The following is a 113682-nucleotide window of genomic DNA, read 5'->3' on the forward strand; positions in this document are numbered from 1 at the left end:
GTTGGCTGGTGTTTGGCGGTTCATGGGGCTCGACCTTGTCGCTGGCCTATGGCCAGGCATGCCCCGAGCGGGTCACCGGGTTTGTCCTGCGCGGTATCTTCCTTGGCAGCACGCCTGAGATCAAATGGTTCATCGAAGGCATGGGGAAGTTCTTCCCAGAGGCAGAGCGTCGTTTCCTCGATGCCGCCGGGTTTGATGAAAACCCAGGCTTCCAGACCATGCTGGACCGCTATGCCGAGATTTTCTCTGGCAAGGATGGTGAAGAAGCTGCAATTGATGCCGCACGGGTCTGGTCTGCCTATGAGGCAACGTGCTGCACACTGTTACCTGATGATGGTCTGGTCGAGGATTTTGAAGGCGATCAGATCGCCCTGGCATTGGCCAAGCTTGAACATCACTACTTTGTCCATCGCTGCTTCTTTGAGGAAGACCAGTTGATCAAGAATGTGGGGCTCGTTTCCCACGCACCAATCGTGATCGTGCAGGGGCGTTATGATGTCGTGTGCCCGCCGGTTTCGGCCCTGAAACTGCACAATGCCTGGTCGGGATCCGAGTTGGTCATTGTTGATGATGCCGGGCATGCAGCAAGTGAGCCGGGGATTATCCGGGAACTCGTGCGTGCGACCAATCGGTTTGATGGCAAAAAGTTCGTGTAAAATTAACAGACAAGCAGCAATGTGTTGTTGAGTTTGAAAACCTATCGGCTAGTATAGCGAACCGATTGATCTAGTGGGGACTTGGTTAATGAAGTTGGTATTGGGGAAGCTGCTCGCAGTTTGCGTTCTGTTTGCTTTCGGAAGCACGGCGCATGCGCAGCAAATTCTTGGTAATGATAATGCCTCCGGGCTGCTTGAATTTTCGACTGGTATGGTCGACATCACTCAGGATGAAGAAGCAGCTGAGTTTCGTCTGAACTACCGTGCCCAGCACGCAATGTTTGATGTCACCCGTCCGATTGGTGGTGTGATGGTGACCTCCGAGGGTGCCGTTCACGGCTATGGTGGTCTTGCTGTTGACGTTCTGTGGGGCGATCATTTCGTGTCCAGCGTCTATACGTCTGTCGGTGCATACCATCAGGGCAATGGTGAAGACCTTGGTCACTGGATCGAATTCCGTTCCGGTCTTGAGCTTGGCTTCCGCTTTGACAGCCACGAACGTCTGAGCCTTGGTATCTCGCACATCTCGAACGCCAGCATCGGCGACGAGAACCCAGGTACGGAAATTCTGTCTCTGACCTATTCCTTCCCGATTGACCGCCTGTTCGACTAAGGCGATCATTGACAAAGATTTTAATCGGCCGAGAGTGATTGCATCCTCGGCTGATTTGCGTTTGGGGCCCGGTTTGGTCCGGAAAGGTGGGAATATCCGTGTCCTCGCGGATTGATCGCCATCGGATTTGCTGCTAATGGAATGCTGCCGAACGGCACTGCGCCCGTAGCTCAGCAGGATAGAGCACCAGATTCCTAATCTGGGGGCCACAGGTTCGAATCCTGTCGGGCGCACCATCTCTCTTTCTTCTTCAGTGCGATCAAAGCTTTCTGATAACGCATTTGTCCTGCGTTGCCGATGATCCGTCTTGCTTGAAAAACAAGTGCATCTTTCTCATATCGCTAGAAAGGGGAGGTGCACTTTAATGATGGATGCAGCCCCCCATAAAACGATCTGGGAGGATAAAATGACGAGCTGGATCAGGCTTCCGAACAGTGAAGGTCAATGCGTTTCGCGTCCGGACGGGCAAGGGGACCAAAAAACCTATCAGCGCGAAGTCGGACGCGCGGGTTTTCAGGGGCCGGCCGCACAAATTTATCACCGCCACCCGCCAGCAGGTTGGGCAACGTTTGAGGGGCCATTAAGGCCGCGCGCATTCTCCCTTGCGAAGCTGTCATCAGGGCCGGCTTGCCCGCTTCAGGCGCGGCGAATTCTGTACAATGAGCGGATGGAGCTTCGGTATTGGAAAACCGAAAGCAAAATGCATGCACTGGCACGCAATGCTGACGGGGATATCTTGATGTTCGTCCATGAAGGGGCGGGCGAACTGTTTTGCGACTACGGACATCTACCCTATCGGGACGGGGATTATATCCTTTTGCCGCGTGGGACCGCCTGGCGGATAGAGCCATCTGAAATTTCGGAATTCATGATGATGGAGGCCACCTCAGACGCCTTCAAGCTGCCCGAACCGTCATCTGGTGGCGAAGGGGCAATTGATCCCATGCTTTTTACCCTGCCAAAGATCGATGATGCCTTCGTAGCCCAACAGGATGATGCCTTTTGGGAGATCCATATCAAGCGCAGCGGCCAAGTTTCGACCCTGACCTATCCGTTTAATCCACTTGATGCCGTGGGTTGGGAAGGTGATCTTTGTGTCGTGAAACTGAATTGGCGTGATCTGACAAAGCGTCGCGGCAATGGGCATCGCTCGTCGCCGGCCGCCAATTGCACCTTTGTCACTGAGACTTTTGCGGTGAGCACCTTTATCCCGAAGGTTGGTGAAGGTGAGTCCGGTGTTATGCGGGTGCCGTTCTATCATTCCAATGAAGATGCCGATGAGTTCATTTTCTATCATCGCGGCGAGTTCTTCAGCCGTGGAGATATCAAGGCCGGCATGGCGACGTTCCATCCAAGTGGCTTCCCGCATGGACCGCATCCAAGCGCCTATCAGAACAAAATGGTCAAGGCGCCGGTTGAGACTGACGAAGTGGCTGTGATGATCGACAGTCGGGTGTTTTTGAACATCGATGAGTCGATCCCGGGCGGCGCGGAATGGAAGTCTTATGTCAAAACGTGGGAAAAGGCCGAAGAAACGCTATAAGGACTTGATGGGTTTTAGCTAAAAATGGCAGTTTGGCGCCGCGAGTTGTTGGTGGTAATTTCGCCGAAGGTTGTTAATCTAATCGTCAACTTGTCGGGGTGGTTTGAACCGCCCCGTCCGAGTTTGGGTACATTCACAAGACGTTTATTACGTTTTACTTACTAATGCCGGACATTCTGATCTCAAGGGGTACCAGGGTGGCCGCTAGACATCAGCGCCTATACCGGTTAACCAAAGCCAATAATGAATAAGCAGAAGATCGTAAAATCCGTCAGCCACAAGACTCCTGAACCACATGAGGTGCCGGAAGACTCCTTGACGTGCTTGCCTCAAACCTTTGAGGCGCGGGGGGTGAGGACGCCCTTTACCACCAAGACGCTGCGCTATGCCCGCGTGTCGATTGGCAGGGGTGGACGGAAAATGATCATGCTGCCGGGCCTTTCAGGCGGCCTTGGTACCTATGAAATGCCGCTTGATACATTGCGCGAAGTGTTTGATCTGTCAGTTCATGATCGCATGTTGTTTGATCGCGTGCTTGAGCTTGCAGAAATCCGGCCACAAACCGTTCTTGAACACAGCCGTACGGTCGGCGCCACCGGCGTTGGCGGTGTCGAGCTGGCCCGCGTCTGTGCGCGGCGCAACTGGAATGAAAAGGCATCGCGCGAACTTGGCCAGATGGCGGTTCTGCATCAGGCCCTGCGTCAACTTGGCGGGGCTGCCGTCAAGGACATGAAGCAAGAAGAACTGATGACCACTGAGGGGCAGATCCGCGCACGAAAGGCGCTGAACCGCTTCGCATCCGAGCACAAGGTTGCCAATGATACCATCATTGATAGCCTCGGCGAATGGAGCAAGATGATCGCTCCGGTTGGCCTCGATCTGGAAGGCTGTCAGGGGCAGTTGCGTGTTCTGGCAAACGGGCTTAAGAAATTTGCCAAGGATATCGAGGAATGGGCAAATTCCGAGCAATCCGATTTCCGCTTTATGGCCGGACGTATCGTCAGCGCAACGCGCTCCACCAGCGACCACGCGCTCAAGCGCATCGCCGAGGTCGATAGCTGGAACAGTGAGCTTCGCAAGGTTCTGACTGACTGGGATCGCGCCAAGAAGGATATTGGTCAGACCATCGAATATCTTTGGTGGTTGCTAGACGGTTGGCAGGAACTGATTGATGTCTGGGATAAACGATCCCTGACAGATCGCGCCAAACAGCGCGAAACCGTCGAAGAGGTTGCAAGCTTTGCACCGGTTCTGCCGGTATCGGAAATTGCCGTGACCGAGCAGCAGTTCTGGGTTGATGTGCGCGTGAACCAGATGCTTTGGGCGGGTGAATTGCGTAAACTTGGCAGTGGGGAAATTGACGCCGATATGATGGATCGTCTCGAACGCTTCAGGAGACAGTCGGCATGAAGATTGAAGATGCCGGAAAGCTTGGCGCTTCCCAGCTTGGTCAGTTGTTTGAGTCGCTTAGTAGCAGCGAGATTGCCCGTTTCACACGCGCAATCGAAAGCGATCGTGCCGATCCCAAGCTGCCCCTCCCGCACGAAACCGTTTTGCAGATCCTGCGTCCGCGTCTGGCCTCGCTCAAGCCGGAACGTTTTCCGACACCGATGCGTCAGTTCTGCGATCCGTTTGAAGATTTGCTGACCTCTGGCGATCCGAATGAAAAAAGCATCCGGATCAGCCGTTCTTCATTGATGCCGATATGGAATGTCGTGGTCGAATCTGGTGGCCCCGAATTCGAAAAGGCCATGAAGGAAATCGAAAAGGCCGCAATCACGCGTGATACGGCCAAGCTCGCCATTGCAGAACGCACGCTTTGGAAGCTGGGCGCGCGCACGATTGAACAACAGATCGAAGAGTCCGATGTTGGCGTGAAACATGAACGCGCGCTTGCGACCCGGTTGGGGTCGCGCGTGCATATGACGGCCTTTGCGGAAGTTGGTAAAATTCTGACAGTTGGCGAAGAAATCGCCCAATTGCGCGAACGCTTCCCGTCTGCCCCGATCAGGGTGCTTGATAAGAACGACGTGACGTGGCTGCGTGATCTGTTCATGTCGATCTCAAAGGCCAAGCCGGGCTTCGAACCGATGTTTCTGCTTGCGGTTCTTGCGCGTTTGCTGCGGCCAAGTGAGTTGTTCAAGCTGATCCGTGTCTTGTCGACCAAGTCCGATGATCGCACGATCGAGAAAACCAACCTTGCCGAAACCGGTGATCTGATCATTGATCTGCTGGCAGAAACCGTTACCGAAATCGAACAGGGTGTCGTTACCGGCAAGGACGAAGCCCATATCCTGTCGCTTGCGCGTTGGTATGCATCCGAGTTTGTGCGCATTACCCGCGAATTCAAAATCCGCAAGGATGGCCGCTGGGGGGAGAAGCTGCTTGATACCCGCAGGCGTGTGTCGCGTGCGCTGGCCGATACAATGTTTGGTGCAACGCCCGAACGTGTGATTGACGCCTTGCCAAAACTCGAAGCCGCACAGGGCCCGGGGTCGGGCCGTGGCGGGCTTGCCCGTCCGATCTTCTCCCAAGAATTTGATGACGAGAAGGTCCTCGCTGCCGAAAAATCGGCAGAGGCGATTGCCGAAACAGCACGCATTTCCGATGTGTTGGCCGCCCAAAGCTCCGCGGCGAAAGCAGTGGTGGAGCTTAAGAAAAAGCTCAATCAGATTGGCCGTGCGGGTGTGGACAGCATGCGCCGACTGACACCCGAAGAAGTGCCCAACGCCCAGCGCAACCTGTTTGCGACCGTGCGTTTGCTTGAGATCGTTGATGGGCCTGATGATGCTGATGTCTTGCGTCGTCGCGGGATGTCGGCACTGCGCGCGCTTGAGGCTGATCAGAAGGCAAGCTGACCGGTTTAAGCGTGCTTTCCGCTTGTCGCTTTTGACAGGTGTGCCGCCGTATCGAGTTGATCAAGCCAGTTCATGAAGGCACGAATTTTGGGAAGACGCGCCCGACTTTTCGGACAGCAGGCATAATAGTGAAACGGGCTTGCCTTGGGTTGGCCGAACGGGGCGATGATCCGCCCGCTTGCCAATTCATCTTCAATTGCAAAGGTCGGCAACAAAGCCACACCAAGCCCGGCGGCAGCGGCCTGCATTGCCATGGTGAAATGCTCGAATTTTGGGCCGTTTTCACCGTCAATGTCGCTTAAGCCACTGGCCGACAGCCAATCGGCCCAGCCGCGCGGGCGGGTTGCGATATGCAGTAATGGAAAGTTCTGCAAATCCTCGGCCTTTGGTGGGTGATCTAGGCTGGCGACCAGCTCCGGGCTGCAGATTGGCACCATTTCTTCGCCATGCAGAATATGGGCATCGAGTTCCGACCACTGTCCTTCGCCAAACAGAACGGCAATATCGATCTGTTCGCGATCAAAATCGGGCATGCCGATCCGCGAGATGAAGTTGATGGCGATTTCGGGAAATTTACTGCGAAACTCAGGCAGTAATGGAATAAGGCAGCGCGATCCGAATGTCGGCGGGGCGGCAACCGTCAGAACCCCGCTTTCCGATCCACCCGACAAAAGGGTCAGGGTCGCACTTTCAAGCTGATCAAGGGCCGGGCGAATGGATTGCATATAGCTTTCGCCTTCTGGCGTGAGCACAAGCCGTTGCTTTTCACGGGCAAAAAGCTTGCACCCGAGCCAGGTTTCAAGCCCCTGTATCTGTCGGCTGACCGCACTTTGTGTCAGATAAAGTTCCTCGGCGGCGCGCGATGCGCTGCCAAACCGGGCGGTCTGTTCGAAGCAACTAAGCGCTTTCAAGCTGGGAATGCGACGGGCCAAACGGGTATCCTGTTGTCAGGGTGAAAAGCAAGTTTATGATTTTTTTGCATAACCTATATCGCTTTTATCATTTGCAACTTGCGCTGCCAATTCCTAGCTTTATCCCATAAGCAAATAAGCTTTTCAGGGGTAGCGTCATCTCGCCCTTCTATGGCGCTGCCCCTGCTTTCTGCACAAAAATTCATAAAAGGACCAGGCGAATGGCAAGCCGCGCATCGTTTCATTGGGAAGATCCGCTCCTGCTTGAAGAGCTGTTGAGCGAAGACGAACGCATGATCCGCGACGCGGCTCGTGCATATTGTCAGGAAAACCTTCAGACCCGTGTTCTTGAAGCCAATCGTCATGAAATTTTCCATCGTGAAATCATGACCGAGATGGGTGAACTTGGCCTGCTTGGCCCGACCATCCCCGAGGAATATGGCGGACCGGGCGTAAACCACGTTGCTTATGGCCTTGTCGCCCGCGAAGTTGAGCGCGTTGATTCCGGCTATCGTTCGGCCATGTCGGTTCAAAGCTCGCTCGTCATGCATCCGATCTATGCCTATGGCAGCGAAGAACAGCGCAAAAAGTATCTTCCGAAACTGGCAACCGGTGAATGGGTTGGCTGCTTTGGCCTGACCGAGCCGGATCACGGTTCTGATCCGGGTGGCATGAAAACCCGTGCCCGTAAAACCGATGGTGGTTTCAATCTGTCGGGTGCCAAAATGTGGATCACCAACAGCCCGATCGCGGACGTGTTTGTCGTCTGGGCCAAGGATGACGAAGGCGTCATTCGCGGCTTCATCCTTGAAAAGGATATGGAGGGGCTGACCGCACCGAAGATCGAAGGCAAGTTCTCGCTGCGTGCATCGATCACCGGCGAAATCGTCATGGACAATGTCTTTGTGCCCGAAGAAAACATGCTGCCGAATGCCAAGGGCCTTGGCGGTCCGTTCGGTTGCCTGAACAAGGCACGTTACGGCATTGCATGGGGTGCGATGGGTGCTGCTGAATTCTGTTGGCATGCCGCACGTCAGTACACCATGGATCGCAAACAGTTCGGTCGTCCGCTTGCGGCAAACCAGCTGATCCAGTTGAAACTGGCCAACATGCAGACCGAAATCACCCTGGGTCTGCAGGGCGCGCTTCAGCTTGGCCGTCTGCTTGATGAAGGCAAAGGCGCACCGGAAGCGATTTCGCTGATGAAGCGTAACAACTGTGGCAAGGCGCTTGATATTGCCCGTGTTGCCCGTGACATGCATGGTGGTAACGGTATCGCCGACGAATTCCATGTCATCCGTCATGCGATGAACCTTGAAGCGGTCAATACCTATGAAGGTACCCATGATGTTCACGCCCTGATACTGGGCCGTGCGCAGACCGGACTTCAGGCCTTCACCACCGAGGGCTGATCCAAAGATCTCGATCGGGCGACGGCAGAAATGTTGTCGCCCGATTTGATTCCAGCTGCTTTTCTCCCAGCTGCCTTTTTACAAGTCGATATTTCGGGATATTCATATGACTGGTGCACTTTCCGGGCTTCGTGTTCTTGACCTTTCGCGCGTGCTGGCCGGCCCCTGGGCCAGTCAGACCCTTGCTGATATGGGGGCAGAGGTCATCAAGATCGAGCGTCCCGGTGCCGGTGACGATACCCGTGGCTGGGGCCCACCCTTTGCCAAGGACGCCAGTGGTGAAGACACGAGCGAGGCCGCCTATTACCTGACGGCAAACCGTGGCAAAAAGTCGTTGACCATCGATATCACCAAGCCCGAAGGTCAGGAGATTGTCCGCAATCTTGCCGCCGAAAGTGACGTGGTGCTCGAAAACTTCAAGGTCGGTGGCCTCAAGAAATATGGCTTGGATTACGCATCGCTTTCAAAGGTGAGCCCGAAGCTTGTCTATTGCTCCATCACCGGGTTCGGGCAGGACGGCCCCTATAAGGACCGGCCGGGCTATGACTTCATGATCCAGGGCATGGGCGGTCTGATGAGCATCACCGGTGCGCCGGATAGCGCGCCGGGCGGGCAGCCGATGAAGGTTGGCGTTGCGGTCGCCGATATCTTTACCGGGCTGTATGCAACGATTGGCATTCTGGCCGCCTTGCGCCATCGCGATGCGACGGGCGAGGGCCAATATATCGATCTGGCACTTCTCGATGTGCAGACAGCGGTTCTTGCCAATCAGGCGATGAACTATCTTGCGACTGGCAACGCGCCCGGCCGCCTTGGCAATGCACATCCCAATATCGTGCCCTACGAAGCCTTCCCGACGGCGGATGGTTATCTGATCCTTGCTGTTGGCAATGACAGCCAGTTCAAAAGCTTCTGCGCGGTTGCCGGGCTTGATGCCCTGCCGCTTGATGACCGCTATGCCACGAACCGCAAACGCGTTGCCAATCGTGCTGATCTGGTGCCACTGATCCGTCAGGCGATGGTGGCGAAAACCACCGACGAATGGATTGATGCCCTTGAAAAGGCCAATGTGCCGTGCGGGCCGATCAATACCCTCGATCGTGTGTTTGAAAACCCGCAAGTTCAGCATCGCGGGATGGTCAAACAGCTTGATCATCCGACGGCGGGAACCGTTCCGACGGTCGCCAATCCGATCAAGTTTTCCAAAACGCCGATTACCGATGAAAAAGCCCCGCCGATGCTGGGGCAGCACAGCGATGAAATCCTGCGCAAGGTGGCCGATCTCAGTGATGATCAGATTGCCAAGCTACGGGACGCGGGGATCGTTTGATCCGGGCATGAAAGGCCATTCGCAATAACGCTTGGTGATTGTTCTTTTTCACGTAATCATCTCTTTTGGTTGAATGGTGCGCTGCACATTATTTTGTAATGCGTGGTTCTGACGCAATCTGCACCAGTTTGGATGCCCTTTTAACGAGGATATTGCGGAAGTTCTGTAAATAGCGATGCTTTCGCGACCTCCGGATTGCAAGTCTCTGTAGATTTTATATCATTTTACAAAATACAAATTCGGGGAAGTGCATGTCAGAAGTAGTCATTTCAGCGCAGTCTGTTGGTAAAACATTTGGCTCAGGGGCGGATAAAGTCACCGCACTGGACTCGGTGTCGGTTGATATCTTTCAGAACGAGTTTTTCACCATGTTGGGCCCGTCGGGCTGCGGCAAAACGACTTTGCTGCGCCTGATTGGCGGTTTTGAACAGGCAACGTCGGGGCAGATCCTGCTTGAGGGCAAGGAACTGAATGATCTGCCGCCATTCAAGCGCCCGATCAATACGGTGTTCCAGTCCTATGCCCTGTTCCCGCATCTGACGGTCAAACAGAACATCACCTTTGGTCTGGAAATGCAGGGCACAAGCCGCAAACAGGCCGATGGCCGGGCAGAAGAAATGCTCGAACTTGTGCGGTTGGCAGAATATGGCGACCGCGTACCAAGCCAGCTTTCCGGTGGTCAGCAGCAACGCATCGCCTTGGCGCGTGCACTTGCACCGGCGCCAAAGGTCCTGCTGCTTGATGAACCGCTTTCGGCGCTTGATCTGAAATTGCGCAAGGAAATGCAGGTTGAACTCAAACGCCTGCAGACCGAAACCGGGATTACCTTTGTGTTCGTGACCCACGATCAGGAAGAAGCCCTGGCCATGTCGGATCGAATTGCCGTGATGAAGTCTGGTGAAATTCTTCAAATCGGTGCGCCGCGCGAAATTTACGAAGCACCAACCCATCGCTTCGTCGCGGACTTTATCGGCGACAGTAACTTCCTGATTGGTGAACTTGTCGATGGCGGGGCAGGCAAGCGTGCAGTGAAACTTGGCGGTGGTCAGGTGATTGCCCTGACACAAGAGGTTTCTGACCAACGCAGTGGCGAAGTCACGGTTTCGGTGCGTCCGGAACGTCTTGGACTGGCGGCTGCAAATGATGCCGGTGCTGATCAGCTGACCGGCACGGTTGCCACGGTCATCTATTTCGGGACAGATACCACCTATCAGATTGATCTTGGCAATGACGCCATGCTGACGGTTCGGATGCAGAACGGGGCAGGTGCCAAGGCTGACTTCTCTGAGGGGGACCGCGTTGCCATCACCATGTCGCCCGATGCCGTTCGGGTACTGGCGGACTGATCATGGGCAGCATTATACGATCCAAACGATTTTGGTTGGTCGCACCCGCAGTGGTTTATATCGGCTTCTTCATGGCCGTGCCGCTGCTGCAGATGGCCTATGTTTCCATGTTGGAACGCGGTGATTATGGCGGGGTGAACTGGGGGGCATTCTCGATGGATGCCTATATCAGTTTCATCTTTGAACGCGACCTGATGGACAATCTGGTGGTCAATACCGACTACCTGCAGATTTTCGCCCGTTCGTTCGGCCTGTCGGCAATGACGACTGTCTTTGCGCTTTTGCTGGGCTTCCCGACGGCATTCTATATTTCAACTCAGCCACAAAGCCGGCGAAACTTCCTGATCTTTCTGGTGACGATCCCGTTCTGGACCAACATTCTGGTGCGGAACTATGCGTGGATGCTGTTGCTGCGCAATGGTGGCCTGATTGATGGTATGCTGAACTGGATCGGGATCGAGACCGGCGGGCTTGATGTTCTTTATACGCCCTATGCGGTGTCGATTGGTCTGACCTATACCTATCTGCCATTCATGGTTCTGCCGATCTATGCCAGCCTTGAAAAGCTTGATCATCGCCTGGTCGAGGCGGCCTTTGATCTTGGTGCGGACAAGCGCCGCGCCATGGGCCGTGTGATCCTGCCGCTTGCGGCACCAGGGATTGCGGCGGGCAGTATCCTTGTCTTTATTCCGTGTCTTGGTGCTTATGTGACGCCAGAACTTCTCGGCGGTGGCAAGTTCATGATGATTGCCAACCTGATCGGCAGCCAGTTCGGTGCTGCACGTAACTGGCCGCTTGGGGCGGGACTTGGCTTTGTGCTTCTGGCACTCGTCCTGATCTCGATGATGGTCTATTCGTTCAAGTTCAAATCATTGCCGGAGGAAAGCCGATGAAAGTCGATGCTTCCAACCCGCTGTGGCGTTTCCGCGGGATCACCTCAACGGCAATGTTTTTCTTTGCCTATCTCTATCTCCCGATTGTCGTTCTGATCGCGTTGTCGTTTAACGAAAACCGGCTGGCGACGATCTGGACCGGCTTTACCATGGACTGGTATGTCACGGCCCTTTCCAACGATGACATGCTGCGCGCCGCCCAGAATTCCATCGTCGTTGCGATCTCGGCCACGGTTCTTGCCACCATCGCGGCAACTTTGGCTGCGATGGGCATGTCGCGCGGACGGTTCAAGGGGGAGGCCGGCGTGTCTGCCATGCTGGTTCTGCCGCTGCTCGTGCCTGAAATCGTAACCGCGATTGCGACGCTTCTGTTCTTTGTTGCACTGGGCATCAAGCTGGGCCTGCTGACTGTGATCATTGCCCATACGGTCTTTTGCATTCCGTTTGCCTATCTGCCGATCCGCGCACGGCTCGAGGGCATGGACCCCGCATTGGTCGAGGCGGCAAACGATCTTTATGCCAATGAATGGAAAGCGTTTCGGCGTGTGACCCTGCCGTTGCTGTGGCCGGGGATTTTGTCAGGCGCGATGCTGTCTTTCATCATCTCGCTTGATGACTTTGTGATTTCCTATTTCGTTGGCGGGGCCGGGTCCACGACCTTGCCGATCTATATCTTCGGGATGATCCGGATCGGGATCACGCCTGAGGTGAATGCGATCTCTGCAATGATGTTGATTGTCTCAATCGTGTTTGTCAGCATCTCGTTCATGATTGATCGTATTCGCTATTAGTCACTGAAATACCAAACGGGATGGCGGGTTCACCGGACGGGCCTGCCATCCGAATAACAAAATAATGCACCGTCCTTATTTGGGAGTCTCACGATGAAATTACGTTCCGCCCTTCTGGGAGCATCCGCCATTGCCCTGTTGTCGACCGGTTCGGCACAGGCTGATGGCGATCTGTTTTTCTATAACTGGTCGAACTATTTTCCGCCGGACCTGATGGAAAAGTTCGAGGAAGAAACCGGCATCAAGGTGACCCTTGATGTGTATGATTCCAACGAAACCATGCTGGCAAAGCTGCAGGCCGGCGCATCGGGCTATGACATTGCCGTTGCGTCCGACTACATGGTCGACGTGATGATCAAGGAAGGTCTGGCAACCAAGTTTGATGCCAAAAGCCTTGAGAACTTCGGCAACGTTGCCAAGCCGCATGACACCATGAAATACGATCCGGAGCGCGAATACTCCGTGACTTATCTCTGGGGTACCACCGGCTTTACCTATGACGGTGCCGTTGTTGATGGCGAGCTTGAAAACAGCTGGAAAGAATTCTTCGAACCGCGTGAAGAGTTCCGTGGCAAGATCGGCGCGCTGAACGACGAAGTCGAAATGTTCAATGCGGCGTCCTACTATGCGGGCGTTGAAAAATGCACCGAGGACCCGGCCGAAGCGCAGAAGGTTCTTGATGTTCTGTTGAAACAGAAGCCCTACATCGCTGTTTACAGCTCTGAGGGCACCATCGACCGTATGTCGGCCCGCGAAGTTCAGATGCACATGCAGTGGAACGGTGCAGCCCACCGTACCAAGGAAAGCATCCCGGAAGCGGTCTTTGTCTATCCGAAAGAAGGCCTGACCTATTGGGCTGACCACTTTGTCATTCCGGACGGTGCGCCGAACCTCGAAAACGCCAAGACCTTCATCAACTGGATGATGCAACCGGAAAACGCCGCTGCTGCGTCGAACTATGCCGGTTACATGAACTCGATCAAGGGCACTGGCGAATTCATGGATCCGTCGCTGAATTCCGATCCGGCCGTGAATATGCCTGAAGAATACGCTGACCTTCTGATCCCGTCGCAGAACTGCTCGGTCAAGGCGCGTGATCTTCGTAACCGTGTCTGGACCAAACTTAAAAACTAAGTTCGGTTCCGCGTGTCATCTTTGTGATCCGGCTGTCGTCTGATGGCCGGATCATGTTATTTTGCCCACAACTTTTGCGACCACCACCATATTGATTTCAGGAACGCTGATCATGACCTCGCCGGCATCCTTCCCCGAATATGTAACTTTGGCCCTTTGGGCAACCAACCTTGGTCGACCGGTCGCTGATTTGGCCGGATGGGCCGATCATGTTGATGCCAAAATGGCCGAGGCCGCCCAGCAGGGTGCCAAGATTTTTGTTCTGCCGGAATATGCCAGCGAACAATGGTTGGCCTTCAAACCCGAAGGCTTGCAAACCGGTCAGGAAATTGCCTGGATGGCCGATCTTGCGCCCGAGGCGCGCAAATACGCAGCCGACCTTGCCAAGAAGCATGACATGCTTTTGGTTGCTGGCAGCATGCCCTGGCACATTGATCCTGAAAACCCGGCGGCCGGGCAAACCAACAGTGCGATGATCTTCACCCCAGAAGGCGATGCGATCATTCAGGACAAGCTGTCGCTGACCCCGGGGGAGCAGGAACCGGAAAACTGGAACCTTACCCCGGGCAAGGCTTTCAACGTCATCAAATGGCGCGGGTTGAATGTGGCTGTGCTGATCTGTCTTGATATTGAAATGCCGGCCCTGTCCTGTGTTCTTGCGCCGCTTGATATCGATCTGTTGCTGGTGCCATCCATGACCCTGACGCCATCGGGCTATAACCGGGTGTTTGGCTGTGCCAAGGCGCGCGCGGTTGAGCTGATGACGGTGGTTGCAGCCTGCGGGACGACCGGGGCTGCGGTCAATACCACCAACAACCCGACCAACTATTCGGGCTGTTCGATCTTTACACCGTGCGAACCGCAACTGGGTCACACCGGCCGCTTTGCCGAGACGGAGCCGACCTTTGACGATGGCGCCGATGGCGAACTTTTGATTTCCAAGGACGTGCCGGTGGGGCTGATCCGGAACTTGCGCAATGGCGAAGCCGAAGTCTGGCCGGGTGGCTGGACGGCGGGTCATGTGTCGGTCAATAAAATCGGCTAGGCCCCGCATGGGAACATCCTGAAATCTATGCTTGATCTGCATGGCGCTTCAAAGATGATGTTTCCCGTGACAGCGACAGAAATCTAAATCAGGAACAGTCATCATGAAAATTGCGGTAATGGGTGCCGGGGCCGTTGGATGTTATTATGGGGCGATGTTGGCCCGGGCCGGTCATGACGTCACCTTGATCGGGCGCCCCAACCATGTCGAGGCCATGAACCGTGATGGCTTGTTGCTCGATTTCGGATCATCGCAGGAATATGTGACTGTTACGGGTGATACTGATGCGGCCGGTGTCGCGGGCGCAGAAATGATCCTGTTCTGTGTCAAATCCACCGACACGATCGAGGCGGGTGAACAGATCAAACCGTTTATCTCGGCTGACACCATTGTGCTGAGCTTGCAAAACGGCGTGGATAATGCCGAACGTCTTAGTGGTGTTCTGGGCCAGCCGGTTATTCCGGTGGTGGTCTATGTCGCGACCAGCATGGGCGGACCGGGCCATGTCAAACATCATGGGCGCGGTGAACTTGTCATTGGTCCGTCGGCACAAAGCCAGACTGTTGTCGATACATTGGTTCCGGCCAAAATCCCGGTTGAGGTTTCCGAAAATGCCGCTGGTGCCCTGTGGGCCAAGATGATCCTGAATTGTGCCTATAACGCGCTTTCGGCCATTACCCAGCGGCCCTATGGCGAAGTCGTGCAAGGTGTTGGCGTCTGGGGTGTCATGCGCAATGCGGTTGACGAGTGTCTGGTGGTTGCCAAGGGATGCGGTGTGACGGTGCCGGGCGATGTCTGGGGTGCGATTGAAAAAATCGCCGAAACCATGCCCGGTCAGTTTTCCTCAACCGCCCAGGATCTGGCACGCGGCAAATCAAGCGAGATTGATTTTCTGAACGGCTATATCGTGCGCAAAGGTTCTGAACTGGGGATCGCAACCCCGACCAATCTGACCTTGCATGCCCTGACCAAATTGCAGGAAACCAAATCGGCATAATTGTCGGATTACTCTGCCGGGGAGTTCGCGGGTTCAGTCTCACCCTCAGCGTTCTCGGGCGATCGTTTGAATTTGCGGGCGATGGTGGCGACGATCTGGTCGTTAAACATCACGAGCGCGGCGGCGATGACGATGAAGACGCCGCCCATCAAGCTGATCGGGGCGGGCAGGACGCCAAACACGATGATATCGAGGACGATCGCCCAGACCATGGCGGTATATTCAAATGCCGACAGGGTCGATGCCGGGGCACGGGCGAGTGCCTCGGTCATGGCGATATGCGCCAATCCACCCGTGAGACCCGCGCCAATCAGGAAAACAATGTTGTTGTCCGAAAGCGGTGCCCAGCCAAACGGGATGGTCAAAAGACCGCCGATGGAGCAGATCACGGCAAAGTAAAAGGCAATCGTGCCGGATGGTTCGGTTGTCGTCAGTGCCTTGATCTGGACCTTGGCAAAGGCGGTGGTGACCGCAAAGGCGACACCGGCCCCAATCCCGATCAGGGTGTTATGATCAAGCCCCGGGGTCGATAGCGTTGGCCACAGCATCAGGAACACACCAGCAAACCCGCCAACGGTTGCGCCAATCACCAGCCAGCCGGGATTTTCCCGCAGCGTAATGATGGCAACGGGGATCAGAATCAGTGGCGCCAGGAAGCCGAGTGCGGTGGCCAATGCCAGCGGCAGGTAGGCCAGCGACACGAAGGCCAGAAACATCGAAATACAGCCATAGGTGCTGCGTTTTAGGTGCCCGAACGGGCGTTTGGTGCGGAGCGCCCTGGGAAATTGATTGCGCCACATCAGGTAAGCCACAATCGGGATCAGCGCGACACTGCTACGCCAAAAGACGATCTGGCCGGTCGGGGCTTCGAACGAAGCCAGCCGGACAAACAGGTTCATAACCCCGAACAATCCGGTCGCAGCAAGTCGTAACCCAATTCCAGACCAGAAGCTGTTCATCGTGTTTTTCCTGATTGGTGGCTGGCCAAATGACCTGCCTTCAGGGATATCTCAAGTTCAAAATGGGCAATACTGATAAATTCTCATGTCTGACGGCATGATATTTCAACGCCTTCAGCCAGAAGTCCGTCGCATTACAGGGAATGCAGCCACTTTTCATATCGGGTGTCGCGCTGTCCATCACTGGTCTCGGGCAGATCAATGCGTCCGGCCTGGGCGTTCCGCCTGAAATCACCGGGGGTGATGTCGTACTTTTCACGAAACGCACGAATAAAGCTGGTGTCGCTGGAAAAACCGCATTCAAGCGCAATGTCATAAAGAGACCGCTTGCCCTCGGTCGGGGACGCGAGCAGCGCCATCGCGTGGCGCAATCGCAAATCCCGGATAAACCGATAGACGCCACCGTGATCTTCCATCAACTGATAAAGTTTGGACCGCGATATCCCCAGTTCCCGGGCTGCACGGTCAGGCGTCAGCTCGGGCAGGGCGAAGTTTTTTCGGAAGTAGCGCCGCACCATTGCCATGGTTTCGAGGTTTTGGCGTTTATGCGATGTGTCGGACGTTTCGCCCTGGGCCGCGTTCAGACAGGCGGCGAGCATTTCGACAAAACTGTTTTCGAGAACGCTTGCCTGTTGCGGGCTAAAGAAATGTGCGTTTTCCTTGAATGACAGCATCATGCTGGTAAGAATTCGTACCATCGGATCACGCGGGCTTAAAAACCGCATATTGTGATCTTCCGGCAGGGTCAGGCGACTTTCCAGAAGCTGCCTTGGAAAAATCATGACGAGATTGTCAAAGTCGGTGGTGACAGCATTGGCAACCTGTGACAGGTCCTGAAACAGCAATCCGCCATGCGCAAGGGTCTCGCCGTCCTTTCCTTCTTCGGATGACATCCCGCCACCATAGAAATACTGCACCATGTAATGGTCCATGCCGTCGGCAGCGATACCTGATGAGCTGCGTGACCAGAACTGATGTTTGCTAACAGTCCGCGCCAGCATCATTGATCCCACAAGGTCAGCATCAACTGTCGCATGGAAATCGTTCTTGCGGATGTCCGGAAGGGTTTCGACATCAAAGATGCAGTCAATGCTGCTTTTCCAGATCTCATAACGCACTGACATAGGAAGGTCATTGACGGTGAAAAAGGTGTGCGTATTCGCTTGTGCATCTGTCATTCCTGATCCCCGGTTTTGCTATATTTGCAAACAACGCTACCTGCGCCGGTCATTCTGGCAGTGCATGCAGAACGCAGCGAATACCAGATGCGTTCTATATTAGATCTATTTCAACCAATGCGTCAAAGCCCAAAAGGTATAACTATACTTATCAATTGGTCACAAACACTGAGGCGTCCGCAGCGTCACAAAGGTCAGGTGCCTTTGGTCCAGGTTCGCATACGTAAAACCAATGATTGATGATATCTTGGTCTGATGATTTGGACTCTTTGCATATTCTTTTGGACGCGTGGTGCATTGGGCCTCTGATCCGCATGCTAAATACATGCAAAATTCAACCGTCCTCTGATGAAAAAAAATAACGAGGACGGGTTCGATCAGTGTGACGTGATATCTTCTCTGGGGGAGAATATGGATCTGATTGAGATGCCGTCAGTGCGCGTGAAATCACGCACCGACATTCGAGATTGCGACCGCCCAGAAAGGGCCGGGCCGTCAAACGTGCCAGACGCCAAAGCAGCGAATGCGAGCATTACCGGTTTACCTGAAATCCCCGATACGGAATTTGGTGGCCCTGATTGCGAAACGCTTGCGCCGCTCGCACGGATGATCCTTGTGCTTGAAGGCATGCGGTCCTGCGCCAATGACAAGACCTTGTCGGCAGTGCCCGGCGATACCAATGAAATCATAGGTGCGGACGAAGCTGCGACGAAGCAATCTGGCGCCGAAACCGGATGGGCTTTTGGTGTTCTGGCGGAAATGCACAGCATGTTCGAACGTGACTGGTCGCCGGAGCCGATCAAACACCACAGTGCAAGGCTGTTTGGCACGACCATCATCCCGGTGAACGATACAGTCTCTTCAAGCGGCCATTCGGAAACCCAGCGAAGCTAGGTTCTGCTCCCAGTATCCCGAACCTGATCACACGATCTCCTTGGCGCGCATGCATATGTCTGGCGCCAGAAGGCGTATTCACGGTGCCGAATTGATGCGTTTTATCCACTTTTTGGATGATTTGTATATCGATTTGGATGGAATGTGTATTTCACCAGTAAAATTTTGGGTAGAATTGTGTGCAATAATAAGACACATGTCCGTTCACAGAGTGGGAAGATCTGCGTTCATGTAAGGACATGAATATCAGTGAAGCTTAATTTTATTCTCTGGGGTTAGAGGTGATGTCTTGTGTACCGCATCCGGCACGCCGGAAGGGAGAAGTCAATTGTAGCGGCACGGGCCGTGATTGGGGCCCGAACAGCCATATTCTTCCGGGACGTCGTGTGAATGAGCCAAATCATCAGGCATGGAAATATCTGGTCGAAAGCGACCCTCAGGATGATGCGCCCGCTCCTACGGCGATGGATGGCATGTTCTCCGACTATATTGACGAAGCATCGGTCGCGGTAACGCGCACCTTCGAAGACAGTTTCAGAATGCTGAAGTCGGTGATGGAAATGATGGCCTTTATCGAAGGTCTTCGCGTCATGCGCCATGACGGGCCGGTCGCAGCCAAAACCGATAAACGCCTTGATCGTCTCAGCCATGACTCATCTTCCAAGCAGCAAGACCAAAGTTCGCCGCACCAACAAAACGGTTGGTCATCAGAATTGATGGTTCAGCTTCACAACATGTGCGCCAAAGGGCAGAAACCGCGCCCCGATCATGTCAACGTGACAGAAAGCTACGGAATGTATCTCGAACCTGAACACGAGATACTGCCGCCAGAACCACGGGTGACCAGATACAAAAACTAGGCGCTGAGCCGGAAACAAGCCGCCCTTAACTGAAATAGCCGCCCGGCGTGCGCCCGGTGGCCTTGCGAAACATGGCGATAAAGGCCGACGGCGTTTCGTATCCCAGATCAAGGGCGATTTCGGTCACCGGGCGATCATTGGCAAGCTTTTCCAGGGCATGCAGCAGACGAAGTTTTTGCCGCCATTCGCGAAATGGCATGCCGGTTTCACGTTGAAACAGGCGGGCCAAAGTGCGGCTGGATGCGCCGCAAGTTTTTGCCCAATCCTCAAGCGTGCGGTTATCGGCCGGGTCGCCCTGCAAATGGTCGCAAATGCGTGCCAGTCGGGCATCCTTGGGCGCGGGCAGGTGAAGCTTGTCCTGTTCCGGTGCCTTGATCTGATCCAGCAAAACGCGGATCAGGCGACCTTCTTCACCGTCCTCATCATATTCCACCGGAATTTCTGTGGCCGCGCGGATCAGTTCACGCAAAAGCGGGCTGACCTCCAGGACCATGCACCGATCGGGCAGCTTCGCCAATACATCCCGACCGATATAAAGATGGCGCGCCCGGGTAAAGCCGGCACAGGTCACAGCATGTTGCGTATGGGGTGGCACCCAGACGGCGCGTTGTGGCGGCACGACCCACATCCCGGCTTCCGTGACCACGGTCATGGTGCCTTCAAGCGCATATAAAAGCTGGTTCCAGTCATGGCTGTGTGCCGCAACGTGGTAGCCAGCGGGCATATCACTGACCCGGACATAAACCGCACGTGGCAATTCGCGGGGGCGGGGGATCTTGTTGTGGTGTTCCGGACGCCCGTCAAAGGTGTTGAGGATATGAACCATGCAGCGGAAGACTCAAAATGTCCTGATTGCGATATATTATGGCAGATTACCGCAAGACAGACGGGTCGGACAGGTTTAACGTGGTCGCATTCCAAAACGTACAAGATGTGACACGGTCGTCGCCACCAGAGCGACCCTGTCCCGGGAGTTGAAATGTCCAAGGAAATCATACCGGAGGCCAGCAATCACGCCGCCCCACTTGGTGATACCAATAACGGTTCCACAGCCCCGGTCTATAAGGGCTGGCGCAATCCGGAAGTCCTGCTGATCGTAATGGCGGCGGCCATGCCGCTGTCCTTTTCGACCTGGATGGCGCTTTTGAATAACTTTTCGGTCGAAATGGCCGATTTCACCGGGCGCGAGATCGGCATTTTGCAGTCCTTGCGTGAAATTCCGGGCTTCCTTGCCTTTACCGCGATCTTTGTCTTGTTGATCCTGCGTGAACAGACATTTGCGGTGATCTCGTTGCTGGTGCTTGGCATTGGCGTTGCGATTTCGGGCTATTTCCCAACCGTGATCGGGCTTTATTGCACGACGGTTTTAATGTCGATCGGCTTCCATTATTTCGAAACCATGCAGCAGGCATTATCTCTGCAATGGGTGCGCAAGGACCGCACCGCCATGGTTATGGGCCGCCAGCTTTCCGCCAAATCAATCTCGTCGCTGGTGATGTTTGGCATGGTCTGGGTGATGCTGGAAATCTTTGCCGTTGAGTATCGCTATGTCTATCTGTTTGGCGGTGCGCTGACGATCATCGCAGCCCTGTTTGTCTGGGGGGCTTTCCCGAAGTTTTCGGATGCCCATCCGCAAACTAAGAAGTTGATCTTGCGTAAACGCTATTGGCTTTATTACGCGCTGACCTTCATGAGCGGGGCGCGTCGTCAGATCTTTACCGTCTTTGCCGGCTTCCTGATGGTTGAAAAGTTCGGCTATGACGCCGCGACCATTACGCTGCTTTATCTGCTCAATCACGTGATCAACATGTTCCTCGCGCCAAAGATCGGCAAGATGATCGGCAAATGGGGGGAGCGCCGTGCGCTGGTGTTTGAATATGCGGGCCTGTTCATCGTTTTCGTCTCCTACGCCTTTGTCGAGAACCATGTTCTTGCCGGTGGGCTTTATGTGATTGACCATCTGTTCTTTGCGCTGGCGATTGCCATCAAGACCTATTTCCAGAAGATCGCCGATCCGGGTGATATCTCCTCGACCGCCGGGGTCAGTTTTACGATCAACCATATCGCGGCTGTTTTCATTCCGGCGGCCTTCGGGTTGCTGTGGCTGATTTCGCCGGGGGCTGTGTTCCTGGCAGGGGCTGCCATGGCATTTGTATCACTCGTTCTGGCATTCAATGTGCCGCACGATCCGGAGCCGGGCAATGAGGTGGTCAAGGGCTACAAGTCTTCGCATCTTCAGCCTGCCTAAGGGCGAAGTGAAGGGCTTGCGCCCATAAACAAAAAAGCAGCGGTATTAACCGTCAAGTATTAAAGCATAGTGGTCACGCATTCTCGCATTGAGGATCGTGACCATTTTTCTGACGACGGCAATGACAGCAACCTTTCCGGGTTTTCCGTTTTCAGTCAGACGCTTATAGAAGTCGCGCAGCAGCGGGTCGAAGCGTATTGCCGGTAATGCGGCGTAGTAAAGAGCATTGCGCACTTCCATACGTCCGCCGCCAATCATTCTTTTGCCCTGGAACAGACCGCTATCTCTGTTGATCGGGGCGACACCGACCAACTTTGCAATCTGCCCTTTTTCAAGCAATCCGATCTCGGGCAATTCAGCGATCAGCACACAGGCGGTTACAAAACCCACTCCCTTCTGGGTCAACAGAACATGTAATATCGCCGTCAATTCCGGGGATGTGTCTACACACTCGCGCATCAGCTTCTCGACTTCCTGTCTCTGACGGGTGAGGAAGTTGACGGTTTCCTCGATCAGGGCCCGAGCCGGATTGTCAGGCTTTTCAAGCCGGTTCTTCTCCTGGATCAGCATGTGTGTAAGTTGGCGCCGACGGGCAACAAAATCAGCGAGTTTATAGCGGGCTTCATCTGTTCTGGCCATCAGGCGCGGCGACATGCGTTGGCCGTAATCAGCCAGTACAAAGGCATCAATCCTGTCTGTTTTGCTCAGGGTTCCTGACGCTTTGGCAAAGTGGCGGATCAGAAGGGCATTGACCTTTGAAACAGGTAATTGTGCAGCTTGCAAAGCTCGAACCAGAAGGCGTTGATAGCCGCCGGTTGGCTCCAGAACAATCCGCTCCAGCCCCGGGAAAGCCTGCAGTCTGGCGATCAGGTCTGCAATCCCGGTTTCTGAATTGGCAAAGCGCAGGGTGTGTTTGTCTGGTAAAATGCACAGATCAAGCGAGGATTTTGATACATCGATACCAACAAAACGGGTAGTATAAGACACGGCAATGTCCTCCTTATACTCGAGCGTCAAAGCTCTTCCAGCGGTTCGACAATGCCTCCAGAGACCGTGAGTGTTCAGCTTTTTTACGGATGTAAAAATCCAAGGCCGCATCAACACCTCACGGATCCGGGAGTCTGCGTATACGCAGACTCCCAAATAAAAAGAGGCACGAACATCATACCAAATGTTCGTGCCTCTCAATGTATAAGGCCGCCCACATAAAGGGCGGCCTTTGATCTTTGTTGGCATCTGATGATGCCCTATCGCAAGGATGCGACTTATTTCTTGTTTGCTGCCTGAGGGCCTTTGCCGCCAGCGCCACCCTGCTGTGCAGGGGGATTGTCTTCGCGCGGGTTTTTGCCGTTCAGGTACGCCTGCGCGCAATGCTCGTCACAGTAAGGCTTGCCCGGGATGATTTTCTTGCCACAGAAATGGAAGTCATCATCACCCGGATCGCCGAACGGCCAGCGGCACATGCCCGGACCCAGATCAAAGATCGAAATGCCTTTGGTCTGCTGTTTGGGGGCCGGTGCCTTTTTCTGTTCTGCTTCCTCGGCACGGCGCTGGATCGGGGACGGGCGCTTGGGCAGGCCAAGGCGATGCGCCTTGCCAACAACGGCATTTTTGCCGACGCCAAGTTCCTCACCGATGCGTGCCGTGGTCCAGCCCTGATTCCAGAGCGAGGTCAGCAATTCAATCTTTTCCGGCGTCCAGCTCATTTCGAGTATATTCCGTATTTCTTTGTCTGCCGTCGAAGTATTCCACGGCAAGGGCTTGTTGTTCGATGTCAAACAGGGATACAGAGGTATCGCCTAATATCGTGTAACGCAAGGGTCTTGGAGATTCGCATCCCGTCCCGTCTGCGCGAACAGGGCAATTTGCATGTTGAAGCCACAATGTAAAGAGGGGATCGTGTTTTGACCGGGTTTTTCATTGCCATTGCGGTTTTCCTGGCAGGCCACATTATACCCGGCCTGCTGCGCGAAAGGCTTGTCGGTCTCATCGGCTATCGCCCCTATATTATCGGCTTCTCGATCCTGTCGATTTTCCTGTTTGGCCGGGTGGTTTACGAGGTTCTGGTCGCGGAGTCGTTTTTGCTCTGGGACCATCAAACCTGGCAGGCACAGCTTCTTATTGTTGTGATGTTGCCTGCCTGTATTTTGTGGGCCTGTGCCATTCTTCAACCCTGTCCGCTGTCGATCGGTCGAAAAACCGGGTTTGATCCGGTAAGGCCCGGCATCAACGGGTTTTGCCGACATCCGCTATTGTTTGGCATGATCATCTGGGGGATCGGGCACATGATTGCCAATGGGGATTTGGTCGCGGTCCTGTTCTTTGGCGGCAGTGCAGCTTTTGCCCTGATCGGTTTCTGGCGGATGGAAAAAATCCGTCTGCGGGATGTCACGCCGGATCAACGTGCGATCTGGCTGGGGGCGACCCAGCGTTTTGCGCCGTCCGGCTTGCTGCGCGGTGCGGTTCGCTGGCAGGACCTTCTGGCCGGTATCATTCTTTATGTCATTCTGCTTGGCGGGCATGGCCATGTGATTGGCGTGGATCCGCGCATGATGGCGGGCTGGTAACGCACTTCTTATTGCAACGCTTGTCAGGCAAGGCTCTGACAGGGATACTGTGGGATACGGCGCAGGGCATCTGCGCTGGCCGCTTTGCCGTGTTGGATGGCAAAGGGCAGTTTCAAGCGAGGTAACATGACGTCTCCTCAACTTGCGAGCAGTCTGGCCAAATTTGCCGAAATGGAAGGCCGCCACCCGCGGCTTCTGCTGGCAACCGCATCCTCCGTCGAAGAAAAGCACGACAAACATGTCGCAACCCTGTTTGCCGATGGCGGGTTTGATGTGGATGTCGCCCCGCGTCATTCCGATGCGCAATCCATTGCCCGGCAGGTGATTGATTGTGATGCGGATATGCTCGTTCTGATCAGAACATCCCTGACGTCCGAAGATCGGGTCAGTGTTGCCGATCTGATTTCATCACTTGATGCGCTTGATGCTGCATATGTCAAAGTCGGCATTGTTGGCCATGCCGATGATCCGGCCGCAGGCAATGTCGATTTTGTCTGTGATCTTGAACATCTGCAGACAAGCGATTGCGAAGCGCTGATTGACTATATTTTGGCAGTTGAAGAAGGCCGGGTTGCACAACATATTTAGAACGTTGATAAAATCCGCCTCAAACCGGGGCAATGTTTTCGAAACTCTTTGGGCGCATAATGATGCATAATAGTTGCACCCCAAGACGGGATGTTTAATCAAGGGATGAATGTATGGGATTGCTCAAGGAAACGCTGATGCGCGTCTTTGTCGGCAAAAAAGGCCGGGATGCGATTCAGGCATATAATGACGCACAATCCCTTCATGTGCGCGACAGTGCGACGGCGGAAAAGACTGCCGCACAGGCACGTCAGGCGCGCCGCATCGAAGATCGCGCCCTTGCTCATCAGGACGAGGGCATGTCGCTTGAAGAAGCCCGCGCGCTTGCCCTTGCCGAAACCCTGACCGAACAGGCCGACGCCCCGCATACCGAAATCATGAAGGCGCTGAATGCGGCCGATGCCAAGCTTGCCAAAAAGAAAAGCAAAATCTCAACGCCCGAGGACGAACGCCGTCAGGAACTGATTGCCGAGGCGGTCAAGGCACTGCGCAACAAGCAAGGCGATCTTGATAAGCTTGATCCCGATCTTCGTGCCAAACTGACCGTCATGGCGGTTGGTGCCCTGATGGGCGGGCCGAACACGCCGCGTCAGTAAACCGCAAGGTCGATGGTCGAGAAACAGATGGCACCACCCGGTCGGGCTGGTGCCTTTTTGTTTGCCGTGATCATGAAGCGACGGGGTGGGGCTTATGGCTCAAGACTCCGGTGCAGGCCGGTGACAAGTTCGCCGTAAGACGGCTCGTTATCCGCGCTCAGATACCCATGGCGGATCAGGAAATCAATCACCACCAGCGCGCAGTTGAACTTGAAATCAAAGCCGGTGCGGACCATCTCGGCCACCTCGGAGATGGGTAGAAGGTCAAACCGTTCGACCTCACCATCAGCGCAGTGCGGGACAAAGTCTTCGGGCAATTCCAGATCGAAATTGACCATGATGTCGGGCTTCAGGCCTTCGGCGGTTTCATACAGATAGGATACAGTGCCGATCGCGATGACGTTTTCGGCCAAGCTCGCCGGAATGCCGGCTTCTTCGGCGCATTCCTTGATCATGTTTTCGCGAAAGTCAAGCCCGGTCGGTTGGCCGCCAGCCACCATATTGTCGAGCATGCCGGGATAGGTAGGTTTGTCCTGTGCGCGTTTGGCGATCCACATGTGAATGCCATCGGCCTTACGAACAATGCCGTTCATATGCACACCCCAGGACCGGCAGCCGAAATAGGGCATGGCAAACCGATCCAGCTGACAGAGCGGATCATCGGCAAGGCGATTGCGGATATCAAACTTCTCGCCGTGAAGGCGCTTGATCACACCCTGTTTGCACAGGGCCTCGGTCGCGTCGATCAGTGTCTGGTTGCGCTGATCGATGGTTTTGATCTGTGGTCCAAAACCATATTCGCCGTTTTCATCGCGGATAAAGCTGTCGCCCAGCCCGGTCAGGGCGGTGGCAAATTCTGACCGGATCGCCCCGACCGGAAGATTGCCAATGCGAAAGCGGGCATAGCGCGACAGATTGGCGTTGTTGCACGCGTGGATGTGATCAAGATAGGCCAATTCGGAACTCCTGTCGGCAAGGGCGCTGCGATTTGCTGCAGCGCCACGTGCCCGGACAGCCTACGCGCTAAGTGCGGAGTTTGAATAGCCCTTTTCCGAGGTCAGAACCGTATTGACGTGGATGATCTGGCGCAGGCAGCGGGCGATATGTTCAGCGACCTTGGTTTCAAGTTGCTGGACCTGGATATCGATCTGCAATTCTTCGTAACCCCGCAGCCCGTCGGCAACGGTGGAATGCCAACTGGCCAGAACAAGGTTGCGTTTGGCAAACAGTTCCAGAACGCGCGGCATCACGTCCGGTTCGGCAGCGGCGTGAACGGAAAAACAGTAAACGGATTTTTGGGTATGTGCGTCGTGGGTGGACGCAGCAAATGCATGATCGGTCATGACAATGCTCACAGATATTCAGTGCATCAAAAAGGCGAACAGATACGTCCCGGCGTCCTTAGACAACCGGGCTGATAATTCGCGCAATGATGACTGAAACAATGCTGTGATGTGTCATGAAGCTATTTAAAGAAGGGTCTTTTCAAAACCGGTCGGTTTGAAAGGGGACGCAAATGATGAAAGCGAAGGCTGGATCAGAGAACCAGAAGCGATGCGATCACGGCAAGAATGGTACCGGCGAACAGGATTTCCATCGAACGGGCGATCTGCTGTTCACGGGCAATGGCGATTGCAACGGCTTTGCGCTTATTCATCATGTTTACTCCGTCTTCTGACAGGTAGTGGCAATGTGCAGGTCTCAGCACAGTCCAAATATAGGCAGGCAAAAGGGCGAGTTACAAGTGCTGTGAGTCAAAAAACGTCAAAAAACTTTCAACCTCATGGAAAAGGTCACGTTTTTGATCGTTATTTTGTCACAAATTCCCACGGGTCGGATTTGCTGATGGCATTCCGCGGCCATGTGCCGTCCGTTTATCAAACCGTTTCGAATCCACGTCCCCGATTCGTCGGGGTTTCCGCGGGTTCTGTTGGATTGACGACGTGCCAGTAATCGATGATCGGTTTGGGATGACCGTATTTGTAACCCTGAACAGAGCGGCAATCATGATCGGTCAGGAAGGTTGCCTGCTCGTCAGTTTCAACCCCTTCGGCAATGACATCAAGATGAAGGTCACGGCCGAGATTAATCACGGCACGAACGATCGCGATGGCCTGGTCGTTGCTGATCAGCTTCTTGATAAAGGACTGATCGATCTTGATTCGGTCGACCGGGAAGTTCTGCAAGGTCGCGAGCGATGAATAGCCGGTGCCGAAATCATCCATGGCAATCCGCACACCAAGTCTTTTGATGTCAGACAGGATCTTCATCGAGCGCGCCGGATTATGAATAAGCGCTGTTTCGGTGACTTCCAGCTCAAGACGTTTCGGGTCCAACCCGGTTTCACTCAGGATTTCAGCCACCAGTTCCGGCAGTTCATGTTTTTGAAGTTGCACGGCCGACAGGTTCACCCCGGTGCCCAGCGGGTTTTTCCAGCGGGCGGCTTCCTGGCAGGCGGTCCTCAGTACCCATTCACCCAGCGGCACGATCAGGCCGGTTTCCTCGGCAATCGGGATGAAACGACCTGGCGGAATGGATCCCATTTCCGGATCGGTCCAGCGCAGCAAGGCTTCGAATGAATTGATCACCTTCCCGCCGGTATCGCATTGCGGCTGGTAATGCAGTTCCAGTTGGCCGTTTTCCATGGCATTGCGCAGGTTCGAGGAAAGCTGGCGCTTGAAGCGGTATTCTTCATCCATTTCCGGCGAATAGAATACCAGATCATTGCCGCCCGATTGCTTGACCCGGTACATGGCAAGATCGGCGTGGAACAGGATGCTTTCAGCGTCATTACCGTCCGTCGGGTAATGGGCGATGCCAATGCTGGCAGACAGCTTTGCGCGGTGTTCGGTGTTGATAAAGATCGGGATGGCAACGCAATCAAGGATCTGCTGTGCGACTTCGCGCGACCGTGCGATCACACCATCCATGTCCGAACGCGTTTGGTGATGGAGCAGGGCGACGAATTCATCACCACCCACGCGTGCGATGATGACATCGTCTGCAAACAGCTTGGAAAGACGTTCGCCCAGTTCGCGCAGCGCATGGTCGCCGGCAATATGCCCGAAGCTGTCATTAAGCTCCTTGAAGTGATCGAAATCGATACACATCACTGTCGCCGGCGTACCGGTCTCGTCGGATTCCTTTAATGCCTCGCTCAGGCGGTCATTGAAGGTTGTCCGGTTCAAAAGCTTGGTCAGGGAATCATGTTCGGCAAGGAAGCGGATATGATGTTCGGCGGCATAGCGTTCGCGCAGATCACGCAGACCATAGATCACCGTCGCATCGGATATTTCATCGGCGGGAATTTCACGGCGGACAACTTCAACCGGTATTTCGCTGTTGTTGGTCCAGGACAGGTTTGTCTCGACATAGCTGACCTCTCCCGACTTAAACGCCGGCGGCGTATCGGCAAGCCATTCGGCGATGAAATCCTGATCAAGGATGTCGCCACGGCTGACACCCCCTAGTTTCAGGAAGCTGTCATTGGCGTCAATTACCCGGCCATTCTGGGTCAGGACAAGCGCCTCGATCGCGGAATCCCCCAGAATGCGCATGCGGTTGCTGACATGATCGCGAAGCTGGCGATCAACAAGGGCTGTGACAAAGCCGATCGCAATCAGAATGACCGCAACAACGGCCACACCAACCGCAAGATATTCCTGGGAAATAAGCTGGGCCGGGACCGGAACGGTTGGATCAGGGGTAATCACCAATGCGCCCATTGCGCTGAAATGCATGGTCGCAACCGCAATGGTCAGGTTTGCCTTGCCCAGAAGCTTCTGGCGCGCCGTTTGCGCCGAGCGTGCCAGCCAAAGGGATACCATTCCGAACACTGCCCCCATCAGGATGGCTGCAATGACAATATCCATGTGCCAGCTGATGACACCGGGTAGGCTGATGGCTGACATGCCGGTAAAGTGCATGGCCGAAATGCCAAGCCCGACAACAAGCCCGCCGACAATCCGCGACAGGATAAGATGCGGTCCACCAACCGATGCAATTGCAAAACCGATGGTGGTTGCGACAATCGCAATGCCAAGCGAAGCGGCGGTCAGAACCGGCTCATACCCGACCGGCAAAACCGGGTCATAGGACAGCATCGCAATAAAATGCGTTGCCCAGATCCCGCCACCGGTGACCACACCGGTCAGGAACAACCAGGCGATTTTCTGCCGAAGACGCCCGATGCAGGCCCGCGCGTACAGATTGAATGCGGTATGAATGCCGCCCAGTCCGATCAGAAGGGCAACAATGACCAGAACGATATCGTGCTGGTGGGCAAGGCAGTCATAAATTCTGTACATCAACGCGCCGATTTCAAAATTTATGTAATAGTTTCAAATACTATCACATTTTACTGGTGTAATTTTAATTCGGCCTTTGTACGCGAAGCAACCCAAATCGGATTTAGGGCAAAGATGGCTTTGCGCTTTCCGCTTGCACTTACGATACCCCGCCGGGATATCGCAAGTCGATCCGGATGCGTCATTGCGGGTGCCTAGCGAATGACGACGTCGCTTTCACCGATCATGCGCGGGGTGCTGTCACCCCGGGTAAAGGTAATCTCGCCGTGATAGGTCCCGGCAGGCCAGTTGCTTCCGGGGCGATCCATATTGATAAAGAACCACTTTGCCCGCGGGCCGGCATCATTGGGCAGATCGATCGCAAAGTCGCGGTGGCCGCCCTTGCCATCTGGCGTTTGCAGGCTCATGCGGATGACATCACCATCATTGGCACCGATCAGATAGGCCCAGAAATAAAGACCCGGGCTCGTGCTTGGCAGTTCCTGATCCTTGCCATAGCCGCGTTTAAGGTCGGACGCAGTCGGGCGCGCCATTGAAAATCCGTGGCCATAAAGCGTGATCTCGTTATAGCTCAGCTGGGCGCGGGCCCCCGTCGACCAAAGAGCAGCATTTTCAACATTGCAGTCATTGGGCGTGCTGGCGCCCATGGTGGTGCCGCTGAACGGATCAACAAGCTCGCCATCCTTGCGCAGGTTGAAATGCAGGTGCGGGAAGGTGGCCTGGCCGGAAATGCCGATGCGACCAATAACCTGCCCACGGCTGACCCGGTCCCCCTGTTTGACCGCAACCCAGCTGCGGCGCAGGTGGCAATACTGGCTTTGCCAGCCGTCATCATGATCAATCAGGATGCCGTTCCCGCATTCAATGCCTTCGAGGCTGCTGGATGAAACGCGACCAGAGTCGATATCCTCGACCCCTTCACGAAGGGCTCTGACCGTACCACCGGCAATGGCGCGCACAGAGACACCGTCAAGCATGGTGGCCTCATCCGGGATGGCGAAATCCGTGCCGCGATGGCCGTCATATGTCGTGGTGCCGCAGGCGTAATCACGAATTTGCGGGCCCGGATCATGATCGACGTAATGCACGATGTCACAGGTATTGCCGGCACAATCGACCGGAAGATCAAATGGCGGGCCATCTGCATGGGCGATACTGCCAAAGGACAGGGTCGCGAACACCGAAAGAAAGAGTGTCCGAATAGATCCTGATCGTTCTGGCATGAGGCCCCCTGTTATCGAATTTGGTCACGGCACGGTGGCGTTTCAGTGTGAATCGCCTTTCTCTAACATAAAGGTGATCAGACCGCGACGTGCAAGACATTGTTTGTATGTTGCGATATCCGTTATCACTTCAAGATGACAGGTATGAACCCGATCTCATCACGCAAGGCAGGATGAAATGGATCAAAGCGGATTATTTCGGTTGGCAATCTTTGCCGCCATTCTGGCGGTAATGGCCTTGTGGGAGGCGGTCGCACCCTATCGCCCCAAGGAAGCGGTGCGTCGACCCATGCGCTGGCTGACCAATTTCGGCCTGTTGTTGCTCAGTGCCGCGCTTGCACGCTTCACAATCGGGGCGGCGATGATTGCGACCGCCATCTGGGCGCAGGCAAATGGTCTGGGGCTGAATAACCTTGTTGGGCTGCCGGGCGTTCTGGCGGGGCTTGTGACAATCGTCGTTCTGGATTGTGCGGTTTACTGGCAGCATCGCCTGACCCATATCGTGCCGGTCTTTTGGCGGTTTCATCGGGTGCATCACTGCGATACCGAATTTGATGTTTCGACGGCTGTGCGCTTTCACCCGTTCGAGATCGTCGCATCCGCGCTTTATAAATCCTTCTTCGTTCTCATGATCGGGGCCGATCCCTGGGCGGTGGTGGTGTATGAAAGCATGCTGAGCGGCTTTGCCCTGTTTAATCATGGCAATGTGCACCTGCACAAAAGCCTGGATCGTGCCTTGCGCAAGTTGATTGTAACCCCTGACATGCACCGGGTACACCATTCCAGTGTGATGCGCGAAACCAACAGCAACTATGGCAATATCCTGTCAGTCTGGGATCGCCTGTTTGTCAGTTACATTGACCACACCAAGGTCAATGATCACGACATGCAAATCGGCCTTGAAGAATTCCGCGACAAGGACAGTCAAAGCTTGCTGGGTGTTTTATGGATGCCGTTCGGGCGTCGCTGATTACGCCGGAACCACCCCACTGACCGCCATGGCGGATGCCACCAATGATCGGCGCCCATCGGTCTTGCCGCCAAGATAAGCCAGTCGTGTCGCCTGCTGAATTTCATGGGCCATGTCGGCATATTGTCGGTTAAAGAAATTCCGGATCAGGCTGTGTGCGCCCATCAGCGACTGCCAGTAATCATCGAAATCGATGAAATCCATGCGCACGGCAAGCGTTGTTGTGTCGATATCGCGCAATCCGGCATCCGACCAAAGATCATAAAGATCGTCTTCGTCCTTGTAGGGGACGTCAAAAATCTCCTCACGGAGTTTTTCGCCCTCCAACCCGGCCAGAATGGCGGCGGCATCAAGAAACAGGCGGATAAACATCAACCCGCCTGAACGGTCCCAGACCGATGCGGCCACCCGGCCATCAGGCTTGGTCACGCGCACCATTTCGCCAAGCGCCTGTTTCGGGTCTTCCAGATCATTGATCAACAACTGCGAACAGGCGGTATCAAAACTGTTGTCGTCAAACGGCAGGGCAGATGCATCGCCGGTCTTGAGGTCTATGTTTTTCGCTTCTTGGCGCAGGGTGTCAGTCAAATAATCCGGGATCAGGTCAATGCCGACAATCCTTGCATCCGGATAACGGTTTGCCGCGGCCAGCGTCAGGCTGCCGGTGCCACACCCGACATCAATCAGCGCCCCGCAGGACGGCGCAGCAACAAAATCAAGAAAACTCCGCGACAGGCGGCGGCTCCAGCGACCCATGGCAATTTCATAGGTGTCGGCGATTGTATTGTTCATGTGGAGCGTTTCCTAACGGTTTGATTTTTTGAATTATTTTAGTCTGATTTTAGGTGGGTATGTCAGATATGTCGCCGTTTCCGACAATTTCAACCGCATGACAATCGGCCATTCGACGAAATAGGCATTGCCCATTTCAAAAAATGCGCAATAAAATTACAAATATTGCATTGCAAAATAATCATAAGCGCGACATCTGCAGTGTAAGCGAGTGCGCAACAGGCAAAGGGTTCCCAGGAAATGAACGAACGCGACGGACTTCACGGGCTGTATTTCGAAGATCTCGAGATCGGCTTGTCAGCAAGTTATGGCAAGACAGTCACCGAAACCGACATTGTGATGTTTGCCGGCATAACCGGCGATACCAATCCGGTGCACCTTAATCAGGATTACGCCGAAACCACGATGTTTGAAGGCCGCATTGCCCATGGCATGCTTTCCGCCGGCTTTATTTCCACCGTTCTTGGTACTCGCCTGCCAGGGCCGGGCACGATTTACCTGTCCCAGAATTTGCAGTTCAAGGCACCGGTCCGGATTGGCGATACCGTCACCGCACGCGTGACGGTTCGTGAAACCATGCCTGAAAAGAAACGCGCCATTCTGGAAACCAATTGCTATGTCGGGGATCGTTGCGTGATCTCGGGCGAGGCAACAGTGATGGTGCCGTCGCGCAGCTAAGACAGGCAGAGGTGGCAAACCCTGCTTTTTTGTCGGAAAAGTCTTTACGCTTTGGCCTCGCGCCCTATATAGCTGCCTGCTGGATTTGCCGATAATAGGTCGGCAGGCATGGAACGCAGCAAAGAGAGACCGGCGCGAATGCGCGTTTTTCGATCTTTTGAGAACCTGACCGATGATGCGCGCGGCGCCGTTGTGGCGATCGGCAATTTCGATGGTTTGCATCTGGGGCATCAAACGCTTCTGGATCAGGCCCGCGCGATTGCCCGCGATCTCGGTGCGCCGCTTGCCATCCTGACCTTTGAACCTCATCCGCGCATGCTGTTTCGTGCCGATGACCCGCCGTTTCGCCTGACCTCGGCCGAGGACCGCGAAACCGCGGCTGGCAGCATTGATATCGACCTGTTCTATGAGGTCGAATTCAATCGCGATTTCGCCGCCATGACCGCCGAGGAATTCATTGAACGGGTTCTGGTCAGCGGACTTGGTGCCAAGCATGTCGTGGTCGGCTGGGATTTCTGTTTTGGCAAGGGCCGGGCAGGCGATGTCGAATTACTGCGTGCTATCGGGGAAAAATCCGGATTTGGTGTAACGGCGGTGACCGCTGTGACCCATGATAACGGCGTTGTCTATTCCTCAACGGCGATCCGGCAGGCGCTGCGTGATGGACGCCCCGAAGATGCCAAACATTTGCTCGGTCGGCCTTGGGAAATTGGCGGTGTCGTGGCCCATGGCGATGCGCGTGGTCGCACGATTGGCTTCCCGACCGCCAATGTTGCCCTGGGCAATCATCTGCGTCCGAAATTTGGTGTCTATGCCGTCGAGCTTGGCCTGATTTCGGAAAATGATGATACGACTGTGGAACGCTGGGTGCCCGGAGTCGCCAATATCGGCGTGCGGCCAAGCTTTGGCGGCGATGACGAAGCCGGGCTTGAAGCACACCTTTTTGACTTTGATCAGGACATCTATGACCGACGGGTTCGCGTGCGCCTGCACGGCTTTATCCGTGGGGAACAGAAGTTCGATGGGCTTGATGCCCTGAAGGCCCAGATCGCGGCAGATGTAATCGCTGCCAAGGATATTCTCGGCAAGATTTGAATTTGTTGATGAACCCGCTATGATCCGCGCGCTTTTCGCAAGATTGGCGTTCGCGAGATCTCCGGGGGTTCGCCCTTTTAATTTGTTCAAGACGACAGGACCGTCACGATGAGTGTCGAATACAAGAAAACCGTTATCCTGCCCAAGACCGATTTTCCGATGCGGGCGGGTTTGCCAAAGATGGAGCCCACCCTGCTTGAGCAGTGGAAAAGCGAGGACCTCTACGGCAAAATTCGCGGTATTTCGGCCGATCGTGAAATGTTTGTCGTCCATGATGGCCCTCCGTATGCGAACGGCCATCTCCATATTGGTCATGCGCTGAACAAAATCCTCAAAGACGTCATCACCCGGTCCCAGCAGATGCTGGGCAAGAACGCTGTTTACGTTCCGGGTTGGGATTGTCACGGCCTTCCGATCGAATGGAAGATCGAAGAACAGTATCGCGCCAAGGGCAAGAACAAGGACGATGTTCCGATTGCCGAATTCCGCAAGGAATGCCGCGAGTTCGCCCAGAAATGGCTTGATGTTCAGCGCGAAGAATTCAAACGCCTTGGCGTAATGGGCGACTGGGACAATCCCTATGTCACCATGGATTTCAAGGCAGAAGCCTCGATCGCGCGTGAACTTGGTAAGTTCCTGATGAACGGTTCGCTCTATATGGGCTCGAAACCGGTCATGTGGTCGGTGGTCGAAAAAACAGCCCTTGCCGAGGCCGAAGTCGAATATCACGACCATACCTCCAAAACGATCTATGTCCGCTTCCCGGTCACCGAGACCAAGGTTGATCTGCTGAAAGATGCGACCATCGTCATCTGGACCACGACCCCCTGGACCATTCCGGGCAACCGTGCAATTTCGTATGGCGAAGACATCGAATATTCCGTCATCGAAGTCACCGAAACCGCCGAAGAAGCATGGGCCAAGGTTGGCGAGAAGATGGCGGTTTGTACCGATCTTCTGGAAGACCTGTGCAAGAACGGCCGTGTCACCGGCCACAAGGTTGTCGGCACCTTTAAGGGGTCCGAACTTGAAGGCACCCTTAGCGCACATCCGTTCCGCGGGCTGGGCTATGAGTTTGATGTGCCACTTCTGGCTGCTGATTATGTCACGACCGATACCGGTACCGGCTTTGTCCATACCGCCCCGACCCACGGCCCGGACGATTACCAGACCGGTCTGAAATATGGTCTGGAAGTGCCGGAAATGGTCGATGGCGACGGTGCCTATTATCAGACCGTGCCGCTATTTGCCGGTGAACGCATCTATGATGAAAACGGCAAGGAAGCCGGTGCGAACGAAGCGGTCATTGCCAAGCTGATCGAAGTTGGCGCGCTGCTGTCACGTGGCCGTCTCAAGCACTCCTATCCGTGCTCCTGGCGTTCGAAGGCGCCGGTGATCTATCGCACCACGCCGCAGTGGTTCATTTCCATGCAGGACAACGACCTGCGTGAAAAGGCGTTGAACGCAATTGATAACACCCGCTTCGTGCCGGAAGCCGGTCGCAACCGCCTGCATTCCATGATCGCCAACCGCCCGGACTGGTGCGTTTCGCGTCAGCGCGCATGGGGCGTGCCGATCACGGTGTTCATCGAAAAAAGCACCCGTCAGCCGCTGCGTGATCAGGAAGTCCTTGATCGTGTCTATGACGCCTTCTGCGAAGAAGGGGCCGATGCCTGGTTCACCCGCGATGCGCAGTATTTCCTCGGCGACAAATATAACGCCGATGATTTCGAACAGGTCACCGACGTTCTTGATGTCTGGTTTGATTCCGGTTCGACCCACGCCTTCGTGCTTGAAGAACGTCAAGACCTGAAATGGCCGGCTGATTTGTACCTCGAAGGTTCGGATCAGCATCGCGGCTGGTTCCACAGCTCGCTGCTTGAATCTTGCGGGACCCGTGGTCGTGCACCGTATGAAGCGGTTCTGACTCATGGCTTCGTGCTTGATGGCGAAGGCCGCAAGATGTCCAAGTCGCTGGGCAACGTGATTGCACCGAACGATGTGATCAACAAGCTTGGTGCAGATATCCTGCGTCTGTGGGTGGTCAGCTCGGATTATCATGATGATCTGCGTATTAGCCATGAAATCATTCAGCGCCATTCCGACATCTATCGTCGTTTGCGCAACACGCTGCGCTTCCTGCTGGGCAACCTTGCCGAGTTCAGCGAAGAAGAAAAAGTTGCGGACAATGAGCTGCCGGAACTCGAGCGTTGGGTTCTGCATCGTCTGAGCCACCTTGACGACATGGTGCGCAAGACGACCGCAGATTACGATTTCCACTCAATGTTTATCGAGCTGCATAATTTCTGCGCGCTGGATATGTCGGCCTTCTATCTCGATATCCGCAAGGACGCGCTTTATTGCGATGCGCCCAGCAGTCTGCGCCGCCGTGCGGCCCGGACCGTCATGGATCGCGTATTCGATTGCCTTGTGCGCTGGTTGGCGCCGGTTCTGTGCTTCACCGCTGATGAAGCATGGCGTGCACGGTATGGGGCCGAAAGCTCGGTTCATGCGGAAACCTTCAATACGGTTTCTGATGGCTGGAAAGACGATGCGCTGGCTGAAAAGTGGGCGAAAATCCGCAAGCTGCGCCGTGTTGTTACCGGTGCGCTTGAACTCGAACGTGCGGAAAAACGCATCGGCGCAAGCCTTGATGCCGCACCAAAGGTTTATGCCGATGCCGAATATGTCGAAGCGCTTAACGGCCTTAATCTTGCCGAAATCGCCATTACATCTGACATCGAACTGATCACGGGTGATGCACCTGAAGGGGCCTATACCCTTGAAGATGTTTCGGGTGTGGGCGTTGTACCGGCCTTGGCCGACGGTGAAAAATGCGAACGCTGCTGGCAGACCCTGCCGGAAGTCGGAAGCCACGCCGAACATAAAACCGTTTGCAACCGCTGTGCGGATGCCGTTGATGAAATGGGAATTGCCGCCGAATAAGGTGGCGTTCGGGCTAAGCCCTGCCAGTTGGCAGGGCACATCCCGGCAAGTCAGAAAGAGTGTTGATGAAACATCGTGCCTTTGTGTTTGGTCTGATCGTCATTGCAATCGTGTTTGGTGTCGACCAGTGGACCAAGGCGCTGGCGATTGACGAACTCTCAGCCCCGTTTCGCAAGATCGAAGTCACGCCATTCATGAACTTTGTTCTGGCTTGGAACCCGGGCGTTTCGTTCGGCCTGTTTCAGGGGCAGGCACCCTGGGTCATGATCGCGGTGACGGCGGCCATCACCATTGGCTTTGGCATCTGGATGTGGCGCACGCGCGATTCCATGCTGCGTTTTGCGCTGGCGATGATCATTGGCGGGGCGGTTGGCAATCTGGTGGATCGCTTGCGTCATGGGGCTGTGACCGACTTCATTGATCTGCATGTTGCGGGCTATCACTGGCCGGTATTCAATATTGCCGATAGCGCAATCACGGTTGGTGCCGCGCTACTGTTGATCGATTCCCTTTTTGGCGGTAAAAAATCTACCTGATGAATTTTCGCCGGGCCGCAAAGCCCGGTTCAGACGTGGTAATGAGGCGCACATGGCCCGGAAACTGACGACCCATATTTTCAAAATTGCATTGCTGGGCGGACTTGCGCTTGGCGTTTCCGGTTGTGAATCAACACGCGAAACCTTTGGCCTGAACAAGCAGTCCCCGGACGAGTTCGCCGTTGTCTCGCGCGCCCCGCTCAGCCTGCCGCCTGATTTTACCCTGCGTGTCCCCGATCCGGGCGCCCCGCGTCCGCAGACCGGTTCGACCACCGATCAGGCGCGTCGCATTCTGGTGGGCGATGACCCCAATCAGGTCAAGCGTGACATCACCGAAGGCACACGCAGTAAAGGCCAGGTTGCCCTTCTGTCGGCGTCTGGCGCGCAATATGCCGATCCGGAAATCCGCAACGTGGTGGATCGTGAAACCTCGATCTTTATTTCCGAAAGCGAAGGTGTGGTTGACGATCTTCTGTTCTGGCAGGACCAGCCGGAATTCGGATCCGTGGTTGACCCGGCGGCCGAGGCCAAGCGTATCCGCGATCAGCAGGCCTTGGGCGACAATGTTTCCGGTGGTGCCGATACCCCTGTGATCGAACGCAAACAGAAGGGCTGGCTGGAAGATATCTTCTAAGCTTTGCTGCCTGGTTTTGCGACCACACGACAATTTGATGAATTTGAACAAGGGCGCGATGGTTTCGCGCCCTTGTTCTGTCATATTCGGTTTTTAAGAAATGCCTGTTGAATGCGATTGCCCCGTTCTGGCGCATCGACATTCAAACACCCTGTTTGCTCAGGGTCAGGACCTACTAATTTGATTTGAATGGCAGACGTTATATTTGTGAAATGCAAGGAAAAGCACGTCGGGCGGGCTGGTATCCCGGCCAAGGGGTTTGACGCAGGAGTTCGCAAATATAACGTCTGTCCTTCGGATTAACCGGATTTGCACGGGCTACTTTGTCGTAAAGCTTTGAAAGATATATATCTGTCTGCAGTTTTACTTCGCGTATCCGCACAAATCCGGTGAACCAATCAAATCAAATTAGTAGGTCCTGACCTTAACCATGCCTGAATTGGAATGGGACGCCACAATGAGAATTTCCGGAACTTTCCGATCCATGACGCGCAGCTCTGTGGCTGTGCTCGCCCTCGTCGCAATGACACTTGCCATCGTGCCCGGTTTGGCACGCGCAGCGGTGTTCAATCCGCAAACCGCAACCCTTGATAACGGGATGCAGGTCGTGCTGGTGGAAAACCACCGGGCACCGGTTGTCACCCATATGGTCTGGTACAAGGTCGGCTCGGCCGACGAACCGCAAGGTGTATCGGGCATTGCCCATTTCCTTGAGCACCTGATGTTCAAGGGAACCGACGACATTGCCCCGGGTGATTTTTCCAAAATCGTTGCGCGCAATGGCGGCAATGATAACGCCTTTACCAGCTGGGACTATACCGGATACTTCCAGAACATCGCGCGCGACCGGCTTGATCTGGTCATGAAGATGGAAGCTGACCGCATGACCAATCTGAAACTGTCAGATGATGTGGTTTTGCCCGAACGTGATGTGATCATTGAAGAACGCCGTTCGCGCCTGGATACCAGCCCGGGTGCGCTTCTGGGTGAACAGATGCGCGCATCCCTCTATATGGCCCATCCCTATGGCCGCTCGATCATCGGCTGGCTCAATGAAATGCAACAGCTCAGCACCGAAGATGCGCTTAAATTCTATCGCGACTGGTATGCGCCCAATAACGCCATTCTGGTGGTTGCCGGCGATATCACGATGGATGAGCTGCTGCCGATGGCCAAGAAATATTACGGCGTCATCCCGCGCGGTAAGGACATGACGCGTAACCGGGTGCAGGAACCGGTCCAGCATGCCCCGCGCAAGGTCACCATGCGTGATCCGCAGGTCGGTCAGGCCTCCTGGTCGCGTTATTATCTGGCGCCGTCCTATAACACCGATGCGGCCGATGCTGCTCCGCTCGATGTGCTTTCCGAAATCATTGGTTCGGGCACGACCAGCCGTTTCTTCAAGTCCCTTGTTGTTGATCAGCAAATCGCATCAAGTGTCGGCACGTTCTATAACCCGGTCGCGGTCGATCTGGCGACATTCGGGGTGTATGGCGTCCCGCGCGGCGATGTTGACCTTGCCGATCTGGAACAGGCAATCGACGGGGAAATCGCCAAGGTAGTTGCCGAGGGTGTGACACAGGATGAACTCGACCGTGCCAAGCAGAAGCTGCTTGATAGTGCGGTCTTTGCCCGTGATTCGCTTTCGGCCGGTGCGCGTGTGCTCGGTCAGTCGCTTGCCGTTGGCCTCAGCGTTGATCAGGTCGAAAGCTGGCCGGACCGGATTTCGGCCGTGACGGTTGAGCAGGTCAATGACGCCGCCAAACGGGTCTTTGATGACAAGAAATCTGTCACCGGCTGGCTGATGCCGCCCGAAGGTGGCCCGGTCACCGGGGCTGGTGCCGCCCTTCCGATCACCTCTGGCGAAGGAGTGCACTGATATGAACAAGCTGTTTAAACAGATTGCCGGTGTTGCCTTTGCAACCACACTGGGCCTTGGCTTCGCACAACAGGCCAAGGCGGTTGAGGTTCAGGAAGTGATTTCCGATGGCGGCATTCGCGCCTGGTTGATCGAAGATCACATGAACCAGCTGATGACCATGGATATTGCCTTTACCGGTGCTGGGGCGGCAACCGATCCGGAGGGCAAGCTTGGTCTGGCCAATATGGTCTCGGGCCTGATTGACGAAGGGGCTGGCGCCATGGACAGCCAGACCTTCCGGGGCGAGATGGAAAACCGTTCCATCAGCCTGTCCTTTGATGCCGGGCGTGATGACTTTTCAGGATCCCTCACCACATTGACGCGCGAACGCGATACGGCGATTGATCTGTTGCGTTTGGCGCTGTCTGAGCCGCGCTTTGATGACGAAGCTATTGAGCGCATCCGCGCCCAGATTGTCTCGGGCCTCAAACAGGCGGAAAACAATCCGCGCGATATTGCCAGCCGGACGTTCTTTGCCTCGATCTTTGGTGACCATCCCTATGGGCGCCCGCCGTCTGGCACGCTTGAAACGGTGGCCGGGCTCAATGCCAATGATTTCCGTGGTTTCGTGCGCAGCGCCTTTGCCAGGGACAATCTGATTGTCGGCGTGGCTGGTGACATCACGGCTGCGGAACTTGGTCCGCTGCTCGATGAAGCTTTTGGCGCGCTGCCTGATCACAGCGACCTGCCCAAGGTCGCCGATGTAACGCCGACCTTTGGCGATATTGAGGTGGTCGAACAGGATATCCCGCAAAGTCAGGCGATCTGGGGCCAGAAAGGCATCAAGCGCAAGGATCCTGATTTCTATGCCGCCTATGTGATGAACTACATCCTTGGCGGTGGTGGCTTCTCATCGCGCCTGACCGAGGAAGTCCGTGAAAAGCGCGGGTTGGCTTATGGTGTTTATAGCTATCTGGCCGATCTGGATCATGCCGAAATGATGATGGGCGGGGTTGCCACGCGCAATGATGCGATTGGGCAAAGCCTGTCTTTGATCAGCACGGAATGGAACAAGATGAAGCAAAATGGCATCGATCAGGAAGAACTTGATAATGCCAAGGCCTACCTCACCGGGGCCTTTCCGCTGCGCTTCACAAGCCTTGGCAATCTGTCGGGCATGCTGGTCGGCATGCAAAAGGAAGAGCTTGGCATGGACTTCCTTGATCGCCGCAATGACATGGTCAATGCCGTCACGCTCGATGACGTCAACCGGGTGGCGGCTGATCTGATGGATCCGGCCAATGTCACGGTTACCGTGGTGGGCAAGCCGGAAGGTGAACTGGCCTTCTGATCGCGGACCAAAACTTGGACCTTAAAAGTTGCAAAGCGCGGTGAAAGGGATTTCGCCGCGCTTTGTGCTTTGATAGGTTCATTTCAAACAACAACACTCATTTGCACATCACGAGCACCGCCTTCATGACCCTGCGCGTCCTGCCACAGAACCTGATCAACCAGATTGCCGCCGGTGAGGTGGTCGAACGTCCTGCGGCTGCGCTCAAGGAACTGGTGGAAAACGCGCTCGATGCCGGGGCGACCAAGGTGGACGTCAATCTGCGCGATGGCGGTCGGACGTTGCTGTCCGTCACCGATGACGGCAAGGGCATGACGCCCGAGGAAATGGGACTGGCCGTCGAACGCCACGCGACCTCGAAGCTGCCCGATGATGATCTTTTCAATATCGGCTTCATGGGCTTTCGCGGTGAGGCGTTGCCATCCATCGGTTCGGTCTCGCGCATGCGCCTGACCAGCCGTGTGCGCGGCTCTGAAAATGCCTGGACGTTGGCGGTTGAAGGCGGGGCAAAGGGTGAACCGGAACCGGCTGCCCATCCCTATGGCACCCGGGTTGAGGTGCGTGATCTTTTCTATGCGACGCCAGCGCGTCTCAAGTTCCTGAAAACCGCGCGGACCGAACAGATGTATGCGCGCGAAATCATGGACCGTCTGGCCATGGCGCGTCCGGATGTCGGCTTTACGTTGAGCGGTGATAACAACAAGACGATCCTGAATTACCCGGCCTGCGAAGGGGATCTGTTTGATGCGCGTCTGAAACGGCTGGGGGCGGTGATGGGGCGCGAGTTTCAGGACAATGCCCTGCAGATCGAGGCAGAGCGTGAAGGCATTCGGCTTACCGGCTATGCCGGGGTGCCGACACTCAACCGTGGCAATGCCCAGATGCAGTTCATGTTTGTGAATGGCCGCCCGGTCAAGGACCGGCTGTTGCAGGGGGCTGTGCGCGGCGCCTATCAGGATTTCCTGGCGCGTGATCGCCATCCGCTATTGGCGCTTTTCTTTGAACTGACGCCGCGTGATGTCGATGTCAACGTCCATCCCGGCAAGACCGAGGTCCGGTTCCGCGATCCCGGGTTGGTGCGCGGACTGATTGTCGGGGCGCTGAAACATGCGCTGGCCGGGGCCGGGCATCGCGCCTCGACCACGGTGGCCGATATGGCGCTGGGTGCCGTGCGCCGAGAAGGTGAGGGACCCTCACTTCCCTATGGCGGTGGTGCACGTACCGGAAGTGGTGGCGGATTTAACATTGGTCAATATCAGCCAAGCATGCCGGGCCATGCCGCGATTGAACGCGATTATGCCGCCCAGGCGCCGATGGAAAACCAGGGTAATTATGGCGGGCTGTTTGATCGTGGCCGTGAGTTCGGTGGCGGGGGTGGTAGCGCTAACATCGCGGGCGGTGAAGGCGGGTTTACTGCCGCTGCGGCGGCTGCCCTTTCGGGGGGATATGATGCTGCTGCCCCATCGGCGCGCATCGATAACATCGCCGATGACGGCAAGTTCGTCGATCACCCACTCGGGGCCGCGCGCGGGCAGGTTCATGCCAATTACATCATCGCCCAAACCCGTGACGGGCTGGTAATTGTCGATCAGCACGCCGCCCACGAACGCATCGTCTATGAACGCATGAAGGCTGATCTTGCCGAAAGCGGTGTGAAGCGCCAGGGGCTGTTATTGCCCGAGGTCGTCGAACTTGACGAGGCATCAGCAGATCGCATTGCCGAACGCGCCGAAGAATTTGCCGAACTTGGCCTGGTGATCGAGCCGTTTGGTCCCGGCGCGATTGTCGTGCGCGAAGTGCCCGCCATGCTGGGCAAGGTTGATGTCAGCGCACTGGTACGCGACATGGCTGATGAAATTGCCGAGCTGGGGCAGGGCATGGCGCTGAAAGATCGGCTGATGTATGTCTGCGCGACCATGGCCTGTCATGGATCGGTGCGATCGGGGCGCAAGCTGAATGCCGATGAAATGAATGCGCTTTTGCGCCAGATGGAAGCAACCCCGCATTCCGGCCAGTGCAATCACGGCCGCCCGACCTATGTTGAACTGAAACTCAATGACATCGAAAAGATGTTTGGCCGCAGATAGGCAGGAAAGCACATGGCCGCGATCACGCTTCACATTGCCACACCCGATGATGCGGATGCTGTGACCGCACTGTTTAAGCGATCCTACGCGACGTTTCTTGTCGATGACTATGCGCCGGATACTTTGGAGCGCGGCATGGCCTTTCTGGCCCGGGCCAACCCGGACCTTCTGGCATCGGGGACCTATTATCTGGCCAAAACCGAGACGGGCGATGTTGTTGGGGCTGGTGGCTGGACGGCGGTGCGGCCGGGCAGTGGTGCGGGGGATGTGCAATCCGGGCTGGCCCATGTCCGGCATTTCGCGGTCGATCCGGCTTATTCGCGCATGGGCATTGCCAGCATGCTGTTTGATCGCTGCGTGCAGGATGCCAAGGCGTCTGAAAACGTCACGCGCTTTGAATGTTATTCCACGCTGAGCGCCAGACAGTTTTATGAATCACGTGGTTTTCGGGTGATTGGCGATTTTGCCGCCCCCTTTGCCCCGGATTTCAGCTTTCCGAGCCTGCATATGGTTTGCGAGCTGGATTAATCGCGAAGCTTCAGATCGCGGGGCAGGCGGGTATTGGCATTCACACGCGCCCGCTGGATTTGTTCGGCAAACAGGCCACGCGTCCCGCTCAGATCGGCATCACGGAAGTCTGTCCCGGCCAGATTGGTGCCACTGAAATCGCAATTTGGCAGCTGCATACCCCGGAAGTTGGCATTTGACAGGTCCGACCCGAGAAACACCGTATTGCGCACCATCGCTTTGTTAAACCGTGCCCCGGTCAGACGACTTGCCGCCAGATTGGCGTTATCCAGGTTGCTTTCCACAAAATCAGCTGCAATCAGGTTGCAGCGGCGCAGCACCGCATCCTTGCAATTGGCGCGCTGGAAGCTGGCAAAGGGCAGGCCACAGCGGCTAAGATCAATGCCTTCAAGCTCTGCCTCGCGCAGATCGGCATGCTCGATGGACATCACCGCGCCTTCGCGCCCGCCGGTATCGACCCAAAGCTTGTGACTGATCAGGGCTTCGTGCAGATCAATTTCAACAAGTTCTTCGTCCTCGGCTTCAAAGTCTTCTTCTGCTTCGATCTGGTCTTCGGGGGGCTCGGACGGTTTGTCTTCGCGGTGCGCCGTTGCCGGGCTTAGGGCCTCACGTTCGGATGGTACGGCTTCCAGGTTCTGGTTGCCGGTTTTCTTTTCGCGCGCGCTGGGAACACCGACAAGCTCGCCATCGCCAAATGTCTGCCCGGCGCCGTTAAAACGCTGTTTGCTATCTGCGATATCCATGTTGGTCGTCATGCCAATTGCAGGCGATGCCTTTGATGATTTCGTCCGGGTGATCGGGCCAGCACCATCATTTTCCGGCTGTTTGGTGATCTCTGTACTTTCCAAAACGGTCACTGCCGGCGTTTGCGATTTTGTTTTGGTGGCGGGCAGTTCTGCTGCCACGGGGCTCGCACTGGCCGTTGGCTTTTTGTCGGGTTTTGCCCCAGTTTCTGTGGCAATGTCCTGCGGCCGGGCCGGGCCGAAATAGTTCTCTTCCAATACGAAGCGGCGTGGATTTTTCAGGACCGTTTCAATGATTTTGGCAAGACGTTCGGGGTCGATTGGTTGGCGAAACACACCTTCGATCCCGGCATCTACCGCATCGCGCATGCCACGCCGGTCAAGTTTCGGCGCGCCCAGAAGGATTGGCACATCACGCCCGTGCGGGTTGCTTGTCGATGCGGACTCCCGGATGGCACGAATGGTGGAAATCCCGCGGATGCCATCAAGATAAAGACCGATCAACACCAGATCAGGCTTGAGCTCGGAAATCAGTTCGACCGTGCGTTCACGGTCGTCGCAATCAACGAATTTGCCAAAGCCAAGGGGTTCCACAGCGTTACGCGCTGCGGTGATGTTACGTTCGCTGTAGTCCGAATACAGGATCGTCTTTTTCTTGTTGTCATGGCTTGCCATGATGCGTGTTGTCCCCTTCGCTCGCATATTCTGGCCGACCCGGTTCTGCTGACAGATATCCGTCAGGGACCGGCCGGAATGCTAAATGTGCGCCGTCTTTCCGGCGTCTGATTGTTTTCGGCGCCATCGGTATCCCCTGTGCCAATGTCGCCATCCCCAATATCGTCCCCGCCATCTGATGTCGGCGCGCCTGTGGTATTTCCGTCACCTGGGGCCGCCCCTTCGCGGTCATAGTTGGTCTCGACCATTTCAATGGTGATCTCGACCCGGCGGTTGGTGGCACGGCCTTCCGGGGTGTCATTGCTCATAAGTGGGCGGCTTTCGCCGTAACCCTGAATGACCATTCGTCCCGGATCCGTGCCGTTCTGATTGATCAGGTAGTGCAAAACCGATGTCGCGCGCGCCGCTGACAGATCCCAGTTTGATATATAGGGAGAGGACGACGAAACCGGAATATCATCGGTATGGCCGGCGACCTGAATTTCGCCGTCGGTCTGGTTGATGACCGGCGCCACGCGGTTGAGGATGGCGGCAAATTCCTCGGTCATGCCCGATGAGCCGGACGGAAAGGCCAGTTCATTGGGGAAGCGCATGACCACTTCGCCGTCAATGCGCTCCAGCCCGACCTGATCCTGAAGTCCCATATTCTCAAGCACCGAGCTCAGCGTTTCTTCAAGCGCTTCGGCCTTCTCTTCCTTGCTGTCTGTTTCCTTGCTTTCAACTTCCGGCGTGTCGACCGGCGGGATGTCGGAAACCACGCGCGGGGTATCGGGTGTCGGCGCCTTAAGCGACTTGCCGACAATCGACCCGTCAAGCTCGATCACCCCGGCCAACTGATCCTGTTGGGAAAAACCGAATGCGGTTTTCACGGACCCGGCAATCTGTTTGTAGCGGATCACATCCATCTCGGCGAAGGTCAGCAGCAGCACAAACAGAACAAGCAGCAACGACATCAGATCGGCGAACGTCGCCATCCAAGCCGGTGCGCCTGCTGCGGGTTTCTTTGCCATGGCTTATGCCCAGCCTGTTGCCTGGTTGCGCGCTGCCATCATGATCATTCTCCGCCGCCTTCTTCGTCGGCCGGCACACCACCCGGAAGATAGGGGCCGAGGATCTCCTTCATGACGATCGGGCTCTGGCTGGCCTGGATCTGAACGACCGATTCAATAACAAGCTGTTTGGTGTTTTTCAGGCGGTCGACTTTCAAGGCAAGCTTGTCTGCGACCGGGATCGCAATCAGGTTGGCCAGAACGGCGCCATAAAACGTCGTCAGCATGGCAATCGCCATGGCTGGACCAATCGCATCCGGATCGGAAAGGTTGGCCAGCATCTGCACCAGACCAACAAGCGTGCCGATCATGCCAAAGGCAGGGGCGGTATCGCCGATACCGCGGAACATCAGTTCGCCAAGCTCGTCATTCTGGATTGATTTTTCTACCTCGCTTGAGATGGAGCTTCTGATGACCTCGCCACTGTGGCCGTCAACGCACATGCGGATGCCGCGTGCCATGATTTCATTTTCTATTTCGACGCTTTCAAGGCCGAGAAGACCGTTCTTGCGCACAATGCCGGCAAGTTCGATGGCTTTTTCATAGATCGAAAGCGGGTCTTCCTTGGGGTTCTTGAACGCAATGCCGATGCCGATCTTGAGCGACTTGATCACATCGCGCATCGGGAATTTGATCAGGGTTGCCGCTGCTGTCCCGCCAAACACCACCATGATGGAAGGAACGTCGACAAAAGAATCAAGGCTGCCGCCCATCAAGATGGCGCCGAAAATAACGCCCATTCCGGCGATAATGCCAATAAGTGTCGCTATATCCATGTTGGTTTTTGGTATCCGGCTCTAAAAAAACAGTTTCCTGAAACGTGCTGCTACATGGTGGTAAACAACACGTGGCGGGTCATAACGTGATCATTGGTCAGGCAACCATATAGATAAAATTCCCCTGCATGGGCGGTGAATAGATGGAAATGAAACGCGCACTACACTCCTGAAATTGGGTTTGCGTATCCCGTTTTCCATATGCTTGCGATAACTTCCTGCCTCAATAGGCGAAAATCGTTCCACAAACAGGCCCGCCAGATTGTAAAATTACGGCGTTGGTTTATCCAAGGCTATACTTTTGGCGTTAAATGTTTGTTGCCAGACTTTCTCGCACGCCTCAACCCCACCTAAGAATAATATGATCATATTCCTTTGGCAGGATTGTTCGGTTTTACACCGGGCGCACGTCAAAGAACAGGACCGCAATCCTGACATTTTCTGATGTTTGCAGTGTCTTACGCAGAAGTTTGGATCAAATTGGCGGCAGATCCTAGCCAAGCTCGAACGATGAAATCCCGAAAATCATATCAAGATCAAGTTCGGGTGCCGGGCCCTTATACATTCGGGCGGTTTCAAATTCCGGCACCATGCCATGCTCGGTGGCCAGATCAACCGCCGCCTGATTGGGTTCGGGCACGTCGAGATAGACCTTGCCGCTCTGATCATCGCGGCTTTGCAAAAGGGCGCCAAACAGGGTTTTGGCATCCTCGGCATCGGGGGCGAAAAGCGGGCCGACCTTGTGGCCTTCCTGACAGGGACGGATGACGCCATAGGCGCGCAATCCCATCGGCCCCTTAAGGGCAAGGGCTGTATGCTTTTCATTGCCAATCCAGCCACGCAGGAATTCGATCCGGCTTTCAGGGAACAGGTTGCAGGTCTGCTCAAACGCATTGACAATCGCGATATCGTTGACTTCAAGGGTGAACAGATCATCCGGGGTGTCCTCATCTACCTTGATGACACCGCCATAGCGGACATTGCGATGGGCAAATTCAAAACCGGATTTACGGTAATTGTCCTGCTGATCAACGACACCATCAAGGCCAATGGTCTTAAGCACGCTGTCCTCAAGCACGGTCTGCCACAGGCGATAGCCAAGACCGGATCCGCGACGATCCGGACGGCAGATATAAAATCCGACAAACCCGAAATCCGAGTTGTACTGAACGGCCGAGATCGCAGCGGCCAGGCCCTGCTTGTCAAACGCGCCCCAGAAACCGTCGGTATCGGAGTTGAAAAATACCTCCGCATCATTAAGGCCGGGGTTCCAGCCCTCTTTGGCGGCCCATTCAACGGCAAGGTGAAACTCGAATGATTTAAGACGGCGGATTTTGTCAGGCATCGCTTTGTTCAGACTTCCGATAATCAGGTCAATCTCGGGCTTGCTGAACAGAGCAGGCAAGCGCATGTGCCAAACATCTATCACGCGCGATGAAAATCAATGATAATTTTTATTGAGAGTGCCTATCATTGTTACTATTACGGTGGGTGCATTTCATTCCCGCCCCACCGACCGAGAACCTCATGTCGACATCGCTTCTTACGGCCAAGACACGCATCGCACTTCCGGACAGTGCGGCTCTGATCAAACAGACTGCCGATTTCTATCGTGAACACGATTGCGATGTGACGGGCGATGCGGCGCAAACGCGCATATCGGTCTCGATCGGTCATATCCAGCTGAGTGGCACCGACACCACGCTTGAGGTCGAAGTGGGGGCGACCACCGAAGTCGATGTCATGCAGATGAAGTCGGCGATCATATCGGTCCTGCAGGGCGCGGTTCCCGATGCCAATCTTGATTGCCGCTGGCAGGGCGCGGGCAAGGGCAATGGCAAGCTTCCCAATTTCTGTGAACTGCGTGTTGGCGAGATCACCGATCTGTCACCGCATATGCGCCGCTTGCGTCTGCATGCGGATGATCTGGGGGCTTATGACAGTGACAGCATTCATGTGCGTCTTCTGATCCCGCCGCGCGGGCAGGAAAACCCGCAATGGCCGACCCTTGCCGAAAACGGCATGCCGGTCTGGCCAAGTGGGGAAAACACCATCGAACAGCGCGTCTATACCATCCGCGCCATGGATACCAAGGCCGGCTGGATCGATGTCGATTTCGTCATGCACGGCGATAACGGACCGGGGTCTGCCTTTGCCATGCATGCCGGCAAAGGCGATGTTGTCGCCATGACCGGCCCGCTGGGAACCGCCTTGCCAGAAGCCGACTGGATGCTGTTGGCGGGGGATGAAACAGCCCTGCCAGCCATTGGACGCTACCTTGCCGAAATGCCAGGGCATGTATCAGGCCATGCCTTTATCGAAGTCGGCAGCAAATCCGATGTCATTTCTGTTCCAACAGAAAGTCAGATACAGGTCACATGGCTGTTTCGCGATGACGACGGATCAGTCGAACGCAGCCTGTTGCAGGATGCCATGCGATCTGTTGAGCTGCCCGATGCTCGCGACCGGGTTTATTGCTGGGCCGGGGTGGAACAGGCGGATTACAAACCGATCCACACCTATTGGCGCAAGGAACTTGGCCTCAATCGGGATCAGTGTATTGCCATGACCTTCTGGCGCAAGGCAGGCCGGACAGCCAAGGGCTGATCAATCGGGATCATTTTAGCGGATCGTTGCGACCGATTGATGCAGGGCCGGGGCGAAATGCGCAATCGCGTCATCAAGCGCGATCAGGATTTCGCGAAGGAGTGGATCGGTTTCCTGATCGGCGTCACCACGCAATTCGGTAATCGCACGGATAAGCTCTCGGTTGGTCGGATTGACCTCGGTGGCAATTGATTTCGCCCGTTGGCTGATCTTCATGCGGACGCGTTTGAAGGCGGCGATTTCCGCCTTGGCATCAAGGGACGGCCTTTCCTCCAGGGCACGCTTAAGCGACAAACCCGTCATGTGACTGGGCTCGGCCATCAGCGCCGCGGTGATCATCCTGAATGCGATGATATCTGTGGTTAGGTGATCGCGATTTTGCGGCGTTGCCAGCTTATCAAATGCGAACAGATCGGCTTGATGTTCGTCCTGATGATCTTTCATTACGTCACCGCCGAAATGATCGGGCTGGCAGTGGCGCACTTCATGATAGATCAGCCAGCGAAAGGTCAGATCAGATGTGCTGGCGTAGTGAAGCTTTGTACCAAACCAGTTGCGCATCAGTGCGGCAAAGATTTCGCTATTGTTTTCCGGTGTGAGTTTGGCCGGAACAAAGATCCGACACGTCGCCAGTGCCGCATCACCCTTGCGCCCGGTGACCGTAAACGGCGAACGGGGCAATTTGGCAAAGGTCTGATCCGGGTTCTTGATATTGCCAATCCCGAGTGCAGTATCAATCTTGCTCAGAAAATCTGCACGCCCGTCAAACACGATCAGTTCGATATCGCCGTATTCACGCAACTCCGTTGCCAGTTGTTCTGTCTGGGCACGGCTCGCGGCCGCAAAGGCCAGGACCAGTACAGTACTCAGAAGCAGATGTTTAAGGCAGGTTTGTGCGAGACCACTCATTCCCACACTATGCCCGTGCTTGGGCAGCGGGGCCAGATGAAACAATCAGGCCTCGGCGTGTTGGCCGGTGCGTTTGCGTTGCGGACCAAACAGACAGGTCAGGATCAGGATCACACCGGAAACCGTGGCGATCATGCCAGCTGCACTGACCGCATAGGGCGACCCGAACCAGCCCGGGCCATAGCCGGCAAACACATACCCCAGAATGGCGGAGATGGTCGCAAACACGACCGACCAGCCGACTTGACGGCCCAATTGATTGGTCATCAGGCGGGCGCTGGCGGGTGGGCAAACAAACATCGCGATCACAATGATCGACCCGACCGCATCAAAGGCGGCGACTGCCGCCACGGCCGTCGCGACAACCAGCGCAAAGCCAAGGGCGCGGGTGCGAATACCAACCGCACCGGCAAAGGCCGCATCAAAGGTCGAGATTTTCAATTCTTTCCAGAACAGGAAAATGAACAGGGCAATGCCGACAAGGACAATCGCCAGGCGTGGCAATTGCGGGGGCAGGGTGGCCAGTGCTGCCGGATCAAGAAGTGATCCCCAACCCTCGGCATCAAACCAGACCAGGCTTTCGAGATTGCCCAACAACGCATGCTGCACATCGATATGCACCGAACTGGTATCAGTGATTTCAAGGAACAAGACGCCCGCGGCAAAGAGCGTCGTGAAAACCAGCCCCATGGCGGCCCCTGGTTCAACCCGGCCCAGTCGTTTGACGATTTCAATCATGACGACCGCGACAATCGCCGCTGCCCCCGCGCCAATCATCATCGGCACCGCGGTAATCGTGCCTGTCACAAGGAAGGCGGCAACAATCCCGGGCAGCACCACATGGCTGATCGCATCGCCAATCAGGGCTTGGCGACGCAGCAACAGGAAATTACCCGGCAGCGCACAGGCAATCGCGGCCAAGATGCCGATCACAATCGGTGTCAGGCTGAGTTGGACAAATTCAGCCCCAAGGGCCGTGATCAGATCATCGATCATGCCTTGGCTCCTTCCTGGCTGGTAATCATGCGATCAATCTCGGCGATCTGATCCGGGGTCATCATCCGTTCAATCGGGGTCAGCCCGTCATAACGTTCAATGGCGGAATCATCAGGCAGCATCCGTCGCGCCATCGCCCAGCGGGCTTCATCGCGTGCAGCCTTTTCCGCGGCAATGCGGCCCTCTACGGTCGCAACCCCGTCAGCCCGGATCATGCCGGCACGGCGCAGGATGCGAATGGTCAGCCCATCATAAATCGGTTCACGGCGTGCAAGCGACAATAAACCCTGCCGGCGATGCACGCGGCGCTGAAAACGCTGATGACGCAGGGCCGATGCCAGCCCGCCACGTAACGGCGAAAACAGGGCTGAAATCAAAAAGAAGCCAAACGCGACCAGAACAATGATCGGTCCGGTCGGCAGCGATGCCTCGGCCGCCGACAATACGGCGCCGATATAACCCGACAAACCACCGACAAGGGCGGCGATGCCGATCATCTTGCCAACCTGATTGGTCCAGAACCGCGCGGCCACGGGTGGGATGATCAGAAGGGCAACAATCAGGATAAGCCCGACGATCTTGAGCCCAATCACCGTGACAATCAGGGCAAGCCCCATCATCGCAAGATCGATATTACGCACATTAACCCCGGTGGTCGCGGCATATTCCGGATCAAACGCCACCAGCGTCATTGGGCGCCGAAGGAGGAACACAAATGCCGCCGCCAATGCCCCGGCAATCGCAATCGTGGTCGCCTCTGAAATCAGCATGCCGGCCGTGGAGCCAAGCAGGAAGTTCTCAAGCCCGGCCTGACGACCTGATGACATGGTCTGGATCACGGTCAAAAGGACGATGCCAAAGCCAAAGAAAACCGACAGCACCGCACCAATCGCGGCATCCTCGGTCAGGCGGGTTTTGCGCGTGATCCATTCAACCATCAAAAGCCCGATGGCCGATGAAATCGCTGATCCCAGAATAAGGCCCGGCAACCAGCGCCCGTCACTGCCAAACGCCACCATGATGATAAAGGCAAGGCCAACACCGGGCAGGGTGGCGTGACTGATGGCATCGGAAACCAGCGCGCGTTTGCGCAGGAAAATAAACGCCCCGGCACTCCCGGCCGACAGGCCAAGCAGCCCCGCGCCAATGGCAACCAGCGCGCTGTTATAGCCCGCCTGCAGGAAAAGGGCGCTTATGAAATAATCAACAAACCCCATGTCACTCAGGCCAGATGCAATTCATCAATATGGGTGGTGGCAAGCCGCCCGCCATAGGTTTCCTGAAGGTTCTCGGCCGTGAAGGTCGTATCAACCGGACCTTCGGCAATGCGGCGCACATTGATAAGAAGAACCCGATCAAAATATTCCGCCACCGTCGAAAGATCATGATGCACGCAAACCACCGTGCGGCCTTCTGCCTTAAGCTCTTTCAGGACCGAAACAATCGCACGCTCGGTTGCGGCATCAACGCCGGCAAACGGCTCATCCAGCAGATAGAACTCGGCATTTTGCGCCAAAGCACGGGCGAGGAAAACGCGTTGCTGCTGACCACCTGAAAGCTGACCGATCTGGCGGTCGGCGAAATCAGCCATGCCGACACGTTTCAGACAGTCCATCGCCTGGTCGCGGTGGCGTGCCCGCCACAGGCGAAATAGCCCAACCGATCCGTACAGCCCCATCAGGACAACATCAATCACGCGTGCCGGAAAATCCCAATCGACACTGGCGCGCTGCGGGACATAGGCAACGCGATCACGGGCGTCCTCAAACAGTTTGCCAAAAATGCGCACTTCACCTGACAGGCGCGGCACAACACCAAGTGTTCCTTTGAGGAAAGTCGACTTGCCCGCGCCATTGGGACCAATAATTGCCGTCATCGAACCCGCCGGGATGGATGCATCAACGGAAAACACGGCCGGCTTGTTACCATAAGACACGGTCAGGCCACGCACAGTCAGCGGCGCATCCTTTGCCGCGACGTCGAGTATCTTGCCTGACTCTGCAACCAGTTTGGCGCTGCTCATGGGTATCGTCCTGTTTCGTTTTGCGTCGTGTCGTTCGGGTTAAATCCAGCCAGCCCTAAGATCCGGCGGCAAGCTTACCCTGAAAACCACCTTCGGGGGCGTCACCACCAAGGGCACGGGTGATCAGCGTCGCATTGTGATCAAGCATGCCGATATAGGTGCCTTCATAGGTGCCCGGATCGCCCATCGCATCAGAATAGAGTGTACCACCAATCGTAACGTCCTGGCCACGGGCCTCGGCCCCTTCGATCAGGGCGCGGACATTGCGCTCCGGGACGGAGCTTTCAACAAACACGGCCGAAATCTTGCGCTCGACAATGGTGTTGACCAGATCCTCGACCCGGCGCAGGCCAGCTTCGGATTCCGTTGAGATGCCCTGAATGCCCAGCACGTCAAAACCATAGCCGCGTCCGAAATAGCTAAAGGCATCATGTGCCGTCAACAGCATACGGCTTTGCTTTGGCACCGTGGCGGTGACCTTTGACATATAGTCGATCAGCTTTTCGATCTCGGCAATATGCGCGCTAGCGTTGGCGGAATAGGTTGCTTCACCTTCGGGATCGGTTTTGATCAGCGCATCGCGTACCGCAGAAACCACCGTTTCCCAAAGTTTCGGGTCCATCCAGACATGCGGGTCAAACCGGCCGTCATAATCGGCATGGCTCAAAAGCTTGTCACGCGCCACAGCTTCGCCAACCGCAACCACATTGCGGCGCTTTTCAAGATCAAGGAAAAACTCTTCAAGCTGCGCTTCGAGATACAACCCGTGCCACAGAACAAGATCGGCGCGCGCCAGTGCGGCAATGTCGCTTCGGGTCTGACGATAGGAATGCGGATCCACGCCGGGTCCCATCAGGGCCTTGACCTCGGCCCGGTCACCGGCGACCTGGCGGGCGGCATCGGCAATCATGGATGTTGTCGCAACCACATTAAGCGGTTTTGCCTGTGATGTACTCATCCCCGCAATCGCCGAGACGGCAAGAACGGCAAGGCAGAGCGCAAGATGGCGAAAAGTGGGAAAAAGCAGCATCTGGGCGTCCGGCAGCAAATTGGAATTACTCTGGTGAATGTCCCCTATTTATGTGCGGACTTTTAAAGTTAGTCAAGGCTAAATTGCTATTTGCAAGCTTGCTTGTTATGAAGAATGCAGGAGTCTGGAGTGGAGAGATCAATGGGCGAAGACACGCCGCTTAACCCGCGTCATAACAAGGCCGAAGTGTTCGCACGCTTGCGCGATGCACATGCCCGCGAAGTGACTGAGGATTATGTCGAAATGATCGGTGACCTGATCGCCGAAGAAGGCGAGGCGCGCTCGGTCGCCCTGGCGGAACGCTTTGGCGTGACCGCCGCCACGGTCAATAACACCATCAAGCGGCTCGAACGCGACGGCTACGTCACTTCGCGCCCCTACCGCTCAATTTTCCTGACAGAAAAAGGCGAAACACTTGCCAAAAAATGTCGCGAACGCCACCAAATCGTCTATAACTTCCTAGTCTCCATCGGTGTCGATCCCGAGATTGCAGAGTTCGATGCCGAGGGTATAGAGCATCATGTAAGTGAGGAGACGTTGACCGCCTTTCAGGGGTTGATAGAAGACCTTTAAAGGCTCGCCTATGCAGGTTTCTGTCTGCGAAGTCTCAGCTGAGTAAAAACAGAAAGCATAACTGGTCAAGTAATTGCGGCGTTGTTTTCTGTTCTTCGGGGTGTGTCAATTCAGGTTGACAACTTAAGGTTGCGGGTGTGATTCTAGAGCGCAATCAATCGTTAATACAAGATGGAAATAGGCCTGCTTCGAATATATTAATCCCGAGTGACCGGAGGTATTTAAGAAAAAAGCTGAAATATGAGCAAAGGGAAAATTGTTGCGCCTACCAGAAGTGTTTGGTGCAAAATTCCAGTGTTTCTATCAGTTTGATGATGATATCGGGGAGGAACAAGGCAAGTGGAATTTCTATTTTCCTTGAGGGTGCATCTTTACATAGGGTGTTCAATATTTTTGTAACTCGTGACGTGTGATATCAAAAATGTGTTATTAGATGAACTTATTTGTTCTGGAGAAAATCCAGCTGATTGAGAGGTCTCTGGTCAATGAAATGGGCCGTTAAAGTTCTTGTTAAGATTTTGATTTCCCGGATTCCGATACCCTATAGCGTATGGAAGAAGCTAGGCTTATTCCGGCATGGTCAAATGGACTCCACCGCTTACCCGATCAAGATATTTAATCTTCACGTAAGTCGTGCATTTCCTGAAGGGGTGCCCGAGGGGGCAGTCATGCTTGAATTGGGACCTGGGGACAGTATTGCATCTGCTATTCTTGGATTTTCAAGGAAAGCAACACTAACCTATTTGGTTGATGTAGGAGATTTTGTTCGGAAAGATGTCAATTTCTACTTGGAGCTTGCACGAACTATTTCGGAGGAAGGTTTCGAAGCTCCGAACGTGTCAAAAGCTGAGGGAATTAGTGATATTCTGGAACAATGTAATGCGCGGTACCTAACAAATGGTTTGAAAAGCTTGAGAGATATCCCTTCTCATAGTGTCGATTTCATATGGTCGCATTCTGTGCTTGAGCATATCCGTAGCTATCAGTTTCAAGAAACCCTCCGAGAGCTTCGACGCATTCTCAAGCCAGGTGGTTTAATGTCCCATAATATTGATTTTAAAGATCATTTGGATTACTCACTGAATAATCTTCGTTTTCCTACTTGGCTATGGGAATCTTCTCTTTTTACAAGTTCTGGATTTTATACAAACCGTATTCCAGCCATGAGGATGCATAATATGTTTCGTGAAGAGAAATTTGAAGTTCTTCAAGAAGAATTCGGGAAGTGGCCATCTTTGCCTCTTCCTAGAGGTGCGATACATTCTGAATTTCAGCATCTAACCGATGATCAACTGAACACTAGAACGTCCCACGTGTTGCTGAAAGCATGAATGGCTGTGAAAACGAGCAAAATTTCCTATTTCCTCTGTTTAGTGTGTAATAATTCCATATGAAACTGCTGTTTGCTATCAAGCATCTTGATGGTGTGGCTGGTGGAGCCGAGAGGGTGCTGTGTACAGTATGCTCTGATCTGGTCGCCCGGGGGCACGACGTCTCTATAGTAACCTTCGATGAGCCAGGGGGGGGGGCTTTTTACGACCTAGACCCGCGTGTGCGATGTGCTGATTTGGCTATAGGAAATGCGTCCAGTTCGTCTAGTTTTCTTGATACAATTAGACGTGCAATAGTATTGCGTCGGCATATTCATGCAGAAAAACCCGACGTTGCAATCGGCTTTATGCACTCGATGTTTATACCGCTCGCTTTTTCTCTGATTGGGGTTGGTGTTCCCGTTCTAGGTAGTGAACATATTGTGCCAGAACACTATAAATCTCGTCGGTTTCAGTTTTTTCTTTTGAGGCTTTCAGCTCGAGTTTTGGACAAAATGACCGTGCTCTCTGAGAGTATCCGTGAAACGTATCCATCCGATGTCATGGGCAAAATGGTAGTGATGCCGAACCCAATTAAAAAGCCGCAGATTTCGGATGAAAACCTGAACAAAGCGACTGGGCAGTGGCTTCTAAATGTCGGAAGATTGGATGAACAGAAAGATCAGGCAACTCTGATTAAAGCGTTTGCTCAAATTGCGAGTGATTTTCCTTCATGGAAATTGAAAATTATTGGGATGGGCCCTCTGCTCTTTGATTTGCAGGATTTGGCAAAGGCAATGGGCCTTCGAGGCCGCGTGATATTTCAGAGTGTGACTTCTGAGATCGACAAAGAATATAGGACTGCGGACATCTTTGTCATTTCATCAAGGTATGAAGCCTTTGGCCTGGTAACAGCTGAAGCCATGTCCCATGGGGTGCCAGTTGTAGGGTTTGCAGATTGCGCGGGGACAAACGAATTGATTCAAAACGGAGAGACAGGAGTCTTGGTCGATCCACAAAGCGATCGTGTCACTCAACTAGCTTCTGCGTTGTCAAACCTCATGAAAAATCATGTAATGCAAAAGAAATTGGGAGGAAGGGGTAAACTCGTTATAGAAACACAATACTCGTCTGCTCACGTTTGTGATCAGTGGGAGAAATTATTGCTCGAATTAGCGAGAAAATAATATTATTTATGTTTCATGTTGTTCGAGTTTGTGTTTTTCCAATGTCATCAATAAATATTGTGGAGGTATTTTTTCGAGAATTCTCTGGATTTTCATGCTCCCACTGTCCTTACGTTAAATTGGAGTTGGGGTGACTATTTCAAAAGCGATTAAAGCTAGTATCTTGTTAATTCTTTCAGTTGGGCTTCTCTCCTTAGGGGTGTGGATTGCTGGAGCAGGTAACTTAGTCCGTGACCTTGTGCGATTCCCCGCTTGGACGCTGGGGGGTGTTTTGCTTGTACTAGCTTTAAATCTAGTTTTAGTTTCTCTTCGACTTAGAGAATTGTTGAATGTTTTTGGTGTAAGCGTTCCGTTCAGCGTTGCATCAAAGGCGAGCTTACAGGGGCATTTTGCTTCATTATTCTTTATCTCGTTTTTCGGTCAAGCAGTAGGTCGCCAGGCGATCTTGGTACGTTACGGTACTCGTCCTATCGCAATCTCCGCATTGACGGCAATGGAGAGAGCAATACTTTTTGCCGTTAGCGCTGGAATGTGCCTATTGGGGGCGCTTTGCATATTCGATAGCAATGATATAAGTGCACTCGTAGGTGGTATCCCCTTTCTCCCGATGGCTTTTGTCGCTTGTTTGGCTGTTGCCTTAAGTCTTTGGTTCGGCAGGACCACATTTGAAAAAAAATTAATCTTCGGCTCGGCCATAATCCGAAATTTTGTTCAGATTGCTGGAATTGCAATAATTACAATATTTGCCCAGAGCTTGGTATTGGCGGCCTTTGTTCTTGGTGGGCTTGGGTTGGCGCCGGACGCAGGTGTTTTGGGACTTTTGGCTGCGGCGGCAGTAACCAGTTTTGCTGCAAGTCTTCCAATATCTGTGAATGGTTGGGGGATTCGGGAAATTGCGGCGGTTTACGCATTCGGCGCTATCGGCATAACACCGTCGACCGCATTAGCTATTTCTGTACTTGTAGGGCTATCTTCGACTGCAGTTGTATTGATTGCGTTCCCATACGTTTTGACAAAGTCCCCGGCTGGGAGTGAACTATCTCTGCAAAAAGGTAAAGGTTTGGTCTCCCTGCCTGTTGAAAAGATGTCAGCTTGGGCGCTCTCAGTCGCAGCGTCCGTTCTAATATTTTTTCAGGTTCATATACCGCTTCATGGTGGTGTGATTAACTTAAATCTTGCTGATCCATTTGCTGTTTTGGCTCTTGCTGCTGTTGCGAGCCAAATAATTTTCGCGAGGCAGGTGCCAAGGTGGACTGTGCCTCATTTCAATACGATTCTGATCGTGATCCTGTTCTTGATTGCATTCTCATTTGTCAACGGCTGGCAGCTTATAGGTGTTACGCAGTGGGCTCTGGCAGGAAGGCTGTTGGGTTGGTTGGTCCTTCTTGGGTATCTTAGTATTGGTGCGCTGGTTCTCACGCATTTGGGGAAACTTGGTGCATCGCGTTTCGTTGAAACTGTAGTTTCCACATCTGTAGTGATCATACTATTTCACTCATTCCTTCGGTGGATTGCGTCGCTTGGCTGGTTGGATGCTTCCTCTTTAACGCCTAACTTCGAGGGTTTTTCGGGAAACCGAAATGCTTTTGCTTTTCAGCTTTTGTGTTGCTCGGTGCTGCTAATTGCTTACGGAGGTCTGAAAACAAAATACCTAAAACCGTTAGCTTTAGGGAAATGGTCTATCAGTAGGGTTACTTTCGTGTCTGCGGTTCATGGTGTTATTTTAGCCGGTTTGGTATTCACCGGGTCTAAGGCGGGAATGTTGACCGGTATGTTGTTGCTCTTGCTGTCTAGGGTTGCTGGATTTGCGGATAAAGTCATGTTTCGGCGAAGTATCTATTTTGGCATCATAGTGTGGGTATTTTTCGTTGTCATACTTCCACTTTTACATGACTTGGTTCTCGAGTTTTTGAGTGTTGTCGGGCAGCAGAGCGGTGGTAGGGCAGGTTCACGGGTCGAGGTGCAGAGTATTCTCTCTAATGCTGTTAGTAATCAGGAGCGTTGGGAAAGTATTGTTCGTGGTTTCGAACTTTGGCGCGAGGCTCCTTGGATAGGTCAAGGGCTTGGAGTTTTCATGGAAATGAGTTCGCTTTGGTTTAGTGAACCAACCGTGATTCACTCGACTCCAATTTGGATTCTTGCAGAGTTTGGTTTGCTTGGCGCTATAGTTTTGGCTGCGGCTTTGATCTGGATGGTGGTTTTTCTTGTTCGGAAGGGGGTAAGTGGCCCTGGAGACCGAGCGGTTCTAATGCTGCTTGGTGTTTTTTTAGTATTTAGTCTGGTTCACGAGATTTTTTATCAACGAATGTTTTGGTTAATACTCGGACTTTGTCTCGCTGTGCCATTCAGGGAAAATTTTTCCACGGTGCTTTTAGGAAAGCAATCTCGTCAATGAGCTCAAAGAAGATACTATTTATCGTAACCGAAGATTGGTATTTTTGCTCTCATCGTTTGCCACTGGCTATTGCCGCCAAGAACAGAGGTTACGAGGTAGTCTTGGCGACCCGTGTCTCGGATCGAAGAAATCTCATTGAGGAAAGCGGAATACGTTTGATTCATCTAAAGAAGATGAAGAGGTCCAGCATTAACCCTATGCGTGAGATAGCGGCATTCATTGAAATATTGCAAATCGTTTTAAGAGAGAAACCCGACCTTACACACCTGGTTGCGCTGAAACCTGTAGTTTATGGAGCTCTGTCCTCAAAGATCACAGGTTTCCCTCGGCGGGTTAATGCCCTTGGCGGTCTAGGGTTTGTCTTTTCGTCCCAGAAACTGCTGGCGCGATTTCTTCGCCCCATGCTTCTATCGTTGTTCCGTTTCATTTTTAACGATCGAAAAAGTCGGTTAATTCTTCAGAATGAACATGATTTAGCGCTGATGACGGAAGTGGCAGGGGTCGATCGCAGTAATATACGCCTGATACTTGGTGCAGGTGTCGATTTGCAGCAGTATCCTGCAACCAAGTTACCCCAAGGAATCCCTGTCGTAATGCTCGCTTCGCGGTTGCTTTGGGACAAGGGTATCGGAGAGTTCGTCGCAGCGGCTTCTTTGCTACGTGAAAAAGGAGCATTGGCGCGTTTCGTGTTGGTTGGAGATCCTGACCCCGAAAATCCGTCGTCAGTCCCTCGCGAGCAACTTCAGGAATGGAATGATTCGGGGGATATTGAGTGGTGGGGATACCAAGCGAACATGTCTAATGTGCTGTCACAAGCAAACGTTGTGTGCTTGCCAACCTACTACGGAGAAGGGTTGCCAAAGATCCTGATCGAAGCCATGGCCTGTGGGCGTCCAATCGTTACAACCGACATGCCCGGCTGTCGAACCTTGGTCAGGGAAGAGCAAAACGGAATACTCGTAACCCCAAAGAGTTCCGAAGATCTTGCACGTGCAATCGGAAAGCTGATCAAATCTCGTCAGCTTTGTGAGGAAATGGGTCAAGCGGGCCGGAAAATTGCCGAGACTGAGTACTCACTACCTCAAGTTATCGGAGAGACCTTGAGTGTTTACGAAGAACTGCATAGCAATTGAGGGCCCTTGAGAGGCAGATTTCTGGTTCATTGGCTGATGCGGCGTCGCAGTATTGTTACTTTGGTGCGAGCTTAATCAATGTTTGGTGGCACGGATACGTATACGTATACGTATACTTCGTACTTCGAATGCCAAGTAACTCCCCAATCGGAGGCTGATAGTTGGCGCCGATCAAATATTTCGGGATGCTGCAACAAGCAAAACCTGTCATTTTTGAAGACAAATTAACTCTTTATTGCACATCAAAGAAATAATGCATGGGAATGGCGGAGAGGGTGGGATTCGAACCCACGGTACTATTGCTAGTACAACGGTTTTCGAGACCGCCCCGTTCGACCACTCCGGCACCTCTCCGCATGTGTGGTCTTGGCGTTCGAGGCGGTGTTTACCGGGATGAGCGGCAGATTGCAAGAGGGAAATCTCAAATTTCGCGGACTCTTTTGTCTGGGTTTTTGTGTGGGCTTTCCCGGGGCGGGGATTGGGCGGTTTTGAAACGGGCCGGTGCGCTGGCAAAACTGCGGCTGTGGTATGCGGGCCTGGGCGGCGGGAAAGGTCACTCTGTAGTTGACTCTGCGGGCCAAAAGCGTTAATTCAGCCGTTCTTCGCAGCGGTTCGGTATCTGTTAGCAGCGGCACCGAGCTGCGCGTTTGTGTTTCCAGAATGTTTTTCAGGAACTTTTAGATGTACGCAATCATCAAAACTGGTGGCAAACAGTATAAAGTTGCCGCCAACGACGTTATCAAAGTCGAAAAGATCGCTGCCCAGGCTGGTGAAACCGTGAAACTTGAAGAAGTTCTCATGGTTGCTGGCGACGGTGCGCCGAAGGTTGGTGCTCCGTTGGTCAAAGGTGCTTCTGTTACCGCAGAAGTTCTCGAGCAGGCCAAGGGCGACAAGGTGATCGTTTTCAAGAAAAAGCGCCGGCATAACTACCGTCGCAAAAATGGTCATCGCCAGAACCTGACTGTTCTGCGCATCAAGGACATCAAAGCCTGATTTATCAGGTCAAGATGCAGTTTTAGGAGAGTTTCATGGCTCATAAGAAAGCTGGTGGTAGTTCGCGTAACGGTCGTGACTCCGAAGGTCGCCGTCTCGGCGTTAAAAAATTCGGTGGTCAGGCAGTTGTTGCAGGCAACATCCTCGTTCGTCAGCGTGGCACCAAGTTCCATGCCGGTGACAATGTTGGCCTCGCCAAAGACCACACCCTGTTTGCGACTGTGAACGGTTCTGTCCAGTTCAAGTCGGGCTTCAAGGGTCGTACCTACGTAACCGTCGTTCCGGCCGAGGCGTAAGCCTCCCGTCGGCTGCGCGATACGTAGCAAGATTTTCGAGGGAGGAATGAGCAATCATTCCTCCCTTGTTTTATGTGATATAGAATTTCGGACCTCGTTGATGCGCGGTGATCGCGCGCCGGGGACCAAGACAAAATGATAAACGGGTGCGCCCGAAGGACCGGTTATGAAGTTTCTCGATGAAGCCAAGATTTATGTGCGCAGTGGCCGCGGCGGTGCCGGTTCGGTCAGCTTCCGCCGTGAAAAATATATCGAGTATGGCGGACCGGACGGCGGCGATGGCGGCCGCGGTGGCGACATCATTCTTGAGGCCGTCGAAAACCTCAACACCCTGATCGATTTCCGCTATCAGCAGCATTTCAAGGCCGAAGTCGGCATGCATGGCATGGGCCGGCAGCGCACCGGCCGTTCGGGCAAATCCATCACGATCAAGGTCCCGGTCGGCACACAGGTCCTCGCCGAAGACCGCGAAACCCTGATTGTCGATATGATCGAACCGGGCCAGACCTATATGATCTGTCGTGGTGGCGATGGCGGGCGCGGTAACACGCATTTCAAATCTTCCACCAACCAAGCGCCGCGTCGTGCCGAAGAAGGCTGGCCGGCAGAGGAAATGTGGGTCTGGCTGCGTCTGAAGCTGATCGCCGATGCTGGTCTTGTCGGCCTGCCAAATGCTGGTAAGTCGACCTTCCTTGCGGCTTCGTCGCATGCGCGCCCGAAAATCGCCGATTATCCCTTCACCACCCTGCATCCGCAGCTCGGTGTCGTGAATGTTGATGATCATGAATTTGTTCTTGCCGATATTCCCGGCCTGATCGAAGGCGCGTCCGAGGGCAAGGGCATCGGTACCCGCTTCCTTGGTCATATCGAGCGCTGCGAAGTTCTGATTCATCTGATCGACTGCGCCGAAGAAGACCCGGTCGCGACCTATAAGACGGTGCGCGAGGAACTCGAAGGCTATGCCGAAGAGCTCGTCGAAAAGCCCGAAATCGTCGCCCTGTCCAAGGCTGATCAGCTCCTGCCGGAAATGGTCGAGGAGCAGCGCGAGATCCTTGAAAAAGGCATCGGCAAAAAGGTCTATGTCGTATCAGGTGCCACCCACGAAGGGCTTAAGGAAATCCATCGTGAGATTCGTGCCCATATCGAGGGCGAACGTGAACGCCGCGCCATGGAAGGCCGCGAAGAAGAGGGCTTCCAGCCGTGACAAACCACGCCCTGGCGGATGCAAAGCGCCTGATCATCAAGGTGGGCTCGGCCCTGCTGGTTGATGAGCATACCGGCAAGCTGCGTCGTGCCTGGCTGGAGGCGCTTGCCGATGACATCGCCCTTCTGCGAGAACGCGGGGTCGAGGTGATTGTGGTTTCAAGTGGCGCCATCGCCCTTGGCCGCCGTTTGCTGGGGCTTGATCACCGCACGATCAGTCTGGCTGATAAACAGGCCGCCGCCGCCACCGGGCAAATCAGTCTGTCACAGGTCTGGCAGGAGGCGCTTGGACGCAATGGCCTGACCATGGCGCAGGTGCTCGTCACACTTGAAGACATGGAAGGACGTCGTCGGTATCTCAATGCCCGCGGGACCCTCAATGCGCTTCTGGCCCGCGGCGCCATTCCGCTGATCAATGAAAACGATACCGTCGCGACCGAGGAAATCCGGTTTGGCGACAATGACCGCCTGGGTGCCAAAGTCGCGCATATGATTTCGGCCGATACGCTGGTGCTGCTCTCTGACATCGATGGTCTTTATACCGCCGATCCGCGCAAGAACCCGGATGCCGATCTGGTCCCCGAAGTGCGCGAGCTGACAGCTGACATCTTTGATATGGCCGGTGTTGCGCCGACCATGTACAGCTCCGGCGGTATGGTGACCAAGCTGCAGGCCGCCGAAATCGCCATGAAGGCCGGCTGTCGCATGATCATTGCACGCGGCACCATCTATCATCCGCTCAAGGCCCAGCTTGAAGGCGCCCCCAACACTGTCTTCCTGCCAAGTGAAAGTCCGCTTGCCGCGCGTCGTCACTGGATCGCGACCTCGCTCAAGGCGTCAGGAGCGATTGTTGTCGATGCCGGGGCGGCCAAGGCCATGTCAGCTGGCAAGAACCTTCTGGCGGCCGGTATAACCGGCGTTGATGGCCGTTTCAAACATGGGGATGCCGTGCGGGTGCTTGGTCCCGACGGGGCGCAGATCGCACGTGGCATCACAGCCTATGGCGCAGAAGAAACCCGTCTTCTGATGGGCCATGCCTCGGGCGATATCGAAGCCACCCTTGGCTTTACCCGCGGCAACGCCATCATTCATTCCGATGATCTGGTGATGACCAAGTAGTAGAAGTCTAGATGCTGAACTGATCAGCCATCAGGACGCTAGATCAATTCACTTCAGAAATATCTTTCAGCTCCTGTTTCATTTTCCGCTTCAGTTCCTTGCGAAATATTCTTCTCGCTTCGCACTTAGAGATTCCCATCTTTCTAAGGTGAAAAAGTGCCTGTGCCTTAGCCTGCCTTCTGAAATCGTTCGAGCGGCTTACGAACCCCGTAAACATAAGACCAATGAAAAATGGTATGGCATACATAAATGCTAAAGCGACCAATATAATCAGAAACTCGCGCAGGCCAAGACTTGCAGGGCTCATGATCGCGTTAGAGATATGTTTCGAAAATGGTACGATTGTAAGGGCTAGTGGTGTCACGATTGCGATAATGATGCTGAAGAGTAAAATTTTTCCATTGATGCGACCGGGTAGCTTTTCGTAGGCAAGCGTCCGAGCAATTTCTTTAATCAGTTTATTGGCTCGCCATTTGTGTAACGACCGCACCGTTGCGCGTAAGCAAAGCGGTGGGGTGCGGAACAAAAGGATTGCGCTAATTGTGAGTAAGGACGTTAAGAGAGCAAGAGCGCTTGCTTCAAGATAGGAAATCAAAAGCTGTCCCCTTTTATCAGTATTTGATGATGTAAAAAAGGCCGCCCTCCAGTTTGAAGGGCGGCCTTTTTTTAATGGTGGCACTATGGTCCGTGAGGCGGACTTAAGCAGCCTGATCGGCAAGGGCACGGGCCATCTGGCTCAGTGCTTCCTGATGCTTCTCGTGCTTGATGCTTGCGAAGTTCCGGGCAAGTTCAAGGCACATACGCTGACGCGCATTAAGCTCGGTTTCCTGATTGCCTTCCAGGCCTTCATAGAAATAGCTTACCGGAACGCCCAGCACCTGGGAGATCTCGTAAAGGCGACCAGCAGAGATGCGGTTAATGCCGCGCTCATATTTGTGAGCCTGCTGGTAGGTAACGCCAATCAGGTCTGCCATCTGCTGCTGGGAAAGGCCCAGCATGATGCGACGTTCACGGATACGCTGACCAACATAACGGTCAGTGTCTGTCGCGCGGTTTGCGCGCTTCGGTTCTTCGGTTTGTGTGTTCTCAGTCATGTTATAATCCGTTATCAACCGCCAGTTATTATTCCCCACTTCGGATGCTGTCGAGCTTGTTGTTTTTGCCCGATGAACCATCGATCACGACACCTTTCAAGCGTCGCAAATTAATGGCTTGTACCTGAACATTGGTCAGATAATCATTGCAGCTTTCCGCCAGAAGCTAGCTATATAGGTCAATCGAGCTGTCTTTGTCTAGTGCAGAAGGCGAAAAAAAGACGTTCGTTTCTACGCTGTATGGTTTGTGATGTTGTGCATAGCTGGCATGCACTGTCTGAATGACCGGTGGTTGCAAAAGGTTTTCCTGAGGTAGGAGTTGGCCCAGAAGCTGGGTCCAAAATGCTGCACTGCCCCCAAGATCATGGGGTTGCAGCCACGCGCCACCATCCTGCACAATTTTTTCCACAGGCGAAATTTGTGCAAGTTGATCGATCCCGATCCCGGCAGGACCATCGGTTCCACTGCTCGCAGTCTCGGTCCTGCGGGCCGGGAGCATGGAAATCGGTGTGATCGCGGTCATGTGTTTTTCGGTCTATTGGGTCATTGTTGCCTGTGTATTTCGGGACTCCGTGCGTTTCGGTCATTAGTCATGGCAGTAACCCGGCAAAAATTGCCGCCTTTCGGCGGTGCCGGGCGTTCGAAAAGAGTTAACGAAAAGTTTATGCAGGATTGGTGCCGCGGCGTTGGGGCATCATTTGCCCGAATGTCTGTACTGTGCAGACAGGCATGAAAAAAGGCGAAGCGCATTTTTACGCTTCGCCTTTTTGATCCTGTCCCCGGGATGTGGATCGGGGCTGTCTTATTTTTTGTCGGATTTGCCGCCGCCAGCCAGATTGTTCAGCTGCGCCTGCATGGCTTCAAGCTGGTTTTTAAGCTCATCGAGCGAGGCATCCGATTTCGCACCTGTCGGCGCCGTCGGCTTTTGCGGGCCTTCGCCCGTCTGTTCGCCGTTTTCATCCTGCATGAAGGGCGAGAACATTTTCATCGTCTGTTCAAACAGCGCGATGTTCTGTTTGTTCATTTCCTCGAACTGGCCAAACGGGAACATGCCCTGCATGGTACCCTGCATATATTCGCGCATCTGTTCCTGATTATGGCCAAAGGCGCGCATTGCCTGTTCAAGATAGCTTGGCACCAGCCCCTGAAGGCTGTCGCCATAAAAGCCGATCAATTGCCGCAAGAAGCTGATGGGCAAAAGGTTCTGCCCCTTGTTTTCTTCCTCTACGATAATCTGGGTAAGGACCGGACGGGTGATGTCTTCGCCCGATTTCGCGTCATAGACAACAAAGTCGGTATTGTCTTTGACCATCTGCGAAAGGTGATCAAGCGTCACATAGGAACTGGTCGCCGTGTTATACAGGCGGCGGTTCGCATATTTCTTGATAACGATGCGGTCCTGATCATCTGATTTCTTGGTGGTCATGGCGTCTTTCCTGCTTCCCTGTTTCCCGGACGTTTGTCTGACGAACATTCGGTGGTGTCTTTCCACCTGCTTTGCGCCCCGATAAATCACGTGATCGAATTTACGATGTTGCGCAGCATTTTCGATTTTGCATTCGCTCAGAAGACCAAGAGAGTGCCGTGATTTTTCCAATGTGTCCAGTATTCAACGCGAAGTGCAGTGCGAAAAACAACTGCGAATACGGTTTGTTGCCACGCAGCACGGGAATTCGTTTTCCCTGGCCCGCCAACATTCTATAGTGGTCTGTAAGACAAATGCTTTGCATCAGGGAACAATAAAGGTGTCGCCGATGGCCCAAAGGAAGAACGGCGGAACAGACGGCCCGGACCCATCCGAAAACGAAAGTACTGCGTCATCGGAGGCCGATGACGAACGCCTCGATCAGCTTGCCCGCCAGTTCCTTGAACTTTGGCGTGAACAGGTTGCCGCGACCGCGGACGGCGCAACCGCGGCCAGCGCCATCGGGCGTCTTTATGCATCGCTCGGGGCGGACACCACCCGCATGGGTGAGGGGTTTGAAGCCTGGGGAAAGCTGATCGGTCAGATGGCAATGGGCCAGCACCCGGCTGCCGGAATGGTCAATCCTATGGGCGATGCCATGGCCGCTGCCAACCCGCTGCAGGCGATGATGGATCAAATGGCCAAGGCCGCGCGCGAATTGCCGGCGTCCCCCTTTGCCGGTATGCCGTTCGCGCCCGATATGTCGGCGATGGCGGGCATGGCAGGGATGACGCCAAAGCCGGGCACCTCTAAAGCCAAAACGACGCCCACGACCGGGGGTTCTGATGCGGCGGCCGCAGACGCATCCGATAAAGACGGCGTGGAAACATCCACGACCGACAAGCCAAAGAAGACTTCCAAAACCAAACGTGCTGCAAAAAATGCTGCAAAGGGGCAGGGGAAGAATGATCAGTCCGCCAAAACAAAAGCCGCTTCCGCCAAAACGCGAAAATCAGAGGCGGGCGGGGCCAAGGCCGCTTCCGATGCACATGGCAGTCGAGATGACGAGCTGGCTCAGCTCGCGCGCCGCATTGCCGATCTTTCTGAAACAATTGCTGCCCTGGAAGCCGGAACTGAAGGATCAGGCGGAACGTCTTCTGACGGAACTTGAAGCCTATCACCCTGACGATGTCGCCCAGGCGCTGGACCGTGTCGCATTTGATCGCCATGCCGGGTTCCATGACGGCGTGCGGTCGTATCAACGCCATCCCTATCGCCGCCCGCGCGATCAGGATCGCGAAGACCTGCCGATCATATGGGAAGAGGGCTCAACCCGGGTTTATGATTATGGCCCGACTGCCGGGGACAAGGCTGATGAGGATGGCAAGGTCGTGCTTTTGGTGCCCTCGCTGGTTAATCGCGGCTATATCCTTGATCTCAATGAAAAACGCAGCTTCGCACGCTATCTTGCCAAATGCGGCTATCGCCCGCTTCTGGTCGAGTGGGGCTATCCCGGCATGGACGAGGCCAATTTTGGCCTCGATGACTATGTTGCCGGTCGATTGGTGACGATCCTTCAGGACGTGGCGGATATCAATGGCGGGCCGGTGCCGGTGGTTGGCTATTGCATGGGCGGGGTTCTGGCCCTTGCTGCAACGCTTCTGGACCCGGCGCAGGTGTCAAAGCTTGTCCTACTGGCAACGCCCTGGGACTTCATGGCGGCCGGCCCGACCCAGTCGCGCATTGCGGCGGCCTTCGCACCGTCCCTGCCGCAAATGCTGGCCATCCATGACACGCTGCCCGTGGATGTGTTGCAAAGCCTGTTTGCCAGCTTGGACCCCTTCATGATCGGTGAGAAATTCCGCCGTTTTCAGGCCATGGCAATGGATTCCACCAAGGCCCATGATTTCGTCGCTCTTGAAGACTGGCTGAATGATGGGGTGCCCCTGCCTCGCCGGGTCGCGGTTGATTGTCTGATTGGCTGGTATGTCGAAAACCGCCCGGCCAAGGGGCAGTGGCAGATTGACGGCATTGATATCAACCCGGCCGATTTGTCCTGCCCGGTGCTGACCGTGATCCCGGAAAATGATCGCATCGTCCCGCCCGAAAGTGCGCAGGCCCTGTTTGATGCCTGTCCCGAAGACGTCCGCCAGGAACTCCATCCCTCAGCCGGGCATATCGGCATGATGGTCGGATCACGTGCGGAAAAATCCACCTGGAAACCGGTTGTTGATTGGCTGTCTGGGTAAGCCGTTTCTTTACTCCGCACTTTCGGTGGCAAGTTGAGCACGCTCTGGTGCCCAGCGCAGGGTCAGGCGGGCCAGAAGCGCGATGATGATCAGGGTCAGGATCACCCGCCCGACCAGCACCACCCAGATATCTGCCCCGAGGGCGAGCATGATCGCCGTATCCTCGATCAGGGAATGCGATAGCGACAACCAGCTGAGCGACAGGAAAAGTGTCCGTGGCGGATAATTGTTCTTGCGCGCCTCATCAATGATCAACGCCCCGCCATAGGTAATGCCAAGCAACACACCAATCGTCGTAACCGGTGCCACATCGCGCGAGATCCCCGAAATACGCAGCATCGGCATCATCGCCTGTGTGATGCGCGCAGTAATCCCGGTTTTTTCGAGGATATCCAGCAGGACCAGCAAGCCGACAATCACGCCAAAGGTCACCACAAGTGATTTGACCATCTGCATCGACCAGTCGATCCATCCTGCCAGACCGCTGGCGGCAGTTGTGGTTTCGCCACCGAGCATCCAGGAAAAATCAACCGGCTCGGACAGCCAACCGGTCATGTCACTGATCCAGGTCACCAGCGCGCCATAGGCAATCGCAGCACCCACGCGAAGCGCGGTGGTCGCCCAGAAACTCGCCCCGGCGCGTTTGACAATCGCCTGCTCGACCGGAAGTCCATGGGCAAACAACATCATTGCGCACAGGGCACTTAGCTGTGCCGCTGTCATATCAAGATGGGCTGCCAACCCGACAAAGGCGCCAACCGCGCCATACATGCTGACCAAAATACACGTCGCCCAGATCAGCCCGGCTTCTGGCGGCAAACCGATCAGCGCCATGACGGGGGTGAGCCAAGTGGATACCAGATCAACCGCGCCGAATTCCTCGGCAATTCGCACGATCACCATCACCGGCAACATTACCTTGATCAGGGTGATGAACAGTTTCTGGCTGCGGTTGATCAGATCAAAGGCATAGCGATGCATGGGGCGGCAATCCGTCTTCAGTGTTTGGGGCGCGTCCGGTCTGTTGCCCGGTCACAGTCTTTGGCGTCTTTAAAATCGTCGGTTCTCATCTGCACCACGGCGTGGGGCAGAGGCGACAAGCAGCTTTTGGTCGCAACCTCTAACGTTGCGGCTCAAGTCTGTCGAGGAGCGCGATCATGCCACGGGTTATTGATTTTCGTGCAGCGTATTTGTGCATCTTCGTGCAATATGGCAGCGTTATATTGCCAAATGACGCTGTGGAGTTGCGCAAAGTGCCCGAACTGGATCAGATCGATACCAAAATCCTGCGCCACTTGCAGGAAAACGCCGACATCCCCAATGCCGAGTTGGCCGACCGCATCGGGCTTTCGCCCTCGGCCTGTTTGCGTCGGGTGGCGAAGCTGCGCCAATCGGGCGTCATCCGCAAAACCGTCGCGGTGATTGATCCGGGAAGCGTCGGGCGCCCGCTTGGTGCTGTGATCAATCTTGAATTCCATCGTCACGGCAACCAGTTCCGCCAGGATTTCATTCGCAAGGTCCGCGACCTTGATGCCGTGCGCCAATGCCATGTCGTCACCGGCGAGGTTACCGGTGTCATGATCCTGCAGATGCGCGACATGGCCGAATACACTGCCCTTTGCGAAACGCTGTTTGATGCCGATGACAATATCGTCTGGTATCGCACCTATATCATCACCGAAACGCTCAAGGATGAAATGGGACCGGCCTTTTAGGTGGCGGCATCTCCTTGGGTGCATATGGCTGATAAATCGAAAATATTCGTGACATAGTCCTTAAAGTTGCGACTTGGGCTTGCGATTCTGCCGCCATAGGCACACACTCTATGTATCATTTGTCCACTTGCGTGGTGTGGCGTTTCGCTCATCGGTTGTGCGTCTTTGACTGACCCGAAAGTGGTAAGCATCAGCGCTTGGAAATTTGCTGCGGTGCGGTAAGATCAACGCTGGATCTGAGCAAGGCCCGTAACGACCTTTGCCCGATCTTTGGAAACGTAATCAGGATTAATCGGAGGATCTCATGACCGACGTCGTAATTGTGGGTGCCGCACGGACACCAATCGGCGCATTCAGTGGCACGCTGGCGAATACCCCGGCGCATGATCTGGGTGCTGTTGCCATCAAGGCTGCCCTCGAACGCGCAGGCGTTGAAGGCGACGCCGTAGATGAAGTGATCCTTGGTCAGGTCCTGACAGGTGGGCAGGGTCAGAACCCGGCGCGTCAGGCAGCCATTGGTGCGGGCATTTCGGACCGCGCCACCGCGTTTCTGATCAACCAGGTTTGTGGTTCGGGCCTGCGCACGGTCGCACTCGCCGCCCAGCAGATCATGACCGGTGATGCCAACATCGTTGTTGCCGGTGGTCAGGAAAACATGTCGCTTTCAACCCATGTCGCGCATCTGCGCAACGGGCACAAGATGGGCGATGTTAAATTCATCGACAGCATGATCAAGGACGGCCTGTGGTGTGCTTTCAACGGCTATCACATGGGCAACACCGCAGAAAACATTGCCAACAAATGGGGCATCTCGCGCGAAGAGCAGGACGCATTTGCTGCTGCCTCTCAGAACAAGGCCGAAGCCGCCCAGAAGGCTGGTCGTTTCAATGACGAAATCGCCGCAGTCACTATCCCGCATCGCAAAGGCGATATCGTCTTTGATGCTGATGAATATCCGCGTCATGGGGCCACCCCGGAAGGCATGGCCAAACTGCGCCCGGCCTTTGACAAGGAAGGCACGGTGACCGCGGGCAACGCATCGGGCATCAATGATGGCGCCGCCGCCCTTGTTGTGATGTCAGCAGACGACGCTGCCAAACGTGGCCTGACCCCGCTTGCGACGATCAAAAGCTGGGCGACTGCCGGTGTGGATCCGGCGATCATGGGCTCCGGTCCGATCCCGGCCTCGAAAAAGGCCCTTGAAAAGGCCGGCTGGTCGGCTGCCGATCTTGACCTGATCGAAGCCAACGAAGCATTTGCCGCCCAGGCGATTGCGGTTAACCGCGACATGGGCTGGGACACTGACAAGGTCAACGTCAATGGCGGTGCGATTGCGCTCGGCCATCCGATTGGCGCCTCGGGCGCACGTGTCTTCACCACGCTGCTCCATGAAATGCAAAAACGCGATGCCAAAAAAGGTCTGGCGACGCTCTGCATCGGTGGCGGCATGGGGGTTGCGCTTTGCGTTGAACGCTAAGCGGGCTTATGCCGACAATTGATTAGCGCGGGGCGTCCTCTTGACGGGGATGCCCCGTTTGCATTGATGCAGCATTTGCTGCGGTGCGACGAAAGACTAAACCGTTTTACAGACATCGATGATGGAGAGGTAATAAAATTTCATATATAACGCTTTTTATGGATTAAAGTTACGCAAGTCGTAGAAGGGCAAACGACGGAATCGTGACGATGACATGTTTAACGACACGTTTGATGAACGAAGTTTAGGGAGGCGACCATGACAAAAACAGCACTGGTAACCGGTGGAACACGTGGCATTGGCAAGGCAATCAGCCTGTCGCTGAAGGATGCGGGTTACACCGTGGTGGCAAACTATGCCGGCAATGACGAGGCCGCCAAGGCCTTCACCGATGAAACCGGCATCGCGACCTATAAATGGAGTGTCGCGGATGCCGATGCATGCGCCGAAGGCATCGCCAAGGTCGAAGCCGAAGTCGGTCCGGTCGATATTCTGATCAACAATGCCGGCATCACCCGCGACGGCTTCATGCACAAAATGGAGACCGAGCAATGGAATGCGGTGATCGACACCAACCTGAGCTCGCTGTTTTACATGACCAAGCCGGTCCTTGAAGGCATGCGTGCGCGCGGCTTTGGCCGTGTTGTGAATATCTCCTCGATCAACGGGCAGGCCGGCCAATTCGGCCAGACCAACTATTCCGCTGCCAAGGCCGGCGTACATGGTTTCACGAAGGCCCTTGCCCAGGAAGTCGCGCGTAAAGGGATTACGGTCAACACCATCGCACCGGGCTATATCAATACCGATATGGTGGCCGCTGTTCCGGAAAAGGTCCTTGAAGGCATTATTTCAAAAATACCGGTTGGCCGATTGGGCGAAGCAGACGAAATCGCCCAGGCGATCCTCTATCTCTGCGGCCCGAATTCCGGCTTCATCACCGGCTCCTGCCTGTCCATCAATGGCGGCCAGCACATGTTCTGATGTTTCGCCGGTCCGGCAAACATCGCCAAACAGCAAAACGCCCTGCAGTACTGCGGGGCGTTTTCTTTTGCGTGGGGTGTTCAGGCGTCGCGAACGCGAATATCGGCAATCACGGTGCCGTGGATAACCGTTCGCGCATTGGGAAGGTCGTTGCTGGTGGCTTTGTGGGTGGCGGTGGTGTAATCAAAGCCGTAGCTGCGCCAGCGGTCGATCAGGCGTTCGCGAAGGGTAACTTCGGGGACTTCGAGATAGATCGACAGTTCAAACAGCTTATGAAGCTGGTTCCACGGCGCCTGATCAAGCAGCAGGTAATTGCCCTCGACGAGGATTATCTTGTGGCGCGGGGTGATGGCGCGTGCCGAGCCGCGTGAGATTTCGAGGTCGCGGTCAAACAGCGGGACGTAGACATCTTCGTTTAGTGTGTCCCGAAGCGCGACCAGGGTGCGTTTGAGGCCGCTGACATCGAATGTCTCCGGCGCGCCCTTGCGGGCCAGAAGACCGCGCTCTTCGAGGATGCTGTTATCAAAGTGAAAGCCGTCCATCGGCACCACAGCAGCCCCGGCTTTATCACCCCCCAGATGGTGATAAAGCCGGTCGGACAAGGTTGACTTGCCCGAGGCTGGTGCACCGACAATGGCAACGAGGATGCGGCCATCGTCGGCGTGTCTGGCGCGAATGGCTTCCGCCAGATGATCAAGATCAGGTGTCATAAAGCTGTGGTTCTCATATCCGGGGCGCGCCGTCTCAAAGTATCAGGCAGCACTTTCTGCCGGCGGCTCCTTTGCGCCCGTCATGAAGGCAACCGCATCGGACATGCTATAATCATCGGGCTTGATCGTGCAAAGACGTTTGCCCAGACGATGAACATGAATGCGGTCAGCGACCTCGAACACATGCGGCATATTGTGCGAAATCAGCACAATCGGCATGCCGCGCGCCTTCACATCGGCAATCAGGTCCAGCACCCGTCGGCTTTCCTTCACACCCAAGGCCGCGGTCGGCTCATCCATGATCACCACGCGTGATCCGAATGCGGCCGCACGGGCCACAGCCACCCCCTGGCGCTGCCCGCCCGAGAGGGTTTCAACCGCCTGATTGATGTTCTGAATGGTCATCAGGCCAAGATCAGAAAGCTTTTCACGCGCCAGGCGCTGCATTTCCTTATGATCAAGTGCGCCGAAATACTTGCCCAGAAGGCTCTTCTTGCGAAGCTCGCGGCCCATGAACATGTTATCGGCAATCGACAGGGCGGGTGAAAGGGCGAGGTTCTGATAAACCGTTTCAATCCCGGCTTCGCGCGCATGCATGGGCGAAGTGAAATGGATCGGCTTGCCATCAAGCTCGATACTGCCCTCATCAATGGTCACCGCACCCGAAAGCGCCTTGATCAGCGATGATTTCCCCGCCCCGTTATCACCAATGACAGCAAGAACTTCGCCGGGAAAAAGATCAAAATCGGCGTAATTCAGCGCGGTGACACGGCCATAGCGTTTGACAATGCCGCGTGCCTTAAGAACAGGTTGGATTTCGTTGCTCATGACGACACCTTTCTGATCCACTGGTCAATGGCCACGGCAATAATGGTCAGCCAGCCAATCGCAAAGACCTGCCAGAGAACGTCCACACCGGCCAGACGAAGACCGGAATTAAACACGCCAACAATCAACGCCCCGATCAACGGGCCAATGATCGATCCGCGTCCGCCAAACAACGAGATGCCCCCGATGACAACGGCGGTAATCGATTGCAGGTTGGCTTCCTGAAAACTTTGCGGCGACACAGATCCCACACGTCCGATCGATGCCCACGCCCCGATCGCGCACACGAGACCCGCCAGGCAATACACCATGATCAGCGTACGGTTGGTGCGAATGCCCGAAAGCTCGGCGGCTTCCTTGTCATCGCCAATGGCATAAACATGCCGTCCCCAACTGGTGTGATTGAGGATGTACCAAAGCACCCCGAAGATCACCAGCATCAGGATCGAGCCATACGTGATCCGGGCGCCACCAAGTGCTATGCTTTCGCCAAAGAATTTCAAAAGCGGGGCGATCTCATCCAAAGTCTGGCTTCGGATGGACTGCGCCCCTGAAAGCCAAAGGTTGAGCGCAAAGAAGATGTTCCATGTGCCAAGGGTCACGATAAAGGGCGGAAGCTTGATCCGGGTCACCAGAAACCCGTTGAGTGCCCCGGCACAGATCCCGCCGATGCACCCGACCACAATCGCAATCGGGGCCGGAATGCCAATGGTCACAGCAAGCTGGCCCATAATGACCGACATCAGCACCATGATCGCGCCGACCGAAAGGTCAATGCCCGCAGTCAGGATCACAAGGCTTTGGGCCGCGGCCAGAATGCCGATGATCGACACCTGCTGCATGATCAGCGACAGGTTAAAGGGTGAAAAGAATTTACTGCCGGCGACAAAGCCGAAAATGATGATGGAAAATATCAGAACAATCACCGGCACCATGGTCGGGTTGCCGTGCAGGAAGTGCTGCACGCTGTCAAAAAGACTGCGGTGTTTATGTTCGAATTGCGCGACGCTGCTGTCGCTGGACTCAAGCGCGTGCTCGAATTCCTGTTTCTGGCGCGACGTTTTGGTCTCGCTCATCGTTTCCTCCGGACCTGGTTGCAAACAGGATCAGTTTCTTTGATCCGTCTACCAACACCCGTCCGGCTCTGATGGCCGGTTGGTTGCGTGCGGGTGTCATACCAAGTGTAAAGCAAAGTGGGACAAGGAGGGCTGGCGATAAAACTGCCCTCCTTCGAAGCAGGTCGGGATCAGGCCGGCATTAGCCCCAGCAACGATCCATTCCCTCGGCAACGTCGATTGACGGCACACCATCGGCCGGCTGATCGGTCACAAGGTTCACACCGGTGTTATAGAAGTTAAGACCTTCGCTGTTTTGCGGCTTTTCACCGCTATCAGCCCATGCCTTGATCGCTTCAATGCCTTTGGATGCCATCAGCAACGGATATTGCTGCGAGGTCGCACCAATCACGCCATCCTTGACGTTGGCAACACCCGGGCAACCGCCATCCACAGACACGATCAGAACGCCTTCTTCCATGCCGAATGATTTCAGTGCCTCATAGGCACCCGCCGCTGCCGGCTCGTTGATGGTGTAAACCACATTGATGTCCGGATCGCGCTGCATCAGGTTTTCCATCGCGGTACGGCCACCTTCTTCGTTGCCGTTTGTGACGTCATGGCCAACGATCCGGTCGTCATCCTCGTCCCCGATCTTGTTGGGGTCCTTGATGTCGATGCCAAATCCTTTCATGAAACCCTGATCGCGCAGAACGTCGACCGACGGTGCACTCGGTGCAAGGTCAAGCAGGGCGATCTTGGCATTGGCAGCATCTGCGCCAAGCTTGGCCGCTGCCCACTGACCAATCAGCTCGCCGGCCTTGAAGTTATCGGTGGCAAAGGTCGCATCGGCCGCATCAATCGGCTCAAGCGGTGTGTCGAGTGCAATGACGATCAGACCGGCATCACGCGCCTTTTTGACGACCGGGACAATCGCCTTGGTGTCCGATGCCGTCAGAAGGATGCCCTTAGCACCCGATGCGATGCACGATTCGATAGCCTGAACCTGTGTTTCATGGTCGCCATCAATCTTGCCCGCATAGGTCGAAAGATCGATGCCAAGTTCTTCGGCCTTGGCCGATGCCCCTTCCTTCATTTTCACAAAGAACGGGTTGATGTCGGTTTTGGTGATCAGGCAGGCGCCGATTTCGTCGGCTTTTGCTGCGTTCGGAGCCGCAGCAATACCCAGTGCAAGCGCACCAAGGGCGGCGCCAAGAAGTGCTTTCTTCATTTGTTTCCTCCCAGGACTGAACCTGAATATGTGGCCATTTGGGTCTGATTTGGTTGTTTTCCAACAGGTCGTGACGCACTTTTTGTGACGGGTCTTCAACCTGTATGGTGCATACGACACACCAAATGCGCGAACCTGTCAATTAATAAATCCGATTGATTTATTAATTATTCCTGTCACTCTGATCGGTAATCAGGCTATCTAAAGCCTGAGTGGGAGGACCAAATGTCAGACAGCATCTCTGCCAACCCGGATGATACCGGGGCGGATGATCGCACGACGCGTCCGCTGCATCCGGGCGGCGGCGCAAATCAGCTTCGCGTGCGCGCCTATAACGAACGGCTTGTGCTGTCGCTTGTCCGTCGTAATGCCGGTCTGTCCAAGGCCGAAATCGCACGGCTTTCCGGCCTGTCTGCCCAAACCGTTTCTGTCATCATGCGCGCCCTTGAAAAGGACGGCCTTCTGATGCGCGGCACACCTGTGCGCGGCAAGGTCGGCAAGCCCAAAGTCCCGATGGCGCTTAACCCCGACGGGGTTTATTCCTTTGGCCTTAAGATCGGCCGGCGCAGTGCCGAATTGATCTTGCTGGATTTCGTTGGCTCTGTGCGCGCGACCAAGCGTGAAGCCTATAAATACCCGACGCCTGATGGCATTCGCCGTTTCGTTCGGGAATCGGTCGATAACATCACAACCGGTCTCACGGCTGACCAGCTTGATCGCATTGCCGGGATCGGGATTGCCGCCCCGTTTGAGCTTTGGAACTGGGTTGATGAAGTCGGCGCCCCGGTCGAAGACATGAATGCCTGGCGCGAGGTTGATCTGGTCGACACCATCGGCGCCATCGTGCCGTTCCCGGTCTTTCAGCAAAACGATGCGACCGCGGCCTGTGGGGCGGAGCTGGTCTTTGGCCTGGGGCCGAACTATTCCGACTTCGCCTATTTCTTCATCGGATCCTTCATCGGCGGTGGCGTGGTGCTTAATCAGGCGCTCTATGCCGGGCGCACCGGCAATGCAGGCGCCTTTGGCTCCATGCCTGTGTCATCTCGTAGCGGCCATCCCAGCCAACTGATTGATCAGGCATCCATCTTCGTGCTCGAAGAAATGCTGACCCGTGAGGGGCGCGATCCTGCGATGCTGTGGCGTGATCCGGACTACTGGCATGGTTTGGGCGAAACGCTTGATATCTGGATTGCCCATACCGCGCGCAGTCTGGCGATTGCCATCACCTCGGTCTGTTCGGTGATTGATTTCGAAGCAGTGATTGTTGATGGCGGCTTCCCGGCCGATGTCTGTGAACGGGTGGTTGCCGCGACGCGTGCCGCCATTTCCGAACTCGACCTGCAGGGGATTGAACGCCCCCATATCGAACAGGGACGGGTGGGCAGTGCCGCCCGCGCCATCGGGGCGGCAAGTCTGCCATTGTTCTCGCGCTATCTGCTTGATCAGAATGTGCTGTTCAAACAGATGGCCTGAGCCAAGTTTTCTCTAGAAGTTGTCTTTGCGCTTGCGGATCTCGGTAAAGATCGCAACCGGGCTTTCACCCGTCATGCCAAGCGCCTCGGCAACGGATGGATCATCGGCGCGCAGGAACGGGTTGGTGGCAAGTTCCACATCCAGACGCGATGGAATGGTGGGCAGGTTGCGCGCCCGAAGCCCATCAATATCCTGGCACCGTGCGGTCAGAATCGGATTGTTGGGCTCAATTGTCTGCGCAAAGCGGGCATTGGCCTGGGTATATTCATGGCCGCAATAGACCTGCGTGCTGGCCGGCAGGTTGCGGAACTTGCAAAGCGAGGTCCACATTTGCTCCGGCGTGCCTTCAAACAACCGCCCGCAACCGAGCGCAAACAGGCTGTCACCCGAAAACAGCGCCGTAATCGCCGGGAAGTAAAAGGCGATATGGCCGCTGGTGTGGCCCGGGACATCAAACACCCGGCCTTCCAGATCACCAATCAGGACCTGATCTCCCTCCGCAGAGGTTTCATCCATGTTGGGAATGCGCGCAGTTTCGGCGGTCGGGCCCAGCAGTTTGGCGCCATATTCCTCGATCAGTTCTGCATTGCCGCCGATATGGTCATGGTGGTGATGGGTGTTGATCACCAGGTCCAGTTTCCAGTCACGTTCTTCAAGGGCGTCAATCACCGGGGCTGCTTCGCCCGGATCGATGATGGCGGTGACTTCACTGCGGTGGCAGCGCACAAGATAGGTGTAATTGTCTGAAAGACAGGGAATGACGATCACTTCACCGGCGGCCATAACGTACCTCTGAACCTGAATTAGCTTTGGTCCAAGACTATCAGGATGTTGTGTCTTGAAACAATCACGCAAAACCGACTGGCTTGGATTGCAAAAACATTCCCGTGCCGGATCGGGAATGATAGGCTGATCTCATGCGTCAGGATGTCGTTGATCTTCACCGTTTTTATGCCAGCAGCATCGGGCAGGCCGCCCGTCGTCTGATCCGCAGGCGTTTGCGCGTCATGTGGTCGGATGTCCGGGGCATGCGCGTGCTGGGCTTTGGCTATGCCACGCCCTATTTGCGCCCCTTTATTGGCGAGGCAGAGCGCGTCATGGCCTTCATGCCCGCGCGCCAAGGCTGCGTGCATTGGCCCGCTGACGAGCAGAACCGTGTTGCGTTAACCGAAGAAACCATGTTGCCGCTGCCGGACAGTTCGGTGGACCGTATTCTTCTGGTGCATCTGGTCGAACATTCCGATTCCATGCGCCGCTTGATGCGCGAATGCTGGCGCGTTTTGACGCCCAATGGCCGGATTGTCGTGGTGACGCCCAACCGAAGCTCGCTCTGGTCTTGGTCGGAAAAGACGCCGTTTGGCTATGGCCACCCCTATAGCGTTTCACAGCTTCAGAACCTGATGCGCGAAAACATGTTCCTGCCGGTCCAGCACAGCCGCGCCCTGTTCATGCCGCCGACCAATATCCGGCTGTTGCTGCGTTGGTCGCAGATGTTTGAAAATATCGGATCGCGCCTGTTCAAGGCCTTCGCCGGTGTCTCTATCGTCGAGGCCGGCAAGCAGCTTTATGCAAGCTCGGGCACGCCACAGCGCAAACGCCGTCTGGTGCATATCCCGGTAACCGTGCCGCCACTCCGCCCGGCCGATGGCAATCATCAGCACCTTGTTACCCATAAACGGGACAAACGAGACAATCAAGCCAATGATCCCCAGAACAGCCAATCCGAAAGCTGTGAGAAAAATGGCGAAGTCATAGGTAATCGTCGATTGCTCAGCGTGCAGATGCGGCAAGGCCAATCCCGAAACTGACAAAAATCGTGCCTGAAATGCGCTGGAACCATTTCTTGCCATTGCCGATCAGGAACCGGCGCGACCGCGCCGCAAACAACGCATATCCCATGATCGATGAAAACGACATGATGACAAAGGTGGCGTCCATGATCGCAAACTGCATTGCCAGCGGTTTTGTGTGATCGATGAAAAGCGGGAAGAGTGCTGTGAAGAAGGCAATGGCCTTCGGATTGCTGGCCGATACGATCAAACCTTGTGCGTAAAGGCGAAGTGCACTTGGTCGACCGGAAGGAACAGCTATTGGATCAGTATGGGTTGTGCCAGCCACGCGACTTTCGCGCCAGAATTTGATGCCCAGCCAGATCAAATAGGCCGCACCCACATAATGGATGATCGTGAACAAAAGACCTGATGTCATGATCAGGGCGCCAAGCCCCAATGCGGATAGTAGACCCATCAGACCGGTGCCAGTCACACAGCCCAGTGCCCCAAGAAGGGACGCACGCATATCAAAGCGGATGGTGTTGGTAATACCCAGCATGATGGCCGGGCCCGGTGTCAAGGTCGCGATCAGAACAGCAAGGAAATACAGGGCGAATTCATCAAGTGTCATGGTGGCGCACTTCAAGTGGTTCATGGGGCGATGGATCAGCCATACAAGTCCAAGTCAAGTATCCTGTCAATTGGCGAAAATGCGCGACACATCGGCAAAAGCAAACAGGCCACCGAATTTCGGTGGCCTGTTGTTTCAAATATACCGCGAAGATACCCGAACTTAATGTTCGACGTCGCGCCAGATTTTACGTTTCACCGCATAGAGCATTGCGGTCAGAACGATCAGGAACAGGATCACTTTCATGCCCAGCGCCTTGCGGGCTTCAAGTTCCGGCTGTGCCGTCCAGTTCAGGAACGCCGAAATGTCACGTGCGTGCTGTTCAAGGGTCATCGGGGTACCGTCCGTGTACTCGACCGCTTCATCATAAAGCGGCGGAGCCATGGCGATCTGATGGCCCGGGAAGTAGTGGTTGTAATACTTCCCGTCAGCAAGGTCGAAGCCCTCAGGTGCTTCGTCCTCATAGCCGGTCAGAAGGCCGAACACATAGTCCGGGCCACCCACACGTGCCTTGTTCATCAACGAAAGATCCGGCGGAATGGCGCCGCCATTCGATGCCGCAGCCGCCTTTTCGTTCGGGAACGGAGACGGGAAGTAATCCGCCGGGATGCCCGGACGGTCGAACATGTCGCCGTCGTCATTCGGGCCATCCTCGATGTCATACTCCGCAGCAATCGCCTTGATCTGGTCTTCGTTGAATCCAATGCCCTCAAGGTTACGGAAGGCAATGAAGCGCAGGCTGTGACAGCCGGCACAAACGTTCTTGAAGACCTGGAAGCCACGCTGCAGCTGTGCACGGTCATAGGTGCCAAACAGACCCTGCCAGCTCCAATCCTGTGCCGCAGGTGCCGGCTGATCGCCGCCAGCAGCCTTGGCTGCACCACCAGTGAATGCGGTTACCGCGAAGGCGGCAGCAATTGCGGTCAGTGCGAACTTACGCATTTGCACCCTCCTTCAAAACAGATTCGCTGATGCTTGCAGGAAGCGGTTTGGTGCGTTCAAGTTTTCCAACCAATGGCATCACCACAAGGAAGTGTGCGAAATAGTACAGCGTCGAAAGCTGACCCATCACGATGACTTTCAGACCCGGAATACCCAGGAAGTAGTCATCCGGTGCCTTCGCCCCGCAATAGCCGAGGATGAAGGTGTCGATCACAAACAGCCAGAAGAACCATTTGTAAACCGGACGGAATTTCGAGCTGCGAACTTTCGACGTATCCAGCCACGGAATAACGAACAAGATCACGATCGAGGCAAACATCGCCAGCACGCCAAGCAGTTTTGCCGGGATGCCAAAGATGGTGAAGTCGATCGACCGCAGGATCGCGTAGAACGGCAGGAAGTACCACTCCGGCACGATGTGCGGCGGCGTGACCAGCGGGTTCGCCGGAATGTAGTTATCCGGGTGACCAAGATAATCCGGTGCAAAGAACACAAACGCCGAGAAGAAGATCAGGAATACGCCCAGACCGTACAGATCCTTGATCGTGTAGTACGGATGGAACGGAATGCTGTCTTGCGGTGTTTTGATTTCAACGCCCGTCGGGTTGTTCGAGCGCACGCTGTGCAGTGCCCAGACATGCAGGACAACAAGGCCCAGAATGACGAACGGCATCAGATAGTGCAGCGAGAAGAACCGGTTCAGCGTCGGGTTATCAACCGAGAAACCACCCCACAGCCAGGTCACCAGCGGATCACCGATGATCGGGAAGGCAGAAAACAGGTTGGTAATAACCGTTGCACCCCAGAAGGACATCTGGCCCCACGGCAGGACATAGCCCATGAACGCGGTTGCCATCATCGCCAGAAGGATCAGGATACCGATCCACCACAGCATTTCACGCGGTGCTTTGTATGACCCGTAATACAGGCCACGGAAAATGTGAATGAACACAACGATGAAGAACATCGATGCGCCGTTCATATGGATATAACGGATCAACCACCCATAGTTCACATCACGCATGATGCGTTCGACAGACTCGAACGCCATGCTGGTATGCGGGGTGTAGTTCATCACCAGGAAAATCCCGGAGAGAATCATCGTCACCAGAACAAAACCGGCCAGGGAACCGAAGTTCCACATATAGGACAGGTTTTTCGGTGTCGGATATTCGTATGCAGAGTGGTGCAGCATGGAGATGACCGGAAGACGGTCGTCAACCCATTTGACCACTTTGTTGTTCCACTGAGGTGTGCTCATAAACCTGCTCCTTACCCGATCCGGACCGACGTGTCGGTCAGGAATTCGTATTCCGGAACGACAAGGTTCAACGGTGCGGGGCCGCGGCGGATACGGCCCGACGTATCATAGTGCGAGCCATGGCATGGGCAGTACCAGCCATCATAATCACCACGGGTTTCGCCTGTGGCCGTGCCCATCGGAATGCAACCCAGATGGGTGCAGACGCCGACGACGATCAGCCACTCTTTCTTTTCGACGCGTGCATCGTCGCTCTGCGGATCGACGAGTTCATTCAACGCGACCTCGTTGGCCTCATTGATTTCGCGTTCGGTACGATGGCGGATGAAGACAGGTTTGCCTCGCCACATCACCTTAATTGCCTGGCCAACCGGGATGTTGGCCAAATTTACCTCAACCGAGGCAAGTGCGAGAACGTCCTTGGACGGGTTCATGCTGTCCACGAACGGCAACAACGCACACCCGACGCCAACGGCGCCGACTGCTGTGGTCGCCAAGGTCAGGAAATCCCTGCGGTTCTCGTCCGGCTGCTCGCCGGATGAATGCACCGTTTGCGACATAATTAATCCCTCTTTCTGCCCCCAAAACAGGCATGCGGCCTAAAACAGGCATACGACCAATTTGGTAATGCGGAATGCCAAAACCAAGACTTAGGACATCATGCCGGATTTTCCATTGATGAAAATCAAACAATTCCGTTCCCAGAAGCCTTTAGACCTGTTTGAGGTCGTATACTAACAAAAAACCGGTTTGTTAAGGAGAACTTGGAGTTGCAAATTGTTTGCATTCAACTGGATCAGAAGGTTTTGCGCTGCACAAATCGGTAAAACATAGCGTAAATGCGGGTATCGGGCCCTTTTACCGGCCAATGACTTGCGGCTTTAGTTTTTCATATTCCAAAAAAGTCTAATAGCGACGCTAACGGGTAATTAGATTTATCCATCTTGGACAAAGCCGTTAGACAAAATATCGAAAACGATTCTACAAAGAGCGCATGAGAATCTGCTTATTCGAACCCGACATTCCGCAAAATACCGGTACGATCCTGCGCATGGCCGCCTGCTTTGGCCTGCCGGTCGATATCATTGAGCCCTGCGGGTTTCTTTTGACCTCGGGCGCGCTCAAACGTGCGGGGATGGATTATCTGACCAAGGCCAGCTATATACGCCATGCCGATTGGCGCGCCTTTGTCGAAGCCCGCGAAGACGGAACACTGCCGGGGCGTCTGGTGTTGCTGACGACCAAGGGGGCCGAACCCTATTGCGATTTTGAATTTCGCGCCGATGATATCCTGATGCTGGGCTCGGAAAGCAAAGGGGTGCCAGATCAGGTGCATGACTATGTTGATGCCCGCGTCGTCATTCCGATGCAGCCACAGATGCGATCGCTGAATGTCGCCATGGCAACCGCAATGACACTGGGCGAGGCGCTCAGACAGACGAATGGCTTTCCTGCAAGCCAGCCCGGCGCAGGACCTGTTGAATAAACCAAACGAGTGACGCAATGACGGACGCAAAGAGTGCTGCAAAACAGGCAATGAAAACGAGCACCGACCACAAGGTCGAGGATGCCGTGATTGCCAAACGCAAACAAATCGCCCAGGACTGGTTCCGCCAGTTGCGTGATGACATTTGCGCCAGTTACGAAGCGCTTGAAGACAGTTATCAAGGCCCGCTTTCCGATCGCGCACCGGGGCGTTTTGAACGCACCGTGTGGGAGCGCGGCGAAAACGAGGGCGGCGGCGAGATGTCGGTCATGAAGGGCCGGGTGTTTGAAAAGGTCGGGGTTAATATCTCGGTCGTGCATGGCGCGTTTTCCGAAAAGTTCCGCAAGGAAATTCCCGGTGCCGACGAAAACCCGAACTTCTGGGCTGCGGGCATTTCAATGGTTGCCCATCCGTACTCGCCCCATGTGCCCGCCGTGCACATGAATACCCGCCACATTGTCACGACCAAGGCATGGTTTGGCGGTGGCGCCGATCTGACCCCGGTCTTCCCCAAGGATCAGGATACCGCTGATTTCCACGCGGCGCTTAAGTCCGCCTGTGATGCCCATGGCGATGACTACTATGATCTCTTCAAAAAATGGTGCGATGAATATTTCTGGCTGCCGCACCGCAACGAACCGCGCGGTGTTGGCGGGATTTTCTATGATTATCTCGATGCCGATTGGGATGCCGACTTTGCCTTTACCCAGGATGTCGGGCGTGCGTTTCGCGATATCTATCCGGAACTGGTCAAACGCCACTACAACAAACCTTGGACCGATGAAGAACGCCGCGCCCAACTGATCAAGCGGGGACGCTATGTCGAGTTCAATCTGCTCCATGACCGCGGCACGCGCTTTGGCCTGATGACCGGCGGCAACACCGAAGCCATCCTGATGTCGCTCCCGCCCGAAGCGAACTGGCCGTAAATAAATCGAATGCTCCTCAAACAGACCATACAGCTGTTTGAGGGGGTAAAAGCTTCCCACACTTTTGGGGCAGCGCGTTAGTGTAGGAAAAGCAGACCTACTCCCTCCGTTGCCCCAACTTGTCTCGCGGCATCAAGATTAGGTCATATCAAGTCCGTCGAACGGGTCTTCGCCAAATTGCTGGGAATAGAGTTGTGCGAAGAACTCCATGTAGGAAAGCTCATTGTCGCTTAGGCTGCCCGATGCAGAATCCGAGGCGGAAGTGCCAAACATTTCAGCATGCATTTCACCTGATTGGGGTCGCTCATCGGGTGCAAAGACCTCAATCTCGATGCTATCGCCATAGCGACCTTTCAAAGCTTGGGAAACTTGATCTGTCGCATAGGCGTTGAACTCTTCCTCATTCATTCCTGTTTTTTCCGCAAAGGTCACAGCGCGCTGATAAGCGCCGCCATCGGAAATTTCGGTCATGGTAAGTCCGGTATTTAAGCCCATCGTACCGACCAGTTTGCCATTCAATCGAATGGCGGAATAAATTGGCTGTGCGTTCTGCCAGGCCAATTGGTCTTCGTTATTGTTTTCGAGCTTTGCCCTGAAAATTTCTTTCTGGCGCATCATCATCTGGTGCGCCTCTTCGGATTTTCCCGCAACAAATTTGGGCTCGAACGGCTGTTGGGCCGTTGTCATGATGTGTGATGGCGTGGATGTCATCGTTTTTTCTCCTGCTGCGCAAACAAAGGTTGCAAAAGCAGCAGCATTTTTCGTGCCAAAAGCCGGGCGAGGGGAAGCTAGCGAATTCTATCAGCCAATCGCGTCATAAGGTCCATACGCTCATGGAAAATCGAAACGACCAATGCGGGCGCATTTTCGCGTGGCAGACAAAAGACGTAATGTTGCGCGCAGCGCGCCATCCGAAGGTTCGGGAAAAGGTCGCTCATGTCGTGATATGAACCGCGTCCGGCGACAAGATCATCAATGCCCTTTTCCAGCGCGGCGACATAGCGCCGCACTTGGGCTGGGCCCCACTCCTTGTTGGTATAGCGAATGATCCCGCGCAGATCGGCTTCTGCCTCTGCGCTAAGGATATAACCCGTCACGCGGGCTTCTCGCTCAGTTCTTCCTCAAGGATTTCAGCGATATTTTTGGACGAAACGTTCCCCGCAAACCCATCCTGGATGCGATTTTCGAGTAGGGCTTTCAGCTCCATCCATGCCTTGTCCGCATTGGCATCGTCCGGGAATAACCGTTCAAGCGCGTATTGCTTGATGGTTTTACCCTGCAAGGCCGCCGTTGCCTTCAGGCTTTGATGCTGCTGGTCGGTGATGTCGATCGTCAAGCGGCTCATAGGGTAATCTCCCAACAAATGTACAAACCCACATTAACACATATGTGGGTTTGTTGCTATTGCGTGGTCCTGTTCATCAAAGGGACTGTTTCCCGGCGATGTCGGCCATTATTTGTCACGTGCAGCAAAAATCCGCCCGATGGTGTTGAGCAAAATCTGCGCTGCCAGAATGGCGGTTGTTCCGGTGTGATCGTAATCCGGCGCAACTTCCACCAGATCAATGCCAACGATATCGCCCCGCTTGGCAAGGCCAGCGATGATTTCCAGCACGTCATAATACAGGAACCCGCCATGGCTGGGGGTGCCTGTACCGGGCGCGATGGACGGATCAAACCCGTCAATATCAATCGTCAGGTAATAGCGTTTGCCCGCCGGAATACGCTCCAGAACACCCTCGATACCAAGCTTGCGAACCTGGCGCACAGACAGGATGTCTGATCCCTGTTCGCGGGCATAGTCGTATCCTTCCTTGGCGGTGGAGGACACATTGCGAATGCCAAGCTGGGTCATGCCCGACACCCACGGTTTTTCAATCGCACGCCGCATCGGGTTGCCGTGGCCATTGCGCACCCCGTGGCGTTCATCAACGAAATCCAGATGGGCATCAAACTGCACCACATGCACCGGTTCCTGTTCGGAAAACGCATTGATGCAAGGGATATTGATCGAATGATCGCCACCCAGAACAACGGGCAGGGCACCGGCCGCCAAAATCTTGCGCACACCAAACTCGATATTGGCGTGGCTGTTGATCGTGTCGGTATGAATGATATCCGCATCGCCAATATCGACCATCCGGACCCCTTCAAGATAGGTCACGTCATCTTCATGGTCATAGGCCCCGGCATGGCCAAAGGCAAACAGCGTCGATGCCTCGCGAATGCCGCGCGGGCCAAACCGTGCACCTGATCGCCATTGGGTGCCAAAATCAAACGGCGCGCCAAGGATCGCAACATCGGCATCAATCGCATCCCAGTTCTCGACATAGGGGCTTTTGGAAAAGGTCGAAATGCCAACGAATGGCAGGTTCAACCGCCCGCTGTTATAGCCATGCTCTGTCATGAAAAATCCCCTGTCGAATATGGTGTGCGCGAAGCCTCACTCTAGGGGACTGGGTGCTGCTGTTACAGCAAAGAATGCAGGAATTTGCGAGGGATCAGGTCTCATTGGTCAGCCAATCAAGCAATGTGGTTGTCGTATCGCTGACCGACCGGCTGGGCACCACCCAGTATCCGCGATCCGGACGGCTGACTTCCCCACCAACCGTGACGAGCGACCCTTGCTCGATGTGATGCTCAATCAATCCCCGCCAGCCCAGTGCCACGCCCTGTTCAGCAAGGGCGGCCTGAATGACAAAGCCATAGGTGTTAAGCCCCAGATCCCCCTTCGCTGGTTCGCGGTCAATTCCGTGATCGGCAAGCCAGCTTTCCCACGTTAGCCAGCGTGCTTTGCCCGTCACTTCCAGATGCAAAAGGGGTGCTCTGGCAAACTGGGCCGGATCATCAAACGGGCCGTATCGCTCAAGAAAGCCCGGCGTGCAGACCGGCACGACCCGCTCGGGGATCAGAAGTTGTGCCGTTTCGGGGAAATCGTCGGCACCGCCAAACAGCATGGCCGCATCGGTTTCCCGGCCAAGTTCATCATCAAGGCCTTGGGAAGCAATGATATGGACTTCGGCCTCGGGATGCAGGCGGCGGAAATCGGTCACACGCGGCATCAACCAGAAGGCCGCGAAGCCAAAATCGGTAAAAATCCGTACCGCGTGATCCTGTGAGGATCGCCGGGTATCACGCGCGGCCTTGTCGATATGCTCGACACTGCTTTGCACCGCCTCAAACAGGATTTCACCGGCATCGGTCAATCGACTGCCACCTTGCGATCGGTGCAGCAGCGAGACGCCCAACTGATCCTCGACCCGCTTGATCTGATAGGTCACGGCAGGCTGGCTTAACCCCAACTCACGGGCCGCCCGCGTCAGACTGCCCAGCCGTCCAACTGCTTCGAAAATCCTCAGCCATCCAATGTCGAGCGGTCTTTGCATTATAAAAATTCTTTATGGAAGTAATTAAAAAACACCGGGTTTCTTTGGCTATCGATTTATGGATTTAATGTACGCCACGCGATCAAGGTCAAGCGGAATTAAATAAAGACCCGATAAATGACACCCGAAAAGGGGCTGGGTTGGCGCTTGCTTTGGCTCGCATCAAACGACTAGGGGTGCTTTTATCGTCAATGCTGCCATCTCGGTGATGGGCGGATTGCACCCCATGAAGGAGTGCATGACCAAATGACGTCCCCGAATATTCTGATCCTGATGGCCGACCAACTGAACGGAACCTTGTTCCCCGATGGTCCTGCGGAATTCCTTCATACGCCGCATTTGCGCAAACTCGCTGAGCGTTCGGCGCGTTTTCGCAATTGCTATACAGGCTCCCCGCTTTGTGCCCCGGGACGGGCGTCCTTCATGGCCGGTCAGCTACCAAACCGCACGCGGGTTTATGACAACGCGGCCGAATTTTCGTCTGACATTCCGACCTATGCCCATCACTTGCGCCGCGCGGGATATTACACCTGCCTGTCGGGCAAGATGCATTTCGTCGGTCCCGATCAGCTGCACGGTTTCGAAGAACGCCTGACCACCGATATCTATCCGGCGGACTTTGGCTGGACCCCGGATTATCGCAAGCGGGGCGAGCGCATTGACTGGTGGTATCATAATCTTGGCTCTGTCACCGGTGCCGGTGTCGCCGAGATTTCCAACCAAATGGAATATGATGACGAGGTCGCCTACAACGCGACGCATAAGCTTTATGATCTGTCGCGCGGTCATGATGAACGCCCGTGGTGCCTGACGGTAAGTTTCACTCATCCGCATGACCCCTATGTCGCGCGCAAGAAATTCTGGGATCTGTATGAAGACTGCCCGGAACTTGAACCGGATGTGGCCCCGTTTGATTTCGACGATCAGGACCCGCATTCCCAACGTCTGATGCATGCCAGTGACTACACCGCCTTTGATATCCAAAAGGAAGATGTACGTCGTTCCCGTCAGGCCTATTTTGCCAACATCTCCTATATCGATAACAAGGTCGGGCAGATCATGGAGGTGCTTGAAACCACTCGTCAGCTCGATAACACCATCATCGTCTTTGTCTCCGACCATGGCGACATGCTGGGCGAACGCGGTCTCTGGTTTAAAATGAGCTTCTTCGAGGGCTCCGCTCGTGTGCCGTTGATGATGGCCGGCCCGGGCATTGCGCCGGGCCTTTATACCGACCCGGTTTCAAGCCTGGATGTCACCCCGACGGTGGCCGATCTTGCCGGGATTTCCATGGATGAAGTGCAGCCCTGGACCGATGGCATGTCGCTTTGTGGAATGCTTGAAGGCACGCCACGTACGGAGCCGGTCCTGATGGAATATGCCGCCGAGGGGTCCTATGCCCCGCTGGTCTGTATCCGCGAAGGCAAATGGAAATACACCTATTGCACGCTTGATCCCGAACAGCTTTTCGATCTGGAAGCCGATCCCAAGGAACTGACCAACCTTGCAGCCGATCCGGCCCATGCCGATCAGCTTGAAGCATTCCGCAAGCAGCGTGCTGCGCGTTGGGACATGGATGCCTTTGATTCCGCAATTCGCGAAAGTCAGGCACGCCGCTGGATCGTTTACGAGGCGCTTCGTAACGGGTCCTACTTCCCGTGGGATTACCAGCCGCTGCAAAAGGCGTCCGAACGCTATATGCGCAATCACATGGATCTGAATGAGGTCGAAGACAAACAGCGCTTCCCGCGAGGGGAGTAAGAAGCAGCGTCGGCCAGCCATGTGGGACGGCTGGCCGGCGCTGCCTCAACTCAATTACGAAACCATTGCGACACCATGTCACCAGATTACGAGACGACAAAAGTGCCTAATCAACACCGCCTCGCAGTCCGGCCCGACGCTTTTCGTGCTCGACAGCTTTGTTGAGAATGTCGGCAACTATATCAGCAATCTGGTCGTGATCAGCTTCTGGAGCGAAGCCTACAACGACAGCAACTGGCAGGCTGGCCGGACGATCTTCTATTGGGCCTGGTGGGTGTTATGGTCACCGTTTGTCGGCATCTTTTTTCCCGCATTTCTCGCGGTCGCACGGTGCGTGAATTTACCCTTGGGGTGCTGTTCATCCTGGTCCGACAGTCGAAGCACCGGGCGAGGCAAAATAGCCCCGCAATGGCTTGAGCATTCTCACCAGAATGCGATGTGGACCGTCCGGTATCACGGGCGGTCCGTTTTTTATGGAAAACGCCGCACATGATTTGTGTGATGATTGCCGTGCCGGTTTTTATCAACGCGCGGACAACTGCAATATTGCCGATGCCCCGTTTGGTCGGGATATCCGCAAAAGCGCTGTAAGTATGGGTTTTCACCCGCAGTTAATGGCGAAATTAATCCTCATACCATTTGTCAGAGCAGTCCCGCATGGCCGATCAAAGGCGCAGGGCAGAGGGCTGTCACTGTGACTGCGCTGCCGAAGTTTCATCGCTGTGGGTGTCCAGCGGATTCAGGACTGTCCAGTCGGCCACCTTTTCATTGATGATGCCGCTATTGACCAGACATTGGCGAACAAAACCGCTTTTGTGCAGGGCATTCAATCCGTGATCCAGGGCCTTAATCAGGTTCCGGGCACCAGGCAGGCGGCTTGAGACCATGAAATGCTGGCTGCCCGGCAGGATCACTTTAACGCCAGGCATTGGATACAGGGTGATGTCCTCATATCGGCGCGCCAGATCGGGTTTGGATGAAAATTCCAGCAAGGTGAAGTCAGCCCGCCCGGCATTAATCAGACTATAGATTTGCAAGGTCGTCGGGGCATTGGCGAGGCTTTTGGGCGCGAGGTTTTCAAGCGCGTCCCAATCGAGGCGCCAGGTGCGAATGGACACGGCCCGCATGTCATGCACATCGGAAATAGGGGTGTCGCTGCTGAGCGCATATGCGTCAGCACTGACATAAACGCCTTTCTCAAACTCGCCCTTGCGCAGGATAGGTGCGGATTTCAGTAAATCCGGGTCGGCGTCGATATTGAATTCCCAGTCCGATTTGACATCAGCCAGACCGTTGCTGACCATCTTGCGTCCGCGTTCGGAATTGGGCGACAGCACGGGTTTGACACGGGCCTCAAGCCCGCCGGATGTCAGGGCTTCCTGCAGGATGGAATAGATAACGAGTGATGCACTGCTCGGATGATCGGCAAGGCAGGACCGGCATTCCGGATCCGGATTAAGCTGACAGGCCTGCACATCTTCAAACTCGCTCTCGCGTACCGGTAGCCGGATTTCAAGCGGCTCGGCAGCATGAAGCGGTCCGCTGGCAAGCAATGCCAGCAGAAAAAGCACGATGGTCAGGGCAAAATGGATGGGGGCTCGGGCCTGTAGGTGGGCTGAGCCGGTGTGGGGGCGCATTACGGGATCCGGCGGTGGTTGTTGTCGGGGTGATTTTGCCGATATGTGATCGCAGATCTTGGATTTCATCCGGGGCGGGACAAAATTTTTGCAGGCTGGGATTTGATCAATGAAAAACACCCCGGCGCGCATGGCTCGGGGTGTTTTCAAAAAATGTGAATAATCGATCCGATTATTCAAAAAAATCACTCAGCGGCAACGGCGGTATTTTCGCCGCGCACCAGCGCCATGTAATCTTCCATCATGGTCTTGCAGACCTGACCCGGGGTGAAGCTGTACGGGCCGATTTCCGCCACCGGGGTGACTTCGGCCGCGGTCCCGGTCAGGAAGCATTCTTCGAAATCAGCCATTTCTTCGGGCATGATCGCACGTTCAATCACCTCGTACCCGCGTGCTTTGGCCAATGCGATCACGGTACGGCGCGTGATGCCATCCAGGAAGCAATCCGGTGTCGGGGTATGGATCTGACCATCCTTGATGAAGAAGACGTTGGCACCGGTGGCTTCTGCCACCTGACCGCGGTAATCGAGCATCAGGGCATCGGCGTAGCCTTTGCGTTCTGCTTCGTGCTTGGAAAGCGTGCAGATCATGTAAAGACCTGATGCCTTGGCATTGGTCGGTGCGGTGTTCGGTGCCGGGCGGGCCCATTTCGACAGATCGAGACGGATGCCCTTAAGGCGTTCTTCCGGTGCGAAATAGCTCGGCCATTCCCAGCAGGCAATCGCCACATTGATGCGCGTGGTCTGGGCGGAAACGCCCATCATTTCACTGCCGCGCCAGGCAATACGGCGAATATAGCCTTCGGTGATGTTGTTGGCAGCCAGCGTTTCGATGACGGCATCATCAAGTTCCGCGGCGCTATAAGGGATTTCCATGTCGAGGATTTCGCCGGATTTGATCAGGCGTTCGCCATGTTCGGCCAGCTTGAAAACCTTGCCGTTATAGGAACGTTCACCTTCAAATACCGCACTCCCGTAATGGACAGCATGGCTGAGCACATGCAAAGTGCTTTCACGCCATGGTTTAAGTTCGCCATTATACCAGATATAACCGTTGCGGTTATCAAAGGTCGGAGTTGTCATTTGCCAAATTCCATTTCAAGAACGTTCCTGGACGTAACTTTATGTCCTTATTTGTCTGGTCGAGGTAACATTCATAGATTAATGTGTCAATAAAACTGACATAACGGATAAGCATGGCAGATATCTCTACACGCAAGGTCAACCCGCTTTTTCTGCGGGAAGAAGAGCTTAGACAAGGCATAGAATTGCTGTTCTATGCCTACCGTGATTTCACCGAAGTCGCGGACCAGATGCTTGCGCAATATAATTTCGGTCGCGCCCACCATCGGGTCATTTATTTCGTCAGTCGAAACCCCGGTATTACGGTCAGTGACCTATTGGCGATTCTCAAAATCACCAAGCAGTCGTTGTCGCGCGTGCTGGGCCAATTGGTGCGCGAAGGTTTCATTGAACAGAAGACCGGTTTGCAGGACCGCCGACAGCGTTTGTTGACCTTGACCGAAAAAGGCGAGGCGCTTGAACGCGAACTCACCGAACAGCAGCGCGCCCTGATTGCCGCAGCCTATCGTGAAGCCGGGGCGGAATCGGTCGAAGGTTTCCGCAAGGTCATGATGGGCATGATGGAAGAAAAGGACCGCAAGCGGTTTGAGGATGATGGTCCCGGTGGCCTGCGCCGCCGGGCGGGATAAACGCGAAGATGAGGAGGGCGGCCACAATTTTGACGTGGTCATGCTTACGCTTTTGAAAGATTTTCGCGCCAAGTTGTTCAGTATTGCCTCAGATTGATTTCGGTGTTCAGGAAAACCCCATGACCGGTGCTGATCAGCCACATGTTCTTGTGGTCGATGATGATGACCGTTTGCGTGACCTTCTTACCCGCTATTTGGGCGAGAACGGCTTTAGCGTGTCTGCAGCACGTGATGCCAGTGAGGCACGTGCCAGCCTGGCGGGCTTGCAGTTTGATCTGATCGTGCTGGATGTTCTGATGCCCGGGGAAAAGGGTGTCGATCTCGCGCGCAGCATGCGCGAAAGCGGATCAAAGGTCCCGATCCTGTTGTTGACCGCACTGTCCGAGACCGAAGATCGCATCGCAGGGCTTGAAGCCGGGGTTGATGATTACCTGGCCAAGCCGTTTGAGCCACGCGAACTGGTGCTCAGGATCGAGGCAATCCTGCGCCGCTATGGCGAGTTGCCCGAACCCGAAGATACAGGCTTGGCGCAGGAAGCTGACAGCACTGCGTCCTTTGGGGCGTTTCGCTTTGATCTGACACGCATGATCCTGCAACGTGGGGAAGAGCATATCTATCTTACCACGGCCGAGCAGGCGTTGCTGAGCGCGTTGGTCAAGCGGCGCGGGCAGACAACATCGCGCGAGCAGCTTCACGGGATGATCAGTGGCAATGCCATTGATCCGAGCGCCTCGCGCAGCATCGATGTCCAGGTCACGCGCCTGCGTCGCAAATTCGAAGAAGATCCCAAACAGCCAAGATACTTGCAGACAGTGCGTGGTCAGGGCTATGTCCTGTATACGGACTGAAGAGCGCCAGAAAAGCGACCATGAAAACGGACAGGGATAAGCAGCGTGGGTAGCGAACAGAACGGACGGATCAAATCACTGATGCCGACGGGGCTTTTGGGCCGGTCGCTTCTGATCCTGATGACGCCGATGCTGCTGTTGCAGATCGTCACCGTCCTGATCTTCTTTGAACGCCACTGGGATACGGTGGCCCGACAGCTGAGCCGTGGACTGGCCGGAGATGTTGTTTTCGTGATCGACTATCTGGGGCAATATCCGGATCCGGAACATTACGAGTGGATCCAGAATTCGGCCCGCGCGCGCATGCAGCTTGATATCGTGTATGAGCCCGAAGCGATTCTACAACGCCAGATTAGCAAGCCGCCAATCGGTCTTGTGTCTGAAGAGTTGTTTCATGCGCTTGATGAACGCCTGCAGCGGCCATTCTTCTTCGACCTGGATCTTGATGACCGTCAGCTGGAGATTCGTGTCCAGACGAAAGAAGGGGTCTTGTCCATCATTGCCCCGCGCAAGCGTCTGTACAACTCGACGACCTATATCTTCTTCATGTGGATTGCCGGTTCTGCTCTGATCCTGTACGGGGTCGCGGTGATCTTCATGCGCAACCAGGTCCGCCCGATCCGGCGTCTGGCCAAGGCCGCCGATCAGTTCGGGCGCGGTGTTGATGTCGATGACTTCAAACCCGAAGGAGCGGCCGAAGTCCGTATGGCGGCGTCATCCTTCATGTCGATGCGCGATCGTATCGGGCGCCATCTGTCACAGCGCACTGCCCTGCTTGCCGGGGTGTCGCATGACTTGCGGACACCACTGACCCGCATGAAGCTTGAATTGGCCATGCAGCAAAGCTCGCCCGGTGTTGATGCCCTGAAACAGGATGTCATCGATATGGAGCGCATGGTGGATGCCTATCTGGCATTTGCACGTGGGGAAGAGGGTGAAAAGGCGGTTCTGACGGATATTGGCAAGCTTCTGACCGATCAGGTCGGTGAAGCCTTGCGCGATGGTCAGCAGATTGACCTTCATATTGAAGACAGCCTTGAGATGGAGCTGCGCCCGCAATCGGTGAAACGCTGCGTGGCCAACATCATGTCCAATGCCGGGCGCTATGCCAACAATCTGTCGGTGCGTGCCGGACGGCGTGAGCAGGATTACGAGATCGTCTTTGATGATGATGGTCCAGGCATACCGGCTGACAAACGCGAAGAGGTCTTCAAGCCGTTTTACCGTCTTGAAGAGTCCCGCAATCAGGCGACCGGCGGCGTTGGCCTTGGCATGACGATTGCCCGGGATTCCGCACGTGGTCATGGTGGCGAGGTGCATCTTGAAGATGCGCCGGGTGGTGGTCTGCGGGTGCGTCTGGTGCTGCCCATCGGTCATTAATATCCGAACATCAAACGACAAAAGCTCTGCGACTGGCAGAGCTTTTGTCGTTTTCGTTCTGACGAAGAAGTTGAATAGTCAGCCTTCCCGGTGTCTTAACTCCACGACATAGGCAAAAAAGGGGGGGAAGGTCAAATGTGGGCCTTTGATGCGCTGAGAATGCCAGTAGATTGTTATCGGTGTATTTTTTTTGCTCTTTAGAGAAATTGCATATGTTAATTTTTCTTAGGTAGTGTTATGACAGAGAGTACAATCTAGGGGTGATTACGTTCTGCTGGGGACGCGGTCAGGTGATTAGTAAAGAACAAACTTACTTTATAAAAAGCGTTCTGTACGTTCCTGTGATTGCGGGATTTATGTATGTTCTGCCCGCTCATGCCCTGTCGGCAGGCTGTGGCAATATCGCTGCCAGCAACTTTACCAGTAATATCGGGACGAATACCGACACGATTGGACCGTTCAATTTTGAGGCTGGTGAGCAGCTTACGGTGACCATGTCGGCATCAATCACTCTGGATGTTGAAGTCACCGTTGATGGACAAACCAAGAGTATTCTAAGCAACAATTCCGGGTCTCTTGTCTTTACAATAAATAACACGGGTTCAACGAACATCGTCCTGAATACGATCAATTCTGCGAGCCGTCCCGATCCGCTCAATTGGAACCCGTCCTATACCTTTAGCTGCACCGGGAGTTCAGATGATTCATCATCTTCGAGCACGACAAACGCGCAGCAGGCTGTTGACAAAGATGTGGGGCAGGCGCAACTGGATGTTGTTTCCACAAATATTGGCGTGCGCATTGCGAACATCGGGAGCCCGGCCGGGATCAGCCGAAATTCTCCTTCGGGCGCTGGCCGCAGTATCCCGGGCGGAGGAGGCAATCCTGTCAATGATCAACCAAGCAACTTCTCGAATTTTGCCGGTCTTGGAGACAGTACGGGGTCTAACGCGCAGAGGGCTGCGTCGATCCGTGACCTTTTGATGCGGGCATCCTTTGATACCTCTGGCATGTCTTATGGGATAGCGGGTGATGAAAATGGCCCGGATGCGTCTGATGTTCTTCGAACCAGAAGTGACCTGCCAGCGGAGCGGCCGCTTACCGTATGGGGATACGGGTCCTTTACGTCTGTCGAGAATGACCGCAACAACGATGCCGGTGATTTGCGCTATGATGGTGACGTTTGGGGGTACAATCTTGGTTTTGATTACGCCGTTATGCCGAACGCCTATATGGGGGTCTCATTTGGCTATTCCGAAACCGATCTGACCACAACGTTTAATTCCGGCACCTATGACGAAAAGAATTTTTCAGCGACGCCGTATGCTGTTTTCAATGTTAGCCAGAACCTCAAAATATCGGTTCTTGGCGGGTATAGTTTCGGGAACCAGGATCGCGAGCGAGATGCCAATGTGACCTCAAGTACCGGTACGAATATGTGGTATGCGGCGACAACGGCCAGCTATCGGTTCCGCCCCAATGAGGAGATTCCGTTGGATCTTACTGCGAATACAAGCCTTCTTGGTTCCCGGAAGACGACGGATGCTTATACGGAAAGTGACGGTACGTTTGTAGCCAGATCAACTAGCACAGGTCTTCAGGTCAAGCCGGGCTTTGAAGCGAGTTACTTGTTCGACCAAAACGGGACAGTGATACAGCCTTTCACCCGCGTCGATTTTGTCTATGATCTTCGTGATAAAACAAACGACGATAGCAACGCCTTTGACGTTGGTGGTGGTGTTCGGTTCGGGAATGCGAACAGTGGGTTTGCAGGCAGTCTTGAGGGGCAAACACAATTGGGACGCGACGATTACAGCGAGTATTCTGTTGGTGGCTTGATTTCCTATGGCATTAGTATCAACAGTATTTTCGGCAACGGAGAAGCTTCGCTGTCTCCGTATGTTCGAAGTAATTATGTTGAGGAAAATCAGACCATCGCAACCGGCATTGATTATGTCGATGCAGGTGCAACGTTTTCTATTGATCTAAAGCGTAGCTTGGCCAGTGAGAGCGATGTCAAATATTCGGTCCTGTCGCTGCATGCCAGATTGGAATTCTAGAGCGTTTTGCGTTTAATCTGCTCTATTCTGTGTGCTTTTGGTGTGTCGTTTTGCAAGGAACAACAGCGTGCAGAATGATGTGACGGGGCGGGCCAAACGGTGTAACGCTGCGAAACGCCGTCAAAAGCAAACCCTACTGGCCGGGATAACCTCTGCCCCGCAGCGTCAAGTATCTTGACCGTAGCAGCGCTACGCTCGGTGATCCTTTCCTTGCAGGACAGAAGAATGCCTCCGGCAAAACGTTTCAATCTAAACGGAAATTGCTCTAAGGCCGTGGTGGATAAAGACCATCTGTCATGATTATCCAATTGAGACCGAGTTGGGGCGGCAATTTGTTTATGGTCGCGTCTGAGGTTCCAGCATAAGAAACTGAAACGGTACCTCCTGCCGCAGAAGATATATCGACATTGAGGTTAAAATCCGGGTCGGGAACAGCGACGTTGATACCGGATGTTACTGCATATCCGGTGAGCGATACTGACAAGCCACTTGTGTCGACATTAAATGCGCTGCCATCCACTGTTTTACCCGTAGAAGGAACGTTGCCGGAAACCGAGACATGACCTGCTGCGACTTCACCAGATGACGGTGCGGTATCAAACATGTTTACCGGATTTCCTGCAATATTTGGTTGTGCCAGAGCTCCATTGTTCTGGGGGGAAGCTAACGCGCCGTTATTATTATTGACATAAGAGTTTCCATTCAGGGTCACGGGAGTTATTCCTGTTACGGGAGCCGTGCCGTTAATTGATGCGGTACCGGACACGGTGCTGGTTGCAATATTGAGGTTTGCATCGCTCGTGACCTTGCCTGTTTTACTGGTTATAGTTCCTGTGACCGGATATGTTCCTGTTGAGCCTGATGGAGTGAATTCAGCCTCGTGATAATGATTTGGTAAAGGCACGGTGGAAGTTTCCGCGCCACGCAATCCTCCAAGTATGACATTTGTCAAACCTGGTCCCTGACCTGTGCCCACCGCCGTTCTGCCCCGCATGTCCGGTAATCCGAAGGAGCTACGACCATCGCCACCGAATCTGTTGCCAATAAGGGAATAGAGAGTCTGATAATCAACAATGGGGACAATTTGGCCGAAACAAAATGCTGTATCAACGGGTGCAAAATTTGCTGCAGTGCAGCTCATCATCGCGGTATAGCTATCGGGCCCCATGATGAAATACCTCCTATAAAAAGGTTAACGTGTCATTTTGAGCAATATGTCACGGTTGATTCTTCATCCAGCGAAGTGACCAGTTCAGACTGTGTTGACGACGGCCGGTGTCAACTGAGACAGTCAGACTATCTTTGGTCTCAACTGGCGTTGGATCCCCTAGAGTAAAGATACCGCAAGACCATGATGGCCTGCTTTGTCCGGGGTAGTTGATAATTTTTAGATCAGGATCCACCGAAGGTACCATATCGGCCTCAAACCACAGGACAAAAGATCTCAGTGTTCCGGGGCGGTCAATAACCAGATTGATCTTGAGCGGATCCGCGGCCGGGACTTCCGTCATGCCAACTGCGACTTCGTCCAATATTGCGGGGGAACCCAGCGGAACAAAATCAGTTTCCGGCATTCGGAAGGCCATATTGTTGTCACCCGGAAGGTTTTCCAGAACCGACCAGTCGAAGTCAGCGATGCTTGCGCTAGAGTTTAGGGCGTGTGTCAAGTGACTGAAATCAGACGGGGCAATCATCGCACGCACAGTATGCGGGATGGTGATGCCATCAAGCTTCAGATTGTTGCGTGCAAAAGCTCCTGCCAAATTCTGGATCTGCTCGTCAACACCGGTTGTTCCCATTGTCTCCGTTACGAGAATATCCACTTTTTCCGGCAGGCGAATAGTTTCGGCATCACCGAGCACAACTTCGATTGTATCTCTGTACCCATTGGCAGCAATGTTTTGTCGCGCCAACTCTGCTGCTTCGGGAACACGTTCAACGGCATAGACTTTCTTTGCTCCGGCACGCGCGGCAAAAAGCGCGAGTACTCCCATTCCGGTTCCGACATCGGCGACAATGGTCTCGGGGGTGACAAGTTTTTCAAGTGCGGCGCGATAGGCCTGCATGCGCTGGTTGTCTTGCAGCATGTTGCTGAATGTGTTTGCATGGCCGTGCAAAGACATGGCGCTTCTTTGTGCCGAAAAATTCATGATTCAGTCTCTTTCGGGAATGAGCCCAGCAGAAGGACAGTATATTGTATTGCAAATGCTTCTAGTTGTGGAGTGGCAAGTTTTTGCGCGGTGTATTTATAGACTACGCTTCTGGCGTCGATAACCTGCCTGCAAGTTGTGCGCGAATAGGTGCTCTAGAAAAATGTCGCGATTTCTGACAGGTCCTTTTTCTCGGTCGCGTGGGCCGGGACGGTGGCATCAGCCGCCGGGTAGCCTGTGACCAGCAGGATATAGGGCTTGTTGTGATCAGGGCGGCCGCAGATGTCGGTCAGGAAACTCATCGGATTTGGCGTGTGCGTCAGGGTCGCGAGGCCTGCACGGTGCAGGGCGGCAATCAGGAAGCCCGTCGCGATGGAAACCGATTCCGGGACATAGTAGTTCTTGCGCAGCTTGCCATCGGCAGATCGGCTTTTGCGTTCGCCGAAAATACAGATCAGCCAAGGTGCTGTTTCAAGAAACGGTTTGCTGTCATCGGTGCCGAGCGGTTTGAGGGCATCGAGCCATTCCTCGCCCGCGCGCCCTTCATAGAAGGCGCGTTCTTCTTCCTCTGCTGCGACGCGGATCTTGCGCTTCATCGCCGGGTCACCAATCACCGAGAAATGCCAGGGTTGGTGGTTGGCGCCGTTGGGGGCAGTGCCCGCCGCGCGAATGCAGGTTTCAATAATGTCACGCGGGACGGGGCGATCCGAAAAATCGCGGACGGTATGGCGGGTTTTGATCTCGTCATAGAATCCTTGCGCCCGCGCGCGCATCTGGGCGAGGTCATATTCCTGGTAATCGGGCAGGGGAACGGGGACGAAATCGGTGGTCAGGGATTTGGGGGACGACATGGCGCTTCCTGATGGTTCTTGTTTTATGATTGGTTGGCCATCTTATGGGGTGCGAATCTGAGCGGCAAGGTGAAATCCGCGCGGGAAAAAGGATGCCTAAGGCGCCGGTACCCGGGGGCTGCAATCCGCACATATTCATTGCGATGTATCATTGCAGCAAACGGTCTGTGGGCTTATCAAACCGGCAGGTGAGGGACTGGATGGTGCTGTGATGCTGCTGCTGCCCGGTTTCTGCCTTTGAGCGCATTTCACACTAAATATACAGAAAATTATGTAATTCACACAAAATGACAATAAATTTTGATTGTTTTCTTGCGATATACGCGTAGTTGATGTTAAATCGCGACAACTTGGCATGGAATGCGTGCCGGGATATATACTCCGTGTTTCCCGCCACGGTTCCACACACAGACAGACGAAACGGATTGATGTAGCGTTATGGCCAGCAATTTAAACGAAGAAACCGTCACTTATGTCCATCATTGGACCGACACCCTCTTCACGTTCAAAACCACCCGTGATCCGGGCTTCCGATTCATCAATGGTCAGTTTGCGATGATCGGCCTCGAAGTTGAAGGCAAGCCGCTTTTGCGCGCCTATTCGATGGTCAGTGCAAACTATGACGAAGAACTTGAATTCTTCTCGATCAAGGTGCCGAACGGTCCGCTGACCTCGCGTTTGCAGCATATCAAAGTGGGTGACAAGATCCTGGTCGGGCGCAAGCCGACCGGGACCCTGATCCATGACAACCTTTTGCCGGGCAAGAATCTGTGGCTGCTGTCGACCGGTACGGGCCTTGCGCCGTTCATGAGCGTGATCCGCGATTACGAGACCTATGAGCGTTATGACAAGGTGATCCTTGTCCATGGCTGCCGTGAAGTGCGTGAACTGGCCTATCAGGAATTCATTCACAGCGAATTGCCGCATAATGAATTCTTTGGCGAGGAAGTGCAGAACAAGCTTCTGTATTACCCGACCGTCACCCGCGAAGAGTTCAAGCATCAGGGCCGTATCACCGAACTGATGGCATCGGGCAAACTTTACGAAGACCTTGGTCTGGAAAAGCCGAGCCTAGAAAACGACCGCTTCATGCTGTGCGGCAACCCGCAGATGATTGCTGATACCCGCCAGATGCTTCTCGATTGGGGTGGCAAGGAAGGCAACATGAACGAGCCGGGTCACTTCGTGATTGAGAAAGCGTTCGTGGAAAAGTAAGCATTCGATCCTTTGGGCGTTTGAGAACGGAAAGGCAGTATCCCTTGGATGCTGCCTTTTTTCGTGATTGGTACGGGTTGTTTTGGAGGGATTTCAACGCTCCTCATATGAGGATGTTTGCGGTTGAAGTGATTACTTAGATTGCGGCCATGTCGCGTCAGGCTTCAAAGAATTGGAAGTGCCCTGATGCTGTTTTACAGGAGGTCACAATGGGCTTTTTCAGCTTCTTCAATCGTTCTTCCTCCCAGGTTGCTGCAATGACTCTCGAGGCTTTGGACAAGTCGCTTGCCGTTATCGAATTTGATCTGCAGGGAAATGTCCTGCGCGCGAACGACAATTTCCTCGCCGTAATGGGCTATGAGCTTTCCGAGATTGTCGGCAAGCATCACGCCGTGTTCGTTCCCGATGAAATTCGCAAAAGCCCGGATTACGAAGCCTTCTGGTCCGACTTGCGCAAAGGTTTCTTTAAAAGTGCCTCTTTCCCGCGCATTACCAAAACCGGACAGCACGTCTGGATCGAGGCGACCTATAACCCGGTGTGCGACAGCAAGGGCAATGTCACCAAGATTGTGAAATTTGCATCCGACATTACCAAACGTCAGGAAACGCTTGCCGATTTCGAAGGCAAGATCAATGCGATCAACCGCAGTCAGGCCATGATCGAATTTGATCTCAATGGTAATATCCTGAATGCCAATGAAAACTTCCTGGCAGCGATGGGGTATCAACTGTCAGAAATTGTTGGCAAACATCACCGGATGTTTGTTGATCCGTCCTACGCAAGCAGCCAGGACTATGTTGATTTCTGGCGTGAGCTTGCCAAGGGAAACTTTACCGCACAGCAGTTCAAGCGGATTGCCAAAGGGGGGCGCGAAATCTGGATCGAGGCATCCTATAACCCGATCTTTGATGCCAATGGCGTGCCGTACAAAGTGGTGAAATATGCGAGTGACATAACCGAGCAGGTCAAGCTTCTGACGGACCTCAAAAGCATGATCGATAGCAACTTTGGCGAAATCGACCAAAGTCTGGGTGAGTTGGATCAACGTTCCAGCGAGGCCTATTCAAGCTGTGAAGAGACATCTTCAAATGTTCAAACGGTCGCTTCGGCTGCAGAAGAGCTTGCGGCATCCATCGCTGAAATTTCTCGAAGTATGGCAGAGGCGCGCGCATCCACTGATCAGGTTTATGAAAAATCCATCGCTGCAGGCGCATCGACCGAGAAAATGAGCGAAGTCGTGACCGCCATGAGCAGCATCATTGATGTCATTCAGGATATTGCCGGACAGATTAATTTGCTGGCACTAAACGCAACGATTGAATCCGCGCGTGCCGGTGAAGCAGGCAAGGGCTTTGCGGTAGTTGCAAATGAAGTCAAAAACCTGGCTAATCAGGTTGCCAAGGCCACGGAGCAGATTACCGACGAGATCGGAGGTGTCCAAAACATCGCTGGTGAAGTCGCAGGAGTGTTGGGCTCAATCCGGGCGGAAGTCGAGGATGTGCTAAACAATGTTACGACGATTTCCTCTGCCGTTGAGGAGCAGAGTTCAGTAACCCAGCAGGTTTCAAGCAACATGCAGAGCATGGCAGATTCTGTCGAACAGTTCGCAAGAAGTGTGAACTTCATCCGTGATGCCTCCTCTATCGTCTCCGGCTCTGTCGGACGCACTCGAGAGGCGGCTCTGGTTCTTTCACGTTAGGATTTAAGAGTTTTACGACGAAAGGCGATTTGGGTTGTGAAGAGGCAAGATGCGAAAGCGTCTTGCCTCTTTTGTTATGGGAGTCTATACCAAGAAATATACGTATGTATATCGCCCTCCCCAAATGGGGATGTTCGCTCGGGCGGAAGGAGGGGATACTCGCCTCATCACAAACGTTCTGTGAAGTGCGTCCCGTCCTGAAGTTTCGGAGTTAACCATGAATTCAATAATGGCCATTCGTCTTGAAACTGCCGACATGTTTTCGGACATGTTTGATGTTGTTGATGCGTCCTTTGCCGTCGCGGAGTTCGACCTTGATGGAAAGGTCTTGCGGGTCAATGACAACTTCCTTGCACTCACCGGCTATGACGAAAACGAAGTTCTGGGGCGAGATCACGCGACCTTCATCTCAAACGATTTCGCCGAGGCGCCGGAATACGGTCTGTGCTGGGCAGATTTGCGTGCCGGAAAAAACAAACGGGTTGTCCTGCCCTGGGTGACCAAATCGGGCGAACGCAAATGGGTTGAAGAGACGGTTGGCCCGATCCGGGATGCCAAGGGGACTGTGGTCCGGATTATTCGGATTGGTGTCGATGTCACGGACCGTCATGACAGTTTCGCCGATCTGCAGGGCAAGGTTGATGCGTTTGAGCACAGCAATGCGGTGGTCGAGTTTGACGTTGCGGGTAACATCCTGTCCGCCAATTACAATTTTCTTGTCGCGATGGGCTATAGCCGTTCAGAGGTGGTCGGAAAACATCACAGCATGTTCGTTGAGCCCGGCTATGTGCAAAGCATCGACTATCGGGCATTCTGGCGATCGATTGTGAAAGAAAGAATCACTGCGCGGCAGTGCAAGTATATTGGCAAGGATGGTCGCGAAGTCTGGTTCGAAGCCAGTTATAGCCCGATTTACGGTGCCAATGGAAGCGTGTGCAAGATTGTCAAATTTGCCACCGATATTACCGATCAAGTCGCCTCGCTGGTTGATCTGAAATCAACTCTTGAGAGCGGCTTTGAGGAGGTCGACCGGGGACTTGGCAAGTTTGATCAGAGCTATGATGATGTATCCCAGTCATTCCGTCAGGCGCAGGCGCATCTGGAAGTTAGTGCGATGGTTGCTGGCCGGCTTGTCAGCAGTGTTGATGAGACCGCACAGCGCATGAGCGAACTTCGCACGGTTGCTGATCGTGCCTATGACCATGCCATCGAAGGCGATGGCGCGATTGTGTCGCTGGAAAACGCAATTGATGTGTTGCGCGATTGCGCGCGCGAGGATCCGGCCATCATCGAGCAGATCGATGTTTTGGAAAAATGTATTGGCGAAAGCGCACGCATTTCAACCGCGCTTCGTTCCGACCTCAAGGCGATGCTGAGCCGCGTTGCGGTGGTGTCGCTGGCTATTGGTGAACAGGGGGACGTCACCAGTCAGGTCAGAAGCGAGATGCATGGCGTTCAGGCCGCGCTGGAAGCGTCGCACGGATCATTCTCAGAGATGAGTAAAGTCTCCGAAGAGGTGGCGATGATTGTAGGTCAGGCGCGCGAAGCGTCGGTTGTTTTGGCACGCTAACCCTGCCGGGAGCGTGACACGAGCGGGGATGGGGCGGATGTCGCAACGACGATATCCGCCTTTTCCTTTTTTAGCACAGCCCGGAATCAGAACAGGCGTGATCCGTTCGGGACATCCTGATCCGGGCGGATCAGGACAATGCCCTTGTCGTCATCTGCGTCGGGGAAACCGAGGCAAAGGAATTCCGACATGAAGGGGCCGACCTGTTTTTTGGGGAAATTGACCACGCCGGCCACCTGACGGCCGATCAGTTTTTCGGGCGTGTAATGCTTGGTGATCTGGGCGGATGTTTTCTTGGTGCCGATCTCAGGCCCGAAATCAACCCAGAGTTTGAGCGCGGGGCGGCGGGCCTCGGGAAATTCCTGGGCGTCAATGACGGTCCCGATACGGATATCGACTTTCAGAAAATCATCAAAACTGATTTCGTCACTCATGACTGTCTCCTTCGTTATGAGCGCAGCTTAGTAAGATCAGATCACGGTGATAAGCCCAAACCAGCAATGCCGGGTGAATTTCGGAGTTTGAGCAAAAAGGGCGGGGATGAGACAGGGGTATGATACAGGCGGGCAAAAGAAAAATGGCAGGACCATAAGGCCCTGCCATCAAGTAGATTACGGGAATTTAACAGCCAAAGCTGTTACTTCGAAGCTGCGGTCTTTTCGATAGCAGCTTTGAATTCGTCAAGGGATTCGGTAAAGCGAGTCTGCAGAAGGGTCAGAGCCTCTTCCTGGGACTTGGTTACCAGACCAGACAGTTCCTTAGCGTTTGCAAGAGCTTCTTCGTAAGCAGCTTTTGCTGCTTCGGTCTGTTTTGCAGCCGAAGCCATCGGGTCGTCAGCAGAAGTAGCAGTGAAATCTTTGCCCTGGGTCTGAACTTTATCCAGCAGCGTTTTGAAGATTTCACTCTGGCGCTGAGCGACAGCCTGGAAACCGTCGAAGGCCACCTTGTTAGCTTTGGTGAGGGCTTCCACGTTTTTACGCTGGAACGCCATCATTTCGTTCACGTCAACACCCGGAATTTTGAAATCCGCAGTGTATTTGGTGAAGTCGAGGTCAAAGAACGGATTGGTTGCCTTTTTTGCGGCGGTCATGGTTTGCACTCCATTAATTTGCAACAGATATGGAATGAGGCGCTATTGTGCGCCGCACAAATTCAACTGCAATATGCCGGAATGATTGCCTGCCGTCAAGGAATTTTTTGCACTGCACAATAACTTTTGGGTTAATGTTTTGTGTCTGAAATATAACCTTGGGTGTAGATCTGATTTTCGGGTGTCAAATCAGGGAATTAGCTGTTGGCCCTGATGTGCCCCCTGATGGTGCCCCCTGATGGGGACCCTCATCGGTCGGGGTGTTTTGATCGTCGGCCTCAGTCGGGCTTGCAGATTTTTTGAACGAAAAACCCCGGGCGCGGTTGCCGATTTTACCACAAATCGATGATGCCTTTCCAAGACCCTTTTCAACCCTGCGGTCCCATCCGGCGGCCTTGGACAGTTCCCGATCGAGATAGGCCATGGTCGGGCCGAAATCGGTGCTGTCATCATCAAGCCACTGTTTGAAGGTCTTGGCATAAACCGCCGTCAGGCCGGCCACACGCATGCTGCCATGCAGGCCGGCGGTCTGAAAACCGGCGGCTTCCAACATCCAGCGCATCGCACCGAAATGGGTTTTGATGGCGCGCAGCCCATCGGTCGGGCCAAGGTCGCCGCCCGATGTGATGATCGAGCGCAGGGCAGGGCGATAGTCCGAGAGGATATCAAACCGTGCCATGATGACGGCAATCAGCCGGTCATGGCCGGGTTCATTGAAGTCCTCGGAATCGAGATCGGCAAGGACTTCGCGGTCAACCCGTTTGACAAAGCGGCGCAGGATATCGCCCTTGCTGCTGCAATGATCGTAGCACTCGGCAACAGACACGCCGGCTTCGCCCGCGATATCGATCAGGGTGACGTCATGCCAATCGCGTTCTGCGGCGAGCTTCAGGGCCGCATCAATCAGAAGATTGGGGATATCCTTTTTGGATGGCATGACGTCCTCCTTGGTTTTGATGTTGGTGGGTGCTTAGCCCGCGAGTTCTTTGGACCGGTCACGGGCGGCTGCGACCGCGCGGGTCATCAATTCGGGCAGGCCGGTTTTTTGATCCATCAGAACATCAAGGGCGGCGGCGGTGGTGCCGCCGGGGCTTGTGACATTCTTGCGCAAGGTAGCGGCGGTTTCTTCGCTGGCATCAAGCAGGAAGCCGGCACCCACCACAGTCTGTCGGGCTAGCGTCATCGCCTGATCAGCTGGAAGGCCGGCTGCTTCGCCTGCCTGTGCCATGGCCTCGACCAGATGGAAGATATATGCAGGTCCGCTGCCCGAAAGCCCGGTAACGGCATCCATCAGGCCTTCATCCTCAACCCAGGAAACCATACCGACAGCTTCAAGCAGGGTCTGGCACATTTCGCGCTGGGCGATGCTGACATTTTCGGTCGGGCACATCACGGTCATGCCGCGCGATACGGCTGCTGGCGTATTGGGCATCGACCGCACGACGCGCGCGGTGTCGCCAAGATGACTTGTGAAGAAGTCGATGGTTTTGCCCGCGGCAACCGACAGGAATACGGTTTCGGCACGGACCATCGGTTTGTAGGCGTCAATCACATCGGGCAGGACCTGTGGCTTGACGGCAAACAGCACGACCTGCGGGACAAAGTCGGACGGCACTTCGGCAACATCGGTGACGCCATTGATGCCATAGCTTGCTTCAAGCTTTTCGGCGGCCTCGGCCTGTTCGACAATATAGACGTTGGAAGCGACCAGCCCGCGGGCCAGCCAACCTTCGAGCATGGCGCTGCCCATTTTGCCACAGCCAACCAGCAAAAGACGCGTATTCATAAATTCTGCTCCGCTTTATCCATCGGGTTTGGTTGATCGTTTGGTTAATCGTGGGGCGATCAACACATGTGATGCAATGCCGTAGCGATCTTCTCAAGGTGGGTCAAGTCAGCGCGAAGGGCAAGAGGCGTGTGTATCAAACAGCGGTTTGGCGCGCCTCCCCTGTGATCTGGATGCTTTGGCTGGGATATGCCGGTGCGGCGGGATTTTCTGTTGTCAGGGGCAGGCACAAAAGCCGGTTTGCGGCGATTGTTTTGTTTTTACAAAAGCGCGCCCCGCGGCGAAAAAATGCCGGAAATGACGCCGGAAATGATAAAGGACGGCGATACGCCGTCCTTGTAACGCAAATAGACCGGGGTTGGGGATCAGGCCTGCCCGGCGGGTTCGAGCATGGCGTGCACCAGCGCTTCGTCCGGGGATTTGCCCTGACCCAGCACGAAGTTGAAAGCCGGGAAGAAGCGTTCGCACTCGGACAGCGCGATTTCGATCAGCTCTTCGAACTGTTCGACCATCGGGGGTACGTCACCGCCAAATAGCAGGGTATGGCGAAACAGCGGCATGTTTTCTTCAAGCCACAGGCCAAAATGCCCGATCCAGAGCTGTTCATTGCATTTGGCAACCAGCTCATAAATACGTGGGCGCAGCGGTTCGGGCACGAACAGATCAAAACAGCACGCGATATGCAGCGCTTCGGCATCATCACGCCAGGTGAAATAGACCAGATAAGTGCACCAGTGCGCGGGGATTTCGACCACGATCTCGTCCGAGCTGCGGCGTTCGAGATGCCACTGGTTGGTGCGGGCAATATCCTCGACCAGCAGCAACGGATTTTCGTCGCCGATGTCGCCGATATCTTCCATTTGGTCGTTCATTTATACCCAGCCTGTTCAAGCATATGCGAAAGGGCGCGCACTATATGCCGGTGAACGCTTTGTTTCAACCGCTGCTGCGCGCAGGACTGCAATGAATATTCTGATCACGGCCCGGGGCCAATTCAATTTGACCGTTTGGCGCGCCAGCTTGTGACGGCAAATAAGGGCCGAGGTGTGTTTCCCACCCACGGCCTTATTTCATATGTGGGGATGATTTGCCCGATCAGGCGTCTTTTTTTGCCGCCGTTTTGGCCGCAGTTTTCGGGGCGGCCTTGGCGGTGCTGCGTTTGGCGGTCGGCTTTTTGGCCGGCTCGGTTGCATACAGACGCTTTTCGAGATCGGCGATCTTGGCTTCGAGCGCATCAATGCGTTCAGCAGCACGGATCGCGACATCATGGACGACGTCATATTCTTCGCGGGTGACCAGATCCATGTTGAGCAGGATTTTTTCAAACTGCTGGCGGACCATGGCATCGACTTCGCCTTTGACACCGGTCATGGTGCCCAATGCGGAATTGGTGACACGGGTCAGGTCATCGAGAATGCGGTTATTGATCTGCATGGTGGTCTCCGGCTTTTTGAATCTGTTGTTGGGCATAATATGGCGCATCATCGCGTCAGGGCAAGCCGCACGTCATGAAGCGGACGTGACGATAGCGTTATTTTGCATGGCTTTTCTTGCTCCAGATCAGGGGCGGTCTTATAAAGTGTCGTCAAACATGATCTGTCGTCTTTGCTGATTGCGGGCAGGACGGCCTCGGCAGGAGAAAGCAATGCTTATCGTCACCGGTGGTGCCGGGTTTATCGGTTCCAATATTGTTGCCGCCCTTGAAGAGCGTGGCGAGACCGACATCGTTGTCGTGGATCGTTTGCGGGATGGCATCAAATGGAAAAACATCGCCAAACGGAACCTGCGCGACATTGTCCATCCTGATGAACTGCCAGCTTTCCTTGAAAAGCATGCCGGCGATGTCGAGGCGATTTTCCATATGGGCGCGATTTCCGCGACCACGGAAACCGATGCCGACAAGATCGTCACCAACAACCTGAAACTGACGACCTGGCTGTGGGACTGGTGTTCGCACCATTCGGCCCGCCTGATCTATGCATCCTCGGCAGCCACTTACGGCGATGGCACGCAGGGCTTTGATGACAGCTTTAATGAAGCTGATCTGGCAAAGCTGGCACCGCTCAATGCCTATGGCTGGTCGAAACATGCGACCGACCGCCGGTTCCGCCGCATCCTGGATCAGAACGGGTTCCGTCCCAAACAGTTTGCCGGGCTGAAGTTCTTTAACGTCTATGGCCCGAACGAATACCATAAGGGCGGTATGCGGTCTGTTGTCTCCCAGCTGTTTGACAAGCTTTCAAACGGTGAAACCGCGACCCTTTTTAAATCGCACCATCCAGATTACGAAGATGGCGGCCAGCTGCGTGACTTTGTCTGGGTTGGCGATGTGGTCGATATCATCATGTGGCTTTATGACAATCCCGATGTCAGCGACCTGTTCAATATCGGGACCGGCAAGGCGCGCAGCTTCAAGGATCTGGCACTGGCGGTGTTTGCCGCCATGGGCAAGGAGCCCGATATCAAATTCGTGCCGACCCCGGAAGCAATCCGCGACAAATACCAGTATTTCACCGAAGCCAATATGACCAAGCTGCGCAAGGCGGGGTACGGCAAGGAAATGACATCGCTTGAAGAAGGGGTGCGGTCCTATGTGCAGGATTATCTTGCGAGCGAGGATGCGTTCCGCTGAGTGTGATCCGCATGGGATCGGGCGGCTTGCCATGATGCTGCCCAACTCCTTTGCGACTTCAGCACGGCCTACGTCCTGACTGATGCCTTCAACACCCACCTTCAACACCCAATAGCTGATCCGGAGTTTTCCAGATGCTGAGCCTTGCCTTCCCGGCGATAGACCCGATTGCGATTTCCATCGGCCCGATTGCCATTCGCTGGTATGCGCTGGCCTATATTGCCGGTCTGCTGCTGGGCTGGAAATATGTGGTTTATTACTGCACCAAAACGCCCAACATCATGAGCAAGCGTGATGTCGATGACTTGCTGTTTTGGGCGACACTGGGCGTGATCCTTGGCGGGCGGTTGGGCTATATCCTGTTTTACAATCTGGATTATTACCTGGATAACCCGGCCAACATCCTGAAGGTCTGGCAGGGCGGCATGGCGTTCCATGGCGGGTTCATGGGCGTGATCCTGGCGATCATTCTGTTTGCCAGAAAGCGCGGGATTTCCATCCTTGCTGTTCTCGATGCTGCCGCGGTCGCAACCCCGATCGGTTTGTTCTTTGGCCGGATTGCCAATTTCATCAATGGTGAGCTGTATGGACGGACCACCGATGTCGCGTGGGGCATGGTGTTCCCCAATGGCGGGCCGGAACCACGTCATCCAAGCCAGCTTTATGAAGCACTGCTTGAAGGTCTGATCCTGTTTGTCGTGCTGTTCATCCTGTCGCGCAATGCGGTTATCCGCCACCGTCCGGGCATTCTTGGTGGGACGTTCGTTGCGGGCTATGGCATTTCGCGCATCATTGTCGAATTCTTCCGCCAGCCGGATGCCCAGCTGGGCTACCTTGCAGGCGGCATCACCATGGGACAGATCCTGTCCATCCCGATGGTGCTGGTGGGTGTTGGCTGCATTATCTATGCGCTGAAATCCAAGCCGATTGAAACCCGGGTCCATCCCAAAGAAGCCGAAAACGCGTAAAGTAAATATGAGTTCCGAGACCGACAGCCCGCTTTTGGCCCATATCAAGCGCCGGATCAATGTATCCGGCCCGATCACCATTGCCGACTTCATGACCGAGGCATTGGCCCATCCAGAGCATGGCTATTACCGCAAGCAGGACCCGTTTGGTCGCGCCGGTGATTTCATCACGGCACCGGAAGTCAGCCAGATGTTTGGTGAACTGATCGGGCTTTGGGCCGCGGTGACCTGGCAACAGATGGGCAGCCCGCCAA

At 54.6% G+C, this 113682-nt stretch carries 111 protein-coding genes and 2 tRNA genes (2 of these 113 cut by a window edge); 61 read left to right on the forward strand and 52 right to left on the reverse strand.

Going from position 1 to position 113682, the window contains the following annotated elements; all coding sequences use genetic code 11:
* The 6 genes from pip to ACXAF0_RS16785 all read left to right on the forward strand — a co-directional run.
* Positions 1 to 656, forward strand: the 3' portion of a protein-coding gene (gene pip / locus ACXAF0_RS16760) for a prolyl aminopeptidase (protein ID WP_475346976.1). It extends 301 nt beyond the left edge of the window; only the last 656 of its 957 coding nucleotides appear in the window; the start codon falls outside the window, past its left edge; it ends in the stop codon at positions 654 to 656.
* Between the two features lie 88 nt (positions 657 to 744).
* Complete coding sequence (locus ACXAF0_RS16765) at positions 745 to 1269, forward strand: acyloxyacyl hydrolase (protein ID WP_475346977.1); 525 nt, start codon at positions 745 to 747, stop codon at positions 1267 to 1269.
* A gap of 159 nt (positions 1270 to 1428) precedes the next feature.
* Positions 1429 to 1505: transfer RNA gene (locus ACXAF0_RS16770), tRNA-Arg, on the forward strand.
* A gap of 431 nt (positions 1506 to 1936) precedes the next feature.
* Complete coding sequence (locus ACXAF0_RS16775; RefSeq protein WP_475347194.1) at positions 1937 to 2812, forward strand: homogentisate 1,2-dioxygenase; 876 nt, start codon at positions 1937 to 1939, stop codon at positions 2810 to 2812.
* 351 nt (positions 2813 to 3163) lie between these two features.
* The gene (locus ACXAF0_RS16780) at positions 3164 to 4222 is read left to right on the forward strand and encodes a hypothetical protein (RefSeq protein ID WP_475346978.1); all 1059 of its coding nucleotides are present in this window, start codon (positions 3164 to 3166) and stop codon (positions 4220 to 4222) included.
* Positions 4219 to 5670 carry a hypothetical protein gene (locus ACXAF0_RS16785; RefSeq protein ID WP_475346979.1) on the forward strand — a complete coding sequence of 484 codons (1452 nt, stop codon included), beginning with the start codon at positions 4219 to 4221 and terminating at the stop codon, positions 5668 to 5670. Before ACXAF0_RS16780 ends, ACXAF0_RS16785 begins: the two co-directional genes overlap by 4 nt.
* Before the next feature lie 5 nt (positions 5671 to 5675).
* Here the strand turns inward: ACXAF0_RS16785 and gcvA are convergent, their stop codons facing one another.
* A complete protein-coding gene (gene gcvA / locus ACXAF0_RS16790) occupies positions 5676 to 6602 on the reverse strand; it encodes a transcriptional regulator GcvA (RefSeq protein WP_475346980.1) in 927 nt (308 codons plus the stop codon).
* 200 nt (positions 6603 to 6802) lie between these two features.
* Here gcvA and ACXAF0_RS16795 point away from each other — a divergent pair, with 200 nt between their 5' ends.
* From ACXAF0_RS16795 to ACXAF0_RS16830, 8 genes are all read left to right on the forward strand, one after another.
* A complete protein-coding gene (locus ACXAF0_RS16795) occupies positions 6803 to 7993 on the forward strand; it encodes an acyl-CoA dehydrogenase (protein WP_475346981.1) in 1191 nt (396 codons plus the stop codon).
* 106 nt (positions 7994 to 8099) lie between these two features.
* A complete protein-coding gene (locus tag ACXAF0_RS16800; protein WP_475346982.1) occupies positions 8100 to 9323 on the forward strand; it encodes a CaiB/BaiF CoA transferase family protein in 1224 nt (407 codons plus the stop codon).
* Between the two features lie 251 nt (positions 9324 to 9574).
* A complete protein-coding gene (locus tag ACXAF0_RS16805; RefSeq protein ID WP_475346983.1) occupies positions 9575 to 10669 on the forward strand; it encodes an ABC transporter ATP-binding protein in 1095 nt (364 codons plus the stop codon).
* Positions 10670 to 10671: 2 nt separating this feature from the next.
* Positions 10672 to 11562 (forward strand): ABC transporter permease, encoded by an 891-nt coding sequence (locus ACXAF0_RS16810; RefSeq protein WP_475346984.1) that lies wholly within the window; start codon positions 10672 to 10674, stop codon positions 11560 to 11562.
* Positions 11559 to 12353, forward strand: a complete 795-nt coding sequence (locus ACXAF0_RS16815) for an ABC transporter permease (RefSeq protein WP_475346985.1) — start codon at positions 11559 to 11561, stop codon at positions 12351 to 12353. The genes ACXAF0_RS16810 and ACXAF0_RS16815 overlap by 4 nt, the downstream gene beginning before the upstream one ends.
* Before the next feature lie 93 nt (positions 12354 to 12446).
* Positions 12447 to 13487, forward strand: coding sequence for an extracellular solute-binding protein (locus ACXAF0_RS16820; RefSeq protein WP_475346986.1), 1041 nt, complete (start codon positions 12447 to 12449; stop codon positions 13485 to 13487).
* Between the two features lie 112 nt (positions 13488 to 13599).
* Positions 13600 to 14532, forward strand: coding sequence for a nitrilase-related carbon-nitrogen hydrolase (locus tag ACXAF0_RS16825; RefSeq protein ID WP_475346987.1), 933 nt, complete (start codon positions 13600 to 13602; stop codon positions 14530 to 14532).
* Positions 14533 to 14635: 103 nt separating this feature from the next.
* A complete protein-coding gene (locus tag ACXAF0_RS16830) occupies positions 14636 to 15529 on the forward strand; it encodes a ketopantoate reductase family protein (protein WP_475346988.1) in 894 nt (297 codons plus the stop codon).
* A gap of 8 nt (positions 15530 to 15537) precedes the next feature.
* Here the strand turns inward: ACXAF0_RS16830 and ACXAF0_RS16835 are convergent, their stop codons facing one another.
* A complete protein-coding gene (locus tag ACXAF0_RS16835; protein ID WP_475346989.1) occupies positions 15538 to 16488 on the reverse strand; it encodes a DMT family transporter in 951 nt (316 codons plus the stop codon).
* A 134-nt stretch (positions 16489 to 16622) separates the two neighbouring features.
* The gene (locus tag ACXAF0_RS16840) at positions 16623 to 17666 is read right to left on the reverse strand and encodes a helix-turn-helix domain-containing protein (protein ID WP_475346990.1); all 1044 of its coding nucleotides are present in this window, start codon (positions 17664 to 17666) and stop codon (positions 16623 to 16625) included.
* A gap of 411 nt (positions 17667 to 18077) precedes the next feature.
* Between ACXAF0_RS16840 and ACXAF0_RS16845 the strand changes: the two genes are divergently transcribed.
* Together ACXAF0_RS16845 and ACXAF0_RS16850 are read left to right on the forward strand one after the other, a co-directional pair.
* On the forward strand, positions 18078 to 18560 hold the full coding sequence (locus ACXAF0_RS16845; protein WP_475346991.1) for a hypothetical protein: 483 nt from the start codon (positions 18078 to 18080) through the stop codon (positions 18558 to 18560).
* 284 nt (positions 18561 to 18844) lie between these two features.
* Positions 18845 to 19420 carry a hypothetical protein gene (locus ACXAF0_RS16850; protein ID WP_475346992.1) on the forward strand — a complete coding sequence of 192 codons (576 nt, stop codon included), beginning with the start codon at positions 18845 to 18847 and terminating at the stop codon, positions 19418 to 19420.
* Positions 19421 to 19445: 25 nt separating this feature from the next.
* Here ACXAF0_RS16850 and ACXAF0_RS16855 read toward each other — a convergent pair whose 3' ends face one another.
* Complete coding sequence (locus tag ACXAF0_RS16855) at positions 19446 to 20246, reverse strand: AraC family transcriptional regulator (protein WP_475346993.1); 801 nt, start codon at positions 20244 to 20246, stop codon at positions 19446 to 19448.
* A gap of 153 nt (positions 20247 to 20399) precedes the next feature.
* Here ACXAF0_RS16855 and ACXAF0_RS16860 point away from each other — a divergent pair, with 153 nt between their 5' ends.
* The gene (locus tag ACXAF0_RS16860; protein WP_475346994.1) at positions 20400 to 21668 is read left to right on the forward strand and encodes an MFS transporter; all 1269 of its coding nucleotides are present in this window, start codon (positions 20400 to 20402) and stop codon (positions 21666 to 21668) included.
* A 45-nt stretch (positions 21669 to 21713) separates the two neighbouring features.
* Here ACXAF0_RS16860 and ACXAF0_RS16865 read toward each other — a convergent pair whose 3' ends face one another.
* Both ACXAF0_RS16865 and ACXAF0_RS16870 read right to left on the reverse strand, forming a co-directional pair.
* A complete protein-coding gene (locus ACXAF0_RS16865; RefSeq protein ID WP_475346995.1) occupies positions 21714 to 22655 on the reverse strand; it encodes an IS110 family transposase in 942 nt (313 codons plus the stop codon).
* A 278-nt stretch (positions 22656 to 22933) separates the two neighbouring features.
* A complete protein-coding gene (locus ACXAF0_RS16870; protein WP_475346996.1) occupies positions 22934 to 23374 on the reverse strand; it encodes a GcrA family cell cycle regulator in 441 nt (146 codons plus the stop codon).
* A gap of 198 nt (positions 23375 to 23572) precedes the next feature.
* Here ACXAF0_RS16870 and ACXAF0_RS16875 point away from each other — a divergent pair, with 198 nt between their 5' ends.
* From ACXAF0_RS16875 to ACXAF0_RS16885, 3 genes are all read left to right on the forward strand, one after another.
* Positions 23573 to 24235 (forward strand): NnrU family protein, encoded by a 663-nt coding sequence (locus tag ACXAF0_RS16875; RefSeq protein WP_475346997.1) that lies wholly within the window; start codon positions 23573 to 23575, stop codon positions 24233 to 24235.
* A gap of 126 nt (positions 24236 to 24361) precedes the next feature.
* Positions 24362 to 24823 (forward strand): methylmalonyl-CoA mutase, encoded by a 462-nt coding sequence (locus ACXAF0_RS16880; RefSeq protein ID WP_475346998.1) that lies wholly within the window; start codon positions 24362 to 24364, stop codon positions 24821 to 24823.
* Between the two features lie 113 nt (positions 24824 to 24936).
* Positions 24937 to 25419, forward strand: coding sequence for a hypothetical protein (locus ACXAF0_RS16885; protein WP_475346999.1), 483 nt, complete (start codon positions 24937 to 24939; stop codon positions 25417 to 25419).
* Positions 25420 to 25511: 92 nt separating this feature from the next.
* Here the strand turns inward: ACXAF0_RS16885 and ACXAF0_RS16890 are convergent, their stop codons facing one another.
* The 5 genes from ACXAF0_RS16890 to ACXAF0_RS16910 all read right to left on the reverse strand — a co-directional run bounded on the left by ACXAF0_RS16890 (position 25512) and on the right by ACXAF0_RS16910 (position 30949).
* Positions 25512 to 26375 carry an NUDIX hydrolase gene (locus tag ACXAF0_RS16890; RefSeq protein ID WP_475347000.1) on the reverse strand — a complete coding sequence of 288 codons (864 nt, stop codon included), beginning with the start codon at positions 26373 to 26375 and terminating at the stop codon, positions 25512 to 25514.
* Between the two features lie 60 nt (positions 26376 to 26435).
* Positions 26436 to 26762: a hypothetical protein gene (locus ACXAF0_RS16895; RefSeq protein WP_475347001.1), complete on the reverse strand. Its 327-nt coding sequence runs from the start codon at positions 26760 to 26762 to the stop codon at positions 26436 to 26438.
* A 194-nt stretch (positions 26763 to 26956) separates the two neighbouring features.
* On the reverse strand, positions 26957 to 27079 hold the full coding sequence (locus ACXAF0_RS16900; RefSeq protein WP_417828577.1) for a hypothetical protein: 123 nt from the start codon (positions 27077 to 27079) through the stop codon (positions 26957 to 26959).
* A gap of 217 nt (positions 27080 to 27296) precedes the next feature.
* Positions 27297 to 29726, reverse strand: coding sequence for a putative bifunctional diguanylate cyclase/phosphodiesterase (locus ACXAF0_RS16905; RefSeq protein WP_475347002.1), 2430 nt, complete (start codon positions 29724 to 29726; stop codon positions 27297 to 27299).
* Between the two features lie 194 nt (positions 29727 to 29920).
* A complete protein-coding gene (locus ACXAF0_RS16910) occupies positions 29921 to 30949 on the reverse strand; it encodes a M23 family metallopeptidase (RefSeq protein ID WP_475347003.1) in 1029 nt (342 codons plus the stop codon).
* Positions 30950 to 31151: 202 nt separating this feature from the next.
* Between ACXAF0_RS16910 and ACXAF0_RS16915 the strand changes: the two genes are divergently transcribed.
* Positions 31152 to 31919, forward strand: coding sequence for a sterol desaturase family protein (locus ACXAF0_RS16915; protein ID WP_475347004.1), 768 nt, complete (start codon positions 31152 to 31154; stop codon positions 31917 to 31919).
* Here the strand turns inward: ACXAF0_RS16915 and ACXAF0_RS16920 are convergent, their stop codons facing one another.
* Positions 31920 to 32711: a class I SAM-dependent methyltransferase gene (locus tag ACXAF0_RS16920; RefSeq protein WP_475347005.1), complete on the reverse strand. Its 792-nt coding sequence runs from the start codon at positions 32709 to 32711 to the stop codon at positions 31920 to 31922.
* 240 nt (positions 32712 to 32951) lie between these two features.
* Here ACXAF0_RS16920 and ACXAF0_RS16925 point away from each other — a divergent pair, with 240 nt between their 5' ends.
* The 9 genes from ACXAF0_RS16925 (at position 32952) to ACXAF0_RS16965 (ending at position 44427) form a co-directional block, all read left to right on the forward strand.
* On the forward strand, positions 32952 to 33389 hold the full coding sequence (locus ACXAF0_RS16925) for a MaoC family dehydratase (protein WP_475347006.1): 438 nt from the start codon (positions 32952 to 32954) through the stop codon (positions 33387 to 33389).
* Positions 33390 to 33527: 138 nt separating this feature from the next.
* Entirely contained in the window at positions 33528 to 34484 is a 957-nt protein-coding gene (locus ACXAF0_RS16930) for a bifunctional riboflavin kinase/FAD synthetase (protein ID WP_475347007.1), read from the forward strand.
* Between the two features lie 108 nt (positions 34485 to 34592).
* Positions 34593 to 37430, forward strand: coding sequence for an isoleucine--tRNA ligase (ileS, locus tag ACXAF0_RS16935; protein ID WP_475347008.1), 2838 nt, complete (start codon positions 34593 to 34595; stop codon positions 37428 to 37430).
* Positions 37431 to 37495: 65 nt separating this feature from the next.
* Positions 37496 to 37966 carry a signal peptidase II gene (gene lspA / locus ACXAF0_RS16940; RefSeq protein WP_475347009.1) on the forward strand — a complete coding sequence of 157 codons (471 nt, stop codon included), beginning with the start codon at positions 37496 to 37498 and terminating at the stop codon, positions 37964 to 37966.
* Between the two features lie 52 nt (positions 37967 to 38018).
* Positions 38019 to 38600 (forward strand): DUF3035 domain-containing protein, encoded by a 582-nt coding sequence (locus ACXAF0_RS16945; RefSeq protein WP_475347010.1) that lies wholly within the window; start codon positions 38019 to 38021, stop codon positions 38598 to 38600.
* A 484-nt stretch (positions 38601 to 39084) separates the two neighbouring features.
* Entirely contained in the window at positions 39085 to 40479 is a 1395-nt protein-coding gene (locus tag ACXAF0_RS16950; protein WP_475347011.1) for a M16 family metallopeptidase, read from the forward strand.
* Between the two features lies 1 nt (position 40480).
* Positions 40481 to 41812 (forward strand): M16 family metallopeptidase, encoded by a 1332-nt coding sequence (locus ACXAF0_RS16955; RefSeq protein ID WP_475347012.1) that lies wholly within the window; start codon positions 40481 to 40483, stop codon positions 41810 to 41812.
* 125 nt (positions 41813 to 41937) lie between these two features.
* Positions 41938 to 43899, forward strand: a complete 1962-nt coding sequence (mutL, locus tag ACXAF0_RS16960; RefSeq protein ID WP_475347013.1) for a DNA mismatch repair endonuclease MutL — start codon at positions 41938 to 41940, stop codon at positions 43897 to 43899.
* Positions 43900 to 43911: 12 nt separating this feature from the next.
* On the forward strand, positions 43912 to 44427 hold the full coding sequence (locus tag ACXAF0_RS16965; protein WP_475347014.1) for a GNAT family N-acetyltransferase: 516 nt from the start codon (positions 43912 to 43914) through the stop codon (positions 44425 to 44427).
* Here ACXAF0_RS16965 and ACXAF0_RS16970 read toward each other — a convergent pair.
* The 4 genes from ACXAF0_RS16970 to ACXAF0_RS16985 form a co-directional block, all read right to left on the reverse strand.
* Positions 44424 to 45845: a pentapeptide repeat-containing protein gene (locus ACXAF0_RS16970; protein ID WP_475347015.1), complete on the reverse strand. Its 1422-nt coding sequence runs from the start codon at positions 45843 to 45845 to the stop codon at positions 44424 to 44426. The two genes, ACXAF0_RS16965 and ACXAF0_RS16970, sit on opposite strands and share 4 nt — an antisense overlap.
* A gap of 62 nt (positions 45846 to 45907) precedes the next feature.
* The gene (locus ACXAF0_RS16975) at positions 45908 to 46855 is read right to left on the reverse strand and encodes an OmpA family protein (RefSeq protein ID WP_475347016.1); all 948 of its coding nucleotides are present in this window, start codon (positions 46853 to 46855) and stop codon (positions 45908 to 45910) included.
* A 44-nt stretch (positions 46856 to 46899) separates the two neighbouring features.
* Entirely contained in the window at positions 46900 to 47670 is a 771-nt protein-coding gene (locus ACXAF0_RS16980; RefSeq protein ID WP_475347017.1) for a motility protein A, read from the reverse strand.
* 493 nt (positions 47671 to 48163) lie between these two features.
* Positions 48164 to 49015 (reverse strand): GNAT family N-acetyltransferase, encoded by an 852-nt coding sequence (locus tag ACXAF0_RS16985; protein ID WP_475347018.1) that lies wholly within the window; start codon positions 49013 to 49015, stop codon positions 48164 to 48166.
* A 182-nt stretch (positions 49016 to 49197) separates the two neighbouring features.
* On the opposite strand from ACXAF0_RS16985, the gene ACXAF0_RS16990 reads away from it, so the two are divergent.
* Positions 49198 to 50277 (forward strand): siderophore-interacting protein, encoded by a 1080-nt coding sequence (locus ACXAF0_RS16990; protein ID WP_475347019.1) that lies wholly within the window; start codon positions 49198 to 49200, stop codon positions 50275 to 50277.
* 15 nt (positions 50278 to 50292) lie between these two features.
* On the opposite strand, the gene ACXAF0_RS16995 is transcribed toward ACXAF0_RS16990, so the two are convergent.
* Genes ACXAF0_RS16995 through ACXAF0_RS17015 form a run of 5 tightly spaced genes read right to left on the reverse strand, consistent with a single transcriptional unit; the run spans position 50293 to position 55235 of the window.
* Complete coding sequence (locus ACXAF0_RS16995; protein ID WP_475347020.1) at positions 50293 to 51186, reverse strand: hypothetical protein; 894 nt, start codon at positions 51184 to 51186, stop codon at positions 50293 to 50295.
* A gap of 45 nt (positions 51187 to 51231) precedes the next feature.
* Positions 51232 to 52182 (reverse strand): metal ABC transporter permease, encoded by a 951-nt coding sequence (locus tag ACXAF0_RS17000; RefSeq protein WP_475347021.1) that lies wholly within the window; start codon positions 52180 to 52182, stop codon positions 51232 to 51234.
* A complete protein-coding gene (locus ACXAF0_RS17005; RefSeq protein ID WP_475347022.1) occupies positions 52179 to 53399 on the reverse strand; it encodes a metal ABC transporter permease in 1221 nt (406 codons plus the stop codon). Before ACXAF0_RS17005 ends, ACXAF0_RS17000 begins: the two co-directional genes overlap by 4 nt.
* Positions 53400 to 53404: 5 nt before the next feature.
* Positions 53405 to 54205 carry a metal ABC transporter ATP-binding protein gene (locus ACXAF0_RS17010; RefSeq protein ID WP_475347023.1) on the reverse strand — a complete coding sequence of 267 codons (801 nt, stop codon included), beginning with the start codon at positions 54203 to 54205 and terminating at the stop codon, positions 53405 to 53407.
* A gap of 55 nt (positions 54206 to 54260) precedes the next feature.
* Positions 54261 to 55235 carry a metal ABC transporter solute-binding protein, Zn/Mn family gene (locus tag ACXAF0_RS17015; protein WP_475347024.1) on the reverse strand — a complete coding sequence of 325 codons (975 nt, stop codon included), beginning with the start codon at positions 55233 to 55235 and terminating at the stop codon, positions 54261 to 54263.
* Positions 55236 to 55376: 141 nt separating this feature from the next.
* On the opposite strand from ACXAF0_RS17015, the gene mntR reads away from it, so the two are divergent.
* The 5 genes from mntR (at position 55377) to ACXAF0_RS17040 (ending at position 61833) form a co-directional block, all read left to right on the forward strand.
* A complete protein-coding gene (gene mntR, locus ACXAF0_RS17020; protein WP_475347025.1) occupies positions 55377 to 55808 on the forward strand; it encodes a manganese-binding transcriptional regulator MntR in 432 nt (143 codons plus the stop codon).
* A 485-nt stretch (positions 55809 to 56293) separates the two neighbouring features.
* Complete coding sequence (locus ACXAF0_RS17025) at positions 56294 to 57139, forward strand: class I SAM-dependent methyltransferase (protein WP_475347026.1); 846 nt, start codon at positions 56294 to 56296, stop codon at positions 57137 to 57139.
* Between the two features lie 59 nt (positions 57140 to 57198).
* On the forward strand, positions 57199 to 58305 hold the full coding sequence (locus ACXAF0_RS17030; RefSeq protein WP_475347027.1) for a glycosyltransferase family 4 protein: 1107 nt from the start codon (positions 57199 to 57201) through the stop codon (positions 58303 to 58305).
* Between the two features lie 130 nt (positions 58306 to 58435).
* Entirely contained in the window at positions 58436 to 60700 is a 2265-nt protein-coding gene (locus ACXAF0_RS17035; RefSeq protein WP_475347028.1) for a lysylphosphatidylglycerol synthase domain-containing protein, read from the forward strand.
* Complete coding sequence (locus ACXAF0_RS17040) at positions 60697 to 61833, forward strand: glycosyltransferase family 4 protein (RefSeq protein ID WP_475347029.1); 1137 nt, start codon at positions 60697 to 60699, stop codon at positions 61831 to 61833. The genes ACXAF0_RS17035 and ACXAF0_RS17040 overlap by 4 nt, the downstream gene beginning before the upstream one ends.
* A gap of 264 nt (positions 61834 to 62097) precedes the next feature.
* Here the strand turns inward: ACXAF0_RS17040 and ACXAF0_RS17045 are convergent.
* Positions 62098 to 62187, reverse strand: a tRNA-Ser gene (locus ACXAF0_RS17045).
* Between the two features lie 327 nt (positions 62188 to 62514).
* On the opposite strand from ACXAF0_RS17045, the gene rplU reads away from it, so the two are divergent.
* The 4 genes from rplU to proB all read left to right on the forward strand — a co-directional run bounded on the left by rplU (position 62515) and on the right by proB (position 65444).
* Complete coding sequence (gene rplU / locus ACXAF0_RS17050) at positions 62515 to 62826, forward strand: 50S ribosomal protein L21 (protein ID WP_062956479.1); 312 nt, start codon at positions 62515 to 62517, stop codon at positions 62824 to 62826.
* Positions 62827 to 62861: 35 nt separating this feature from the next.
* Positions 62862 to 63122 (forward strand): 50S ribosomal protein L27, encoded by a 261-nt coding sequence (gene rpmA / locus ACXAF0_RS17055; protein ID WP_008889409.1) that lies wholly within the window; start codon positions 62862 to 62864, stop codon positions 63120 to 63122.
* A gap of 166 nt (positions 63123 to 63288) precedes the next feature.
* On the forward strand, positions 63289 to 64326 hold the full coding sequence (gene obgE / locus ACXAF0_RS17060; protein ID WP_475347030.1) for a GTPase ObgE: 1038 nt from the start codon (positions 63289 to 63291) through the stop codon (positions 64324 to 64326).
* The gene (gene proB, locus ACXAF0_RS17065) at positions 64323 to 65444 is read left to right on the forward strand and encodes a glutamate 5-kinase (RefSeq protein ID WP_475347031.1); all 1122 of its coding nucleotides are present in this window, start codon (positions 64323 to 64325) and stop codon (positions 65442 to 65444) included. Before obgE ends, proB begins: the two co-directional genes overlap by 4 nt.
* A 43-nt stretch (positions 65445 to 65487) precedes the next feature.
* Here the strand turns inward: proB and ACXAF0_RS17070 are convergent, their stop codons facing one another.
* The 4 genes from ACXAF0_RS17070 to phaR form a co-directional block, all read right to left on the reverse strand.
* On the reverse strand, positions 65488 to 66039 hold the full coding sequence (locus tag ACXAF0_RS17070) for a hypothetical protein (RefSeq protein ID WP_475347032.1): 552 nt from the start codon (positions 66037 to 66039) through the stop codon (positions 65488 to 65490).
* A 103-nt stretch (positions 66040 to 66142) separates the two neighbouring features.
* Positions 66143 to 66538, reverse strand: a complete 396-nt coding sequence (locus ACXAF0_RS17075; RefSeq protein ID WP_008889412.1) for a helix-turn-helix domain-containing protein — start codon at positions 66536 to 66538, stop codon at positions 66143 to 66145.
* Between the two features lie 166 nt (positions 66539 to 66704).
* Positions 66705 to 67061, reverse strand: a complete 357-nt coding sequence (locus ACXAF0_RS17080; RefSeq protein WP_475347033.1) for a hypothetical protein — start codon at positions 67059 to 67061, stop codon at positions 66705 to 66707.
* 279 nt (positions 67062 to 67340) lie between these two features.
* Positions 67341 to 67964, reverse strand: coding sequence for a polyhydroxyalkanoate synthesis repressor PhaR (gene phaR / locus ACXAF0_RS17085; protein ID WP_475347034.1), 624 nt, complete (start codon positions 67962 to 67964; stop codon positions 67341 to 67343).
* Between the two features lie 328 nt (positions 67965 to 68292).
* On the opposite strand from phaR, the gene ACXAF0_RS17090 reads away from it, so the two are divergent.
* Both ACXAF0_RS17090 and ACXAF0_RS17095 read left to right on the forward strand, forming a co-directional pair.
* Positions 68293 to 69114, forward strand: a complete 822-nt coding sequence (locus ACXAF0_RS17090; protein ID WP_475347035.1) for a hypothetical protein — start codon at positions 68293 to 68295, stop codon at positions 69112 to 69114.
* Complete coding sequence (locus ACXAF0_RS17095; protein WP_475347036.1) at positions 69005 to 70192, forward strand: alpha/beta fold hydrolase; 1188 nt, start codon at positions 69005 to 69007, stop codon at positions 70190 to 70192. Before ACXAF0_RS17090 ends, ACXAF0_RS17095 begins: the two co-directional genes overlap by 110 nt.
* A 9-nt stretch (positions 70193 to 70201) precedes the next feature.
* On the opposite strand, the gene ACXAF0_RS17100 is transcribed toward ACXAF0_RS17095, so the two are convergent.
* A complete protein-coding gene (locus ACXAF0_RS17100) occupies positions 70202 to 71173 on the reverse strand; it encodes a nucleoside recognition domain-containing protein (protein ID WP_475347037.1) in 972 nt (323 codons plus the stop codon).
* A gap of 176 nt (positions 71174 to 71349) precedes the next feature.
* Between ACXAF0_RS17100 and ACXAF0_RS17105 the strand changes: the two genes are divergently transcribed.
* The 3 genes from ACXAF0_RS17105 to phbB all read left to right on the forward strand — a co-directional run bounded on the left by ACXAF0_RS17105 (position 71350) and on the right by phbB (position 74365).
* Entirely contained in the window at positions 71350 to 71907 is a 558-nt protein-coding gene (locus tag ACXAF0_RS17105; protein WP_475347038.1) for an Lrp/AsnC family transcriptional regulator, read from the forward strand.
* A 304-nt stretch (positions 71908 to 72211) separates the two neighbouring features.
* On the forward strand, positions 72212 to 73384 hold the full coding sequence (locus ACXAF0_RS17110) for an acetyl-CoA C-acetyltransferase (protein WP_475347039.1): 1173 nt from the start codon (positions 72212 to 72214) through the stop codon (positions 73382 to 73384).
* A 258-nt stretch (positions 73385 to 73642) separates the two neighbouring features.
* A complete protein-coding gene (phbB, locus tag ACXAF0_RS17115) occupies positions 73643 to 74365 on the forward strand; it encodes an acetoacetyl-CoA reductase (RefSeq protein ID WP_475347040.1) in 723 nt (240 codons plus the stop codon).
* An 80-nt stretch (positions 74366 to 74445) separates the two neighbouring features.
* On the opposite strand, the gene ACXAF0_RS17120 is transcribed toward phbB, so the two are convergent.
* The 4 genes from ACXAF0_RS17120 to ACXAF0_RS17135 form a co-directional block, all read right to left on the reverse strand.
* Positions 74446 to 75075, reverse strand: coding sequence for a nucleoside/nucleotide kinase family protein (locus ACXAF0_RS17120; RefSeq protein WP_475347041.1), 630 nt, complete (start codon positions 75073 to 75075; stop codon positions 74446 to 74448).
* Positions 75076 to 75117: 42 nt separating this feature from the next.
* The gene (locus tag ACXAF0_RS17125) at positions 75118 to 75903 is read right to left on the reverse strand and encodes an ATP-binding cassette domain-containing protein (RefSeq protein ID WP_475347042.1); all 786 of its coding nucleotides are present in this window, start codon (positions 75901 to 75903) and stop codon (positions 75118 to 75120) included.
* Positions 75900 to 76979: an ABC transporter permease gene (locus ACXAF0_RS17130; protein WP_475347043.1), complete on the reverse strand. Its 1080-nt coding sequence runs from the start codon at positions 76977 to 76979 to the stop codon at positions 75900 to 75902. Before ACXAF0_RS17130 ends, ACXAF0_RS17125 begins: the two co-directional genes overlap by 4 nt.
* A 181-nt stretch (positions 76980 to 77160) precedes the next feature.
* Complete coding sequence (locus ACXAF0_RS17135; RefSeq protein WP_475347044.1) at positions 77161 to 78189, reverse strand: substrate-binding domain-containing protein; 1029 nt, start codon at positions 78187 to 78189, stop codon at positions 77161 to 77163.
* A gap of 225 nt (positions 78190 to 78414) precedes the next feature.
* Here ACXAF0_RS17135 and ACXAF0_RS17140 point away from each other — a divergent pair, with 225 nt between their 5' ends.
* A complete protein-coding gene (locus ACXAF0_RS17140) occupies positions 78415 to 79662 on the forward strand; it encodes an ROK family transcriptional regulator (protein ID WP_475347045.1) in 1248 nt (415 codons plus the stop codon).
* A gap of 12 nt (positions 79663 to 79674) precedes the next feature.
* Here the strand turns inward: ACXAF0_RS17140 and gloB are convergent, their stop codons facing one another.
* On the reverse strand, positions 79675 to 80445 hold the full coding sequence (gene gloB / locus ACXAF0_RS17145; protein ID WP_475347046.1) for a hydroxyacylglutathione hydrolase: 771 nt from the start codon (positions 80443 to 80445) through the stop codon (positions 79675 to 79677).
* A 134-nt stretch (positions 80446 to 80579) separates the two neighbouring features.
* Here gloB and ACXAF0_RS17150 point away from each other — a divergent pair, with 134 nt between their 5' ends.
* Complete coding sequence (locus ACXAF0_RS17150; RefSeq protein WP_475347047.1) at positions 80580 to 81470, forward strand: methyltransferase domain-containing protein; 891 nt, start codon at positions 80580 to 80582, stop codon at positions 81468 to 81470.
* On the opposite strand, the gene ACXAF0_RS17155 is transcribed toward ACXAF0_RS17150, so the two are convergent.
* From ACXAF0_RS17155 to petA, 4 genes are all read right to left on the reverse strand, one after another.
* A complete protein-coding gene (locus tag ACXAF0_RS17155; protein ID WP_475347048.1) occupies positions 81433 to 82089 on the reverse strand; it encodes a LysE family translocator in 657 nt (218 codons plus the stop codon). The two genes, ACXAF0_RS17150 and ACXAF0_RS17155, sit on opposite strands and share 38 nt — an antisense overlap.
* Before the next feature lie 138 nt (positions 82090 to 82227).
* Positions 82228 to 83007 carry a cytochrome c1 gene (locus ACXAF0_RS17160; protein WP_475347049.1) on the reverse strand — a complete coding sequence of 260 codons (780 nt, stop codon included), beginning with the start codon at positions 83005 to 83007 and terminating at the stop codon, positions 82228 to 82230.
* A complete protein-coding gene (locus ACXAF0_RS17165; RefSeq protein WP_475347050.1) occupies positions 83000 to 84268 on the reverse strand; it encodes a cytochrome b in 1269 nt (422 codons plus the stop codon). Before ACXAF0_RS17165 ends, ACXAF0_RS17160 begins: the two co-directional genes overlap by 8 nt.
* Positions 84269 to 84279: 11 nt before the next feature.
* On the reverse strand, positions 84280 to 84828 hold the full coding sequence (gene petA, locus ACXAF0_RS17170) for a ubiquinol-cytochrome c reductase iron-sulfur subunit (RefSeq protein WP_044827804.1): 549 nt from the start codon (positions 84826 to 84828) through the stop codon (positions 84280 to 84282).
* Between the two features lie 434 nt (positions 84829 to 85262).
* Between petA and ACXAF0_RS17175 the strand changes: the two genes are divergently transcribed.
* Both ACXAF0_RS17175 and hemF read left to right on the forward strand, forming a co-directional pair.
* Positions 85263 to 85754: a tRNA (cytidine(34)-2'-O)-methyltransferase gene (locus tag ACXAF0_RS17175; protein ID WP_475347051.1), complete on the forward strand. Its 492-nt coding sequence runs from the start codon at positions 85263 to 85265 to the stop codon at positions 85752 to 85754.
* A gap of 50 nt (positions 85755 to 85804) precedes the next feature.
* Positions 85805 to 86683 (forward strand): oxygen-dependent coproporphyrinogen oxidase, encoded by an 879-nt coding sequence (hemF, locus tag ACXAF0_RS17180; protein WP_475347195.1) that lies wholly within the window; start codon positions 85805 to 85807, stop codon positions 86681 to 86683.
* A 138-nt stretch (positions 86684 to 86821) separates the two neighbouring features.
* On the opposite strand, the gene ACXAF0_RS17185 is transcribed toward hemF, so the two are convergent.
* The 5 genes from ACXAF0_RS17185 to ACXAF0_RS17205 form a co-directional block, all read right to left on the reverse strand.
* A complete protein-coding gene (locus tag ACXAF0_RS17185; protein WP_475347052.1) occupies positions 86822 to 87394 on the reverse strand; it encodes a hypothetical protein in 573 nt (190 codons plus the stop codon).
* A gap of 77 nt (positions 87395 to 87471) precedes the next feature.
* Positions 87472 to 87780 carry a type II toxin-antitoxin system RelE/ParE family toxin gene (locus tag ACXAF0_RS17190; RefSeq protein WP_475347053.1) on the reverse strand — a complete coding sequence of 103 codons (309 nt, stop codon included), beginning with the start codon at positions 87778 to 87780 and terminating at the stop codon, positions 87472 to 87474.
* Positions 87777 to 88028, reverse strand: coding sequence for an antitoxin (locus ACXAF0_RS17195; RefSeq protein WP_475347054.1), 252 nt, complete (start codon positions 88026 to 88028; stop codon positions 87777 to 87779). Before ACXAF0_RS17195 ends, ACXAF0_RS17190 begins: the two co-directional genes overlap by 4 nt.
* A 108-nt stretch (positions 88029 to 88136) precedes the next feature.
* Positions 88137 to 89090 (reverse strand): agmatinase, encoded by a 954-nt coding sequence (gene speB, locus ACXAF0_RS17200; protein ID WP_475347055.1) that lies wholly within the window; start codon positions 89088 to 89090, stop codon positions 88137 to 88139.
* Between the two features lie 94 nt (positions 89091 to 89184).
* Positions 89185 to 90069 (reverse strand): choline sulfate utilization transcriptional regulator, encoded by an 885-nt coding sequence (locus ACXAF0_RS17205; protein WP_475347056.1) that lies wholly within the window; start codon positions 90067 to 90069, stop codon positions 89185 to 89187.
* Positions 90070 to 90315: 246 nt separating this feature from the next.
* On the opposite strand from ACXAF0_RS17205, the gene betC reads away from it, so the two are divergent.
* Complete coding sequence (gene betC / locus ACXAF0_RS17210; RefSeq protein ID WP_475347057.1) at positions 90316 to 91830, forward strand: choline-sulfatase; 1515 nt, start codon at positions 90316 to 90318, stop codon at positions 91828 to 91830.
* 19 nt (positions 91831 to 91849) lie between these two features.
* Positions 91850 to 92323, forward strand: a complete 474-nt coding sequence (locus ACXAF0_RS17215; protein WP_475347058.1) for a BCCT family transporter — start codon at positions 91850 to 91852, stop codon at positions 92321 to 92323.
* Between the two features lie 196 nt (positions 92324 to 92519).
* On the opposite strand, the gene ACXAF0_RS17220 is transcribed toward ACXAF0_RS17215, so the two are convergent.
* Positions 92520 to 93467: a hypothetical protein gene (locus tag ACXAF0_RS17220; RefSeq protein ID WP_475347059.1), complete on the reverse strand. Its 948-nt coding sequence runs from the start codon at positions 93465 to 93467 to the stop codon at positions 92520 to 92522.
* 185 nt (positions 93468 to 93652) lie between these two features.
* Positions 93653 to 94549, reverse strand: coding sequence for a branched-chain amino acid aminotransferase (locus ACXAF0_RS17225; protein WP_475347060.1), 897 nt, complete (start codon positions 94547 to 94549; stop codon positions 93653 to 93655).
* A gap of 113 nt (positions 94550 to 94662) precedes the next feature.
* Between ACXAF0_RS17225 and ACXAF0_RS17230 the strand changes: the two genes are divergently transcribed.
* The 4 genes from ACXAF0_RS17230 (at position 94663) to ACXAF0_RS17245 (ending at position 99466) form a co-directional block, all read left to right on the forward strand.
* A complete protein-coding gene (locus ACXAF0_RS17230) occupies positions 94663 to 95178 on the forward strand; it encodes a MarR family winged helix-turn-helix transcriptional regulator (RefSeq protein ID WP_475347061.1) in 516 nt (171 codons plus the stop codon).
* A gap of 119 nt (positions 95179 to 95297) precedes the next feature.
* A complete protein-coding gene (locus ACXAF0_RS17235; RefSeq protein ID WP_475347062.1) occupies positions 95298 to 96026 on the forward strand; it encodes a response regulator in 729 nt (242 codons plus the stop codon).
* Positions 96027 to 96071: 45 nt separating this feature from the next.
* A complete protein-coding gene (locus tag ACXAF0_RS17240; RefSeq protein WP_475347063.1) occupies positions 96072 to 97406 on the forward strand; it encodes an ATP-binding protein in 1335 nt (444 codons plus the stop codon).
* A 290-nt stretch (positions 97407 to 97696) separates the two neighbouring features.
* Positions 97697 to 99466, forward strand: a complete 1770-nt coding sequence (locus tag ACXAF0_RS17245) for an autotransporter domain-containing protein (RefSeq protein ID WP_475347064.1) — start codon at positions 97697 to 97699, stop codon at positions 99464 to 99466.
* 265 nt (positions 99467 to 99731) lie between these two features.
* Here ACXAF0_RS17245 and ACXAF0_RS17250 read toward each other — a convergent pair whose 3' ends face one another.
* From ACXAF0_RS17250 to ACXAF0_RS17260, 3 genes are all read right to left on the reverse strand, one after another.
* Complete coding sequence (locus ACXAF0_RS17250) at positions 99732 to 100634, reverse strand: phage tail protein (RefSeq protein ID WP_475347065.1); 903 nt, start codon at positions 100632 to 100634, stop codon at positions 99732 to 99734.
* Between the two features lie 49 nt (positions 100635 to 100683).
* Positions 100684 to 101616 (reverse strand): 50S ribosomal protein L11 methyltransferase, encoded by a 933-nt coding sequence (locus ACXAF0_RS17255; RefSeq protein WP_475347066.1) that lies wholly within the window; start codon positions 101614 to 101616, stop codon positions 100684 to 100686.
* A gap of 155 nt (positions 101617 to 101771) precedes the next feature.
* Positions 101772 to 102467 (reverse strand): nitroreductase family protein, encoded by a 696-nt coding sequence (locus ACXAF0_RS17260; protein ID WP_475347067.1) that lies wholly within the window; start codon positions 102465 to 102467, stop codon positions 101772 to 101774.
* Between the two features lie 438 nt (positions 102468 to 102905).
* Here ACXAF0_RS17260 and ACXAF0_RS17265 point away from each other — a divergent pair, with 438 nt between their 5' ends.
* From ACXAF0_RS17265 to ACXAF0_RS17275, 3 genes are all read left to right on the forward strand, one after another.
* On the forward strand, positions 102906 to 103682 hold the full coding sequence (locus ACXAF0_RS17265) for a ferredoxin--NADP reductase (protein WP_475347068.1): 777 nt from the start codon (positions 102906 to 102908) through the stop codon (positions 103680 to 103682).
* Between the two features lie 209 nt (positions 103683 to 103891).
* Positions 103892 to 105382 carry a methyl-accepting chemotaxis protein gene (locus ACXAF0_RS17270; RefSeq protein WP_475347069.1) on the forward strand — a complete coding sequence of 497 codons (1491 nt, stop codon included), beginning with the start codon at positions 103892 to 103894 and terminating at the stop codon, positions 105380 to 105382.
* Positions 105383 to 105599: 217 nt separating this feature from the next.
* Positions 105600 to 106952: a PAS domain-containing protein gene (locus ACXAF0_RS17275; protein ID WP_475347070.1), complete on the forward strand. Its 1353-nt coding sequence runs from the start codon at positions 105600 to 105602 to the stop codon at positions 106950 to 106952.
* Between the two features lie 86 nt (positions 106953 to 107038).
* On the opposite strand, the gene ACXAF0_RS17280 is transcribed toward ACXAF0_RS17275, so the two are convergent.
* From ACXAF0_RS17280 to ACXAF0_RS17305, 6 genes are all read right to left on the reverse strand, one after another.
* Positions 107039 to 107386 (reverse strand): tRNA-binding protein, encoded by a 348-nt coding sequence (locus ACXAF0_RS17280; protein ID WP_475347071.1) that lies wholly within the window; start codon positions 107384 to 107386, stop codon positions 107039 to 107041.
* Between the two features lie 203 nt (positions 107387 to 107589).
* Positions 107590 to 108042 (reverse strand): phasin family protein, encoded by a 453-nt coding sequence (locus tag ACXAF0_RS17285; protein WP_475347072.1) that lies wholly within the window; start codon positions 108040 to 108042, stop codon positions 107590 to 107592.
* 184 nt (positions 108043 to 108226) lie between these two features.
* Positions 108227 to 108979 carry a TetR family transcriptional regulator gene (locus ACXAF0_RS17290; protein ID WP_475347073.1) on the reverse strand — a complete coding sequence of 251 codons (753 nt, stop codon included), beginning with the start codon at positions 108977 to 108979 and terminating at the stop codon, positions 108227 to 108229.
* 33 nt (positions 108980 to 109012) lie between these two features.
* On the reverse strand, positions 109013 to 109828 hold the full coding sequence (proC, locus tag ACXAF0_RS17295) for a pyrroline-5-carboxylate reductase (RefSeq protein WP_475347074.1): 816 nt from the start codon (positions 109826 to 109828) through the stop codon (positions 109013 to 109015).
* A gap of 365 nt (positions 109829 to 110193) precedes the next feature.
* Positions 110194 to 110700 carry a type III secretion system chaperone family protein gene (locus tag ACXAF0_RS17300; RefSeq protein ID WP_475347075.1) on the reverse strand — a complete coding sequence of 169 codons (507 nt, stop codon included), beginning with the start codon at positions 110698 to 110700 and terminating at the stop codon, positions 110194 to 110196.
* Between the two features lie 223 nt (positions 110701 to 110923).
* Complete coding sequence (locus tag ACXAF0_RS17305) at positions 110924 to 111262, reverse strand: accessory factor UbiK family protein (protein WP_475347076.1); 339 nt, start codon at positions 111260 to 111262, stop codon at positions 110924 to 110926.
* Between the two features lie 211 nt (positions 111263 to 111473).
* Between ACXAF0_RS17305 and rfaD the strand changes: the two genes are divergently transcribed.
* From rfaD to ACXAF0_RS17320, 3 genes are all read left to right on the forward strand, one after another.
* Entirely contained in the window at positions 111474 to 112460 is a 987-nt protein-coding gene (gene rfaD, locus ACXAF0_RS17310) for an ADP-glyceromanno-heptose 6-epimerase (RefSeq protein ID WP_475347077.1), read from the forward strand.
* Between the two features lie 134 nt (positions 112461 to 112594).
* Entirely contained in the window at positions 112595 to 113428 is an 834-nt protein-coding gene (gene lgt / locus ACXAF0_RS17315; protein WP_475347078.1) for a prolipoprotein diacylglyceryl transferase, read from the forward strand.
* A 7-nt stretch (positions 113429 to 113435) separates the two neighbouring features.
* Positions 113436 to 113682, forward strand: partial view of a class I SAM-dependent methyltransferase gene (locus tag ACXAF0_RS17320; RefSeq protein WP_475347079.1) — the 5' portion only. Its footprint extends 881 nt past the window's final position; only the first 247 of its 1128 coding nucleotides appear in the window; it begins with the start codon at positions 113436 to 113438; the stop codon falls past the right edge of the window.

Source organism: Thalassospira sp. ABD4_177, assembly GCF_056160125.1.

Coding starts and splice junctions, on each gene's coding strand:
- ACXAF0_RS16765 (WP_475346977.1), top strand. CDS start 745: ATGAAGTTGGTATTGGGGAAGCTGCTCGCAGTTTGCGTTCTGTTTGCT.
- ACXAF0_RS16775 (WP_475347194.1), top strand. CDS start 1,937: ATGGAGCTTCGGTATTGGAAAACCGAAAGCAAAATGCATGCACTGGCA.
- ACXAF0_RS16785 (WP_475346979.1), top strand. CDS start 4,219: ATGAAGATTGAAGATGCCGGAAAGCTTGGCGCTTCCCAGCTTGGTCAG.
- ACXAF0_RS16795 (WP_475346981.1), top strand. CDS start 6,803: ATGGCAAGCCGCGCATCGTTTCATTGGGAAGATCCGCTCCTGCTTGAA.
- ACXAF0_RS16800 (WP_475346982.1), top strand. CDS start 8,100: ATGACTGGTGCACTTTCCGGGCTTCGTGTTCTTGACCTTTCGCGCGTG.
- ACXAF0_RS16805 (WP_475346983.1), top strand. CDS start 9,575: ATGTCAGAAGTAGTCATTTCAGCGCAGTCTGTTGGTAAAACATTTGGC.
- ACXAF0_RS16810 (WP_475346984.1), top strand. CDS start 10,672: ATGGGCAGCATTATACGATCCAAACGATTTTGGTTGGTCGCACCCGCA.
- ACXAF0_RS16815 (WP_475346985.1), top strand. CDS start 11,559: ATGAAAGTCGATGCTTCCAACCCGCTGTGGCGTTTCCGCGGGATCACC.
- ACXAF0_RS16820 (WP_475346986.1), top strand. CDS start 12,447: ATGAAATTACGTTCCGCCCTTCTGGGAGCATCCGCCATTGCCCTGTTG.
- ACXAF0_RS16825 (WP_475346987.1), top strand. CDS start 13,600: ATGACCTCGCCGGCATCCTTCCCCGAATATGTAACTTTGGCCCTTTGG.
- ACXAF0_RS16830 (WP_475346988.1), top strand. CDS start 14,636: ATGAAAATTGCGGTAATGGGTGCCGGGGCCGTTGGATGTTATTATGGG.
- ACXAF0_RS16835 (WP_475346989.1), bottom strand. CDS start 16,488: ATGAACAGCTTCTGGTCTGGAATTGGGTTACGACTTGCTGCGACCGGA.
- ACXAF0_RS16840 (WP_475346990.1), bottom strand. CDS start 17,666: ATGACAGATGCACAAGCGAATACGCACACCTTTTTCACCGTCAATGAC.
- ACXAF0_RS16845 (WP_475346991.1), top strand. CDS start 18,078: ATGGATCTGATTGAGATGCCGTCAGTGCGCGTGAAATCACGCACCGAC.
- ACXAF0_RS16850 (WP_475346992.1), top strand. CDS start 18,845: ATGTCTTGTGTACCGCATCCGGCACGCCGGAAGGGAGAAGTCAATTGT.
- ACXAF0_RS16855 (WP_475346993.1), bottom strand. CDS start 20,246: ATGGTTCATATCCTCAACACCTTTGACGGGCGTCCGGAACACCACAAC.
- ACXAF0_RS16860 (WP_475346994.1), top strand. CDS start 20,400: ATGTCCAAGGAAATCATACCGGAGGCCAGCAATCACGCCGCCCCACTT.
- ACXAF0_RS16870 (WP_475346996.1), bottom strand. CDS start 23,374: ATGAGCTGGACGCCGGAAAAGATTGAATTGCTGACCTCGCTCTGGAAT.
- ACXAF0_RS16880 (WP_475346998.1), top strand. CDS start 24,362: ATGACGTCTCCTCAACTTGCGAGCAGTCTGGCCAAATTTGCCGAAATG.
- ACXAF0_RS16885 (WP_475346999.1), top strand. CDS start 24,937: ATGGGATTGCTCAAGGAAACGCTGATGCGCGTCTTTGTCGGCAAAAAA.
- ACXAF0_RS16895 (WP_475347001.1), bottom strand. CDS start 26,762: ATGACCGATCATGCATTTGCTGCGTCCACCCACGACGCACATACCCAA.
- ACXAF0_RS16900 (WP_417828577.1), bottom strand. CDS start 27,079: ATGATGAATAAGCGCAAAGCCGTTGCAATCGCCATTGCCCGTGAACAG.
- ACXAF0_RS16905 (WP_475347002.1), bottom strand. CDS start 29,726: ATGTACAGAATTTATGACTGCCTTGCCCACCAGCACGATATCGTTCTG.
- ACXAF0_RS16910 (WP_475347003.1), bottom strand. CDS start 30,949: ATGCCAGAACGATCAGGATCTATTCGGACACTCTTTCTTTCGGTGTTC.
- ACXAF0_RS16920 (WP_475347005.1), bottom strand. CDS start 32,711: ATGAACAATACAATCGCCGACACCTATGAAATTGCCATGGGTCGCTGG.
- ACXAF0_RS16925 (WP_475347006.1), top strand. CDS start 32,952: ATGAACGAACGCGACGGACTTCACGGGCTGTATTTCGAAGATCTCGAG.
- ACXAF0_RS16930 (WP_475347007.1), top strand. CDS start 33,528: ATGCGCGTTTTTCGATCTTTTGAGAACCTGACCGATGATGCGCGCGGC.
- ileS (WP_475347008.1), top strand. CDS start 34,593: ATGAGTGTCGAATACAAGAAAACCGTTATCCTGCCCAAGACCGATTTT.
- lspA (WP_475347009.1), top strand. CDS start 37,496: ATGAAACATCGTGCCTTTGTGTTTGGTCTGATCGTCATTGCAATCGTG.
- ACXAF0_RS16945 (WP_475347010.1), top strand. CDS start 38,019: ATGGCCCGGAAACTGACGACCCATATTTTCAAAATTGCATTGCTGGGC.
- ACXAF0_RS16950 (WP_475347011.1), top strand. CDS start 39,085: ATGACGCGCAGCTCTGTGGCTGTGCTCGCCCTCGTCGCAATGACACTT.
- ACXAF0_RS16955 (WP_475347012.1), top strand. CDS start 40,481: ATGAACAAGCTGTTTAAACAGATTGCCGGTGTTGCCTTTGCAACCACA.
- mutL (WP_475347013.1), top strand. CDS start 41,938: ATGACCCTGCGCGTCCTGCCACAGAACCTGATCAACCAGATTGCCGCC.
- ACXAF0_RS16965 (WP_475347014.1), top strand. CDS start 43,912: ATGGCCGCGATCACGCTTCACATTGCCACACCCGATGATGCGGATGCT.
- ACXAF0_RS16970 (WP_475347015.1), bottom strand. CDS start 45,845: ATGGCAAGCCATGACAACAAGAAAAAGACGATCCTGTATTCGGACTAC.
- ACXAF0_RS16975 (WP_475347016.1), bottom strand. CDS start 46,855: ATGGCAAAGAAACCCGCAGCAGGCGCACCGGCTTGGATGGCGACGTTC.
- ACXAF0_RS16980 (WP_475347017.1), bottom strand. CDS start 47,670: ATGGATATAGCGACACTTATTGGCATTATCGCCGGAATGGGCGTTATT.
- ACXAF0_RS16985 (WP_475347018.1), bottom strand. CDS start 49,015: ATGCCTGACAAAATCCGCCGTCTTAAATCATTCGAGTTTCACCTTGCC.
- ACXAF0_RS16990 (WP_475347019.1), top strand. CDS start 49,198: ATGTCGACATCGCTTCTTACGGCCAAGACACGCATCGCACTTCCGGAC.
- ACXAF0_RS16995 (WP_475347020.1), bottom strand. CDS start 51,186: ATGAGTGGTCTCGCACAAACCTGCCTTAAACATCTGCTTCTGAGTACT.
- ACXAF0_RS17000 (WP_475347021.1), bottom strand. CDS start 52,182: ATGATCGATGATCTGATCACGGCCCTTGGGGCTGAATTTGTCCAACTC.
- ACXAF0_RS17005 (WP_475347022.1), bottom strand. CDS start 53,399: ATGGGGTTTGTTGATTATTTCATAAGCGCCCTTTTCCTGCAGGCGGGC.
- ACXAF0_RS17010 (WP_475347023.1), bottom strand. CDS start 54,205: ATGAGCAGCGCCAAACTGGTTGCAGAGTCAGGCAAGATACTCGACGTC.
- ACXAF0_RS17015 (WP_475347024.1), bottom strand. CDS start 55,235: ATGCTGCTTTTTCCCACTTTTCGCCATCTTGCGCTCTGCCTTGCCGTT.
- mntR (WP_475347025.1), top strand. CDS start 55,377: ATGGGCGAAGACACGCCGCTTAACCCGCGTCATAACAAGGCCGAAGTG.
- ACXAF0_RS17025 (WP_475347026.1), top strand. CDS start 56,294: ATGAAATGGGCCGTTAAAGTTCTTGTTAAGATTTTGATTTCCCGGATT.
- ACXAF0_RS17030 (WP_475347027.1), top strand. CDS start 57,199: ATGAAACTGCTGTTTGCTATCAAGCATCTTGATGGTGTGGCTGGTGGA.
- ACXAF0_RS17040 (WP_475347029.1), top strand. CDS start 60,697: ATGAGCTCAAAGAAGATACTATTTATCGTAACCGAAGATTGGTATTTT.
- rplU (WP_062956479.1), top strand. CDS start 62,515: ATGTACGCAATCATCAAAACTGGTGGCAAACAGTATAAAGTTGCCGCC.
- rpmA (WP_008889409.1), top strand. CDS start 62,862: ATGGCTCATAAGAAAGCTGGTGGTAGTTCGCGTAACGGTCGTGACTCC.
- obgE (WP_475347030.1), top strand. CDS start 63,289: ATGAAGTTTCTCGATGAAGCCAAGATTTATGTGCGCAGTGGCCGCGGC.
- ACXAF0_RS17075 (WP_008889412.1), bottom strand. CDS start 66,538: ATGACTGAGAACACACAAACCGAAGAACCGAAGCGCGCAAACCGCGCG.
- ACXAF0_RS17080 (WP_475347033.1), bottom strand. CDS start 67,061: ATGACCGCGATCACACCGATTTCCATGCTCCCGGCCCGCAGGACCGAG.
- phaR (WP_475347034.1), bottom strand. CDS start 67,964: ATGACCACCAAGAAATCAGATGATCAGGACCGCATCGTTATCAAGAAA.
- ACXAF0_RS17090 (WP_475347035.1), top strand. CDS start 68,293: ATGGCCCAAAGGAAGAACGGCGGAACAGACGGCCCGGACCCATCCGAA.
- ACXAF0_RS17095 (WP_475347036.1), top strand. CDS start 69,005: ATGACGAGCTGGCTCAGCTCGCGCGCCGCATTGCCGATCTTTCTGAAA.
- ACXAF0_RS17100 (WP_475347037.1), bottom strand. CDS start 71,173: ATGCATCGCTATGCCTTTGATCTGATCAACCGCAGCCAGAAACTGTTC.
- ACXAF0_RS17105 (WP_475347038.1), top strand. CDS start 71,350: ATGCCACGGGTTATTGATTTTCGTGCAGCGTATTTGTGCATCTTCGTG.
- ACXAF0_RS17110 (WP_475347039.1), top strand. CDS start 72,212: ATGACCGACGTCGTAATTGTGGGTGCCGCACGGACACCAATCGGCGCA.
- phbB (WP_475347040.1), top strand. CDS start 73,643: ATGACAAAAACAGCACTGGTAACCGGTGGAACACGTGGCATTGGCAAG.
- ACXAF0_RS17120 (WP_475347041.1), bottom strand. CDS start 75,075: ATGACACCTGATCTTGATCATCTGGCGGAAGCCATTCGCGCCAGACAC.
- ACXAF0_RS17125 (WP_475347042.1), bottom strand. CDS start 75,903: ATGAGCAACGAAATCCAACCTGTTCTTAAGGCACGCGGCATTGTCAAA.
- ACXAF0_RS17130 (WP_475347043.1), bottom strand. CDS start 76,979: ATGAGCGAGACCAAAACGTCGCGCCAGAAACAGGAATTCGAGCACGCG.
- ACXAF0_RS17135 (WP_475347044.1), bottom strand. CDS start 78,189: ATGAAGAAAGCACTTCTTGGCGCCGCCCTTGGTGCGCTTGCACTGGGT.
- ACXAF0_RS17140 (WP_475347045.1), top strand. CDS start 78,415: ATGTCAGACAGCATCTCTGCCAACCCGGATGATACCGGGGCGGATGAT.
- gloB (WP_475347046.1), bottom strand. CDS start 80,445: ATGGCCGCCGGTGAAGTGATCGTCATTCCCTGTCTTTCAGACAATTAC.
- ACXAF0_RS17150 (WP_475347047.1), top strand. CDS start 80,580: ATGCGTCAGGATGTCGTTGATCTTCACCGTTTTTATGCCAGCAGCATC.
- ACXAF0_RS17155 (WP_475347048.1), bottom strand. CDS start 82,089: ATGAACCACTTGAAGTGCGCCACCATGACACTTGATGAATTCGCCCTG.
- ACXAF0_RS17160 (WP_475347049.1), bottom strand. CDS start 83,007: ATGCGTAAGTTCGCACTGACCGCAATTGCTGCCGCCTTCGCGGTAACC.
- ACXAF0_RS17165 (WP_475347050.1), bottom strand. CDS start 84,268: ATGAGCACACCTCAGTGGAACAACAAAGTGGTCAAATGGGTTGACGAC.
- petA (WP_044827804.1), bottom strand. CDS start 84,828: ATGTCGCAAACGGTGCATTCATCCGGCGAGCAGCCGGACGAGAACCGC.
- ACXAF0_RS17175 (WP_475347051.1), top strand. CDS start 85,263: ATGAGAATCTGCTTATTCGAACCCGACATTCCGCAAAATACCGGTACG.
- hemF (WP_475347195.1), top strand. CDS start 85,805: ATGAAAACGAGCACCGACCACAAGGTCGAGGATGCCGTGATTGCCAAA.
- ACXAF0_RS17185 (WP_475347052.1), bottom strand. CDS start 87,394: ATGACATCCACGCCATCACACATCATGACAACGGCCCAACAGCCGTTC.
- ACXAF0_RS17195 (WP_475347054.1), bottom strand. CDS start 88,028: ATGAGCCGCTTGACGATCGACATCACCGACCAGCAGCATCAAAGCCTG.
- speB (WP_475347055.1), bottom strand. CDS start 89,090: ATGACAGAGCATGGCTATAACAGCGGGCGGTTGAACCTGCCATTCGTT.
- ACXAF0_RS17205 (WP_475347056.1), bottom strand. CDS start 90,069: ATGCAAAGACCGCTCGACATTGGATGGCTGAGGATTTTCGAAGCAGTT.
- betC (WP_475347057.1), top strand. CDS start 90,316: ATGACGTCCCCGAATATTCTGATCCTGATGGCCGACCAACTGAACGGA.
- ACXAF0_RS17215 (WP_475347058.1), top strand. CDS start 91,850: ATGTGGGACGGCTGGCCGGCGCTGCCTCAACTCAATTACGAAACCATT.
- ACXAF0_RS17220 (WP_475347059.1), bottom strand. CDS start 93,467: ATGCGCCCCCACACCGGCTCAGCCCACCTACAGGCCCGAGCCCCCATC.
- ACXAF0_RS17225 (WP_475347060.1), bottom strand. CDS start 94,549: ATGACAACTCCGACCTTTGATAACCGCAACGGTTATATCTGGTATAAT.
- ACXAF0_RS17230 (WP_475347061.1), top strand. CDS start 94,663: ATGGCAGATATCTCTACACGCAAGGTCAACCCGCTTTTTCTGCGGGAA.
- ACXAF0_RS17235 (WP_475347062.1), top strand. CDS start 95,298: ATGACCGGTGCTGATCAGCCACATGTTCTTGTGGTCGATGATGATGAC.
- ACXAF0_RS17250 (WP_475347065.1), bottom strand. CDS start 100,634: ATGGGGCCCGATAGCTATACCGCGATGATGAGCTGCACTGCAGCAAAT.
- ACXAF0_RS17255 (WP_475347066.1), bottom strand. CDS start 101,616: ATGAATTTTTCGGCACAAAGAAGCGCCATGTCTTTGCACGGCCATGCA.
- ACXAF0_RS17260 (WP_475347067.1), bottom strand. CDS start 102,467: ATGTCGTCCCCCAAATCCCTGACCACCGATTTCGTCCCCGTTCCCCTG.
- ACXAF0_RS17265 (WP_475347068.1), top strand. CDS start 102,906: ATGGCCAGCAATTTAAACGAAGAAACCGTCACTTATGTCCATCATTGG.
- ACXAF0_RS17270 (WP_475347069.1), top strand. CDS start 103,892: ATGGGCTTTTTCAGCTTCTTCAATCGTTCTTCCTCCCAGGTTGCTGCA.
- ACXAF0_RS17275 (WP_475347070.1), top strand. CDS start 105,600: ATGAATTCAATAATGGCCATTCGTCTTGAAACTGCCGACATGTTTTCG.
- ACXAF0_RS17280 (WP_475347071.1), bottom strand. CDS start 107,386: ATGAGTGACGAAATCAGTTTTGATGATTTTCTGAAAGTCGATATCCGT.
- ACXAF0_RS17285 (WP_475347072.1), bottom strand. CDS start 108,042: ATGACCGCCGCAAAAAAGGCAACCAATCCGTTCTTTGACCTCGACTTC.
- ACXAF0_RS17290 (WP_475347073.1), bottom strand. CDS start 108,979: ATGCCATCCAAAAAGGATATCCCCAATCTTCTGATTGATGCGGCCCTG.
- proC (WP_475347074.1), bottom strand. CDS start 109,828: ATGAATACGCGTCTTTTGCTGGTTGGCTGTGGCAAAATGGGCAGCGCC.
- ACXAF0_RS17300 (WP_475347075.1), bottom strand. CDS start 110,700: ATGAACGACCAAATGGAAGATATCGGCGACATCGGCGACGAAAATCCG.
- ACXAF0_RS17305 (WP_475347076.1), bottom strand. CDS start 111,262: ATGCAGATCAATAACCGCATTCTCGATGACCTGACCCGTGTCACCAAT.
- rfaD (WP_475347077.1), top strand. CDS start 111,474: ATGCTTATCGTCACCGGTGGTGCCGGGTTTATCGGTTCCAATATTGTT.
- lgt (WP_475347078.1), top strand. CDS start 112,595: ATGCTGAGCCTTGCCTTCCCGGCGATAGACCCGATTGCGATTTCCATC.